Source organism: Nostoc sp. (genome assembly GCF_036917235.1).
In the GTDB taxonomy this organism is placed as follows: Bacteria; Cyanobacteriota; Cyanobacteriia; order Cyanobacteriales; family Nostocaceae; genus Nostoc.
On sequence record NZ_JBALDU010000033.1, the window covers coordinates 57,672 to 173,014 of the forward strand.

General features: G+C 42.5%; 99 protein-coding genes, 30 tRNA genes and 5 pseudogenes (2 of these 134 cut by a window edge). 79 read left to right on the forward strand and 55 right to left on the reverse strand.

Annotation, left to right across the window (positions count from 1 at the left end; genetic code table 11):
• A protein-coding gene (gene fni, locus V7K44_RS10485) for a type 2 isopentenyl-diphosphate Delta-isomerase (RefSeq protein ID WP_334931196.1) crosses the window boundary here: on the reverse strand, positions 1-521 show its beginning. Its footprint begins 529 nt before the window's first position; the window shows 521 of its 1,050 coding nt (coding positions 1-521); the start codon lies at positions 519-521; its stop codon lies beyond the left edge, outside the window.
• A gap of 153 nt (positions 522-674) precedes the next feature.
• Here fni and V7K44_RS10490 point away from each other — a divergent pair, with 153 nt between their 5' ends.
• Positions 675-1,262 carry a Uma2 family endonuclease gene (locus tag V7K44_RS10490; RefSeq protein WP_334931198.1) on the forward strand — a complete coding sequence of 196 codons (588 nt, stop codon included), beginning with the start codon at positions 675-677 and terminating at the stop codon, positions 1,260-1,262.
• 259 nt (positions 1,263-1,521) lie between these two features.
• Here the strand turns inward: V7K44_RS10490 and V7K44_RS10495 are convergent, their stop codons facing one another.
• On the reverse strand, positions 1,522-5,418 hold the full coding sequence (locus V7K44_RS10495; protein ID WP_334931200.1) for a beta strand repeat-containing protein: 3,897 nt from the start codon (positions 5,416-5,418) through the stop codon (positions 1,522-1,524).
• A gap of 318 nt (positions 5,419-5,736) precedes the next feature.
• Positions 5,737-7,251, reverse strand: a complete 1,515-nt coding sequence (locus V7K44_RS10500; RefSeq protein ID WP_334931202.1) for a phenylacetate--CoA ligase family protein — start codon at positions 7,249-7,251, stop codon at positions 5,737-5,739.
• A gap of 172 nt (positions 7,252-7,423) precedes the next feature.
• Between V7K44_RS10500 and V7K44_RS10505 the strand changes: the two genes are divergently transcribed.
• Positions 7,424-9,115: a serine/threonine-protein kinase gene (locus V7K44_RS10505; RefSeq protein ID WP_334931204.1), complete on the forward strand. Its 1,692-nt coding sequence runs from the start codon at positions 7,424-7,426 to the stop codon at positions 9,113-9,115.
• Between the two features lie 51 nt (positions 9,116-9,166).
• A complete protein-coding gene (locus tag V7K44_RS10510) occupies positions 9,167-11,329 on the forward strand; it encodes a serine/threonine-protein kinase (protein ID WP_334931206.1) in 2,163 nt (720 codons plus the stop codon).
• 124 nt (positions 11,330-11,453) lie between these two features.
• Here V7K44_RS10510 and V7K44_RS10515 read toward each other — a convergent pair whose 3' ends face one another.
• The 3 genes from V7K44_RS10515 to V7K44_RS10525 all read right to left on the reverse strand — a co-directional run bounded on the left by V7K44_RS10515 (position 11,454) and on the right by V7K44_RS10525 (position 14,545).
• The gene (locus V7K44_RS10515) at positions 11,454-12,332 is read right to left on the reverse strand and encodes a TauD/TfdA dioxygenase family protein (RefSeq protein ID WP_334931208.1); all 879 of its coding nucleotides are present in this window, start codon (positions 12,330-12,332) and stop codon (positions 11,454-11,456) included.
• Positions 12,333-12,637: 305 nt separating this feature from the next.
• Positions 12,638-13,255 (reverse strand): NUDIX hydrolase, encoded by a 618-nt coding sequence (locus tag V7K44_RS10520; protein WP_334931210.1) that lies wholly within the window; start codon positions 13,253-13,255, stop codon positions 12,638-12,640.
• A gap of 87 nt (positions 13,256-13,342) precedes the next feature.
• Entirely contained in the window at positions 13,343-14,545 is a 1,203-nt protein-coding gene (locus V7K44_RS10525; protein ID WP_193948422.1) for a phosphoglycerate kinase, read from the reverse strand.
• A gap of 89 nt (positions 14,546-14,634) precedes the next feature.
• On the opposite strand from V7K44_RS10525, the gene V7K44_RS10530 reads away from it, so the two are divergent.
• On the forward strand, positions 14,635-15,045 hold the full coding sequence (locus tag V7K44_RS10530) for a universal stress protein (protein WP_334931468.1): 411 nt from the start codon (positions 14,635-14,637) through the stop codon (positions 15,043-15,045).
• 157 nt (positions 15,046-15,202) lie between these two features.
• Here the strand turns inward: V7K44_RS10530 and V7K44_RS10535 are convergent, their stop codons facing one another.
• Positions 15,203-15,637 (reverse strand): hypothetical protein, encoded by a 435-nt coding sequence (locus V7K44_RS10535; protein ID WP_334931212.1) that lies wholly within the window; start codon positions 15,635-15,637, stop codon positions 15,203-15,205.
• On the reverse strand, positions 15,598-16,233 hold the full coding sequence (locus V7K44_RS10540; protein WP_334931214.1) for a hypothetical protein: 636 nt from the start codon (positions 16,231-16,233) through the stop codon (positions 15,598-15,600). The genes V7K44_RS10535 and V7K44_RS10540 overlap by 40 nt, the downstream gene beginning before the upstream one ends.
• A gap of 140 nt (positions 16,234-16,373) precedes the next feature.
• Between V7K44_RS10540 and V7K44_RS10545 the strand changes: the two genes are divergently transcribed.
• Entirely contained in the window at positions 16,374-16,805 is a 432-nt protein-coding gene (locus tag V7K44_RS10545) for a biotin carboxylase (protein WP_334931216.1), read from the forward strand.
• 157 nt (positions 16,806-16,962) lie between these two features.
• Here V7K44_RS10545 and V7K44_RS10550 read toward each other — a convergent pair whose 3' ends face one another.
• The 3 genes from V7K44_RS10550 to upp all read right to left on the reverse strand — a co-directional run bounded on the left by V7K44_RS10550 (position 16,963) and on the right by upp (position 18,450).
• Positions 16,963-17,241 carry a YggT family protein gene (locus V7K44_RS10550; RefSeq protein ID WP_292725218.1) on the reverse strand — a complete coding sequence of 93 codons (279 nt, stop codon included), beginning with the start codon at positions 17,239-17,241 and terminating at the stop codon, positions 16,963-16,965.
• 129 nt (positions 17,242-17,370) lie between these two features.
• The gene (locus V7K44_RS10555; RefSeq protein ID WP_334931470.1) at positions 17,371-17,724 is read right to left on the reverse strand and encodes a hypothetical protein; all 354 of its coding nucleotides are present in this window, start codon (positions 17,722-17,724) and stop codon (positions 17,371-17,373) included.
• Between the two features lie 75 nt (positions 17,725-17,799).
• The gene (gene upp / locus V7K44_RS10560; RefSeq protein ID WP_289795889.1) at positions 17,800-18,450 is read right to left on the reverse strand and encodes a uracil phosphoribosyltransferase; all 651 of its coding nucleotides are present in this window, start codon (positions 18,448-18,450) and stop codon (positions 17,800-17,802) included.
• A 390-nt stretch (positions 18,451-18,840) separates the two neighbouring features.
• Between upp and crtH the strand changes: the two genes are divergently transcribed.
• Positions 18,841-20,331: a carotenoid isomerase gene (gene crtH, locus V7K44_RS10565; RefSeq protein WP_334931220.1), complete on the forward strand. Its 1,491-nt coding sequence runs from the start codon at positions 18,841-18,843 to the stop codon at positions 20,329-20,331.
• A 305-nt stretch (positions 20,332-20,636) separates the two neighbouring features.
• Here the strand turns inward: crtH and V7K44_RS10570 are convergent, their stop codons facing one another.
• Positions 20,637-21,269, reverse strand: a complete 633-nt coding sequence (locus V7K44_RS10570; RefSeq protein WP_334931222.1) for a DUF1003 domain-containing protein — start codon at positions 21,267-21,269, stop codon at positions 20,637-20,639.
• 488 nt (positions 21,270-21,757) lie between these two features.
• The gene (locus V7K44_RS10575) at positions 21,758-22,216 is read right to left on the reverse strand and encodes a hypothetical protein (RefSeq protein WP_334931224.1); all 459 of its coding nucleotides are present in this window, start codon (positions 22,214-22,216) and stop codon (positions 21,758-21,760) included.
• A 487-nt stretch (positions 22,217-22,703) separates the two neighbouring features.
• Between V7K44_RS10575 and V7K44_RS10580 the strand changes: the two genes are divergently transcribed.
• Positions 22,704-24,065 (forward strand): serine hydrolase, encoded by a 1,362-nt coding sequence (locus tag V7K44_RS10580; protein ID WP_334931226.1) that lies wholly within the window; start codon positions 22,704-22,706, stop codon positions 24,063-24,065.
• Positions 24,066-24,209: 144 nt separating this feature from the next.
• Here V7K44_RS10580 and purT read toward each other — a convergent pair whose 3' ends face one another.
• The 5 genes from purT to V7K44_RS10605 form a co-directional block, all read right to left on the reverse strand.
• Complete coding sequence (gene purT, locus V7K44_RS10585; protein ID WP_334931228.1) at positions 24,210-25,373, reverse strand: formate-dependent phosphoribosylglycinamide formyltransferase; 1,164 nt, start codon at positions 25,371-25,373, stop codon at positions 24,210-24,212.
• Positions 25,374-25,468: 95 nt separating this feature from the next.
• Complete coding sequence (locus V7K44_RS10590) at positions 25,469-25,975, reverse strand: pentapeptide repeat-containing protein (RefSeq protein ID WP_334931230.1); 507 nt, start codon at positions 25,973-25,975, stop codon at positions 25,469-25,471.
• 103 nt (positions 25,976-26,078) lie between these two features.
• The gene (locus V7K44_RS10595; RefSeq protein ID WP_334931232.1) at positions 26,079-27,842 is read right to left on the reverse strand and encodes an ABC transporter permease subunit; all 1,764 of its coding nucleotides are present in this window, start codon (positions 27,840-27,842) and stop codon (positions 26,079-26,081) included.
• A gap of 44 nt (positions 27,843-27,886) precedes the next feature.
• Entirely contained in the window at positions 27,887-28,837 is a 951-nt protein-coding gene (locus V7K44_RS10600; RefSeq protein WP_334931472.1) for an ABC transporter ATP-binding protein, read from the reverse strand.
• 205 nt (positions 28,838-29,042) lie between these two features.
• The gene (locus V7K44_RS10605; RefSeq protein WP_334931233.1) at positions 29,043-29,897 is read right to left on the reverse strand and encodes a mechanosensitive ion channel family protein; all 855 of its coding nucleotides are present in this window, start codon (positions 29,895-29,897) and stop codon (positions 29,043-29,045) included.
• 349 nt (positions 29,898-30,246) lie between these two features.
• Here V7K44_RS10605 and V7K44_RS10610 point away from each other — a divergent pair, with 349 nt between their 5' ends.
• Positions 30,247-31,521, forward strand: coding sequence for an APC family permease (locus V7K44_RS10610; RefSeq protein ID WP_334931234.1), 1,275 nt, complete (start codon positions 30,247-30,249; stop codon positions 31,519-31,521).
• A gap of 107 nt (positions 31,522-31,628) precedes the next feature.
• On the opposite strand, the pseudogene V7K44_RS10615 reads toward V7K44_RS10610, so the two are convergent.
• Positions 31,629-32,893 (reverse strand): annotated as a pseudogene (locus V7K44_RS10615) (sensor histidine kinase).
• A gap of 102 nt (positions 32,894-32,995) precedes the next feature.
• Positions 32,996-33,676, reverse strand: a complete 681-nt coding sequence (rppA, locus tag V7K44_RS10620; RefSeq protein WP_334931236.1) for a two-component system response regulator RppA — start codon at positions 33,674-33,676, stop codon at positions 32,996-32,998.
• A 140-nt stretch (positions 33,677-33,816) separates the two neighbouring features.
• On the opposite strand from rppA, the gene V7K44_RS10625 reads away from it, so the two are divergent.
• On the forward strand, positions 33,817-34,203 hold the full coding sequence (locus V7K44_RS10625; RefSeq protein ID WP_334931238.1) for a hypothetical protein: 387 nt from the start codon (positions 33,817-33,819) through the stop codon (positions 34,201-34,203).
• A 231-nt stretch (positions 34,204-34,434) separates the two neighbouring features.
• Here V7K44_RS10625 and V7K44_RS10630 read toward each other — a convergent pair whose 3' ends face one another.
• The 3 genes from V7K44_RS10630 to V7K44_RS10640 all read right to left on the reverse strand — a co-directional run bounded on the left by V7K44_RS10630 (position 34,435) and on the right by V7K44_RS10640 (position 36,620).
• The gene (locus V7K44_RS10630) at positions 34,435-35,319 is read right to left on the reverse strand and encodes an aldo/keto reductase family oxidoreductase (protein WP_334931240.1); all 885 of its coding nucleotides are present in this window, start codon (positions 35,317-35,319) and stop codon (positions 34,435-34,437) included.
• A gap of 88 nt (positions 35,320-35,407) precedes the next feature.
• Positions 35,408-35,893, reverse strand: coding sequence for an SRPBCC domain-containing protein (locus V7K44_RS10635; RefSeq protein ID WP_334931242.1), 486 nt, complete (start codon positions 35,891-35,893; stop codon positions 35,408-35,410).
• Between the two features lie 301 nt (positions 35,894-36,194).
• Positions 36,195-36,620 carry a universal stress protein gene (locus V7K44_RS10640; protein WP_334931243.1) on the reverse strand — a complete coding sequence of 142 codons (426 nt, stop codon included), beginning with the start codon at positions 36,618-36,620 and terminating at the stop codon, positions 36,195-36,197.
• A gap of 291 nt (positions 36,621-36,911) precedes the next feature.
• Here V7K44_RS10640 and V7K44_RS10645 point away from each other — a divergent pair, with 291 nt between their 5' ends.
• The 6 genes and pseudogenes from V7K44_RS10645 (at position 36,912) to accD (ending at position 43,434) form a co-directional block, all read left to right on the forward strand.
• Positions 36,912-37,514, forward strand: coding sequence for a hypothetical protein (locus V7K44_RS10645; protein WP_334931244.1), 603 nt, complete (start codon positions 36,912-36,914; stop codon positions 37,512-37,514).
• Positions 37,450-39,402 (forward strand): annotated as a pseudogene (locus V7K44_RS10650) (cation-translocating P-type ATPase); the annotation flags it as partial. The gene V7K44_RS10645 and the pseudogene V7K44_RS10650, both read left to right, overlap by 65 nt.
• A 140-nt stretch (positions 39,403-39,542) precedes the next feature.
• Positions 39,543-40,631 carry a 3-isopropylmalate dehydrogenase gene (gene leuB / locus V7K44_RS10655; protein ID WP_334931246.1) on the forward strand — a complete coding sequence of 363 codons (1,089 nt, stop codon included), beginning with the start codon at positions 39,543-39,545 and terminating at the stop codon, positions 40,629-40,631.
• Between the two features lie 90 nt (positions 40,632-40,721).
• Entirely contained in the window at positions 40,722-40,982 is a 261-nt protein-coding gene (locus V7K44_RS10660; RefSeq protein ID WP_094347451.1) for a hypothetical protein, read from the forward strand.
• An 88-nt stretch (positions 40,983-41,070) separates the two neighbouring features.
• Positions 41,071-41,898 (forward strand): prepilin peptidase, encoded by an 828-nt coding sequence (locus tag V7K44_RS10665; RefSeq protein ID WP_334931248.1) that lies wholly within the window; start codon positions 41,071-41,073, stop codon positions 41,896-41,898.
• A 585-nt stretch (positions 41,899-42,483) separates the two neighbouring features.
• Positions 42,484-43,434, forward strand: coding sequence for an acetyl-CoA carboxylase, carboxyltransferase subunit beta (gene accD / locus V7K44_RS10670; protein ID WP_334823390.1), 951 nt, complete (start codon positions 42,484-42,486; stop codon positions 43,432-43,434).
• A gap of 77 nt (positions 43,435-43,511) precedes the next feature.
• Here the strand turns inward: accD and V7K44_RS10675 are convergent, their stop codons facing one another.
• On the reverse strand, positions 43,512-44,939 hold the full coding sequence (locus V7K44_RS10675; protein ID WP_334931250.1) for an MFS transporter: 1,428 nt from the start codon (positions 44,937-44,939) through the stop codon (positions 43,512-43,514).
• Positions 44,940-45,176: 237 nt separating this feature from the next.
• Here V7K44_RS10675 and V7K44_RS10680 point away from each other — a divergent pair.
• Positions 45,177-45,359, forward strand: a pseudogene (locus V7K44_RS10680) (ABC transporter substrate-binding protein); the annotation flags it as partial.
• 3 nt (positions 45,360-45,362) lie between these two features.
• Here V7K44_RS10680 and V7K44_RS10685 read toward each other — a convergent pair.
• Genes V7K44_RS10685 through V7K44_RS10700 form a run of 4 tightly spaced genes read right to left on the reverse strand, consistent with a single transcriptional unit; the run spans position 45,363 to position 47,584 of the window.
• Positions 45,363-45,638, reverse strand: coding sequence for a type II toxin-antitoxin system Phd/YefM family antitoxin (locus V7K44_RS10685; protein WP_334931252.1), 276 nt, complete (start codon positions 45,636-45,638; stop codon positions 45,363-45,365).
• A gap of 57 nt (positions 45,639-45,695) precedes the next feature.
• A complete protein-coding gene (locus V7K44_RS10690; RefSeq protein WP_334931254.1) occupies positions 45,696-46,043 on the reverse strand; it encodes a hypothetical protein in 348 nt (115 codons plus the stop codon).
• Between the two features lie 17 nt (positions 46,044-46,060).
• Positions 46,061-46,195, reverse strand: coding sequence for a hypothetical protein (locus tag V7K44_RS10695; protein WP_334931256.1), 135 nt, complete (start codon positions 46,193-46,195; stop codon positions 46,061-46,063).
• Between the two features lie 12 nt (positions 46,196-46,207).
• Complete coding sequence (locus tag V7K44_RS10700) at positions 46,208-47,584, reverse strand: hypothetical protein (protein ID WP_334931258.1); 1,377 nt, start codon at positions 47,582-47,584, stop codon at positions 46,208-46,210.
• A 56-nt stretch (positions 47,585-47,640) separates the two neighbouring features.
• Here V7K44_RS10700 and V7K44_RS10705 point away from each other — a divergent pair, with 56 nt between their 5' ends.
• The 8 genes and pseudogenes from V7K44_RS10705 (at position 47,641) to V7K44_RS10740 (ending at position 51,502) form a co-directional block, all read left to right on the forward strand.
• Complete coding sequence (locus V7K44_RS10705; protein ID WP_334931260.1) at positions 47,641-47,790, forward strand: hypothetical protein; 150 nt, start codon at positions 47,641-47,643, stop codon at positions 47,788-47,790.
• Between the two features lies 1 nt (position 47,791).
• Positions 47,792-48,010 (forward strand): annotated as a pseudogene (locus V7K44_RS10710) (sugar ABC transporter permease); the annotation flags it as partial.
• A pseudogene (locus tag V7K44_RS10715) lies at positions 48,007-48,860 on the forward strand (carbohydrate ABC transporter permease). The pseudogenes V7K44_RS10710 and V7K44_RS10715, both read left to right, overlap by 4 nt.
• A 164-nt stretch (positions 48,861-49,024) precedes the next feature.
• Positions 49,025-49,240: a hypothetical protein gene (locus tag V7K44_RS10720; RefSeq protein ID WP_334931262.1), complete on the forward strand. Its 216-nt coding sequence runs from the start codon at positions 49,025-49,027 to the stop codon at positions 49,238-49,240.
• 133 nt (positions 49,241-49,373) lie between these two features.
• Complete coding sequence (psbV, locus tag V7K44_RS10725; RefSeq protein WP_104908421.1) at positions 49,374-49,865, forward strand: photosystem II cytochrome c-550; 492 nt, start codon at positions 49,374-49,376, stop codon at positions 49,863-49,865.
• A gap of 249 nt (positions 49,866-50,114) precedes the next feature.
• Positions 50,115-50,534, forward strand: a complete 420-nt coding sequence (gene petE, locus V7K44_RS10730) for a plastocyanin (RefSeq protein ID WP_334931264.1) — start codon at positions 50,115-50,117, stop codon at positions 50,532-50,534.
• 244 nt (positions 50,535-50,778) lie between these two features.
• The gene (petJ, locus tag V7K44_RS10735; RefSeq protein WP_099100729.1) at positions 50,779-51,123 is read left to right on the forward strand and encodes a cytochrome c6 PetJ; all 345 of its coding nucleotides are present in this window, start codon (positions 50,779-50,781) and stop codon (positions 51,121-51,123) included.
• A 253-nt stretch (positions 51,124-51,376) separates the two neighbouring features.
• Entirely contained in the window at positions 51,377-51,502 is a 126-nt protein-coding gene (locus V7K44_RS10740) for a hypothetical protein (RefSeq protein WP_334931266.1), read from the forward strand.
• Here V7K44_RS10740 and V7K44_RS10745 read toward each other — a convergent pair.
• Positions 51,489-52,991, reverse strand: coding sequence for a hypothetical protein (locus V7K44_RS10745; RefSeq protein ID WP_334931268.1), 1,503 nt, complete (start codon positions 52,989-52,991; stop codon positions 51,489-51,491). The genes V7K44_RS10740 and V7K44_RS10745 overlap by 14 nt on opposite strands.
• 619 nt (positions 52,992-53,610) lie before the next feature.
• On the opposite strand from V7K44_RS10745, the gene V7K44_RS10750 reads away from it, so the two are divergent.
• Together V7K44_RS10750 and V7K44_RS10755 are read left to right on the forward strand one after the other, a co-directional pair.
• Entirely contained in the window at positions 53,611-54,306 is a 696-nt protein-coding gene (locus tag V7K44_RS10750) for an esterase/lipase family protein (RefSeq protein ID WP_334931270.1), read from the forward strand.
• A 100-nt stretch (positions 54,307-54,406) separates the two neighbouring features.
• Complete coding sequence (locus V7K44_RS10755) at positions 54,407-55,039, forward strand: cytochrome b N-terminal domain-containing protein (protein ID WP_334931272.1); 633 nt, start codon at positions 54,407-54,409, stop codon at positions 55,037-55,039.
• Between the two features lie 84 nt (positions 55,040-55,123).
• Here V7K44_RS10755 and V7K44_RS10760 read toward each other — a convergent pair whose 3' ends face one another.
• On the reverse strand, positions 55,124-57,043 hold the full coding sequence (locus V7K44_RS10760; protein WP_334931274.1) for a cation:proton antiporter: 1,920 nt from the start codon (positions 57,041-57,043) through the stop codon (positions 55,124-55,126).
• A 326-nt stretch (positions 57,044-57,369) separates the two neighbouring features.
• Here V7K44_RS10760 and V7K44_RS10765 point away from each other — a divergent pair.
• Positions 57,370-57,442, forward strand: a tRNA-Glu gene (locus V7K44_RS10765).
• Between the two features lie 94 nt (positions 57,443-57,536).
• On the opposite strand, the gene V7K44_RS10770 is transcribed toward V7K44_RS10765, so the two are convergent.
• From V7K44_RS10770 to V7K44_RS10780, 3 genes are all read right to left on the reverse strand, one after another.
• Positions 57,537-58,124: an SRPBCC family protein gene (locus V7K44_RS10770; RefSeq protein ID WP_334931276.1), complete on the reverse strand. Its 588-nt coding sequence runs from the start codon at positions 58,122-58,124 to the stop codon at positions 57,537-57,539.
• A gap of 2 nt (positions 58,125-58,126) precedes the next feature.
• Complete coding sequence (locus tag V7K44_RS10775; RefSeq protein WP_334931278.1) at positions 58,127-60,151, reverse strand: GAF domain-containing sensor histidine kinase; 2,025 nt, start codon at positions 60,149-60,151, stop codon at positions 58,127-58,129.
• An 861-nt stretch (positions 60,152-61,012) separates the two neighbouring features.
• Positions 61,013-61,348, reverse strand: coding sequence for a hypothetical protein (locus V7K44_RS10780; RefSeq protein ID WP_094347436.1), 336 nt, complete (start codon positions 61,346-61,348; stop codon positions 61,013-61,015).
• Between the two features lie 437 nt (positions 61,349-61,785).
• Here V7K44_RS10780 and V7K44_RS10785 point away from each other — a divergent pair, with 437 nt between their 5' ends.
• Together V7K44_RS10785 and V7K44_RS10790 are read left to right on the forward strand one after the other, a co-directional pair.
• The gene (locus V7K44_RS10785) at positions 61,786-62,292 is read left to right on the forward strand and encodes an HNH endonuclease (RefSeq protein WP_334931474.1); all 507 of its coding nucleotides are present in this window, start codon (positions 61,786-61,788) and stop codon (positions 62,290-62,292) included.
• A 16-nt stretch (positions 62,293-62,308) separates the two neighbouring features.
• Positions 62,309-62,698 (forward strand): alr0857 family protein, encoded by a 390-nt coding sequence (locus tag V7K44_RS10790; protein ID WP_289795857.1) that lies wholly within the window; start codon positions 62,309-62,311, stop codon positions 62,696-62,698.
• A 182-nt stretch (positions 62,699-62,880) separates the two neighbouring features.
• Here V7K44_RS10790 and V7K44_RS10795 read toward each other — a convergent pair whose 3' ends face one another.
• Entirely contained in the window at positions 62,881-63,726 is an 846-nt protein-coding gene (locus V7K44_RS10795) for a polysaccharide deacetylase family protein (RefSeq protein WP_334931282.1), read from the reverse strand.
• Between the two features lie 112 nt (positions 63,727-63,838).
• Positions 63,839-64,048, reverse strand: a complete 210-nt coding sequence (locus V7K44_RS10800) for a hypothetical protein (RefSeq protein WP_334931284.1) — start codon at positions 64,046-64,048, stop codon at positions 63,839-63,841.
• A gap of 187 nt (positions 64,049-64,235) precedes the next feature.
• On the opposite strand from V7K44_RS10800, the gene V7K44_RS10805 reads away from it, so the two are divergent.
• From V7K44_RS10805 to V7K44_RS10945, 29 genes are all read left to right on the forward strand, one after another.
• Positions 64,236-64,309 (forward strand) — tRNA-Asp (locus V7K44_RS10805).
• Positions 64,310-64,313: 4 nt separating this feature from the next.
• Positions 64,314-64,387 (forward strand) — tRNA-Glu (locus tag V7K44_RS10810).
• Positions 64,388-64,393: 6 nt separating this feature from the next.
• Positions 64,394-64,467: transfer RNA gene (locus V7K44_RS10815), tRNA-Cys, on the forward strand.
• A gap of 4 nt (positions 64,468-64,471) precedes the next feature.
• Positions 64,472-64,547: transfer RNA gene (locus tag V7K44_RS10820), tRNA-Met, on the forward strand.
• A 3-nt stretch (positions 64,548-64,550) separates the two neighbouring features.
• Positions 64,551-64,622, forward strand: a tRNA-Trp gene (locus V7K44_RS10825).
• 91 nt (positions 64,623-64,713) lie between these two features.
• Positions 64,714-64,784 (forward strand) — tRNA-Glu (locus tag V7K44_RS10830).
• Positions 64,785-64,791: 7 nt separating this feature from the next.
• Positions 64,792-64,874: transfer RNA gene (locus tag V7K44_RS10835), tRNA-Tyr, on the forward strand.
• 4 nt (positions 64,875-64,878) lie between these two features.
• Positions 64,879-64,968, forward strand: a tRNA-Ser gene (locus tag V7K44_RS10840).
• Between the two features lie 4 nt (positions 64,969-64,972).
• Positions 64,973-65,047, forward strand: a tRNA-Arg gene (locus V7K44_RS10845).
• A gap of 19 nt (positions 65,048-65,066) precedes the next feature.
• Positions 65,067-65,140, forward strand: a tRNA-Phe gene (locus V7K44_RS10850).
• 6 nt (positions 65,141-65,146) lie between these two features.
• Positions 65,147-65,221, forward strand: a tRNA-Asn gene (locus tag V7K44_RS10855).
• A gap of 5 nt (positions 65,222-65,226) precedes the next feature.
• Positions 65,227-65,299: transfer RNA gene (locus tag V7K44_RS10860), tRNA-Gln, on the forward strand.
• A gap of 3 nt (positions 65,300-65,302) precedes the next feature.
• A tRNA-Gln gene (locus V7K44_RS10865) sits at positions 65,303-65,378 on the forward strand.
• Between the two features lie 6 nt (positions 65,379-65,384).
• A tRNA-Leu gene (locus V7K44_RS10870) sits at positions 65,385-65,461 on the forward strand.
• A gap of 6 nt (positions 65,462-65,467) precedes the next feature.
• Positions 65,468-65,545 (forward strand) — tRNA-Leu (locus tag V7K44_RS10875).
• Between the two features lies 1 nt (position 65,546).
• Positions 65,547-65,619: transfer RNA gene (locus V7K44_RS10880), tRNA-Pro, on the forward strand.
• Positions 65,620-65,622: 3 nt separating this feature from the next.
• Positions 65,623-65,696, forward strand: a tRNA-Leu gene (locus V7K44_RS10885).
• 5 nt (positions 65,697-65,701) lie between these two features.
• A tRNA-Leu gene (locus V7K44_RS10890) sits at positions 65,702-65,778 on the forward strand.
• A 68-nt stretch (positions 65,779-65,846) separates the two neighbouring features.
• A tRNA-Leu gene (locus tag V7K44_RS10895) sits at positions 65,847-65,919 on the forward strand.
• An 11-nt stretch (positions 65,920-65,930) separates the two neighbouring features.
• Positions 65,931-66,006: transfer RNA gene (locus V7K44_RS10900), tRNA-Met, on the forward strand.
• 8 nt (positions 66,007-66,014) lie between these two features.
• A tRNA-Thr gene (locus tag V7K44_RS10905) sits at positions 66,015-66,087 on the forward strand.
• 4 nt (positions 66,088-66,091) lie between these two features.
• Positions 66,092-66,163 (forward strand) — tRNA-Gly (locus V7K44_RS10910).
• A gap of 5 nt (positions 66,164-66,168) precedes the next feature.
• Positions 66,169-66,241, forward strand: a tRNA-Val gene (locus V7K44_RS10915).
• 6 nt (positions 66,242-66,247) lie between these two features.
• Positions 66,248-66,320 (forward strand) — tRNA-Arg (locus V7K44_RS10920).
• A gap of 51 nt (positions 66,321-66,371) precedes the next feature.
• Positions 66,372-67,028: a group I intron-associated PD-(D/E)XK endonuclease gene (locus tag V7K44_RS10925; RefSeq protein WP_334931286.1), complete on the forward strand. Its 657-nt coding sequence runs from the start codon at positions 66,372-66,374 to the stop codon at positions 67,026-67,028.
• Positions 67,029-67,120: 92 nt separating this feature from the next.
• Positions 67,121-67,194 (forward strand) — tRNA-Ala (locus tag V7K44_RS10930).
• A gap of 6 nt (positions 67,195-67,200) precedes the next feature.
• Positions 67,201-67,274: transfer RNA gene (locus V7K44_RS10935), tRNA-His, on the forward strand.
• Between the two features lie 114 nt (positions 67,275-67,388).
• Positions 67,389-67,471: transfer RNA gene (locus V7K44_RS10940), tRNA-Ser, on the forward strand.
• 153 nt (positions 67,472-67,624) lie between these two features.
• Positions 67,625-67,695, forward strand: a tRNA-Lys gene (locus V7K44_RS10945).
• An 87-nt stretch (positions 67,696-67,782) separates the two neighbouring features.
• Here the strand turns inward: V7K44_RS10945 and V7K44_RS10950 are convergent.
• Positions 67,783-68,871, reverse strand: coding sequence for a glycoside hydrolase family 3 protein (locus V7K44_RS10950; RefSeq protein ID WP_334931288.1), 1,089 nt, complete (start codon positions 68,869-68,871; stop codon positions 67,783-67,785).
• Positions 68,872-69,317: 446 nt separating this feature from the next.
• On the opposite strand from V7K44_RS10950, the gene pds reads away from it, so the two are divergent.
• From pds to V7K44_RS10970, 4 genes are all read left to right on the forward strand, one after another.
• On the forward strand, positions 69,318-70,757 hold the full coding sequence (pds, locus tag V7K44_RS10955; protein WP_334931290.1) for a 15-cis-phytoene desaturase: 1,440 nt from the start codon (positions 69,318-69,320) through the stop codon (positions 70,755-70,757).
• A complete protein-coding gene (gene crtB, locus V7K44_RS10960) occupies positions 70,741-71,673 on the forward strand; it encodes a 15-cis-phytoene synthase CrtB (protein ID WP_094347430.1) in 933 nt (310 codons plus the stop codon). The genes pds and crtB overlap by 17 nt, the downstream gene beginning before the upstream one ends.
• A 133-nt stretch (positions 71,674-71,806) precedes the next feature.
• Positions 71,807-71,898, forward strand: a tRNA-Ser gene (locus V7K44_RS10965).
• Between the two features lie 193 nt (positions 71,899-72,091).
• A complete protein-coding gene (locus V7K44_RS10970; protein WP_334931293.1) occupies positions 72,092-73,414 on the forward strand; it encodes an ABC transporter substrate-binding protein in 1,323 nt (440 codons plus the stop codon).
• A gap of 75 nt (positions 73,415-73,489) precedes the next feature.
• On the opposite strand, the gene V7K44_RS10975 is transcribed toward V7K44_RS10970, so the two are convergent.
• On the reverse strand, positions 73,490-74,314 hold the full coding sequence (locus V7K44_RS10975) for a hypothetical protein (RefSeq protein WP_334931295.1): 825 nt from the start codon (positions 74,312-74,314) through the stop codon (positions 73,490-73,492).
• Positions 74,315-74,994: 680 nt separating this feature from the next.
• Between V7K44_RS10975 and V7K44_RS10980 the strand changes: the two genes are divergently transcribed.
• From V7K44_RS10980 to V7K44_RS10995, 4 genes are all read left to right on the forward strand, one after another.
• Positions 74,995-75,312, forward strand: a complete 318-nt coding sequence (locus V7K44_RS10980) for a hypothetical protein (protein ID WP_322728558.1) — start codon at positions 74,995-74,997, stop codon at positions 75,310-75,312.
• A gap of 214 nt (positions 75,313-75,526) precedes the next feature.
• Complete coding sequence (locus tag V7K44_RS10985; protein WP_334931300.1) at positions 75,527-77,254, forward strand: succinate dehydrogenase/fumarate reductase flavoprotein subunit; 1,728 nt, start codon at positions 75,527-75,529, stop codon at positions 77,252-77,254.
• A 277-nt stretch (positions 77,255-77,531) separates the two neighbouring features.
• A complete protein-coding gene (locus tag V7K44_RS10990) occupies positions 77,532-78,509 on the forward strand; it encodes a hypothetical protein (protein ID WP_334931302.1) in 978 nt (325 codons plus the stop codon).
• A 373-nt stretch (positions 78,510-78,882) separates the two neighbouring features.
• The gene (locus tag V7K44_RS10995) at positions 78,883-79,068 is read left to right on the forward strand and encodes a DDE transposase family protein (protein ID WP_334931304.1); all 186 of its coding nucleotides are present in this window, start codon (positions 78,883-78,885) and stop codon (positions 79,066-79,068) included.
• Between the two features lie 78 nt (positions 79,069-79,146).
• Here V7K44_RS10995 and ctpC read toward each other — a convergent pair whose 3' ends face one another.
• Together ctpC and ispG are read right to left on the reverse strand one after the other, a co-directional pair.
• The gene (gene ctpC / locus V7K44_RS11000) at positions 79,147-80,430 is read right to left on the reverse strand and encodes a carboxyl-terminal processing protease CtpC (RefSeq protein ID WP_334931306.1); all 1,284 of its coding nucleotides are present in this window, start codon (positions 80,428-80,430) and stop codon (positions 79,147-79,149) included.
• Between the two features lie 613 nt (positions 80,431-81,043).
• The gene (gene ispG / locus V7K44_RS11005; RefSeq protein ID WP_334931308.1) at positions 81,044-82,270 is read right to left on the reverse strand and encodes a (E)-4-hydroxy-3-methylbut-2-enyl-diphosphate synthase; all 1,227 of its coding nucleotides are present in this window, start codon (positions 82,268-82,270) and stop codon (positions 81,044-81,046) included.
• Between the two features lie 179 nt (positions 82,271-82,449).
• Here ispG and V7K44_RS11010 point away from each other — a divergent pair, with 179 nt between their 5' ends.
• Together V7K44_RS11010 and V7K44_RS11015 are read left to right on the forward strand one after the other, a co-directional pair.
• Positions 82,450-83,361, forward strand: coding sequence for a hypothetical protein (locus tag V7K44_RS11010; protein WP_334931310.1), 912 nt, complete (start codon positions 82,450-82,452; stop codon positions 83,359-83,361).
• 70 nt (positions 83,362-83,431) lie between these two features.
• Entirely contained in the window at positions 83,432-84,469 is a 1,038-nt protein-coding gene (locus V7K44_RS11015) for an isochorismatase (RefSeq protein WP_334931312.1), read from the forward strand.
• 117 nt (positions 84,470-84,586) lie between these two features.
• Here the strand turns inward: V7K44_RS11015 and V7K44_RS11020 are convergent, their stop codons facing one another.
• Positions 84,587-85,486: a LysM peptidoglycan-binding domain-containing M23 family metallopeptidase gene (locus tag V7K44_RS11020; RefSeq protein ID WP_334931314.1), complete on the reverse strand. Its 900-nt coding sequence runs from the start codon at positions 85,484-85,486 to the stop codon at positions 84,587-84,589.
• Between the two features lie 237 nt (positions 85,487-85,723).
• Between V7K44_RS11020 and V7K44_RS11025 the strand changes: the two genes are divergently transcribed.
• On the forward strand, positions 85,724-86,932 hold the full coding sequence (locus V7K44_RS11025) for an HhoA/HhoB/HtrA family serine endopeptidase (RefSeq protein ID WP_334931316.1): 1,209 nt from the start codon (positions 85,724-85,726) through the stop codon (positions 86,930-86,932).
• A gap of 101 nt (positions 86,933-87,033) precedes the next feature.
• Here V7K44_RS11025 and V7K44_RS11030 read toward each other — a convergent pair whose 3' ends face one another.
• The 3 genes from V7K44_RS11030 to ispD all read right to left on the reverse strand — a co-directional run bounded on the left by V7K44_RS11030 (position 87,034) and on the right by ispD (position 89,011).
• Entirely contained in the window at positions 87,034-87,381 is a 348-nt protein-coding gene (locus V7K44_RS11030; RefSeq protein WP_094347414.1) for a DUF760 domain-containing protein, read from the reverse strand.
• A gap of 125 nt (positions 87,382-87,506) precedes the next feature.
• Positions 87,507-88,067, reverse strand: a complete 561-nt coding sequence (scpB, locus tag V7K44_RS11035) for an SMC-Scp complex subunit ScpB (RefSeq protein ID WP_334931318.1) — start codon at positions 88,065-88,067, stop codon at positions 87,507-87,509.
• Positions 88,068-88,327: 260 nt separating this feature from the next.
• Positions 88,328-89,011 carry a 2-C-methyl-D-erythritol 4-phosphate cytidylyltransferase gene (ispD, locus tag V7K44_RS11040; protein WP_334931320.1) on the reverse strand — a complete coding sequence of 228 codons (684 nt, stop codon included), beginning with the start codon at positions 89,009-89,011 and terminating at the stop codon, positions 88,328-88,330.
• A 69-nt stretch (positions 89,012-89,080) separates the two neighbouring features.
• On the opposite strand from ispD, the gene V7K44_RS11045 reads away from it, so the two are divergent.
• Positions 89,081-90,040: a glycosyltransferase family 9 protein gene (locus tag V7K44_RS11045; RefSeq protein WP_334931322.1), complete on the forward strand. Its 960-nt coding sequence runs from the start codon at positions 89,081-89,083 to the stop codon at positions 90,038-90,040.
• Positions 90,041-90,280: 240 nt separating this feature from the next.
• Here the strand turns inward: V7K44_RS11045 and V7K44_RS11050 are convergent, their stop codons facing one another.
• A complete protein-coding gene (locus tag V7K44_RS11050) occupies positions 90,281-90,751 on the reverse strand; it encodes a CRR6 family NdhI maturation factor (protein ID WP_334931477.1) in 471 nt (156 codons plus the stop codon).
• 662 nt (positions 90,752-91,413) lie between these two features.
• Here V7K44_RS11050 and V7K44_RS11055 point away from each other — a divergent pair.
• Complete coding sequence (locus V7K44_RS11055; protein WP_322660180.1) at positions 91,414-91,860, forward strand: Fur family transcriptional regulator; 447 nt, start codon at positions 91,414-91,416, stop codon at positions 91,858-91,860.
• A 107-nt stretch (positions 91,861-91,967) separates the two neighbouring features.
• On the opposite strand, the gene V7K44_RS11060 is transcribed toward V7K44_RS11055, so the two are convergent.
• Positions 91,968-94,967: a pentapeptide repeat-containing protein gene (locus tag V7K44_RS11060; protein WP_334931324.1), complete on the reverse strand. Its 3,000-nt coding sequence runs from the start codon at positions 94,965-94,967 to the stop codon at positions 91,968-91,970.
• A 143-nt stretch (positions 94,968-95,110) separates the two neighbouring features.
• Here V7K44_RS11060 and V7K44_RS11065 point away from each other — a divergent pair, with 143 nt between their 5' ends.
• The 4 genes from V7K44_RS11065 (at position 95,111) to V7K44_RS11080 (ending at position 99,561) form a co-directional block, all read left to right on the forward strand.
• The gene (locus tag V7K44_RS11065; protein WP_334931479.1) at positions 95,111-96,856 is read left to right on the forward strand and encodes a DUF3685 domain-containing protein; all 1,746 of its coding nucleotides are present in this window, start codon (positions 95,111-95,113) and stop codon (positions 96,854-96,856) included.
• A 56-nt stretch (positions 96,857-96,912) separates the two neighbouring features.
• The gene (locus V7K44_RS11070) at positions 96,913-97,650 is read left to right on the forward strand and encodes a diacylglycerol/polyprenol kinase family protein (RefSeq protein WP_334931326.1); all 738 of its coding nucleotides are present in this window, start codon (positions 96,913-96,915) and stop codon (positions 97,648-97,650) included.
• Positions 97,651-98,286: 636 nt separating this feature from the next.
• Positions 98,287-98,883: a DUF4360 domain-containing protein gene (locus V7K44_RS11075; RefSeq protein WP_334931328.1), complete on the forward strand. Its 597-nt coding sequence runs from the start codon at positions 98,287-98,289 to the stop codon at positions 98,881-98,883.
• A 156-nt stretch (positions 98,884-99,039) separates the two neighbouring features.
• Complete coding sequence (locus V7K44_RS11080; protein WP_334931330.1) at positions 99,040-99,561, forward strand: hypothetical protein; 522 nt, start codon at positions 99,040-99,042, stop codon at positions 99,559-99,561.
• A gap of 274 nt (positions 99,562-99,835) precedes the next feature.
• Here V7K44_RS11080 and V7K44_RS11085 read toward each other — a convergent pair whose 3' ends face one another.
• The 7 genes from V7K44_RS11085 to pilM all read right to left on the reverse strand — a co-directional run bounded on the left by V7K44_RS11085 (position 99,836) and on the right by pilM (position 108,954).
• A complete protein-coding gene (locus V7K44_RS11085) occupies positions 99,836-101,287 on the reverse strand; it encodes a dihydrolipoyl dehydrogenase family protein (RefSeq protein WP_334931332.1) in 1,452 nt (483 codons plus the stop codon).
• 128 nt (positions 101,288-101,415) lie between these two features.
• Complete coding sequence (cobD, locus tag V7K44_RS11090; RefSeq protein WP_334931334.1) at positions 101,416-102,519, reverse strand: threonine-phosphate decarboxylase CobD; 1,104 nt, start codon at positions 102,517-102,519, stop codon at positions 101,416-101,418.
• A gap of 26 nt (positions 102,520-102,545) precedes the next feature.
• Positions 102,546-102,830, reverse strand: a complete 285-nt coding sequence (locus V7K44_RS11095; protein WP_010998076.1) for an HU family DNA-binding protein — start codon at positions 102,828-102,830, stop codon at positions 102,546-102,548.
• Positions 102,831-103,847: 1,017 nt separating this feature from the next.
• The gene (locus V7K44_RS11100) at positions 103,848-106,025 is read right to left on the reverse strand and encodes an AMIN domain-containing protein (RefSeq protein ID WP_334931336.1); all 2,178 of its coding nucleotides are present in this window, start codon (positions 106,023-106,025) and stop codon (positions 103,848-103,850) included.
• A 277-nt stretch (positions 106,026-106,302) separates the two neighbouring features.
• Positions 106,303-107,070: a pilus assembly protein PilO gene (locus V7K44_RS11105; protein ID WP_334931338.1), complete on the reverse strand. Its 768-nt coding sequence runs from the start codon at positions 107,068-107,070 to the stop codon at positions 106,303-106,305.
• Positions 107,067-107,843 carry a PilN domain-containing protein gene (locus tag V7K44_RS11110; protein WP_334931340.1) on the reverse strand — a complete coding sequence of 259 codons (777 nt, stop codon included), beginning with the start codon at positions 107,841-107,843 and terminating at the stop codon, positions 107,067-107,069. Before V7K44_RS11110 ends, V7K44_RS11105 begins: the two co-directional genes overlap by 4 nt.
• A 4-nt stretch (positions 107,844-107,847) precedes the next feature.
• Positions 107,848-108,954 (reverse strand): type IV pilus biogenesis protein PilM, encoded by a 1,107-nt coding sequence (pilM, locus tag V7K44_RS11115; protein WP_334931341.1) that lies wholly within the window; start codon positions 108,952-108,954, stop codon positions 107,848-107,850.
• A gap of 152 nt (positions 108,955-109,106) precedes the next feature.
• Here pilM and V7K44_RS11120 point away from each other — a divergent pair, with 152 nt between their 5' ends.
• Complete coding sequence (locus V7K44_RS11120; protein WP_334931343.1) at positions 109,107-110,405, forward strand: ABC transporter substrate-binding protein; 1,299 nt, start codon at positions 109,107-109,109, stop codon at positions 110,403-110,405.
• 129 nt (positions 110,406-110,534) lie between these two features.
• Here V7K44_RS11120 and V7K44_RS11125 read toward each other — a convergent pair whose 3' ends face one another.
• The 3 genes from V7K44_RS11125 to V7K44_RS11135 all read right to left on the reverse strand — a co-directional run bounded on the left by V7K44_RS11125 (position 110,535) and on the right by V7K44_RS11135 (position 112,912).
• On the reverse strand, positions 110,535-111,881 hold the full coding sequence (locus V7K44_RS11125; RefSeq protein ID WP_334931346.1) for a bifunctional folylpolyglutamate synthase/dihydrofolate synthase: 1,347 nt from the start codon (positions 111,879-111,881) through the stop codon (positions 110,535-110,537).
• Between the two features lie 129 nt (positions 111,882-112,010).
• Positions 112,011-112,136 (reverse strand): photosystem II protein Y, encoded by a 126-nt coding sequence (locus tag V7K44_RS11130; protein ID WP_292747505.1) that lies wholly within the window; start codon positions 112,134-112,136, stop codon positions 112,011-112,013.
• Between the two features lie 248 nt (positions 112,137-112,384).
• Positions 112,385-112,912 carry a gamma carbonic anhydrase family protein gene (locus tag V7K44_RS11135; protein ID WP_334931349.1) on the reverse strand — a complete coding sequence of 176 codons (528 nt, stop codon included), beginning with the start codon at positions 112,910-112,912 and terminating at the stop codon, positions 112,385-112,387.
• Positions 112,913-113,154: 242 nt separating this feature from the next.
• On the opposite strand from V7K44_RS11135, the gene V7K44_RS11140 reads away from it, so the two are divergent.
• The 3 genes from V7K44_RS11140 to V7K44_RS11150 all read left to right on the forward strand — a co-directional run.
• Complete coding sequence (locus V7K44_RS11140; protein ID WP_442940680.1) at positions 113,155-113,664, forward strand: TIGR02652 family protein; 510 nt, start codon at positions 113,155-113,157, stop codon at positions 113,662-113,664.
• Between the two features lie 78 nt (positions 113,665-113,742).
• Positions 113,743-114,186 carry a VOC family protein gene (locus tag V7K44_RS11145; RefSeq protein ID WP_334931353.1) on the forward strand — a complete coding sequence of 148 codons (444 nt, stop codon included), beginning with the start codon at positions 113,743-113,745 and terminating at the stop codon, positions 114,184-114,186.
• Positions 114,187-114,328: 142 nt separating this feature from the next.
• Positions 114,329-115,343: the 5' end (the start) of a M16 family metallopeptidase gene (locus V7K44_RS11150; protein ID WP_334931355.1), read on the forward strand. 1,817 nt of this gene lie beyond the right edge of the window; only the first 1,015 of its 2,832 coding nucleotides appear in the window; it begins with the start codon at positions 114,329-114,331; its stop codon lies beyond the right edge, outside the window.

The window sequence follows — 115,343 nt, forward strand, 5'->3', positions numbered from 1 at the left end:
TCACCTTTGGGTTGAATGCACTCTTGTAGAGGGTTAATGTGTAAAATCAGGGCATCAGCCTCTAAGATATCAACTACCCGTAGACATTCATCTAAGCCGTACTTATAGTTAAGTTGCACAGCCCCCAAGTTCGCAAATAGTAGAACATCGGGCGCATACTTGCGGATAGCAAAAGTATCAGCCACCTGGGGTTTTTCCACCGCTACCCTCTGGGAACCGACACCCATTGCAATTTTGTAGTGTTGTGCGGCTTGGGCCAAACGTTGGTTAATGATTGCGGCTTGTTCTGTTCCGCCAGTCATGGAAGAAATTAACAAGGGTGCGTCAAGGTGTTTCCCCAGGAAAGTTGTACTGATATCAATATCATTGTGGTTGAGTTCGGGTAAGCAAGAATGGGTGAAACGATAACGTTCCAGTCCATTGGTGATTTGATCGCACTGAACGTCTTCTTCTAAGCAGATGCGAATGTGATCGGCTTTGCGATTCTGAGTTTGTGCAGAGATATTGGTAGGGGCGTTCACTGGTGGGTATGACTAAAAGTATTGACTTGCGATCGCTATTGTTACATTGTCTGCAACCGTCTTTTGATAACAAAAATATTTATTTTGGCTATCTTGAAGGTACGTTACGCTATTGATAACATACCTATTCCCTCATTTTATGAGTTAATTAATATGGTTTTACAAACAGAAAAGCGCTACTACACCCCAGAAGAATATTTGGAATTAGAAGAGAAAGCTGAATATAAAAATGAATACAGAGACGGAGAAATTATACCCATGACAGGAGGAACAACTAACCACAACAACATTGCAGGTAATTTTTACAAAAAATTTCCCCTGACAGTACAAGAACAAAATTATAACATATATATAGGCGATGTTAAATTATCAATACCTCGTTATCGCATTAATACTTATCCTGATGTTATGGTCATCAAAGGTAAGCCTATTTACGAGGGAACAGGTACAACAATTATTACTAATCCCTTGTTAATTGTTGAAGTCTTATCAAATTCAACTAAAAATTATGACAAAACAGATAAGTTTAAATATTATCGTTCAATTCCTGGTTTTCAAGAATATATCATGATTGACCAGTATAGTTTTGCTGTGGAACAATTTGCCAAGCAAGCAGAAGGTCAATGGATTTTTAAGGAATATGAAGGTGAAGATGCAGTTTTAGTCTTAAATTCTATCGATTTTAAAATTACCTTGCGTGATATTTACGAACGGGTGAATTTTGAGTTGATTGAGGAATAAAACAGTAGACAAACATCATTATAATTGCGATCGCCAATTAAAAGCGATCGCCTGAGATTAGTGAAAGTATGGTAGGTAAAAGTTAGCAGACGCGATCGCGGCAGTTCGTCTTTAAATGGCTAGAAGGCGATAGTGAAACATCTGATGACTCAACAAAATGGCGATCGCAGAGCAAAATAACTTGTATTGAGCAATCAAAGGCGAAGTGCTTAGAATAGCACCTCACAACTCATACTTAGAATAATGGTGAGACTGCTAATCATGATTCAATAACCACAAAATTGTTTTCGGTTAGTGACAATCCAGCTGATAGTTGGGCAAATTTTACCTGAGTAAACCCAGACGCACTGCCATCTTGGTCAAAGAATAGTCCACCTGTCGCACTGTTGTAGATAAATCGTTGAGCGATCGTCGTTGCAGATGTTCCGATGGTAAACTGACTTTTCTGAAGTGAACCTATTAATAACCCGCCACCAAAACTAGCAGCCGATACCTGAATGATTTCATTAGTGGCATTAAAGTTATAAATACTGTCAACACCTTCATTGTAGCTATTGAAAGCAAAGGTATCAATACCAACTCCTCCAATTAGGCTATCATTGCCATTGCCACCTGTCAGATAGTCGTTGCCATTACCACCAATGAGTGCGTTATTACCAGAGGCACCAGAGGCTGTAAGAGTATCATTACCATCACCACCAGAGAGGAGATTAGCACCTGATGAATAATTAACAATCAAGCGATCGTTACCAGCACCACCGTTGAGCGTGTTACTGCCAGAGACAGTATAAACTTCATATAAGGAGTATAAGGAGACTGAACCAGAAACGGTGAGAGTATCATTGCCATTGTCCCCATTCAGTAGGTTATTACCTGATGAATAGTTAGTAACTAAGTTATCATCGCCAGCGCCACCATTGAGGGTGTTATTCCCAGAAATAGCAAAGAGAGAGAAATTACCTTGGTAGTCATTGTAGTCGCCATAGGCAAAAAGAGTATCATTGCCATCACCACCATCCACCAGGTTATTACCATCTGAAAACTTAGCGCTTAAGTAATCGTTACCCGCACCGCCGTTGAGAGTGTCATTGCCACCATAATTGCTATAGATTTCATCGCCCCCAGAGAGCGTATCGTTGCCATTGCTCCCCACAATATTGTCATTTAAGGATGTACCTGAGATATTTAATTGTTCGATATTCTTGTAACTAACCCGATCTGTGCCTGCCGTAATCGAGCCAATGTTAGTAGTGGCATTGAAAGTTGAAGTGATTCCTCTAGTAGGATTGCCGAAACGCACGGTCAATAAATCTTCACCTATCCCCCCATCGATTGTATCATTGCCACTATCGCCCCCAGAGAGCGTATCGTTGCCATCGTTCCCCACAATATTGTCATCTAAATATGTACCTGAGATACTCAATCGTTCGATATTCTTGTAACTAACCCGATTCGTGCCTGCTGTAATTGAGCCAATGTTAGTAGTAGCATTGAATGTCGTTGTGATTCCTCCACCAGGATCGCCGAAACGCACGGTCAACAAATCGTAACCTATCCCCCCATTGATCGTATCATTGCCACCATCCCCCCCAGAGAGCGTATCGTTGCCATCGTTCCCCACAATGTTGTCATTGGAGCTTGTACCTGAGATACTCAATCGTTCGATATTTTTGTAACTAACCCGATTCGTGCCTGCTGTAATTGAGCCAATGTTAGTAGTGGCATTGAATGTCGTTGTGATTCCTCCAGAACCACCGTAATTGGCAGACAAAAAATCGTCACCTATCCCCCCATCTACCGTTTGAGTCACGAAGTTAGAGGAGCCACTATTACCGCTGCTTACATAGAAGGAATCATTGCCATCGCCCCCAGAGAGGAGGTTATCGCTTATTGCAGAGTCAACATTTAAGGTATCGTTACCAGCGCCACCATCGAGCGTGTTATTCCCAGAGGGAGCATAGCCTTGGATGTAGTCCTTCCTTGAGGCAGAGAGATAATCATTCCCATCGTCCCCCTTTAGTAGGTTATTACCTGATGCATAGTTAACATTTAAGGTATCGTTACCAGCGCCACCATCGAGCGTGTTATTCCCAGAAGTGCCAAAGACTCCGAATTCAAAGTCATAGAAGCCTCTAGCATCAAGAGAATCATTGCCATCCCCCCCAGAGAGCAGATTATCGCCTGTTGAAAGGCCAGCACTCAAGGTATCGTCACCAGCCCCACCGTTGAGAGTGTTGTTGCCAGACACATAGCCATAGAAGTCGTATCCGTTAGGGCCGAGTCCAAAGAGGGTGGGAGAGGTATCAAGAGAATCATTCCCATCGCCCCCAGAGAGCAGATTATAGCCTGTTAAATCGGAATTATCCGATAGAACATCGTCACCAAAACCACCAATGAGAGTATCATTGCCTGCGCCACCTCTCAAAAGGTCGTTGCCACTTTTCCCGTCAATAATGTCATCACCTGCTTGGCCATTGATTACATCATCCGAATTATCAAAGCCGTTGATATTGTTGGAGAGGTCGTTAAGGAAGGTGACTGTGTTTTTGTTGAAGATGGTGCTTTGGGTGGAGTTGGTATCGAAGACATCAAAGCTATCTGTGGTGCTAGTTTGCCCATCAAACACGATATTGCTGACCTGGGCTAAATTGTCTAGGTTTTCTAGGGCAAAGTTCTGCAAGACCACTTTGAAAGCAAGCGCATTTTCAAAAGTGATTTCAGTGTTGTTACCATTTTGAGTTAATTGCAGATTTCTCACAATTAATGTGTCATCAAAATCAGTTCTTCTAAATTGCAAGCTATCCGCTTGGGCAATCACCGCTGCTGATGGGTTTGAGCCTTTACCAATGCCATCGAAATCCGTGATGGTAATAGTACCACTATCAAAGACATCCCGCTGAAAAACAAATTTATCCTTGCCGCTGCCGCCAGTTAAAATTTTATTGAGCGAATCAGCACCACTATAAATGATGTTATACGCACCACTATAAAATGTGTCATTTCCATTGCCACCGTTGAGGGTGTTATTACCATAGATGTCATAGGCGAAGAGAGTATCATTGCCATCACCTCCAAAGAGCAAGTTATTGGCTTTTGGATCGCTAGCATCGAAACCGAAACTATAATCGCCTATCAAATCCTTAACATTTAAGAAATCATCACCAGCGCCACCGTTTAGGATATTATTTCCCGCACCAGTGTCAAGAGTGTCATTGCCGGCGCCTCCAATGAGAGTATCATTGCCATCACCCCCAATGAGAGTATCATTGCCTGCGCCACCTCTCAAAAGGTCGTTGCCACTTTTGCCATCAATAATATCATCGCCTCCTTGACCATTGATGACATCATCTGAGTTGTCAAAGCCGTTGACATTGTTGGAGAGGTCGTTAAGGAAAGTGACTGTATTCTTGTTAAAGATAGTGCTTTTAGTGGAGTTAGAATTGAAGACATCAAAGCTGTCCTTGATGGTAGTTTGCCCATTAAACAGGATATTGCCGACCTGGGCTAAATTGTCTAGGTTTTCCAGGGCAAAGTTTTGCAAGACCACTTTGGAAGAAGGCACTCCTTCAAAGGTGATTTCTAAATCGTTACCATTTTGAGTTAATTGCAAATTTTTGGCAGTCAATTGCTCAGATCCTGTAAATTGCAAGGTATCTGCTTCGGCAATCACCGCCACTGATGGGTTTGAGCCTTTACCAAGACCATTGAAATCGGTGATGGTACCAGAAGCACTTCCGACGTTGATAGTGTAAACAAATTTATCCTTGCCGCTGCCACCAGTTGTAAAGTTATTGTTAATATTGTCACTATAAAAAAAAGTGTCATTCCCATTGCCACCGTTAAGGGTGTTACTACGATAGGGAGATGTGGCATTTAAGTTAGAGGTCAAGAGAGTATCATTGCCATCGCCTCCAAAGAGCAAGTTATTGCCTGATGAATCTTCAGCATTTAAGGTATCATCACCAGTGCCACCGTTGAGGGTAGTATTGCCTGATGAATAGTCAACATTCAAGTAATCGTCACCAGCATCACCGTTGAGGATGTCGTAGCTTCTGTTACCGTATAGTTTATCGTCACCTACTAAACCATTAATCAGGTCATTACTCGTTGTCCCATAGAGGGTATCATTGCCGTTAGTGCCATTGATATTTGCCATAACCTTCCTACCTATCTAAATCGATTTTTTCAGTAACTTTCAGTTGTCAATTTGTAGCTAGTGCTGTTTTATGGCACAAATAACTCATCAAAAATTAACTTTTTCGGCATACTTTTAGTCACCCTTGTGAGAAAACAATTTTTATTTCAATATTCACCCTGTTAAGGAACTTGCAAGTAGTAATTATCTAGCTATCTCAAATACCGCTTACAATGAGATATATATTTTTTTAGGAAAAAATATATATCCCATTGGTAGCAGGAAATCTGTGTAACTCTACCACGTGTCGCCTCTAACAAAAATTAATTCTATATTGTCTTATTGACGGGTATAACGATGTTTTACCCCAATCGGGAAATATTCAAAATCACCCATTGGCGCTAATGCAACTTGTGGTGTTTGATATTCTGCGGGAACATAATTAGCAAACTCGCTATTGAGGCGTAACAGTTGTGAAAGAATAGAAGATGCGATCGCAAGTCTTTGATCTTCACTACCCTCTACCCCTACCGCTAATTCTACAACCACAGATAAAAATCGATTCTTGTCAGTATCTTCCTTCACCTGCAACACAAACTTACCCGTCACCCATTCTTGAATTCCTGGTTGTTCTAATCCCACCGTTACATTTTCGGGATAGATATTCGCACCAAAGTAAGAAACTGTAAAATTAGAACGACCAAAGACATAAACAAAAGGTAGCTGATGAATACCTCTAGCTGATTCTTGAGTGTCAGAACAGAGATTTTCAAGCGGGTTAAATCCCCATTCAGCTAAAAATTGCAGCATGGCATCATAACTAATTATCCCGCCAGTATCCAAGATGTCATAACGCACTAAGGGAATACCGTTATCTCCCGAAAACAGCAATCCGCCATCTTGAACTTCAAAAAAGCGATTGCAAGGATCGTATTGTACTAATGTGGGTAAACGCGATTCCCCAAATAAAGCTCTAGCTGCATCGGGATTTTGTGCCAAAAAACGGCGAATGCAGATACTTAACGGTGTTTCATTACCTAAAACTCCTGCATCAGCAGTGCCGTAAAGTGATGCAAAATCATAACAAGGATTTCGCGAACCAACTCTTTGGGCAACTAAACTCCGCCATTCTTCGCTAAATACTTCTCCCGCCATCACTAATTTAATCTGATATTGCTGCCACTCCACACCACGAGCGATACCAGTATCAATTACATCTTTTAAAAATGGCGGGTATCCCAATAACACCACTTGCTCAAAACCTGAGCCTAGTTCCTGCACAACTCGCAAGATTTCTTCTTTGTTGTTACCAGGAGTAATTACAGTGATGAGATAACCTTTGCTAGCAAGATAACGACAGCAATTAGTGGTAAACATCCCACCTACCCAAGTGCCTAAAGAGAAACAAATCACTGCTAGGGTACGTCTAGTATCTGTATAGAAACTATCGTGAAAAATCTGTTCAAAGCGTGTGGCGATTTGGAGTTCATCTGTGAAAAAACGAGGCCAAAATGTCGGTTTCCCACTAGAACCTGATGAAGCAGCTATCATGTCGCACTCTTGGAGTTGTCCGTTACGGCACAAGTCAGGTAAGGGATAACGCAGTATATAATTTTGTTTAGCGATCGCTGGTAGTTTTTGAAACTCCTCTAAGGTTTGAATAGTCGCGGGATTAATTTCCCTTTCTGCTAAAAACGCCTTGTAGGCTGGTACATTCGCCGCCACATCGTGAAATAAACTCAAAGCTGCCGAAGTTTGAGTGTTGAGATGCCTTTGCAGTATGGTTTCTAGAGGGGTAGATAAAAAATCTTCAAATGCTTTAATTACTTGCTGCTGTCTTGATTTGCCGTTCATGACGCTTGCTTATTTATCCTGAAGTAGAACCAACACCGTTTAAAATAATTCGTAATTCGTAATGACGCTCCTGCGTCCCTAACGCTGCGCTAACGTAATTCGTAGAATATCCGAAAATGAGGGTATGCGCGTTGTAGTCATTCAATAAAACCTTAATTTATCCTTCAGCACCATGCAGCTCTATTGCAGTAAACAACACACAAATAATGGTAGTAACCGCTTTTGCACCCATTGTGGTGAACCATTACCTCTTGCTGTGGGACAGGTTGTGGATAATCGCTATCAAATTATCCGTCATTTAGGACAGGGCGGCTTTGGACGCACCTATTTGGCGGAAGATATCAATAAATCACATCAAACCTGTGTGCTGAAGGAATTTGCACCCCAAGTACAAGAAAATCAAGATTTACAAAAAGCTAAAGAGTTATTTGAGAGAGAAGCGAATGTCCTGAAAAAACTCCAGCATCCACAGATTCCACGTTTTCACGCCTCGCTACAAGTGAAGATAGGCAGTAAAGATTTTTTCTTTTTAGTGCAAGATTATGTGGATGGTGACAATTACTACCAGTTATTAGAACAGCGTGAAAGTCAAGGCAAAACCTTTAGTGAAGAGGAAGTAATTACCCTCCTGCAACAGATTTTACCTGTGTTATCCTACATCCACTCACGAGATGTAATTCATCGTGATATCTCTCCCGATAATCTGATATGGCGGCGTTCTGATAATTTGCCAGTGCTGATTGATTTTGGTGGCGTTAAGCAATTGCCAGCTTCTCAGGGTTTTTGGCGTACCAAGTTGGTTGGAAATAACACTCTGCTGGGTAAAAAGGGCTACGCTCCAGAAGAACAGCTACGGCAGGGCAAAGCATTTTTTAGTAGTGATTTATACTCTTTAGCGGTGACAACATTAGTGTTAATCACAGGTAAAGAACCGCAGAAATTATACGATAGCTATCAGGGAATTTGGGGATGGGGCAAGGAAATCCAAGTTAGTCCCAAACTAGAAGCAGTGTTAAAAAAGATGCTGGCTTATAGACCGAGCGATCGCTACCAACGAGCCGAGCAAATCCTCAGAGATTTACCATCGCCAACTGCAACTAAATCTCCAGGCAATTATATTACCACCAAGATCAAGACAATGGTCGTTGCTCCGGGAAGACAACGCGCCAGTGCGGTTATGAGTAGATTCCAGAGGCAAACGCAAGCGATTGCTAAACCGAGAACTTTCCCTGTTTGGATTCGCCCTTTTATGATGAGTTTAGGGGGAACGGCTTTAGTTGGCTTAACTTTAGCGGCGGGAAATGCAGCTATTCGGGCCGTAACTTCAATCACCATCCCATCAATTTCATTACCTTCATTACCGCAAATCCCACACTTTCCAACTGGAAAACCAGCCGGCGACAAAGGAAAAAATAGCGATCTCCAGAAAATTATCAGTCGTCGTCAAGAGTTAGAAATTACTGAAGGATTTTTTATTCGCACAGTAGATGATTTATTTTATACAAAAAAGCCAGAATTAAAAGGACGTAGCCTGACATCTAAACCTGAAGATGCTGGTTTACGAGATGAATGGTCTGATATAGCTGATAATTTATTGGATAAACTAGAACAGGCTAACCTAAGTACAGCAGTTCGTCGTAAATTAGGGAACTATAGTCAAAAAGATTACGATACATGGAGACAACAAGCGCGATCGGGACAGTTTGGGAACTATACAATCGATCAGTTGACCAAAGACACCAATGAAAAATTCGATCGGTTGTTTCCCGATCAGCAGCGTAGGAAACTCAATCAACAGACTTTTGGTCAAATTTGGTATGCGATCGCAGCCGATCGAGTCAGTAAAGTACAATCTGGCAAATAAGGCGACTGGGGAAGAGTAACTTAATAACAAATGACAAATGACAAGTGACAAATGACAAAAATATATTGTTCTAAAGGACATGAAAATTCCCCAGGTAGTCGCTTTTGTCTCCAGTGTGGCGAAAATTTGTTGGATAGGCCCATGAGTTATAGTATCCAACCGGGACTGACTTTAGGCGATCGCTATGTAATTGTGCGTCAAATTGGCCAAGGTGGCTTCGGACGCACTTATTTAGCTGAAGATGTCAATCGTTTCCGCGAACTTTGTGTTTTAAAAGAATTTTCCCCTCAAGTTCAAACCGCTTACGTTGTCCAAAAAGCTGAAGAACTCTTTGAGAGAGAAGCAAGTGTTCTTTATAAACTGCAACATCCCCAAATTCCCCGCTTCCGGGAACTGCTGCGGCTGAATTTAGGGGGCAAAGAATATCTGTTTTTGGTGCAAGATTATGTAGAAGGGGAAACTTACAATTCTTTGTTAAATGCCCGGATACAAAAGGGTTTGCGCTTTACAGAAGTAGAAATACGCCAATTGTTCCAGCAAATTTTGCCGGTGTTGGAATACATTCACTCACTAGGAGTAATTCATCGAGATATTTCTCCAGATAATTTAATGCTTCGGACTGTTGACAAACTGCCAGTTTTAATTGATTTTGGCGGTGTCAAACAAGTAGTAGCAACTGTGGCTTCCGAATATTACCAACCCGGTATGGCTGCACCTCCGCCAGCACCAACCTTATTAGGTAAAATCGGATTTGCGCCCCCAGAACAAATGCAAACTGGGTTAGTATCCCCCCACAGCGACTTGTATGCTTTAGCAGCAACAATGTTGGTTTTACTGACAGGGAAACAACCCCAAGAACTAATTGATACCTATACTCTCAGTTGGCAATGGCGACGGGAAGTTAATCTGAGTCAAGATTTGGCACAGGTATTAGATAAAATGCTATCTGCCAGACCAAGCGATCGCTATCAATCAGCCCGTCAAGTACTCCAAGCCCTCAACTCACCGCCAGCGAACTATCCGCCAATTCAATATCCCACTCCACCACAACCCACATCCGCCACCGTCGCCGTCTCCCCACCTCCTCCTCCTTCCTCAACCCCTCCATATCCCTCATATCCCTCATCTTCCCCCTCTTCTTCCTGGTGGACACCAACAAAAACCTTTCTTGTGGCGGCGCTAGTCGCTGGTAGTGTGGGATTAATTTGGTGGGGATTGAATGGCAGACGAGATATCGGGCAAGTCGAACCTAATCCTACAGCCAGTCCCATTCCAACTGGCGAACAACCAACCGATCCTTTAGCGCAATATTCGCCAGCAGAACGAGAACGCAAAGAAAAATTAAGCGATCGCCGTCAACAGTTGGGTATTGACTCTAACTTCTACGTGAACTTGGTGAATCAAGTTTTTTGGGATACAAATCCCAGTTTACGAGGACGCACTCTCAGCAATGGCCCTGAAGATGAGAGTTTGCGCGCAGAGTGGGATAAAACAGCTTCGGAATTACTAGAAAAGCTTGCACCACTGAGTAATAATGCACGGCAAAAGCTGGGAACTTACACAACTGCTGAACGCGATCGCTGGAAAGCAGAAGTCAACAAAATCAACGTTGGTAGCCGTTCTTTGTATGATTTGGGAGATAGTGCGTTCTTACGTGTATTTCCTGAACAGCGGGGTAAAAGTTTTCAAGGTCAGCCCATTGGACAAGTTTGGTACGGATTTGTTAGCGATCGACTCAGTGCTATCCTCGACGGTAGCGCTTTCCAGAAACTTGTTTTTGATCCTGGGGCTACTAGCAAAACAGTCAATGGTACTCTCCAATCTGGTGGTGGTAAAGTATTCATTGCTGGACTTGCCAAAGACCAATCTCTGGACTTGAAGCTAGAAGCAAATTCCCAAGTCTTGTTATCAGTCTATTCACCCTCTGGCAAAATTCGATTTTTAGAAGACTCTACCAAGCGTAGTTTGTCAACTAAATTACCAGAAAATGGATTTTATGAGTTTGTTGTAGTTTCCACAGCAACGAAACCAGTAGATTATCAACTCACTATTACAGCAGAAAATCCCACAGTTCCCCCATCACCAACACCCACGCCCACCGAAACATCCACGCCGACGCCAACACCTACGCCCACACCAACTCCCACGCCTACTGAAACCTCCACACCTCCTGAACCTACACCAATACCAACTCCTGAGACAACGCCCTCGTAGTCTGTCAAGTTTAAATTGATAGGTAAGCAAGTTCGTAGTAAGCACTTTAGTCCTTAATTTTCTAAGCACTAAAGTGCTTACTACAAACTTTTAATTACTAACTTAAATATTGTAGTAGTGGCTTTCAACCTGTCTCTACTACACCTAAACGCAACGCAATTCGCTGGTGCTTCGTTGGATCGTAAGGTCTACCTCTGTGCATCACCTGTGAGTTGTCCCAAAAAAGAATATCTCCTGGCTGCCAAACATGGGAGTAAACTGGCGTGCAGTCTAGAACAGTCGCAAACAAATCCTCCCAGAAACGTTTTGCTTCTTCTGGTCGATCTTCCATACCAACTGCGATCGCAGTGTCCGAACCTAAATATAATCCCTTTTTACCAGTGACTTTGTGAGTGGATACAATGGGATGCAGTTTCTTCGGTATATCAGTATCTACATTGGGTTTTTTAGACATCATTGGTGGCGAGTGATACATCGACATCTGCTCTAACTGCTGCTGCTGTTGAGGATCTAGATTAGTGTACGCTTCTACCATATCGAGGAACTCGGTAGTGTGAGGTTGCCCATCTATACCTTCCGGCACTTGTATCCCATAAAGCATCACAATATATAGTGCGTTCATATCCAGTCCCTCTGCACGGGGGAGACCATCTTTATCATGATGCCATTGCCACGCATACTTCCCGGCTGCATCGGCAACCGGCCCTTTAGGATTGCCCAATATATAGACATTTTGGCTTTGTAAGTCTGGACTAATATCAGGATCTAATGTTTTAGGAGGACCGCCAAACATAAAATCACCAAAAGTCTGCTTGGCAAATTCTTTTAATTGTTGTGCGGTAAGCTGTTGCTGTCTGACGACTACAACGCCATGTTTCCAAAGTGATTCCTTTAATTCACGCGACTCTATTTCTGTGAGGCAGTTAAGATTGCAACCGCGCAGGACTTCAATTCCGAGTCTTGGGTGATGCTGGATTGGTTGTTGTTGAGTAATTTGAGTCATTGCTATGCATTTATTTTGGGAGCAAACTATATAGTTAATTAGTGTAAATAGAACATTTGTTTAGTAGCATCTTACCTAAAAAAGTTGGTCAAATATATTAAATATTGAAGGGGCTACTAACGCTCTTTTTTACTCTGAAAAAATAAAATATTTGTAGCGACTTTCTTGAACAACAGTGAAACCCAACAAAATCAAAGATTATTGGTGTTGGGTTTCGTTCCTCAATCCAACCTACGCATAGATTTATAAAAACTTATTACAACAAAGGTTTCTAACTTTTATCTCGTGAAAGTCATAAAACAGTGCTAATCAAAGTCTGTCGGTAAATTTGGTTGGCGATAATGTTGAAAAAGTCGATTTATTTGTGCTGGTGTCACACGTCCGAGAGAAAGTTCTGGTAACGCACCTTCAGGGAAAAAACCTACTTCTTCAGTTTCAATACTTGATGATGGAGAACCACCAATAAGTTCACAGTGAAAAAACAGCTTGTAGACATAAAACGGTAATGGTGGATGTCCCTGTTTGTTTCTGTCATAGACTGCTAGAAGTTTGATAGCGCGTGCTTGATATCCAGATTCTTCATATACTTCTTTCACAACTGACTCACTGGCAGACTCGCCAATATCAGCCCATCCACCAGGTAAAGTCCAGCAGCCGTCTACCCGTTCCTTGACTAACAATATAGTATCGTCACGGAAAATAGCTGCCCGGACATCAACTTTGGGAGTTGCATATCCGACTTCACGGCTAAATAAATCGAGGACATAGGTGTGTTCTACATTTGAGTAACTCGCCATGATTTCTGTGGCGATCGCTCGTAATTGTTTGTAACGTTCTATATCAAAAGGGCCTTCAACATAGGCTAGACCATTTTGAGCGATCGCTTGTAAATTTTGTGCCCATTCCAGCCATTTGGTTTCCACAGTTTTTTCTCCTATCTACAGTAGAGGCGCACATCTGTGCGCCCCTAACGATGGTTTAATTACCTGAAAATTGCTGTAACGTTTGTATTAAGCATCATCTAAAGCTGCAATTCCAGGCAACACCTTGCCTTCAAGTAACTCCAAGCTAGCGCCGCCGCCGGTGGAGATGTGGCTCATTTGGTCGGCTAAACCAACCTTTTCCACAGCCGCTACTGAGTCACCACCGCCAATGATGGTAGTTGTGCCAGTTTTGCCGATTTCAGCGAGAGTATGAGCGATCGCTTCCGTACCTGCTGCAAACTTATCAAACTCAAACACACCCATCGGCCCGTTCCAAATTACCGTTTTGGTATCTGCAAGAGCTTCTTGGAAAAATTTCACCGAGTCGGGCCCAATATCCAAACCCATCCAACCATCGGGGATATTCTCAATGCTAACGGTTTGAGAATTGGCATCAGGAGCAAAATTATCTGCCAATACCACATCTGTGGGAAGCAATAAAGCAACGCCCCGTTCTTTAGCTTTAGCTTCCAAAGATTTCGCTAGTTCCAGCTTGTCTTCTTCTACCAATGACTTACCAACATTCAAACCACGGGCTTTGTAGAAGGTGAAAATCATCCCACCACCAATGATTAGCTTGTCGCACTTCTCCAGCAGTGTTTCAATTACGCCAATTTTGCTAGAAACTTTGGAACCGCCAATAATTGCCGCTAAAGGACGTTGGGGATTTTCAATGGCGTTTTGCAGATATTGCAATTCCTTCTCAACCAAATATCCAGCCACAGAAGGGCTAAGGAATTTAGTCACGCCTTCAGTAGAAGCGTGGGCGCGGTGTGCAGTACCAAAAGCATCATTTACATAAAAATCAGCATTAGCTGCCAATTTTTTCGCAAATTCTGGATCGTTTTTCTCTTCTTCTTTGTAAAAACGGACATTTTCAAGTAACAGCACTTGGCCATTTTGCAACGCGCCAACTTTAGCTGCAACTTCATCACCAATGGAATCATCAGTTTTAATGACTTCTTGTCCCAGTAACTCAGACAGACGCTTGGCAACGGGAGTTAGGCGTAATTTGTCATCCACACCCTTGGGACGGCCAAAATGGCTGGCGAGAATGACCTTAGCTCCCTTCTGCGTCAAATCTTGGATGGTTGGTAGAGCGGCGCGAATGCGAGTATCGTCGGTAATGTTGCCTTGATCGTCCACAGGCACATTAAAGTCAACCCGCACTAAGGCACGTTTCCCAGAGATATCAGCCGAAGATAAACTTGCTAAACTTTTTTTGGACACACCAAACTCTCCTGATTGCCTTTTTGTTATTGTTTTGAAAGTAGAACCATCAAGATTTTACCGGAGTCAGGGGTACCCAAGTGACAGATATATTTAAGACGGTATTATTTCCTATCGATCAAAGCCGGGAAACGCGGGAAGCTGCTGATGTTGTTACCAACGTAGTCAAAAAGTACGGCAGTCGCTTGATACTGCTGTCTGTGGTAGAAGAACCACCAAAAGACGCGCCTAGTGCCGACGATCCGATGGTGTCGCCAGAGGTAGTTGCGAAACTACTGGAAAATGCCCAATCTTTATTTTCTGGGCAAGGAATTCAATCTGAAACCTTAGAAAGGCGAGGCAAACCAGCTTTTACGATCTGTGATGTTGCTGATGAAATCGGGGCAGATTTAATTATCATGGGCTGTCGGGGGCTAGGTTTGACTGAAGAGGGAGCGGATGATAGTGTTACCACTCGCGTGATTAACCTTTCCCCTTGCCCAGTGTTGATTGTGCCTTAGCAGTGTGTTGCTCAATACTAGTTGTAGTGCGATCGCTAATAAAAAGTTCTGCGGTTGCTATAAAAAGGGGGCTGAAGAAGGTTGTTCTAGATTTATTGGTGCTAAATAAAGGCATCAAGTTTTTAGCCTTAACCAAGCATTATTGCCTCCTGTCTCCTTAGCTCGACTTTATCCATTTTTTGGCAACGCTCACACTGACGCTGAAACCTTTGTAGGACAGTAGTTTTGCTTTTTCGGCTTCACCAATAATTTGTGGCGTGGAAAAAGTATTTGCCAAAAAGCCAGGGTTTTTGCCGGATAAAGTCGAGCTTAGAGCATATTTGAAAAGTCCTCTTGTCGGTATTAAAAGTTTTAGATCCCCTGTTACCCATGATGCGATCGAACTTTTTTGCAACTTATTGGACATAATGTATCCTTGCAAACCACCGCGTTCGCGGCAGCGTTCCGTAGGAATCTCGTGCCATCGGTTTTCCAGTTTTTCACGAGCAACACCAAGGACGGAGGTAATGATTTGATTCGCAGCATTCCCAAGTATTAAAAACTCAGCACTCCTTACTCCTTTTGAGGCCAGCGCCAGTTGTAGCGATTCCATTCATACATTCCTTGAATTTCATACTCAGCGCCATTGAAGAAGCGGACGACGCAATTAGTAGAGGAATCATTGCTGCATCTACGCCCGTCGTAGACATCGCTAATTTCCTCAACCTTGATCGCTATACAGGGAAACCATTCCCGCTTACAAGGTCCATCTTCTTGCACCCATTCCCATAGTGCATTGGAAACTTCAATGCGATCGCCTACTCTTAACTTCAGTGCATCCTCAAAATAAGAATACTTGTCAAAATGATATGACTCAACCCGATTCAGCCACTGCAAACCATAGCGTTGGCGAATAAATTGTACCGTTCCAGAGTCATTTTCCAGCAACCAGTCGTTGAGTAATTGCACTTTCCAAGTGCGGTTGCGTTGTTCTTCATCCTTAACAAATTGTAAAAATGCTTCTAACTCGTCTGGGGTAAGTTCGTCCAAAGGATTAGCAATATTTGACATCCCAGAGGTAGAATTTCCCTGAATTTGCTCAACCACTTGCAGTAATATCTGTTTCTGCGTGTCAGTGAGAGGACAGCTTGCTGCATCACAATCATTAAAGGCTGCGAACATAGCTACTTCAATCTCATCTGGAGTCATAAGTTCATAGCAATCGAGGGGTTATTCCCCTAATTATTACAAATGTTAAATTCAAGTCTCCAATCACCCTGTAGTTAAATTCAGGTAAGCTGAGGTTGTAAGTTAAATATTGTTTGCTAAATTAACTCACGGGGTCTTTTATGCGGTTGCGTTCACTCACGGTCGTTTTTATTTCATGTCTCATTACCTTTCTTTCGTGGGTGATTATTCCCCCAGCTGTGGCCCTGACACAGATTAAACTATTTGATGTCTCCTATAAAGATTGTCCACCAGAACTAGCACAAGGGGCTGTTATCAGTAGTGGTAGCGCTGCTGCCAATTGTTTTCTTGTCATTGGCAAAGCAGAAAATGGCACTAATAAAACAGTCTACGACGCAGATATTTTTGGACGCATTTATGATGCCAATAATGACTCGGTAATGCAAAACCGCACTCGCTTAGGCTCTATTACCGAGGTGCCACCAGGTATTAGCGATTTTGAATTGAGAATTTCTGTACCTGCGAATCAGCCGACTCCGTTGAAGCTAAAACAGTTCAAGGCTGCCGGATTTAGCGGTCAAGTGCGTAAGTAATAATATGATGTTTGGTAAAACAGAATCCCACTTCGCTTGCTGTTGGGGGTTGAGTGTGGGGTGTTAGAATATACAACTATATAATTTAGACGCAATAAAAATTGTAGAGACGCTTTTATACTTGGCGTCTCTACAAAAGTTTTTATTAGGGTAGTAATCAAAATCCCTGTGCGAATGGCAGACGAGTTAGGGTTCTCAGAAACTCTCCAGCTAAGTTGAGTGCTAAGAAAGCTAAAATTGGCGAAAAATCCATACCACCCAATGGGGGAATAATTGAGCGGAATAGATTCAGATAAGGATCGGTTATCTGGGCTAAAGCGGCAAATGGCTGGTTATACCAGTTGATTGTCGGGAACCAGGTTAACAAAACCCGGATAATTAGCAAATAGCTATAAAAGGTGACAAAGGTAACTAGTGTCGTAATCAGTAAACTCATGGATAGCTTTGTTTCCTACTAGGTGTCAAACGCGGTCTTATCTTTTAATTTTAATTTAGTCCAAAGTCAAAAGTGTTTGCGGATTTCACGTTTACCACACTTGACACTTTCACCACGCCTGAACAAACTTCAGGAGTCTTTAGTGAGGGAGCGTTCATTGGTTGGTTGGGGTGAACTGCTATTAACATTTCCCAGTTGCTTTCGCACTTCATCAATTGTGGCATTTAGCTGGGCAATTTTATCTTCTAGCGATCGCCTGGCCGTTTCTATGCCGATGCTTTCGCTTTCTGAGGCTTTCATCTGACGCCGCTTTGCTGCTATTTTCTTCGCTTCGATTTGGCTATCTGTCAGTTCTGTCTCCTCTTCTATTAGCAATTGAGGATCGCGTCGAGAAGCAATCAGCGCCCCGATAACACCGCCAAATACGCCACCAACAAACGCCCCTGCTACAAAACCACTGCCAAAACCATCTCGCTGACTCATATCTTTACCGCCTTCAACAAACCTTGCAACTTTTACAGTACTTATGCTATTTTCCTGCCCTAGCTGCATACTAGCTTAAGTCCCAAAGATGCGATCGCCTGCATCTCCTAATCCCGGTACAATATATCCCTTGCTGTCCAGTTTTTCGTCAATAGTAGCGGTGTAAATTATTAAACCTGGATAAGCTTCACTCAATTTTTGTAAAGCTGGTGGAGCCGCTACCACACAAACAATCCGCGTCAAAGCTGGGTCAGCACCCCGTTGTGTCAATTCTGCCATTGCCGCCATCATTGACCCTCCGGTTGCCAACATTGGATCGGTAACTAACACTCGTGTTTGGGGGTCAAATTTTTCTGGTAACTTGTTCAGATAACAATGAGGTTGCAGTGTCTCTTCATCTCGCGCCAAACCAAGGTGGTAAATCGATGCTAAAGGCAGTAAAGTCTGCGCTCCCTCTAGCAATCCTAGCCCAGCCCGCAGAATCGGCACTACTGCCATAGGCACTTGCGGATCGATCACCGTTGCTGGACACGTATCTAAGGGACTCTGTACTGCTGTTTCTTGAGTCGGCAACCAGTCTCGTGCAGCTTCATAAGTCAGCCATCTTCCCAACTCAGTCATGGCACTGCGGAACAATACTGAAGGCGTGCCTGCATCACGGGCAACTGCTAGCCAGTGCTTGATCAGGGGATGAGGTGGAACATAAACGCGCAATTGTAGCGTCATAGCCAGAAATAGGCGCCTTTTTATTGTATAAGAACTGAAACACCATAATACTCTTTCCTGCATCCGGCTAACAGCTTAAAATTAACAATCTCAATTTTATTGATAAAATTTTTCATTAGTAGTTGACATTAATTCTCAATCAAGGCTATATTCTTATAAAGTGTTCTCCTCTCTTTTAAGGATCGGCAGACGGGATTAGCCAGCAGTAGCAGGCTCGTCCCTCTTTTTTTTGATTAGTCATTGGTCATTAGTTAAATTAAATATTGATTGACTCTAGACAAAGGACAAATACTTACTTCTCTACGAGACGCTACGCGTTAGCGGAGCTTTAGCTTTAGCGATACGCTCAGTACAAATGACAAAGGACAAAGGACAAAGGACAAATGACAAATGACAAATGATGCGATCGTGATTGGGTCTGGGATTGGCGGATTAGTAACAGCGACCCAGTTAGCGGCAAAGGGAGCGAAAGTACTCGTACTGGAACGTTATTTGATTCCAGGTGGTAGTGCTGGTTATTTTGAACGCCAAGGCTATCGATTCGATGTTGGCGCATCAATGATTTTTGGACTGGGACAGAACGGTACTACTAACTTACTCACCCGTGCATTATCAAGTGTAAATGTCAGCCAAGAAGCGATCGCAGATCCGGTGCAGATTCACTATCATCTACCCGAAGGTTTAGACCTGAAGGTTGACCGAGTTTATGAAAAATTTTTGCAAAATCTTATTGCTCATTTTCCCCATGAAGAACAAGGGATTCATCGCTTTTATGACGAATGCCAAAAAGTATTCAAATGTCTCAACAGCATGGATTTGCTGTCACTGGAAGAACCTCGGTATTTACTGCGCGTATTTTTCCAGCATCCTTTGGCGTGTCTCGGTTTAGCTAAGTATCTGCCCCAAAATGCCGGCGATGTGGCGCGGCGTTACATCAAAGACCCGCAATTATTGAAATTTATCGATATGGAATGTTATTGCTGGTCGGTGGTTCCATCAGACATGACACCAATGATTAACGCTGGGATGGTCTTTTCTGACAGGCATTATGGCGGAGTTAACTATCCCAAAGGCGGAGTCGGACAAATTGCTCAAAAACTAGTGGAAGGTTTAGAGAAGGCTGGAGGTCAGATTCAGTACCAAGCTAGAGTCACCAAAATTCTCACAGAACAGGGAAAAGCGGTAGGTGTACAACTGGCTAATGGTAAAGTATATCGGGGTAAACGCATAGTTTCTAATGCTACACGCTGGGATACATTTACACAATTACTACCAGTAGAAGCAATACCAAATAATGAGAAAAAGTGGCAACAAAACTATCAAAAATCTCCAAGCTTCTTGAGTTTGCACATCGGGGTAAAGGAATCAGTTTTACCTGCGGGGACAGAGTGTCACCATATTTTGCTGGAAGATTGGGAAAAGATGACAGATGCAGAAGGCACAGTGTTTGTTTCGATTCCCACATTGCTTGACCCAGATTTAGCACCAAATGGATATCACATCATTCATGCCTTCACGCCTCACTGGATTGATGATTGGCAAGAACTTTCTGTGAGTGAGTACGAAGCCAAGAAAGAAGAGGCAGCTTGGCGAATTATTGACCGCCTAGAGAAGATTTTTCCAGGTTTAGATGCCGGATTGGATTATTTAGAAGTGGGGACACCGCGCACCCATCGCCGCTTTTTGGGTCGTGAAGATGGTACATACGGGCCAATTCCCCGACGTAAGTTATGGGGGTTATTGAATATGCCCTTTAATCGCACAGCTATTTCAGGACTTTATTGTGTAGGGGATAGTACCTTTCCGGGTCAAGGTTTGAATGCAGTCGCTTTTTCTGGATTTGCTTGCGCCCACCGTATTGCCGTAGATTTAGGATTTTAATTACAGAAACAGCGTCCGCAAAAAACCTAATAAGCAGATAGCTTTACTAGTGAAGCTGATAGCTACCCTAGCAATCTGAGTAACTCTCAATACGGTTTGGTTAAGAAAGTTATTTGTTAAAGCGAGTTCTTTGAGCGAAAGTAGAAGAAAGTGCTGGGGAAGCAAGAGTATTTAAATTTAATCTCTTCACTTTAAGTGCCTCTAAGCCACCTCCCCAGCTTATCCAAAGCGTATTGAGATGGGTAGCAAATACAATCAAAAAGTTACTAAAATTAGTGTTTTTTCTAACACAATAGTAAGCTTTATTACTCCTGATCTGGTATTTTTTGGTTCTGAAAATTAGCTAACTCTGATGCTAAAGTCTCTTCTAATGCATCTAGAATCGCTTGGGGATCAACAGCTTCCTTCATTATTTGAGCCTGCGGATCGGAGCGATTTTTGACATTGGGAATATCTTCGCGTAATTCTTCAACTAAAGCGATAAGTTTTGCGATTTTCTGCTCAGAGAGCAGGTTAAGCTGAAGGCTAAGTTGCGCCCGTTGCTCTGCTAATTTTTCCTGACGCTCTTGTTTTATCAACACCCCTGTTGTTACTAACAGGGAACCTGCGGTCAGTGAAAATTGTAGCCAAGAAAATGGCGGGGGATCGAATCTTGATATGCCGAAACGTCGTGGTAAAACATTAGGTGTTACCCACAGAATAATTCCTAACAGGATACTATACAGGAATACCGGACGACCAAAAAAGGCTGTTACTGTTTCTACAAACCGTTGATGTTGAGGTACGTCTTTTTCATAACGTCTGTGCAGGGCAATAATAGCCTCGATATTTTGACTAATCGCTTCCGGCAATGGGGCTGTGGGCAAAATGGTTTGGCAAGGTGCTGAAGATGGTACTTGCGGTGAATCTTTTGGATTTGGTTTATCTTGGGAAAACATGGACAGTTTTCTTGTAGTACTGATTTCTCTAAATCAATAACTCAAGTTTTACCTATATATGTATACTTTTAGGTAGAAAAATATATGAAAGTATCTATAGACAGATTCTGGCAGATTGCTATTGCTGTTGAATCAAGCAGAGATATTGAAACAGAATCATAGCATCAAGTTTCTTGTTTCAATATTGTATTGAGACTAAACGCCTCAAAGCCTAAATCCAACGTCCAGTCAGCGCTGTTGCGATCGCGTACAGGGGGCGCTCACTGATTTGAAGGAAACACTCCAAACAATTAAAGGATTAAGTCACCAGAGGCTGTGTTTGTAGCTGCTAGTAAGTAGGGGAGAAAACTGCAAAGCGCACAGGTAAAATTGAATAAGTAAAACTACTGTCCCACTAAGGTTTCAGCATCAGCTTGAGTGGTGCAAAAAAATGGATAAAGTCGAGCTTAGACGAGATTTTAATTGAGATTGCAAGTGAACGTAGACAGCTAATTTTTAGAAGTTGAAAAGTTCAATTCCTGTTGAATACTTTTAGTGTCCTCATCCAGATTTGTCACTCTCAAATCATTACTTGGACAGCTAATATCTTGAGATAGTTGCCCTTGATACCTAACTTGAGTTGATGTACCGAATGAAACAGATTTAGCACATGATTTATATGGTAATTTTGACAATGGTTTAGCTGCCGAAATATCATTGAAAAATTTCGTAGCTGTCTCCACTTTTATTTCACCTGCACCTTTTCTGTTGCAAACAGTATAAGTTGCTTTTCCGAATGGCAATAGGTGAATTCTATATTTGCAGGTATTTGTAGAGCCACTATTAATAATAACCGCTGGCTGTTTTGGATTTGGACTTTGTGCAAGTATTTTCAGAGGAAAAATACATAAGGGTGTAGCTAACAATACCGAAGCTAAACTAATTGTATATATGTTAAAAGCTTTCATTTTTACCTCACATTAATTTTTTGAGTTACCTAATTAGGCTAGAAGTAATTTAAAATATCTTATGCAGCAAAAAATTCTGCAATAGCAATTGCTTGGTTAATACTCGATTAAGTTTTATTAAATTTGCGAGCGGCGCAGTTACTAAACAGAAACTATGGTTATTTTTTAAAAGTATAGTTGATTATATACTTTTTAGATATGTCATTCTGATGTCAATGTTATGTCAGGAGAACACTTATTTTTTATGTGGTATTCCTGTCGAACATCTACTGTAGATTTCGCAATAAAAGCTTTCAGTGACACAATTGTGGCATTGCGACTCGCGCCAGAGAAACAGCCATTAGCCGCGATAGGCAAACAGATTCGCGCGTGGATGAGAGACCAGTCAACCAGTGTTTGCATAGTTACAAAACTTTTCATAATTGTGCTTTAATGGTGAACGGTTTTTGTTTTTCAAGAATTTTCCTCACACACAAAGCGATCGCTAATGCTCCTCACACACAAAGAAAACATTGTAAAATTTAGCTGGCTTCTACCCAGCTTCTTAAGCTTGATCCTGTTTGGCTCCACTGTAAAGACTAATGCTGCGATGCCTGCGGCGGGCGTAGCCATCGCAAATTGGCATTTTGATAGCAATCGCAATCATCTGGACTTCACCACAGATGAGAATGTTCAACCGAAAGTACAACTACTTACCAACCCTACTCGTCTGGTAATTGATTTGTCTGGAGTTACATTAGGATATCCACAGACTAGTCAAAGAGTGGGGCCAGTAATTAAAGACATTCGTATCGAGCAGTTTAATGCAGAGACTACCCGCATAGTAGTTACTTTAGCACCCGGCTACACCTTTGATTTAGCACAGGTGCAACTGCAAGAGGAATCCCCCAATCATTGGTCTGTGCAATTACCCAAACCAATACGATTGACTGCAACCCAGCCACAATATTTAGAAAGAACTCCGAGTATTTCTCCAAGAGTGAATGATAATAGCACTCTCTTTGCGGGCGTAGTTCCGATGCATTCACCGATGAAAGTGCTGGAACCTCAAATTAAAGCCTTGATGAGTCGTTATAGTTTTCTGAAAACAGGAATGTTTTTCCTAGATTTGGATACTGGGGATTATTTGGATATTGGAGGCGATCGCGTTTTCCCAGCTGCTAGTACGATTAAATTACCAATACTCATCGCCTTTTTCCAAGATTTAGATGCTGGTAAAGTTACCCTTCAGGAAAACTTGACGATGCGGCGTGACTTAGTTACCAATGGTTCTGGAAGTATGCAATATGAACGAGTTGGTAAGAAGTACACAGCTTTGGAAACCATCACTAAGATGATTACCATTAGTGATAATACCGCCACCAACATGATTATCGATCGCTTAGGTGGAGCGGCGAAACTAAATCAGCGCTTCCGTAGTTGGGGACTGAAAGACACAGTAATTCGCCATCTTTTAGCTGACTTGAGAGGAACCAACACCACAAGTTCTCAAGATATGGCGCGGGTGCTGGCTTTAGTTGTGAACAACAAGCTAGTTTCGCCACAAAGTCGGGAGCAAGCCTTAGATATTCTGCGCCACACCACAATTCACACACTGCTTCCCGCAGGTTTGGGGAAAGGTGCAGTTATCGCTAACAAAACTGGAGATATCGGGTTTCTCATCGGCGATGCAGGATTTGTAACTATGCCCAATGGTAAGCGTTACCTGGCGGCTATCTTCGTCACCCGTCCTTATAAGGACACAAGAGGGAGAGACTTTATCCGTCAAGTTTCCCAACTTGTTTACAATTACCTGAATCAAGAGAACCCGGTTGCTGCGGTTAATTCGCCTCACGATGTTACGAGATAGGCGGTTAGAAACCGCGTCTACACAAACAAAACCCACCTCCGTGGGTTAAAAACCTTAATTTGACGTTAGTCCGCGGAGGCGGACTTTGCCTGTATAGCCGCGAATTCCATTCGCCCAACGCACAGATGTGCGCCCCTACAGTAATTAGATAATTGTGATTTTACTTGCGGCTCTAGTAGCCTTTTCCCTAGCCTCTTGGACATTAACACCCTTCGCTAAAGCTACGCCCATTCGTCGATATGGATGAGCATTAGGTTTACCAAATAATCTAATATCTACATCTTTTTCTGACAAAGCATCGGCTACACCACTAAAACTAATAGAATCAGATTTTTCTGAAGCTAAAATTACTGCACTAGCTGATGCTCCTAACTGTTCTATATGAGGAATTGGTAAGCCTAAAATTGCTCTTAAATGTAGTTCAAATTCATTGAGATTTTGTGAGATTAATGTCACCATTCCTGTATCGTGAGGTCTGGGAGAAAGTTCCGAAAAAATTACTTCATCTTTGGTAATGAAAAATTCAACACCAAAAATTCCGGCTCCTCCTAAAGCATCGGTGACTTTGATAGCTATTTCTTGAGATTTTGATATTTTATCTTCAGAAATTTCTGCGGGTTGCCACGATTCTTGATAATCGCCTCGTTCTTGACGATGACCAATGGGAGAACAGAAAATTGTCTGTGCATTCCACTGTTTAATTGTTAGTAAAGTTATTTCGATTTCAAAATTAATAAATTCTTCGACGATGACCTTTTGACTGTCTCCTCTAGAATTAGCGATCGCATAATTCCAAGCCTTCTCAACTTCACTCTTATTCTGCACTACAGACTGACCTTTACCAGAGGATGACATCACAGGTTTAACAACATTAGGAAAGCTAATTTCATCCGAAACTGCAATCAATTCTTCTAAAGTTGTTGCATAACCATATTTAGCTGTTCTGATGCCCAATTCTTGATGTGCTAGTTCCCGAATTCTATCGCGGTTCATTGTATAGTTAGTGGCAGCCGCAGTCGGAATAACTGTAATTCCTCGCTGTTCAAATTCAACCAGTTTTTCTGTTCTGATTGCTTCAATTTCTGGTATAATAATATCTGGCTGATGTTTTGTCACTACAGCTTCTAAATCATTGGCACTGAGCATAGAAATAACTTCATAAGCATCAGCAACTTGCATTGCCGGAGCATTGGCGTAGCGGTCAACGGCAATCACATAATTACCAAGACGTTGAGCCGCGATCGCAAATTCTTTGCCTAGTTCTCCTGAACCTAGCAACATCAATTTTTGGGGTAACTTAATACTCATTAACTTATCCAGTCAATTTCAATTTAATCATCTTATAATTTTTTGTGTTTCCATTACCATCTTCTCAAGAATTAAAGCCTCGGCTCCTCTAGGTTCTAACCTTTAACAGTGAGCGAAGTCGAACTGTTAAATCTAGCTCCACGTAGTTCTAAATCTTGACGTTGTAAATCATTTAAACCAGTACCTACGCCAAGCTGGCACTTATCTACTAGAGTCTCTAACCAAATAGTCTCGTTTAGGGTTGCACCTCGTAAATCTGCATTTCTCAAGTCAGCTTTTGTAAAATTGACGAATAATAGGTCTGCATTAATTAAACTACTGCCTTGTAGATTTGCTTCTGATAAGTTTCCTCGAATGAAGTTTACTCCATCTAAAATTAAACCAGATAAATCTGCTCTTATAAGATTAGGAAACTTGAGTTGACTTGGATATTTAAAAAACCGCATTATACAAATAACATTTGCTTCATTTAATCGTAGTTTAGTTAAAAATTCATACCGAGCTATGCCCAATTGCTTGAGAATTTGTAGACGCTGTGGGGGGCTTTGTTCTAAAAAATCGATGGCTATGTAGCGTAAGTCTTGAGTCGACAGATTTAGCATGATTGTCAGATTGTCGTGATACTTGTGCTAATTAAAAGTTTAACCTTAATGCAAAAACCCCGACTTCTCAAAGAAATCGGGGTTCTAATGGATAACTACTTACTTAACGTCCTGCCAATAACGCTTTGGTAGCAGATTCACCCGCTAATCTCACCTGCCTTGTTAACTGGAAGTTCAACAAAGCTAAAACACTCAACTCTGCTAAGAGTGCCATAAAAATTGTTGTCGTCCCAGAGTATTCTATCCCTGCCCAAGGAAAAGTTGAAAACAGCCATACAGTAGGATGTTTCCACGAAGAGACGCCGATAAATCCTAGAATCATCGGTGGTAAGAACATTGCAGCACCTAAAGTTCCCATAGCCCAGAAAGAACGTTTAGGAGTTTTCAGCAAAAGTATTAATTGGGCGATGGTAGCATAAATCATCATTAAGCTGATAGACAGAGCTATAGCTAAAAGAATTTTAAATCTGCCAATATCGTTACCTAAGAAACTTTGACGATCGTTTGGATCAAAAACAGATGTAAATGAAATCCAAGCTAGCCAGGGGATAGTAACAATTGTCAGATTAATAGCGATCGCCACGAGTGCAGGACTTTTTTCAGCCCAAATTAGATCCTGCCAAACACTCTTGTGGCTAGAAACTCCCTGATGTCGATATCTTGCCCAATCTTGTACATCTTGACGGTGAGGGGAAAGAACCGCAATTAAACTTAAAATCAACACAAAGTTGTACAGTGCTAGATAAATGATATTTTCTGCAATCTGTTCATGTAATTTGAAATTGTTGTTAGCAACTTGTAGGGTAAATCCCCACATCATCAACTGACAAAATGCTACTACTAAATAACTTTGCTTCTTGCTGATGATTAAAGCTTGAGGATTACGGAAACAACGTTTAAGAGCTTGCAAAATCCCGTAACTACACAATCCTAAGTTCAGTAAATGCAAACCAACAACACTAACAATACTTTTACCTAATGGTAAATAGAAAAACTGCAAGTATGTCAGGGGAGAAGCATTAGATAGATGGAACAAGTTAGGAAATAAATAATTAGTTATATCCCAAGGATTAAAGAGTCTAAACCAAGCACTTGAATGATTTAAATTGTTGTAAGATGATGCCAGCCCCATTGTTGTGCATAGAAAAAGTAAAACTGCACCACTACCCAACCAAGGCTGAAAACCACTAAACCAACGACTCAGTAAGCCAAATATTAGTGCTGCACTGTAGAATAAAATACAGCTAGCAGCAAGAATTGCGTAGTAACTCAAAATGTAACTAAAGGCAATTTTGACAGTCAGCCCAGCCCACAAATGTAAAGGAACTGCTACTAAGATGATCAGATAAATAAAACTCGGAACTCCTAGCAACTTGCCAGTCAATATAGTTGTTTCTGATTGAGGACTGAGACGGATGAAATTCAGCGTACCGCGAGTTTCTTCTTTGGCTAAATCGTTGATTAGCAAAAAAGTTCCTGCGACTAATAGTGTAAATACAAAAATTACACTCAAGGAGAGGAATATATATTCCCAATGATCTTGCCACCACAATTGCCAATCAATTTCATTTTGGGGACAAAAATTCCTGGAGAAGAAATCATTGAATTCAGCAATTCTAGATTGATCTAATTCCTGGTAAAACTGATTTTGTTTTTGTTCATATACTTGACGTAAACCACAGTATGCACCAGTTAGGGAGTATTTATCATTAGGAAACTCGCGGAACTGATATAAAACAACTACCAGTTGCAGTAGTAAGGATGTCGCAACTGCGATCGCTACATTAAAAAATTTCAGTCGTCCTTTGAGTTCCCGCAATAGTTGGGGATTCCAATCGCCGATTTTGTCTATTAAATTGAGCATCATAGCAAAAAATTCTCCAAAAATGGGGAGTGATATTTATTGACGTATCAAGATGCTTGTTTGTGACCTAATTTTAAGAAAATACTTTCTAAGTCTTCTTGTGTGCAGTGAAAATCAGTCAGAGGGATGTCTGCTTTGATGAGCGATCGCAGCAACTCAGCACTATCTTCTTCTTTACCCGAAAAATTCACCCGCACGCTATTTTTTCCTGATATCACCTCCCACTCTTCCACTAAATGATGATGTTTCAATTCCCTTAAAAGTGTCTCCAGGTTCCCCAGAGTTGAGATCACAATTTGCTGGTGCGAAAGACGTTGGTACAGTTGTTGTAATGAAGTACTTTCTACCAAGAAGCCAAGTTCCATAATTCCCACAGATGTACACAGTTCCGCTAGATCGCTGAGAACATGAGAGGAAATAATTACAGTCATCCCAGCTTCTTGCAAAGCCTTGATGATTTCACGAAAGTGCATCCTGGCGATGGGGTCAAGCCCAGAAACAGGCTCATCTAGTAGTAGTAAAATCGGTTCGTGGATAATGGTTCGTGCTAAACTCAAGCGCTGTTTCATCCCCCGCGACAGAGTAGAAATCTGGCTATGGCGTTTATTTCCAAGTTGAATTAGTTCTAAAACTTCATGTAACCGTTGAGTGCGGCGCGGTTCTCGCAAGCGATAGAGACGCGCAAAATAATCTAGGTAATCCCAGACTGTCAGATCCTCATATAGCGGGTAGTCATCGGGTAAGTAGCCTAGACGACGCTTAAGTTTGGGATTACTCTTATCACGGAGTAAGCGATCGCCATTAATATAAATCTCACCCGTCGTTGGTTCCTCAGCAGTTGCCAACATTCGGATGAGAGTTGTTTTACCCGCGCCATTCGGCCCAATCAGTCCATATACTTCCCCCGCCTGAATTTCTAAATCAACATCATTGACAGCAACGTGCCTGTCAAATTGCTTAGTTAGTCCACGGGTGCAAATTGCTAATTCTTTTACCATCGCTGCTGGGGTGCGGCTTGTGATTAACACTTAACGTAACCTCTTTCCACAGGTTTTGTCAGGCTGGTTTCAGAAATTGAAACTGAATCTAACGAAATTGGCTACATAAAAAAGTAGGTAAGGCATACACCTTAACTACTTATTAATTCTTATTCTGCTATTGATGAAATCTTTGCAAATTAAACCTTGACTTTTTGCTTTAGTGTCAAGTTATTTCTGATAGTGGTGGGATGACATTATTAATTCCATTACCAGATGAACCGCTAACTGCATAACGGTATTCGGGAACTGGATATCCAGCTTCACTAAAGGTTTCACGAATAACTTTATTAGTGTCGAAGTAAACTTGCCAGTAATGATCGTTATTGCAATAAGGACGTACAGCTAGTACAGGCCCTGCAAAATTGAAAGTCTGAATTTCTACATCCGGTGCTGGATTTTGGAGGACATTAGGGATTTGGCTAATTTTCGCTTTTAAAAGTGCGATCGCTTCGTTATGTTTCACTTCATGATGAAGTTGAGCTACCAGATCAACCCGACGGTAAGGATTGGCAGAATAATTCTGGATATTGTCAGCAAAGATTTTATTATTGGCAACAATCGTCAATACGTTATCAGGTGTATTGATACTAGTTGTGAACAGCCCAAGTTCTGTAACAGTGCCTGTGACACCTGCTGTCGTGATGAAATCACCAACTTTAAATGGTCGAAAAACGATTAAAAATGCTCCGGCTGCAAAGTTGGCCAATAGCCCCCCCCAGGCTGCACCAATTGCAATGCCGGCTCCTGCTAGCAATGCAGCAAAGGAAGTTGTTTCAACCCCAAAGAAGCCGAGAATTGCCACAACTAGAATAATTCTCAGCGTAACGCCAATGATATTCAGAAGATAGTTAATCAGTGTCGGATCAACGTGTTGGCTTCGGAAAGCACGTCGCGCTAGCTTCAATGCAAAATCAATCAAGCGTTGAGCAATCAGCCACAGAGCGATCGCACCTAAAATTTTTAGCCCAAACAGAGTTAAAAGTTGACTAGCAACCAAGCTAATTTGTTTTAAATCCATAATTTTTTTGTCTGTGAATTATTAAACACAATAAACATACAATAAATTAAATAAAATTTTCCTATAAATACTTTTTTTTAATTTTTGGTGTGCTATGCAGCAAATAGCAAACCCGATCTTAAATCGCTATATAAATCGCGCCATACCAGCACCAAATTCTTTAGTCAAGGCTTCTATAGCCCTTCCTACGCTGGTGAAATATAGCTAGACCTCATATATATCCCTTTCAACTTTGAGGATATGCCTCATTCGATCGAGAGCCGCTATATTCCCAACCTCTTAATCTCAGCTTGATTATATGCCTGCTGTTCAACGATTATAAGACTATATATTCCTAAAGAAGTTACAGGTGTCAAGCAAAAAAATCGGTTTTTGGTCTGTGTGGGCGTTGGGTGTAGGAGGCATTGTCGGTGGACTTTTTCCAGCGCTGGGAGTTGTAATTCAAATAGCTCATACAGGCGCACCACTAGCATTTGCGATCGCAGGGACAATAGCTTTGATAACTACTTATGCTTATGCAAAACTTTCGGTAGCTCATCCATGTCGAGGCGGGACAGTAACTTTTTTAAACCAGGCTTTTGGTCTAGGGCTGTTTAGTGGGACACTGAATCTTCTACTATGGTTTAGCTATGTAGTCATGCTTTCCTTTTACTTGAATGCTTTTGGTAGTTATGGAGTTAGCCTGTTTACATCTACTCAACCTATGTGGAAGCATTTACTGATTAGCTTGGCAATTTTAGGGACAACTGGACTAAATCTACTAACTGCGAATTACATTGGTAAATCTCAAATTTGGATTGTTAGCTTCAAAGTGGGGATTTTGATCCTGTTTATTACTATGGGGAGCAGTCATATAGATATTTCCCGTATAGAACCAGTCTCAGTGTCGTCGCTACAGTCAATTTTCGCAGGAGCAATGGCGATCTTCTTGTCTTATGAAGGTTTTGAGCTAATCGCCAATACAGCAGAGGATCTTGTCAATCCAAAATACACTTTGCCACGAGTTTATTACTCTGTAATTGGGTTCGTTATTTTGCTTTACGTTTTAATAGCACTCGTCACATTGGGGACAGAACCAATAGAAAAGATTTTGGCAGCAAGAGACTATGCTTTGGCTGAAGTTGCCAAACCAATTATGGGGCAATTGGGATCTGTTTTGATTACGATTGCTGCTCTTTTATCAACTATCTCGGCTAGTAACGCAACACTCTACGGTTCAGCTCGTTTTAGCTCTATTATTGCTAAATCTAGGGGGTTTTACTCTGGCAGCCAAATAAATGGCATAGATCAATCTTCAATTGGCTTATTTATTACTAGTGGTATTACTCTAATAATCGCCAATTTTTTTGATATAAATCGGATCTCTACAATGGGTAGTGCCGGGTTTCTGTTGATATTTGCTGCGGTTAATTTAGCTAATGCTCGGATGTATCGTTATACAAAAAGCAAGCAGTGGATTTCACTTTTAGGTGCTGGAATATGTTTGGTGGCACTAGGAATGTTAATTTGGTTTGCTTTGCAAACAGATCCACAAACCGTCTGGATTTTAGTGTTTATGGTAGGAGTCGCTATAGGCATCGAAGTAATTTACTATTTGTCAAATAAGCGACAGCTACACCTTTGAAGAAACTTTGCTCAATAGAATGTATTTGTAATACGTTTGTATTAATTTAACTTGAATTGGCTAACAGTGCCTTATTTGGCGAGTTGCTCACATCTGTTAAAGGTGATTTAGGAATGGCTCATAAGCGGTAACTTTATCTGGAACGTCGAGCCTTTACCCTCATTGCTCATCACATGAATGTGACCGCCGTGAGCTTGGACAATTTGTTGAGCGATCGCTAATCCCAAACCAAATCCGCCGCTTTCTCTTGCACGTACTGTATCAACTCGGTAAAAGCGATCGAAAATGTAAGGTAAATCTGCCTCTGGAATTCCAATTCCAGTATCAATAACCTGAATTACTGCCCGATCTGGGTGAGATTCTAAGCGTAACCAGACAGTTCATTGCAGGCGTTGTTGAGCAAGTTTTCCACAGCTAGCCGCAGCAAATCGGGGTCAGCCCACAACTCAATGAGTTGTTCTGGTAAATGGCTAATCAACTCGATCGACGCTTTTGCAGCAACAGTATTGTAATAAATAGCTAAATTCTCTAGCAAGCTATTAAGATTAACCTTTTTGAGAGATTCAGGAGTTAATTTTCCCTGATGCCGAGCCAACAGCAGTAGGTTATTGACCAAGGTACTCATCGACTTAGCGCTATCGATGATGTTCTCCACTGAGGGATGGATTTGAGGATGGTCTGCTGCCATTAGTAACCCAACTTGGGCATTGGTCAAAATCGCAGAAAGGGGCGATCGCAACTCATGAGAAGCATCTGATGTGAAGCGTTGTAGTTGATTATAGGCTAGCTGAACAGGCTGCATAGCTATGCCACTGAGTACCCAACCTGTAAGTCCAATTAACCCCAGCGCTACAGGCACAACCAGCGTCAACATTAACTGAAATTCTCTGAGATCGTTTTGAGTTTCTGTAAGTGGGATAGCAACTTGCAGATAACCGATGACCGAATTTCCTCCTTGAACAGGTAGGGTGACTTGACGAAGCCAAAGCGTCTCACCTGTAAACTGGTCAATGGACTTAATCGTGAGAAACTCAGATGCTATTTTTAACTCTTCTGGAGGTGGAGTACCAAAAAACCGCTTGAGTTTGCCATTGGGGTCATACCAGCGAACATAAACTAGTTCAATATCAGCGGGGTGAGAACCACTACCCAATAGCGGTATATTGCTCAGTTCGACTTGTTTTTGTCCTTGAAACAGCCGATACTGCGAACTGGCTGCCATTAGCTCTGCTCTTTTATAAAGCAGCTGATCTAATGCTTTGAGCTTGTCTTTTACCTCAAGATTGTAAATGACTCCAGCAAAGAGAATCAGAATGCACCCCATTGAAAGGGTAAACCAACGAGCTAAGTTACGACGACTGCGGTTAAACACAAATAGAAGAAGAATTCAGAATTCAGAAGTCAGAAGTCAGAATTCAAGATGTAATTAAATCGGATTAGCATTCTACTTGATTGTAGACTCTGAAATTAAATCTCAAGATGGTTCTGGAGGGTTGAGGCGATAGCCCATACCGTAAACAGTTTCAATCCAATCGGCTGCTGCTAATGTTTGCAAACGTTGGCGAAGTTTACGAACTAGAACGGTGATTGCATTGCTTTCTGGCTCACTACCCCACTCCCATACAGCTTGCTCAATTTGATTACGAGTCAGGACTTGCTTAGGATGACGCATGAAGTACTCTAACAACTGAAATTCCTGGCTGGAAAGGGATACGATCGCTCCTTGTCGCTCCAAAATTAGTCTATCGAGATGCAGTTCGAGGTCTGCCAAACAGAGGGTGTCTCCTTGCCAGAGAGGCGATCGCCTCCTCAATGCCCGCACCCGTGCCATGAACTCCACGATATCAATCGGTTTGACGAGGTAATCATCAGCTCCGGCATCTAATCCTATGACTTTATCGGGTGTGGTATCTTTTGCCGTGATCATTAATACCGGAGCTGTTTTTCCCGCCGCCCGATACTGTTGACACAAACTTACTCCACTAATCCGAGGTAACATCCAATCCAAAATCAGCAGGTCATATTCTTTTTCAGCCAAAAGCCATTGAGCCATTTCACCATCCTTGACACCATCGACGCTGTGTCCCGCCTGAGAGAGAAGCATTTGCAGCGGCATTAATTGCTTGGGATCATCCTCTACCAGTAAGATTTTCATCACCTTTATACACTTGTGCTTGTTTAGAATAATCCATTGAAGCAATCTCAACGTCTTTCATCAGTCATATTTCAGAGGATTGTCTACCTCATTAGGATATACATGAAGTATGACCTAGCAAAATCAGAAGCAGGTGTAATGTGTGGCGTATTAGTAAACGTTGGCTGCAAGGGCTGGGATTAGAGTTTTGGTTGCCTCTACCACTAGTAGCGATCGTGTTTTGGCTTGGCTGTAATTTCCTCGCTGCTCAAGAGTTAAGCCGACCCTATTCCACGCAGAAAAAACTTCAGTCAGATACTCAACTTGAAGCACGGGTATCAGTCAATGTATTGCTCATTAACGCTGCCGTCAACCGAACTAAAAGAATTACTCAAGTAGAAGTGGAAACAGCAGATCCCATTCTGAAGCGATTGGAATTAGAACTTCCAACAGTAGAATTCAGCCAAATAGAAGCGACAATTGCCCAAGAACTAGGTCTACCCCGTGAGGATGTTAGAAAGTTAGTGCGCTATGAGGTTGTGGAATAACATTGATCCGATTTCCGGCTAGCAGTCTGCTAAGGTAACTTTAAAGGAAAATCAGAAGTGTTTTTGATTGCTACAGCTTCTTCTTACCCACCCTCTGGATGGGTGAGATAGACAATGCAACTTTTGGCAGACCACTTAATAGAAGTTGGTATCCTTGATTCGATTTCTGAGTACAAATCTTTATCAACTGTAATCAGAATACAGCCGAGAGTGTGATTTATGCTGTCGCTTTTACTGACCGACGTTTGCGGCAATCTCGTTTAAATCGTTGACCGTTTGAGGAGGAATTTGCAATGTCGCGGCTTTGAGGTTCTCGCGGAGGTGGTCAACGGACGACGTGCCGGGAATTAGCAAGATGTTCGGAGAGCGCTGTAGCAGCCAGGCGAGTGCAACCTGCATCGGCGTAGCGTTCAGAGACTTCGCGGCATCCTCAAGTGCCGAAGATTGTAGCGGCGTGAACCCGCCGAGGGGAAAGAACGGCGTGAACGCAATGCCCTTCGCTGCAAGTTCGTCGATAAAAACATCATCCTCGCGATGAGCCAGGTTGTACTGATTCTGAACACAGACGATTTCGGTGATTGACTCCGCCTGCGTGAACTGTTGGGAAGTGATGTTACTGAGTCCAATATGACGGATGAGACCCTGACGTTTGAGGTCAGCGAGTGTGGCGAGCGGTTCTTCGATAGAGCCTTCAGAGGGCCTTTCGGTGCCTCCTACGCGCAGGTTGACGACGTGGAGGGACTCCAGACCGAGGTTGTGCAGATTATCGTCTACGGCAGCTTTCAGTTCTTCGGCTGAAAGAGCAGGGTTCCAAGACTGGTCCTCTCCCCGGCTAGCGCCTACCTTGGTTACAATGACCAGCTCCTCTGGATAGGGGTGGAGCGCCTGTCGGATGAGTTGATTGGTGATGTGCGGACCGTAAAAATCGGCTGTATCAATGTGGTTGATTCCGAGTGCAACCGCCTCGCGCAAGACGGCGATCGCTCCATCAACATCGCGCGGTGGTCCCCATACATGGGGCCCAGCGAGTTGCATAGCACCATACCCGATGCGGTTCAAGGTTAGTGAAGTCCCTGGGAGTGTGAAATTGCCACCGAGCTTCGTTTGATCAGTCATCTTGCTTTACCCAGTAAACTTCCCTTAACAGACTACCAGTACAGTACAGCGGAAATTAACCATAGTTGAAAAAAGTTATAAAAGCTGATTATATAAACTTTCTGACCTCCTGACTTTTATTTTCAATGCGTTCTGCCTTGGTTTTCAATGCTTGGTTCATGGCTTCAAACCCTTGGCGAACGTCGATATTTAATCGACGAGCCAGCAGAGGTACTAGTAAACCCTGGAAAGATTCTTGCTGAATGAAGCGGACGCGTAGGCGTAGCCCGTCGTAGACATCGCTTGCTAACGGTTCAATGATAAAGCTATGTTCAACGTCAAATAACCCTGGTATCAAAAAGTGCCATAACCAGCGCAGTTTGCGATTAGGTTCTACTGTAATTACCGTAGGTCGAAAGGTCATAATATCTCTACCCGGAGGCTGAAAGTGAACGGTTAGCTGTGCCCCTTCACTCAGCAAACCACTAATTTGACGAATAAACAGATTCCAATGTGGAAAACTGGCAAAATCAGTGAGTAGGTTCCAGACTTGCTCATCGGATGCCTGAATTTCAATTTCAGTGTGGATTTTCATGGATATGAGTTGATAGAAAAACCATAATTAAAACGGTTGTTCCTGCTAAAAATAACCCGATGTATTCTAGTCCTAGTAATCGAGTCACCCAAAAATTACGAGTGAAGGTAGGTAGATAAAGCAGGGGGAGCAGGGGGAGAAAATAACTTGATTTTTCTACCATAAAATAAACCATCCAAAGTTTCTTTGGTGGACTACGAGGAAACTAGATTGTTTCTTGTAAAACATAATGAATACTATTCGTAGAAAACTCACGTTTTAACAGCAAAATTCTGGCGGTTGGTAGACAGTTGTGAAGAAACTACTGACTTTGAACAACCAGGACGGAACATGGAGCGTGATGAACGACGTGATTGCTCACACTTCCTGCTAAAAGTTCGGCAAATCCTTTAAGTCCTCTACGACCAAGCACAATCAAATCTGCTCCCCAACTCCGGGCTAAATCACAGATGTTAGTACCAGGATCTCCTGTTTGATAACTGGCTTCTGCCATAATGCCTAGTATTTTCGCTTTCTGATAGTACAACTGGAGTAAACTTTGTGCCTGTTGTGTTTCTATTTCCAGGTCTACTAAATTCACAGTGAGTTGACTAGAAGTTGCTAGCTCAATGCTGTGACCAATCATTAACTGAGCAGCATCTCTTTGGGCTAACTCCAGCGCTTTTATAAACACTGTTGCAGTCGCAGGTGAATCATCGACTGCCACCAAAATCTTCTTAAAGCTCATATTTAGCTCCAATAATCAATTACTTCATTCACATTTGTTGTCTCTTAGCTTGACGGACAAATGTGATTTAAAAGTGAAATTAAGTACGATAAACGATTTATTCACTTTTCGTTCACATTCATCAGTAATCCTGGGAAAGAAGCAGACAAACGAAACTAAGCCAACTGAGGTTTTAAACCAATACCCGAACTAATACGGTTCATGTTCACACTAGAAAACTATAGTTTTTTCCTATTTGGAGATTAATAAAGCTTCGTTTTAAACTTACTGATTTTTATAGGAGATATTGTTATGAATTTTAGTCCAGTTAAAAATGCAATCGGTGTCATTTCTACCCGTCAGGTAGTAACACAGGTGCTTGATGAACTAAAAGCAATTGACTTTCCCATGCATAAAATTTCTGTGTTCACTTTAGACTCTGAAGACGAAAAGTTGCACGAGGATACTAATGGGGGTAAACATCCCATAACTCCGATCGAAGGTGCTAAAGCAGGTGCAATTACAGGAGGAACAACCGGGGGCTTCCTGGCACTAACAGCCGGACTTGGCGTATTAGTTATTCCCGGTTTTGGCCCGGTATTAGCGGTTGAATCTGTGGTGGGTACACTGCTGGCGGGTGGAGCGAGTGCGATTTTTGGCAGTGTTTATGGTGCATTTCAAGGTTGGTTTGCTCCCGAAAGGCAAGCTAGACTCTGTGAGCCAAGCACCTGTCAAGAAGAATTTTTGGTGAAGGTAGAGGGAACAGCAGATGAAATCTGGCAAGCGGAATCGATCCTCAGTTATTGGGGTGTGCGGGAATGGCATATTTATGAACTTAGCAAAAGATTCTGTCATTTTAGGTTTAGCTGCCCTGACATTTGCAGTCGGATTAGGACAAGGCGAATCTTGGATTGATGTTTTCAAAGCGAGTGTGGCTCTGGTAGTCAGCGCGATTCCCGAAGGATTACCTGCAATTGTTACCGTCACTTTAGCGATCGGAGTTTCCCGGATGGCACGACGTAAGGCGATTATTCGCAAGCTACCTGCTGTAGAAACCTTGGGAAGTACCACTGTTATTTGCTCTGACAAAACTGGAACGTTAACTGAGAATCAGATGACGGTTCAAAAGATTTATGCGGGTGGGCAACATTACACCGTTAGCGGTATTGGTTATGCCCCAGACGGTGAAATCCTGATCGATCAACAGCCTGTTGATTTCAATGCAGATGGACATGTTGCTCTTTGGGAATCCCTCGAAGCAGGATTGCTCTGCAATGATTCTCATATCGAATGGGGAGATGGAGAGTGGGACTTAGTAGGAACCCCAACTGAGGGAGCATTGATTACGGCTGCCAATAAAGTGGGATTGACGCAAGCCAATCTAGAGCAAGAATTACCCAGAATAGACACCATTCCCTTTGAGTCTCAATTCCAATACATGGCGACTTTGCATAAATTAGATGCAAAGCGATCGCTGAATATGATTTATCTCAAAGGTTCTGTAGAGGCAATTCTCCAACGATGCGATCGTATGTTCGATGCTCAAGGACAACTCGCTCGTCTCAATCCTGCCGCAGTGGAACAGGAAGTTGCTGGCATGGCAAACCAAGGGTTACGAGTGCTAGCTTTTGCCAGCAAAGAAGTTGCCACTAAACGATCATTGGATCGCAATGATATTGATCGAGAACTGGTATTTCTGGGACTTCAGGGCATAATCGATCCGCCGCGTGAGGAAGCGATCGCCGCAGTAAAAGCCTGTCAATCTGCTGGAATTCAGGTGAAAATGATTACAGGCGACCACGCACTAACAGCAGCTGCGATCGCCCGTCAAATGGGAATTTGCTCCACTGAAGCACAAGTTTTCACTGGACAGCAATTAGCTCAGATGGATGAAAAAGAATTCGCTCAAGCGGCTGAACAAGGTATGGTATTTGCGCGAGTTGCTCCAGAACAAAAATTGCATCTGGTGAAAGCATTGCAGTCTCAGGGTGAAATTGTGGCCATGACTGGAGATGGTGTCAATGATGCTCCCGCTCTCAAACAGGCAGATATTGGTGTAGCGATGGGTATAGCCGGAGCAGAGGTTGCCAAAGAATCGGCGGATATGCTTCTAACTGACGATAACTTTGCCTCAATAGAAGCGGCTGTAGAGGAAGGACGTGGTGTTTATCGCAACTTGCGAAAAGCGATCGCCTTCTTGCTGCCGATTAACGTGGGAGAATCCATGACGATTTTGATTGCTATTCTCCTGGCAACTGTGCTTCCCATCTTACCAATCCAAATTCTCTGGTTGAACATGGTCAGTTCAATAGCATTGATTGCTCCCCTCGCCTTTGAGCCAAAATCTGGACAGGTGATGCAACAACCACCGCGCAACCCCAGAGAAAGACTTTTATCGGGTGGGTTACTCCAGCGCATCATCGCGATTTCCGTCTTCAATTGGGTAGTAATTTTTGGGATGTTTCAATGGATACTTCAAACTACAGGCAATGAAGCCTTGGCGCGAACGATGGCAATTAATGGGTTGGTGGCGGCAGAAGTCTTTTACCTGTTAAGTATTAGCCAGTTTTTACCATCTCTAGTCGTGAGAATGCAAGGTAAACGCACACCCGTAGCCTATGCACCTGCGATCGGAATTGTGGTTGTAGTGATTTTACAATGTCTGTTCAGTCAGTGGAGCATGATGAATCAAGTGTTTGACACCACACCTTTAACATTTATCCAAGCTCTCATTTGTATGGGTGTAGGTTTACCAGTGGTGTTTATAGCTCTCATCTTGCAGCGTTTCGATCCGCTCAACTAGGAATATAGAAGTCTGATAGTGGTTTTATCCAATCCCAAATGATTACGTTAGAGCTGCACCCAAATAAATTAAAACTCCATCAGTACATTTTGCTAGGTATGATATTTAATCTGAAAGCATTTACCTAGTAATAACCAGCTATGACCCAGAACTACCGCATTACTCTACTCCCCGGCGATGGCATTGGCCCTGAAATTATGGCAGTGGCGGTAGATGTGCTGAAAGTCGTAGGGAACCAATTCGATCTGAAGTTTGAATACCAAGAAGCCCTCATCGGTGGTGCAGCGATTGATGCCACAGGCGAACCTCTACCATCTGCCACTCTAGATACTTGTCGTAACAGTGATGCTATATTACTCGCTGCGATTGGTGGTTATAAGTGGGATTCTTTGCCATCCAATTTACGCCCAGAAGCAGGTTTGTTAGGACTACGTGCCGGTTTAGGATTATTTGCCAATTTGCGCCCAGCGAAAATTTTGCCCCAACTAATCGACGCCTCAACTTTGAAACGCGAAATTGTCGAAGGCGTGGATATTATGGTGGTCCGTGAACTCACTGGTGGGATTTACTTTGGTAAACCTAAAGGGATTTTTGCTACAGAACGCGGTGAGAAACGCGGTGTAAATACAATGGTTTACAGCGAATCGGAAATTGAACGCATTGGGCGGGTGGCTTTTGAGGCGGCTAGAAAACGCGGTGGGAAACTTTGTTCGGTGGATAAAGCCAATGTATTAGAAGTATCTCAGTTGTGGCGCGATCGCATCACTCAACTTTCTAAAGAATATCCAGATATCGAACTTTCTCATTTATATGTAGATAATGCTGCTATGCAGTTGGTACGCGCTCCCAAACAGTTCGACACCATAGTTACAGGCAACTTGTTTGGTGATATTCTCTCTGATGCTGCTGCCATGCTCACGGGTAGTATTGGAATGTTGCCTTCGGCTAGTTTAGGCGCTTCTGGGCCTGGTGTGTTTGAACCAGTCCACGGTTCCGCCCCAGATATTGCCGGACAGGATAAGGCAAATCCTCTAGCACAGGTTTTGAGTGCGGCGATGATGCTACGCTACGGTTTAGACCAACCAGAAGCGGCAAATCGGATCGAACAAGCCGTATTGCAAGTTTTAGAGCAGGGCGATCGCACAGGAGATATAATTTCTCCAGGAAAAAATCTCCTTGGTTGCCGCGCTATGGGAGACTCACTCATCCAAGCTATCGAACAAAAATAATTTTGTATAGCAACTTGGGCAATTTGGCAACCTTTGCTATAAGTTTCGGGTAGACTAAAGGGAAATCTAGCAATCAAATAACAGTCGATAGTGTACGCATTACGACAAGGTCAAGTAAATTTTACCGCCCCAAAGAACCAATCGCCTTTGATTGATCCCTCTGTAATCAGAGCTGCTGGGCAGATATACTATACTCACTGTGAAGTCCATCCCGAAATAGCTGGGCAACCTTCCGGTGTAGCAATTAATCGTGTGACTCATCGAGGTAAGGTTATTTTTACTAACCAACCAGTTTTATTACCTCAAGAATGTTTTGTGCCCTTAAGTCAAATTGAATCCCACATGTATTAGTCATTGGTCATTGGTCATTAGTCATTGACAAAGTACAAATGACAAAGCACAAATGACACAGGACAAATGACAAAGGACAAATGACTGTATGGACATTTTGTTCGCCATCCCGGCGAGTGTAATGGTCTTTGCTTTGGGTGCATCTATTGGTAGTTTTCTCAATGTTATTGTTTATCGCCTACCTGCTGGGTTGTCAATTCTTTGGCCGCCTTCTCGTTGTCCTAAATGCTTAAACCAGTTAAAAGCTTACGACAACGTACCAGTATTTGGCTGGATTTCCTTAAGAGGGCGGTGTCGATATTGCAAAAGCAAAATTTCTGTCCGTTATCCCGTGGTAGAAGGGGTAACGGGCATAATTTTTTTACTAATTTTTTTGGTATTTCAAGTTTCGACTTTAACAATAGGCTATTGGGCTTTTTGCAGTTGGTTATTAGCGCTATCACTCATCGACTTAGATACAATGACCCTACCCAATCCACTTACTCAGTCGGGTTTAGTGGTAGGGATTTTGTTTCAAATGGTAGTTGGTTTTCTACCAGAAGGTAGTTTTGTGGCATTGGTAAATCAACTTATGATCGCGATAGTTGGTGCAGTATTAGGCTTATGGCTGTTTGATGCGATCGCCCTATTGAGTTCAATTGCCTTTGGGAAAACTGCAATGGGTGCAGGTGACGCCAAGTTAGCAGCTATGATGGGAGCCTGGTTAGGCTGGAAATATTTACTCTTGGCTAGTTTTATTGGCTGTGCGCTGGGAGCATTAATTGGCATCGGTATTTTGATTATGCAGCGATCGCGACAAAAATTAGGACAAAAGATCCCTTTTGGCCCTTTTCTGGCTTTAGGATCTGTGATTACCCTGTTTAGCGGCGAAGCCATTTTGTCTAGCTACCTGCGGTTATTTTTTCCAGCCTCTTGAATTGGAGTAGGGAGCAGGGAGTGGGGAGCAGGGGAGCAGGGGAGCAGAGAAGAAGTTGCAGTAAGTTTTCCCCCTCTGCCTCTTGTGCCCAATGCCCTATACCCATACCCGATGCCCTTTCATAAGAAATATTTATAATTCGTGACTGTAACCAACATTACCCCACCTGCCCTTCACATTTTGATAATATTCAGCTTGTGACTTGTATTACCCTCTTAACGACGATTAACCGTTGGCAAGTACAACTAGTGCAACAGATGCTGATTGTTCAAAACCCAGCAATACAAATAATTGATTAGGGTGGGAGGGGGAAAGCATCTTATTTGGAGGTTGGTATTCTCATGGTTTTGTCACTACGTCCATATAATTAAGTCTGCTGAAAAAAAGAGCAAGAGACTTGTATTGGTATAAGTATTTTCGTTAAGCTGGCAACCAAAGACGAAAATTAAGGTCTGAATTGCTTAAAAACGTAGTTTAACGATGTATTCATAAATCATTAGTAAAGACAAATGATTTATGACTAAGGACAACCCAATACGGTTTGAAATGTTTTCGACCTCATACCCACTTAAAATAAAATAAAAAATGGCTAACAACGAAGAATCACGTGGTTTAAAGTCTCTATTTGATTGGTTTGCAAATCGAAGGAAGTCAGGATCTACCAGCCTCGAACGCCAAGAACGTGAAATTGCTGATGGTTTGTGGCATAAATGCTCTAAGTGTGGCGTGTTGGCATATACAAAAGACTTGAAAGCCAATCAGATGGTTTGTGTCGAATGTGGTCATCATAATCGGGTAGATAGTGATGAGCGCATCCGTCAATTGATAGATAACAATACCTGGAAACCGCTGGATGAGCATTTGCGTCCAACCGATCCGCTAGAATTTCGCGATCGCAAACTCTACAGCGATCGCTTGCGGGAAACACAAGATAAAATTGGCTTAATAGACGCGGTTAGAACTGGTTTAGGTCAAATCAATGGTTTGCCCATTGCCCTTGGAGTTATGGACTTCCGCTTCATGGGTGGTAGTATGGGTTCGGTCGTGGGAGAAAGACTCACCCGGATGATTGAGCAAGCCACTCAACGACGCTATCCTGTAGTTATCATCTGTACCTCCGGTGGCGCCAGGATGCAAGAAGGTATGCTCTCTTTGATGCAGATGGCGAAAATCTCCGCAGCCTTACAGCGCCATAAAGACGCTCGATTATTATATATTCCCGTTTTGACCAATCCGACAACGGGCGGCGTTACCGCTAGTTTTGCAATGTTGGGCGATATAATTTTGGCAGAACCCAAAGCAACCATTGGTTTTGCTGGTCGGCGAGTGATTGAGCAAACCCTGCGGGAAAAACTACCCGAAAATTTCCAGACTGCTGAAGATTTGCTCCAGCATGGTTTTGTTGATGATATCGTACCCCGTACCCAATTAAAGAACACCCTAGTCCAGCTGATTGCTCTACACCAGCCTGTACTAACAACACCTCACATGGTGTTGTGGGAAACAATGTCCTTGACTTCTACCGCCGCAGAATAAAGCAGGGGGAGCAGGGGGAGCAGGGGAGGAAGGGGAAGACAAGGAATAAAAATACTACACTATCCTCCTCATCCATCTCATCCTCTCCCTGGCTCTTGGAGAAACATAAGTGGAACCAGAGCTACTAGTCGGAATAGAGCAGAGAGGACAAACAAGCTTAGTAAACCTCCAGACTGGGCAAATTGGGCGATGAAACTGCCTATAGTTGTGCCCAAAGCACCACTTGCTCCAGCAACAGCAGCTGCGATCGCAAAATAGATAGACTGATTTTGAGTTGGTGCGATCGCCAATTGTATATTGTTGGTACACAAGTCAATCGCCGCCCAAGTACCTCCAGTCAAGATGTGTAATAGGGGCAACCACAACCAGATGTCAAGGCGATTAACACCAATCCCCAGCCAAAGCAGTGGTGTGGCTGCAACCAAAATCCCAATACAGATAAGAATGGGACGATTGCCTATTTTGTCTGCTAATTTGCCCCACACTATGAGCATCAGTAAAGTTGCCCCCGCCTGAAGACTGTTGTAGATAGTCACGTAGCTCACATCCAAATCCAGCGTGTCGAGCATATAGAGGTTAAAAAAAGGACTGCTGAGGTTAACAGCAAGTGCCCAGAAGCTGAAATACAGCAGAAATCTCAAAAAGTTAGAGTTTTTCCAGATGCTGCGATCTAATTGGTTTTGTGGAGTAGGTATATATGGTTGACAATTAGATTCAGGTACAGTATCCGCTTCATCTTTTGTAACCTCTGTCTGAATCTCACTTGTTTGAGGTAACTTGCCAGAACAAGTGTTCTGCGCTCGCGGATTCATGTCCACCTGAAAGTATTGACACCCCAATCCCACAATTCCAAACACAATACCTACCAGTAGAACTACTCCATAACCTTGTAGAGATCCCCCATACCAATGTGATACAAATAGACCGGCCATTGGTACGCAAACCAAATTGGTGAGGCTAGCAGCACTATTGCGTATTCCAAAATACCTGCCTCGCAATTGCCGGGGAACGATCGTTGCCACCCAACTTAGCCACGATGCCGCTCCTAATCCTCCCAAAAGATTGCTGAATAGGACAATCAAGAGTGTCAATATCACTAACTGGTGAGTATTAATCACTCCCAAGCTTACGCCTACAATACCTATTACTAGAACCAGCCATGACAGCCGACCAATTCCGTGTGTCCGAAGAGAATATTGAAAACGGCTGGTACTGCGTTCAGACAAGTAAGCACCCAACGGCTGAATGAGATTGACCAACATAGGGATAGAGCAAAGCATCCCAAATACCACTGGACTAGCACCCAATTCCACCAAGAAATTGCTGAGTAAAATCCCGCCAGTTCCAAGGGAGTAAACCGCTGCTAAGACAGAATCCGCAGTGGAAGCTTTTAAACTAGTGCGAATAGTATCCTTGGGAATTCGAGAAATTGCTGTTGGTGGTGAGGCAATCTGGTTAAATTCTAGAGTCAGTGGCGCAGTTGTTTCAATCTGAACAGAATCCATAAACATAGATTATGGGTGAAGTATCCTCAGATAAATCAGGTTGCAAAGGAATTCAGTATGCTTGAATTAGCATTGCTGATAATTTTTTGTTATTTTAGCTTGCAATTTTGAGCAAAAATTTCAAATAAGTAAAATATCATTCCTTAATAACACAAGGTATAAGCGAGGAAAGAGAATATTATTTGTTTGTGAACAATAAAGGATTATTTAATTTTTTAGCATTGGTGATGGCGATCGCGATCGCCATTAGTAGCAGGAGTTAATTATGCTACACCGTGGCAGGTAGGGAAATATCCAAGTGCGATCGTCAATAACTTTGATAACCAGTTTGTCAGCGCCTTGTTGGGACAACAACCATTAAAACAAGCAATGCTGAAGGCAGAAAATGAGGCTAATCAGCAAATTAGGGCGATGGAGTAATACTTAGTCTAAGCAATCTTTGCTTGCCTCTACCAAATCACTTCTTGTCCATTCCTCGGTTGGTGTAGTTAAATCCTCAAAGTACTTCACTTTACCGCGCATCTCTCCAAATAGCTCCTCTGTTGAAGGTGTTTGTGCGTATTTGGAAATTTTCACGACTGGCTTACCGCGATCGGTAACTACAATTTCTTCTCCTTCTGACTCTACAAGTCGTAAGAACTCAATAAGTTGAGATTTGAGTTTACTTTTGGAAATTGATTTCATAATAACCGTAGTCATGACTATAGTCATATTTTAATAGGACATAGCATGAACTATTACTTAAAAACGCTGTATTTATTCAGTAAACCAGCGACGCACGGAACCATCCAAGCCATAATAAGCGGATTTGAACTGCTTCATAGCGGCTACGTACTGAGATAACATCAGTACTACATCACTATTTTGAGGGATATCATCCTCATCAATGAGATCAAGATAGTCAAGCGATATTTCCGAATCTAATACTTTACGACAGCTTTCTAGAAGTCTGTTGACAATTTTTACCTTATTCTTGCTCAACACAGCCTCTGGCTTTTTCTTGCTCAGTTCTTTAAATTCTATATGCATGGCATCTATTAGAGGCATTGTAACTTCATGCAGTTCAGCTTTCACTAAGCTTGTCTGTTTTTGATCTATTTTCATAATAATAATTTATTCTCTTAAGCGCTTTGGACGAGTTTAAACTTATTAACTGCATTATTAGGAGATTTTTTAGATAAGACAGAAATTTCTTCGTAAATACCTTGAAGTTGTCCCGATAGTTTTTCAAACTCATCAACATCTTTACGCTTCATCTATTTCACCTTTCAAGAAGGACAAGCTCGACGGAAATCCACATACTTCTTTTTGAGAACATCAATTGGTGAGCGCTGCTTACTCTCAAAAATATTAACCATTAACGAGATATCCTCATCTGTAAGCGTAATAATACATCGCCTTTGCCCAGACCATAAATCAATAGTATTGCCGAACATCGCTTTTGAGAGAGGGTTTCTTGTCACGAGAACACCAAACTTACCAAGACCAGAATCAAGATATCTATTAAGTTGGTTAATGTGTTCACGCTCGATTGACTTGACGTTCTTTAACTCAAAAACAAGCTGTCTATTGCCATAGCCTTGATAAATCTCTTGAAGAAAATCAATTGACCTATTATTGTAAAAAATGAGGTCTCGAATTAATCTTCCAGATTCTGTACGGCTCTGCTTTGCTGCAAAGTCAAGGTCTGGATAGAAAAGCGATGCAAGAAGTTGACAGATGTAATCTTCGTATTTCATGTCTGCTTCATCCGTTTTTCCTGTTGGTAGCTTTTGTATTTCACCTAATTTCCGTTTAGCAGACAAGACGGGAATCTGTTTAAAAAGCGGATCGTTTTTACAGTCGTCTTGAGTTCGCTCTTTTATCTTGATATATTCCTGAACAATGCCATAATTCTCTCTATTGAAGTTTAGAACCTTAACACGTTCTTCTGGTTCACCAGGATTAAAAATTTCATCACGAGGACAGTAATCCTTAAAATAGTCTTCAAAGTTGATCCAAGGAGAAAATTTTAGCCATCTCTTAGGAACAAATATTAAAGGCTCTTTAGTTTCAGGATTCACAGGTAATGTAATTTCCTGATCTCGGACAAATGAGTTTTTACGGTAATCATAAATTCCATAAATAACAGCTTTATGAATTGGTATTCCTACTTGATCGCATTGTTGTATTGTAAAGTCTATCAGAAATGATTTAATAAAGTTACAACAAATATCACTTATCCGATCTTTCGCAATTCCATCTACATAAAACTGGATTTCTTCAAAGTGAACAAATCCATATTTTCCATACTCAGGAATTTTCTGAAAGAGAGAGATAATTTCATCTGCTTTATTACGACTAATTTTTATACCTTTTCGTTTTTTTGACAATCCAAGTCCAACCTCTTGGCATTCAGATGCAAGAATGAGGATGTCACGAGCCTGATCTATTTTGCCTTTCTGAACAAGAAAGTTTAGGTTATTAAAGGAATTAATTATAGAGGTATGAAGTGATTGGTCTTGTTGTGAGGGAGACTTCCATAAAAGAAAAGGGTCAACGTAAAGGGGAATATCTTCATCTAGAAATGCTATGGCAAAATCTAGCTGTCCTTGGGTTGCTGAAATGCCGTGGTAATCAATTATTCTTGGGTGGATGATCCCCATTTGCTATTTTTGTCTACGTATAATTGACTATTATAATGTCAAATAATTTTTGTGTCATGACTACAACTTCTCCCCTCGAAGGTTTTATCTCATTTCGTGGTCATCAGGTATGGTATTGCGTTGTCAAACCAGACCAAGAAGATTCTGGCAAGTTACCCCTGTTGTGTCTTCATGGAGGCCCAGGAGTACCCCACGACTACTTATAACCTGATTGGGACTTTTCAACTTTTTGACCAGTCTTACATCTTTTCTGGCGGTACTGGCGGGCCGAACAACGCTACCTTAACTGTGGTGCTGTTGATTTATCAAGCTGTGTTTCGGAATTTACAAATGGGATATGCAGCTGCGATCGCATTTTTGTTAACAGCAGCGATCGTTGCCATCACTTTGATTCAGGGGCAACTTTTCGGAGGCAAACGAATTTGACTAACACCTCTGGCTTATCCTGGTTCAAAGCCCTGTTATACGTCTTGCTGACTATGCCATCATTACCCTAATACCCTTTCTCTGGGCACTTTCAGCATCATTTAAACCGCTAACAGAGATTGTCGGCGGTGAACCCAACTTTCTCCCCAAAAATTTTACTCTCGGTAACTACAGACAAATCTTTCTCCAAGAACCGCTGTTTTGGCGCTGGTTGTTTAACAGTGTAGCGATCGCTCTCAGCGTTACACTTTTAAACTTATTGTTAAATTCAATGGCAGGTTATGCCTTAGCAAGACTGCGCTTTGTAGGCAAACGCTTTTGGTTTTTCCTAATTTTGGCAGTACTAGCACTACCAGCGCAAATCACCCTGATTCCCACATTTTTGATTTTGAAAGCGATGTCTACGACGGGCTACGCTTACGGCTGGCTAGAATTCTTACCAAGGCATGATTGTTAATAGCATGGTGAATGCCACTTTTATCTTCATGATGCGGCAGTTTTTTGTTAATTTTCCTAAAGAACTAGAAGAAGCAGCTCAACTCGATGGCTTAAATACTTTTGGAATTTTTCGACACATTGTCTTACCTTTGGCAAAACCAGCACTAGCAGCACAGGCGGTTTTTGTGTTCATGGGGAGTTGGAATAATTTTTTACTGCCTATAGTTATCCTATTTGACCCAGAAATGTTTACCCTCCCCTTGGGCTGAACACCTTCAAAGGTCAATACATCAGCTATTAGAACTACATTATGGCGGCTTCTATGGTCTTCACTCTGCCCGCTTTAGGTATTTACGCCTTTTTTAACCGTTACTTTATTCAAAGCGTCACCTTTACCGGGGGAAAAGGTTAATAGGCATTAGTCAAAAGTTAAAAATTCTTCCCCTGCTTCCCCTACTTCCCCCTACTCTCTTTCCCCTCCCATTCCCCAAACAGTATTTTGGGCAACAAATTGCACTCCTAACGTGATATTGGTATTACAGCGACTCAATCTCTATCTATCAGTAAACAAGCATTATGGGTTTTGCAGACCTATCGATCGCAGAGATAGCAGCTGACTACAGCATTCCTGTAGAACAAGTGTTTTCTCTGTGCAACCAACTGGGAATCGCCTACAAACACCAAAAGACCCGTTTGGCGTTAGAAGATGCAAAGGCAATTATTTCCCAAATATCCTCTGAAATATGCCCTAAAGGTACTAACGACTTGGTGAACGATCGCGAAGTCACCTGAAGGGTTATCTCAGAACTTTGGCTAATAACTGATAGCTAATGATAAAAAACAATGAGTCATTAGCAATTAGCAGCTTGGAGATTGAGAATCGCGTTCTTAGCTGTGTTGAGCGTCAAAATCTTTAAGGGGAAACATGTTTATAAGACTAATTGGCGTTGTTGTGGCTACTGTTTTACTCTCGTTTCAGTTGATTGTCGGTAGCGCGACAGCAGTGGAACTAGACAAAGCTACCCGAACAGTGCCATTAAATACTCAGGGTGATACCGTTGTACTCAGCCTTAAACAAGTCAAAGAAGGCAAACGCTTATTTAATTACGCTTGCGCCCAATGTCATGCTGGTGGAGTTACTAAGACAAATCAAAACGTCGGACTCACTCCAGAGGACTTGGCACTAGCAACACCTAACCGTAACAACATTGAAGGTTTAGTAGATTACCTCAAAAATCCCACTACTTACGACGGGGAAGAAGAGATTTCCGAAATACACCCCAGTCTCAAAAGCGCAGATATTTTCACAGCAGTGCGAAATCTGACGGATGATGACTTGGAGGCGATCGCCGGTCATATTCTCTTACAACCCAAAATCGTTGGTACTAAGTGGGGAGGCGGAAAAATCTATTACTAAATCCCGGAACTGAGTCATTGGGAATAGGGTATTGGGCATTGGGAATAGGGCATTGGGAAGAATTCAGTCTCCATTCCCCATTCCCCATTCCATATTTCCTATTCCCCACTTACTACTAATTGGACGGCTTTTTGCAATAAATTGCTCTCCATTATTAAAAAAAAATATATCTATGACAGATTGTCATACTTTGGCGTTAATTTTATTTAAAATGAGAAAGGGAAAAAAATTGTTTGTTAGGAGAGAGCTATGAAATTAATTTCGGCAAGCTGGCGACGCCTTAGTTTAGCTGTGTTGACAATCCTTTTAGTTGTTAGCAGCTTTGCTGTTTTTACTCCCAGTGCTTCAGCTGAAACCTACAAAGTGAAATTGGGTAGTGATAAAGGAATGCTGGCATTTGAACCGAAAAAGTTGACAATTAAACCAGGTGACACTATTGAATGGGTGAACAATAAAGTTCCTCCCCATAATGTTGTGTTTGATAATGCCAAAAACCCCACTAAGAGTGCCGATTTAGCTAAATCTCTGTCTCATAAGAAGTTGCTCATGAGTCCTGGTCAAAAGGAAACAACCACCTTTGCAGCAGACGCACCTGCTGGTGACTACACCTTCTACTGTGAACCTCATCGTGGTGCTGGTATGGTTGGTACAATCACTGTCCAAAGCTAGAAACACCAGCGTTTGACACGAGATGATTACTCAGTGAAATTAGCTCATCGCCACACGCTACACTCCTAGAGTGACGCATAAAATGCAGAAATGGCGGTAACGAGTTCTATCCTTTCCTAAGACGCTAAACAATCTGTAGCGTTCGAGGAGTGAACTTGTTACCGCCAATTTTGATCAAATTTGACTTAATCAGGGATTAATCGCGTTTATACTCTTGCTGGAGGCTTGTTGCGAGGAAATACTGTTGAGAATACTTTTATTAATTCTACTGTCCGCGATCGCCCTATTCAAATTCACATTCATTAGTCCAGCACTAGCTGCGGAAACATCCAACGGTGCGAAAATTTTCGAGGCTAACTGCGCTTCTTGCCATATAGGTGGCGGTAACATCCTTATCAGCCAGAAAACCTTGAAAAAGGAAGCATTGTCAAAGTACCTAGAAAATTACAATCAAGACTCAATCCAGGCGATTATCCACCAAGTGCAAAATGGTAAAAATGCTATGCCTGCCTTTAAAGACAAGTTAAGTTCTGAAGAGATTCTGGAGGTAGCTGCTTACGTTTTTCAAAATGCGGAACAAGGCTGGTAAAGTAGCTATATTGTATAGTTTTTGTGGTGTGAGCGTTTGCCTATCATTTAGTTACTGACAAGCTAGACGCTCACCCCAAAACATTGGAGAATTTCTAAATTAAGTATTATGTATGACGAACTAGCGATCGCTAATTTGTCAACTATAAAAAACAATATTTTAAACCCAAAACCCTGTAGAGACGCGATAAATCGCGTCTTGAAACTACACTAATAACCCTTAACTCAAACGTATTGTATTTTAAATAGGACTTATGCAAAAAATAGTCGAAAAGAATGATTCAGGTAGGCTTTTTTATCAGACGCTGCAAATGCATCTAGATAAATCACCCCTACCTGAATCCAAAATCATCAACGGGCGATTATTTATTCTGGATTAGACTTTTGTCTGTTTTCCTTGACTTCGCGTAACCGTTCTACTAATTTTTTATCTGATTCAGCAGCAGATGTAGACTGACCCTGATTGATTTTCGGCAACAATAAAGGTTCAGAAGTAGTAGCTGCCGATGAAGGCGTAGACTGGTTATTTTTAATTTGCAGTTCAGATAATGGTTTGGGAGTAGCTGCTGGTGTAATTAATGGTTTGAGAGTACCTGTTGGTGAGGACGTAGGCGGGTTATTTCTGATTTGTAAATCAGGTAATGGTTTAAAAGTAGCTGCTGGTGAGGGGGTAATCTGATTGTTATTGATTCCCGGTGCAGATAATGACGAGGGGTTTTGCTCTTGAGTAGTCCCAGTAAGATTGCTCGTGCTGTTTTGGAAACGTAGGTTAAATGGATAGGAACTAATCTGTTTATCTCCCTTGGGGGATTGCTTGTTGAAGTATTGCCTTGCTTTTAATTGCAATTCCGGGGAAATTAACTTGTCTTGAAATTTGATATCTAAGACTTTACCATCAGGATCTACAACCAATACTCCCAAAACAGCACCTTGAAGATTTGACTTATTCGTGGATAATGTTTGACGGATGACTGGTTTTTGTTCAGCGTTGGGGTATTGTTGCTGGACTTCCTTTCTCAGGTTGGCGTAAGAGTCTAGCTGTGCAATTGTCTGTTGAGTTCCCTTCGGTGATAAATCAGCTGTTTGTAGCGTGCTTCCCCTAGTTCCAATTAAAGTATCCCCATTCCTTGGAGCTTGTTTTAGAGAATTTATCAGCGGGTTTTGAGCAATTGTAGACGACGCACTAGGAATTGGTTGCGTCATTGGCTGCGAAGTCGGATTTACCTGTGCCGTTGCAACGGGTGTACTGTCAGATAAGATTGGAGGCTGGGGATTCCGCAGCATATCAGCAGGTATTTGCTGCGACTGCAATTCTGGCAATCTATTTATAGCTAGCGGCTTAGGTGGCTCGTATTTGGCAACACTCTCATTCACATTTACACGAGGAACTGGTTGAGAGAATCTGGCGCTGGTATTAAATTTAGAACTATCAAATTTAGAAGCATCAAACCGCAAATTATCACTAGGAATCATCCGCAAAGATTGCCTTGTAGGCAAGGAAGAGACTCGATAGTTATTTGATGATGCGGGTAGCGGAGGTAATACCAACTGGCTGGATGGCGATGGCGCTAATGGGGTTAATCCCGGTTGGAGACTAAAGTTTGAAGCAGCAAGTGGGGCGACTGGAGGTAATTGTTGTAAACCAATTTGGGGGGTGCTTTGCGGCAAACGGTTTTGGTCAGCTTGGCTCAATTCCAAAAGTCCGACTGTTTTGGCTGATGCTGTTTCTTTGGGCTTGTTAGACTCCATCGGCATCAATGGTACGATCATGGCGATCGCACCGTGGATACCAAGGGAAGCTATAGCTGCTATCCCAATTGGCTGGCTTAAGATTTCTGGTATATTTTTCAGCAGAGAGACGTAAGACATGGCTGTTATCGTTCACTCACTCGGTTGCAGTTGACTAGCGATTTTCTCTTTTCGACATTGCAATATCTTGCAAGATATGCGTTCTTCATAAGGAAATAATAACTTCCCCAGTTGGCAATCAAAACGCCAAAATTGCCCTTTCATTTCATTCAAGTTTTTAATTAATCTAATGACGCTGTATCATATTTTCAAAATTCGAGCTTGCTAAAGAGATATTTGAAAAATTACTACTTTTGATTTTTTATTCTTATGACGCACACAATTAAAATTAATATCTGAGAGTTTTATAAAGTTTAAGTAAACGCACAAGCTTGAATAGATCAAAACATCTGCCGAAGTTGCCTTGTTTTTCAACTGTTTTTCAGTCAACTACACTTCTGTAACAGATGACACACGTGTTTGTCCGAGACTAGTCCCTATTTGAAAATACTACCACATCGGCAGCCCTCAAACTGTTGCAAATTGTACAATTTTATTGACATTCTAGCCTTAAATTCCACCAAAGCTATTGGTTTTTTCTTCAAGGAGTGAGTCAGACGCTCGCAATTCTAGCTCATCAATATGACTACTTCTTCGTCAAAAAAGTTCAAACCCTCAATCATTGCATCTAAAATTTCAAATGCCGTTACCGACAGTTATTTTACCTGGATATTTAGAAAGTGCGATCGCTTATCGCCAACTAGAACAATCCCTACAGCAGTTAAATTTTCCTACTGTTACAGTCCCACTGCGACGGCGTGACTGGCTCCCCACTCTAGGAGTAAGACCCGTAACCTTGATTTTGCAACAACTCGATCGCACGATTAAGCATATATTGCAGCAACATAATGCTACTCAAATTAACTTAATTGGTCACTCAGCCGGAGGTTGGATATCCCGCATTTACATGGGAGAAAAGCCCTATTTGGCACGCGGTGATGTCAAACCATTTCTCTGGCAAGGGCATCCCTTGGTTACGACTTTCGTCACCTTGGGTACACCCCATATTAGCCAAGAACGCTGGACACGTTCCAATCTAGATTTTGTCACCAATAACTACCCAGGAGCTTTTTACAAAAACGTTCGTTACGTTTGTGTGGCTGGCAAAACTATCTTTGGGAAAAGGCGGCCTGGTAGTTGGTTAGCTTACAGTAGTTACCAATTAACTTGTGGGAAGGGTAACACATGGGGAGATGGCATTACGCCCATTGAAGCTGCTCATTTGGAGGGAGCGGAAAATCTGGTAATTGAAGGTGTCAAGCATTCTCCTAGAAGTCCTGGAATTTGGTATGGCTCACCAGAACCCTTAAAAGCTTGGGTGCAATATTTGATTTAAAAAACTTGATTTTTATATAAGAAAAGTAAAATTTATTAAAATTTCTTAGCTAAAATCGTAACAAGAATAAATACTTAGTTAAGAACAGGAGGGGTGAGCCATGCAAAGCACCCAGTTCGATCAGATTTTGCGACGAATAGCGACGATATTATCAGTCGTGATTTTGACTCTGTGTTTAATTTATATCTCTACCGGAGTTTTGCTGTCTTTTTACTATGAACCAACAGCAGGCGGAGCTTATAACTCATTGAAGATGATTAATACACAACTACCATACGGCTGGTTGTTTTGGAGAGCGCACGATATTGCTGGTAATGCGGTAATTGCGATCGCTCTAATTCAAATTGTAGTGATGTTTTTAGGTCGGCAATTTCGCAAGAGTTGGCTGGCTGCTTGGGTTAGTGTGATTTTGTTAACCCTAAGTGCGATCGGGCTGGATTGGACAGCAATGATTTTAGATTGGACTCAGGAAGGGTACTGGCGTTTTAGCATTGAGCTAGGAACCATCGAAGCCATTCCTTTGATTGGTGGGCAACTGCGCGAAATCCTGACTGGTGGTGGAGCTATTAACACAATTACCGTCGAACACCTTTACACAATACATAGTTATTTGATTTCGGTAGCAACCCTAATTCTCGCCATAGTACATTTGTCTGCTTTACTCTGGCAAGAATGGCAAATGTATCAAGAAGCGCCAAAACCAGAAAGCGAATTTATTCCTTCCCAAGGCTAATAAAGAGTCATGAGTTAGGAATTCCTCCCCTGCTCCTCTGCTCCACTGCTCCTCTGCTCCCCTGCTCCTCTGCTCCCCTGCTCTTCATCCCCCAGGAGCCTCACTAGTAGAAAGTTGAGATAATTGGGCGAGGGATAAATCTTCAACCTCTGGTAACTTTTCTAGAGAGAGGGGAGTGGATTGGGTGGCACCAGATAAGCGTTTTAAAAGGCTAGGTCTGGGGTCATGCAATAGATAAATAATGCGATCGCCAATTTCCCAATCTTGGTTAGCTGGCATTACCTGTAAGCGTTCTGCTCGTTCTAGCAATAGCGGTATCAACACCCCAGTCCGAATCTTTTCTTGGATGCGATCGCATTGAGTTGAAAACTCCAAGTCATCTAGCGTAGTTGTTCCCAATTTGACTCGCCCATCATTCAAATACTCATTCCAAGTTTTAATCGCTAAGTCTGGAATAAAAGCTTGATTAACTTTATTACTAGCCGATATACTCGCTTGCGGATCGCGGGGGAAAACAGCTAAGACGCGCGGGGGTTTAAACTCCTCAGCTGCTCGTTGAGCCAAAACAAAATTCACCTCGCCATTACTTGTCATCGCCAAAAAAGTACCCATAGAGGCAAGTCCTGCCTCTTCTAAAACAGCAGCATCCAACGCACTGCTGGCAATTACCCGCAGATTTTGCGCCTCAGCTTGGACAAGACATTCGGGGTCAGTATCAATCATGACCACGTTTTCTCCCCGTTCTTGAAAGAAGCGGGCAATCACAAGACTCAAGGGATTACAACCCACAATCACTGCCCCAGTTACGTCCTTAGAGGTGATTTGCAGCCATTTAGCAACCCAGCCAGCTGTTAACCCTTGGCAGACAACAGTCATGATAATTGTGAGGAATACTAAAGCTTTGATGGAATCACCGCCGTTAATGCCTCGCTGTGTCAGCGAAATGGCAAAAAAAGAAGCTACAGAGGCGGCAACAATTCCTCTCGGAGCAACCCAGCTTAAAAACAGTTTCTGTCGCCAGTTTAGGTCACTGTTCCAAGTACACAACAGGATATTAATCGGGCGAACGACAAACATTAGTACCAAAACGGTGAATAAACTACCCCAACCCAAAGCAAACACACTGGCAATGGATAGGTCAGCAGCTAATAAGATAAATAGCACCGAAACGCTGAGAATTGTCAACTGACCCTTAAAGCTGCGTAACAGACGTTCTTCCGGGACTGAGGAGTTAGCAAAAACTGCCCCTGCAACTACTGTTGTCATGACTCCCGATTCACTGCGGATCATCTGCGATAAGGTAAACAAGCTCCAAAGTATCGCCAACACCACTAAGTTTTTTAGCTCAAATGACAGAAAACTGGCGCGTTTGAAAATCAAACTCATCAGATAACCGCCAGCACCACCAATTGCTGCACCAACAGCCAAGCGTATAAGTAAACCGACGATCGCATTCATGGGATCAGCATCGCCGTTCAAAATCGTATCGAGGACAACGAAAGCGAGGATAGCCCCTACAGGGTCAATTAAAACCCCTTCTCCTTCCAAAAGTGTTGCCACTTGTCGATCTACATTGATTTGTTTGAGCAAAGGGCCAACGACGGTTGGGCCTGTCACCACGACTATGGAAGCATACAGAAAAGCTATGTTCCAGGGAAATTCACCCAGCCAGTGGGCTGCCATACTCCCGCCAAGCAGGGTGATTAGCGTTCCTTGAGTAACGAGCAATTGTAGGCTGACTGAAACTTTACCTAACTCACGCAGATCCAAATTAAGTCCGCCTTCAAACAAAATGATTGCCGTTGCGAGGGCGACTATAACTTCCAGTCCAGTGCCTAGCGAATGGGGATGCAATAGCCCTATGCCATCGGAGCCAAACAAAATGCCCAACAGCAATAACAAGACGATGCTGGGTACACGAAGGTATGCAGCCAGCACTTGGGCGCTAATGCCTGCAAAGACAGCGATCGCCATCTGTATGGTGATTTCAAAAGATGCTTCCATGTTGTAGATTTTGAGCGATTTATTTCAAAATCTCTAGTAAAAAACCGTAGATATTAACTCTACAGGGTACAACATCATACCCTTTGTTCCTTGCTGTCTTCAGCGTTTTTTATATCTGTGTATACCCAAAAATTTCCAGCGCCCAACACTGAAGCGCCCTGTGGCTTTTTGCTGAAACATCTACAGACTTTTTTATCTGTCTCCATGTCTTTGTATCCTCTTCAAGCTTTTGCTTCCACCCAGTTTAGCTGCCACAAACTTTTTTTGGCAAAACCTGTTGACAACGGCAAGGAAATTGGTTAACTTATAAAAGGTCTGAGTCCGATGCCCCCATCGTCTAGAGGCCTAGGACACCTCCCTTTCACGGAGGTAACGGGGATTCGAATTCCCCTGGGGGTACTTAAAAACAATAAAAAGCAAAAGCTTTTTTGTTTGAAATCTAGCAATAAAAACCATCATCCAGGAATACACCTGAATGATGGTTTAATTTTTGTTATGCATATGGTTCTTTGCTGGCTAGTTCTTCTACACGTTGGTGAATAGCCAAAAGATTTAACCGCAAATCTTTGCTCAAGCGATTTTCAATAATTCCCACTGGCATAGTGAGTTTAGGCCAAACTTGAATTGTGTAGGACAGGTTTGTTCCTAGATACTCACCGAAAGAATAAGGCTCTAAGCACCAGCTACCAGAAAAGCCTTTAAAATCTCCCTCTACCATGCGGAAATTAATTGCTTTAGGGAAGCATTCTTCCAAATCTAGAACTACCCGCGCACAAAAGTTGAAATTAAGTAAGCGTTGAGAGCCAACTTGCTCCAGTCGAATTCCACCATCGGGATGCTCGATTAAACAACTCTTGGCGAGGTTGGGAAGGAAGTCTGGTAAGGCTTCATAATTTGTCAGAACCTTCCAGATTTGCTCCACTGGGTGGGGAATTTGGACTTTAGCACTGATTTGCCGCTGTCGCTCTGCTATTTTCTCAATTTGAACTTCTACCTGAGCAAGCAAATCCCCTTCTAGATTGTTGTCATCAGTGGGAGACTGCAAATCAGGGTTGTCTGTTGTGTTCTGTTTTTTAGTCACTTTCAGAATTGTGGTTTGCTTTCGTCAGAAAATTGGGGCAGAGTCAAGGTGAAGCAAATTTCGCTCTGTTCAGAATCCGATATTGGGAGACTTTCAACAGCGATCGCTCCATCCAGATGCTGCACTAAAGACTTGACTAAAGCAAGTCCTAAGCCAGTCCCTGGAGTCCAGCGCCCTTTTCCACGACGGAACTTATCAAAGATATAGGTTGCTTCTTCTTCAGAGATGGCACGTCCTGTATTCGTCACCTTTATGATAACTTGATCGATTTGTTGCTCGACTCGGTGAGCAGCTTCAAGGTGGACGATTGTATCAGACTCTGAGTATTTACAGGCATTCGTTAACAATTCTTGCAAAATACGGTCAAAGCTCTCCAGTTCAGTTTGCAGTTTGAGCGATTCCTCGGGCAAATCTACAGAAATCTTTAATCCCTTTTCGCCAAGTTTTTTCTCAAAAGATGCTGCTATATCCTGAATTCTAGTATTTAAATTTATAGATTCTAATTGCGGGGCTTCGTGAGGCGACTCTAGCTTTTGGAGTGTTAACAAGTCATTAATCAAGTTGATTTCCTTTGAACATTCCTGCTCAAGGATATCCAGATATTTACTCTGACGCTCTGGCGCTATTCCTGGCAAACGCAAGTTTTTTATTGACATCAGCATATTTGTCAAGGGGTAGCGTAGGCGATCGCTCATGTTACTCAAAAATTCATCTTTGAGTTCATTAAGTTTTCGCAGCTGCTCGACATACTGCCGTGTTCTTTCATGCAATTTCGCTTGGAGTTCCAGACTACTCTGGAGTTTTGCCGTCCGCTCATCTACCAAAGTTTGCACTTGGCGCAATGTCTGTGACTGAATTATGGCGTTACTCACTTGAGCACAAACCATTTCCACAAGATTTAATTCTGCTGGTTGCCAACTACGAATCACAGATTGCTGTAACACCAAGAATCCTAAAATTTTACCTTGACTCTCTAATGGCACTAAAAGTACCGCAGGCAATTCTTCTATTGCAAATAATGGAGCGGCTGTCAAGGTATCGTTTTGGTCTGTATAGTCATCGAAGATTACTGGTTTTCCAGAATCCATGAAGGCACGCTGGCATAAACCACAGTCTGAAACTAAAAAAGACTTAGCTAAGGTGTCTAGTTGACTAGCACCGGAATTTTGTGTTTCCCTAGCCCAGTCAGCAATCACGGTAGCTTTCGCTTTGGGGATTTGTTTTTTAGCTTGAGTCTTAAATAGTGGATCTGTATATTTCAGTAATATGAGCAAACCCCGATCTGCCTGTAGAGATTCGGCAGTCGAGGCGATAACTAACTGGAGCATTTGATTTAGCTCCAAGTTGCTACGACTCAATAAGGTTAATTGCTTGATCAAGCTTTGATGCTGCTTGCTTTTTTGCAGGGACTGTTCTTGATGAGTAATTTGTTGAGCTTGTGCTACTCCAGAAAAAGCGATCGCGCAAGCTGACTCCACTTCTTTGAGCAATTGTTTTTCTGATTCACTCCATTCATAAGGTTGGAATTTAATCAGATTAATCACTCCATTATTATTGCCACCAAACCGAGTGGGAATTGCCAAAACCGCTTTTATCGGTAGTGGCAAATATTGACACCCAATTACCAGACTATTCTGAATGATGGAAATGTCTTCAATAGTCAATGGTTGGGCAGCACATTGCAGCACTGGCGAGTGCATAAGCAACTGTTCCATCGAAAACATTTCTTCTGGGTGTGGCAACCCCAGATATTCTTCAGCACACCAATTAGTAGTAGTTGCTTCGTCTGATGTCTCATCCGCCACAGAAACCAAGCAGCAACAATCTACTTGAAAAGCAACTCCTAGCAATTGGGCAATCTCTTGCAGCATCAAAGCCGTAGCAGAGCTATTAGCAATGATTTGGTTAATTTTTTGTACCAACTCGCGGGCAGATTCTTCCTGATGCTGCATCAGCTTGACTTGGTAAGGTTGTAGTCGATCTATGTCATCTATGTAATGTGGCGGCGATGATAAAGGCTTTTTCATTTTTGGCACGCCCTCGGATAATAACCCCATTGTTCTTGCACCCAACCTCTTGGCATATTCTTCACCGTTAGTTGTGTTGCTACACCCTGAATAATTGACAAATTTTTTGTGAATACTTTCTCTCACCTGTTATAGCCCTTTTCTATCTCAGATGGCCAAATTTCCACTGTATCAAGCAAATTGCTACATTGGTACATAAGTAATAGAATACTCAAGATATCCTATAAATGCTTAAGCTAGCTTATTTTTAACTGCTCTATTTTGAAATAATGCACTAACTTTATCCTGTCTGTAAGTATACATAAACCGTAATTTCTCTAGAATTACAGCAAAATTCCCCTTTTGAGCGCGTAAAATTACGTAACTTGCTTTATAAAGCTTTATTACATTCCTTGAAAAAACTAGTAGGTTTAACAAGCTACTCCTCAATCTCCGTAACTCTCAGTAAAATATCAATAAAAGTAAAGGAGGCAAGAAGAGGTTGCTCTTGCAGTGTAAGCTTCTCTTCTCTAGGAGAGGCTGCATCAACGAAACGCACTCGTGTTCAGACCCGATCTACACTGATAGCGTAAGTATGGTAGCGAGTTCGTAAGCGTCTTGTTTCCAACCTATGGCAGAAATTTGGAGTAGAGCTTAAATTTAAATAAATTCTTGCTCACTAGAGGTTGCGGCAGTTCTGGCTAAATTGTGAATGCAGCCCAGTTATTAGTAAAAATAACTAGGCTGCATTTGTCTGAGTATAAAAAAACACATCTATTTTCAGAACTATATTTTTTAAAGTAGTAAGAGCATTTTGTACTCCCTGGTGGTAGTGGCGGGCTTTTCGGCCCGCCCTACACCAGGTTTCAAAATAGACGAAGTTTATCCAGCCAAGCTCTCGACACTCAGAGGAACCATATCGCCATTCCTCGTTAGTCCTAACAACATCGGTTCTTGGGGTTGAATTAGTTGACCTGTAAGCACACAGCGTTCTTCTTGCTGAGCTGTGGCAGCTATGCTAGCTCGAATGTCGGATCGCGAAAATCGAGGCTTCCACTCACCTGATTTTTGCTGGACATAATTCCAAAGGATATCTCGGATCAGAGCTTGATATCCCTGATTCCCGGCTATTTCTTTGAGCTTATCTTTGAGTTCCCGCTCTAGGCGAATGCTGGTAACTTCCATATCGGTGGTTGGGGTGCGAGCGATCGTATGCATCAGTTTTTCTCCTTAAAGGTATAGACAGGATAGTAATACAAGTGTAGTATGTTTAAAGGAATGTTCAATAGGTGAAATTTTCTGTGAAATCCATTTACCCCATCTCTACTTCAATTTTGTGCGCTACCAATTGCCGAACCAATTGGGAATCAGCTGCTATGGAAGTGGAGTATTTATTTATGGGCGATGGTAGCCGAAATCATGGGCAAATCACAGAGGGTAATGATGATTATAAGTATGTAGGCTTTAGTGCACTAATTGCAAAACCACAACTAAATCAAAAAAGCGGGGGGTACAGGCGAAGGAATCCTGTACCGATATGAGACCAGAAAATTTTCCGGTCAATTCTAACCCCCGCTTCACCGAAAACTTGAAGCGGGGGTTTTTTTATAAGGAGTTAAGCTGTGACGATATCTTCCATGCGCGGCGCGAACGCAATGCAAGTGTTAGAGCAATCTGTGGTGGTGTTTTCTCAAAATTACTTGCCACTATGTCGGGTCAATATCAAGCGGGCGATTGTGCTGTTAGTAACCAACAAGGCGCAACCGCTGGGTTTTACCACAGAAAGCGGCTGGCAAGTTCACTCACCCAGTTTGGTAATTGATGTGCCAAAACATATTCGCTTGACAATCACTTCTAATGAGCGGATGTGGAAAGTTCCGCCAGTGAATCGGCGAGAAGTAATGCGACGAGACCATCACAGTTGCCAATATTGCGGCAGCACCAAACATCTAACGCTAGATCATGTGATGCCGCGTTCTAAAGGCGGTTCTCACACTTGGGATAACGTAGTCGCAGCTTGTGAAAGATGTAACTCCCGTAAAGGCGATCGCACCCTGTTTGAAGCTGGTATGCAACTGCGTACCAAACCAAAAGCGCCAATCCACCCCGCGATTTCTTTTGCTGAACAGTTTTGGATAGATATGCAAGCAAACCTGGAATAACAGGAGAGCATAAGGAATGCTGAAATTAACTTACACTGAAAGCAGTTTTGATTTGGAATGTGTCACTCTGTCGCTAGAAGAATGGGTAGCGCAGCGAGTGATTTTAGCCCTGCGAGTTGGGCAAAGTTTGTGCATCGAACCCACTACCGCTTCCTTTTTGCTTCCTGTTGATTTGCCAGGAGTAGAAGTACTGAGGTCTGAGGTAAAAAGAGATGACAGAGAAATTATTGCTCTTTGTGCCTGCGATGCCGAATATATGGAAGTCACCCTGCGGGGTTCTTGGCTATCAGCTAGTTCTAAGGATTCTGTCGGTGTGTTTGTCACCACTATGAGCGATCGCGCTGAGTTCTTTTTGCACAAACTTTGGCAAGAAGCTCAATCTTGTGCTTCTGTGATGAGTGAATAAACGAAATAGTCGGGTGACTCAATTTTGGATTTTGGATTTTGGATTTTAGATTTGTTCTCACGTTGAAATTCGGGGGTAACTCTTGGAAACGATGCGAGAACAAATATTTTGGGATTTTGGATTACTCAATCCAAAATCCCAAATTTAAAATCTAAAATCAGGTGAGGAGAATTTCTCACCCTTTATTGTGCCATTTTTAATAGTTCAGGAATTGTCACAAATCGGTAGCCTTGCTGTTTGAGTCCACTGATAATTTTTGGCAAAGCTTCTACAGTTCTGTGGCGATCGCCACCACCATCATGCATTAAAACAATGAAACCAGGTTTTGCGCCTTTCAGGACATTATTTACAAATGCCTGGGGTTTGGCGTGAGGATCGGTATCAGCGGAAGTTAGCGACCACATAATGACAGCATCTTTCTGGCTTTTGGCATAAGCGGCTAGTCCGTTATTTAAAAAGCCTCCAGGAGGACGAAACAGAGAAGTTTTCACCCCTGTAGTTTTGTATATCAAGTCGGCTGTGCGATCGATTTCACTCTTAGCTGTGGCTTCATCCATTCGCCGATACCAATGATGCCAAGTATGGTTGCCAATGGCGTGTCCCTCAGCTACTTCACGCTTGGCTAGGTCAGGATTTGCTTGTAAAGCTTGTCCTACCCAAAAGAATGTTGCTTTAACATCATTTTGTTTTAGGATGTCCAGCATTTCTAGGGTTGTCTTTGGCCAGGGACCATCATCAATGCTTAAAGCAATAACCTTTTCGTTGTTGCTGAGTTGAGCCTTATAAACTGATTTTCCCTGAAATTTAGCTGGGACTGTAAAGGTAGGGTTTTCTACTTTGTCTGATGGCGGTAGCTGGGCATTAATTTGGCCCTTTGCTGGATCTTGAAGTGCAGTATGAATTTTGCTTAGTGGCTGGTTCAACCCCGATTGTGGGGAGGTGCCTGGAGCAATACTACAAGCTGTAACACTAGAGGCGATCGCGACAATACTAATTATCTTTTGTCGCTTGAGGTAGTTGTCTGTCACGTCAGGCTTTTAAAGACTCACCCAATCATAAGCTGTAGTTTGACTTTTCACAGGGTTTAGCAAGTTCATATCTAAGTGCAGAAGCTTTTCTAGACAATTTCAAAAAAACTTTCTAAAACCCCTTGACACCTCTTGTAGTATTTTGTAGTATATTTGTAGTGAAGCGAAAGACAACCTTCCCAAGAGTCAAAGTTACCTTATACATACAACTAAAGGCAAGGCGTTGAAACAAACCAGAGTCCTTAGTCAGCAAAGCTGCTCCTACTTGCAAACCATCGGCAGTAGAGGCAATAAACGAAAAAAGTTCTAATTTTGCACTCATCAAAACCACTGAATACATCCGTAATACACAACAGGCTTGCTACCTAGAGTTTCGGTTGTTTTCCTAACAGTTTCTAACAGTTAAAAGTAAATTTTCTGAACCTTGAAAACTAAATAAGAAATGGGCAAGTTTACCAACAAAATTTGTGCTTAAAAACCTCAAAACTTAGGCACAAATTCCAAAAAATCGGGGTGTAGCTCAATTGGCTAGAGCATTCCGTTGTCTGCGGAAATGTTGCGGGTTCAAGTCCCGTCACCCTGGTTGCAGTCCTGTAGGCGAATAGTTTAAGCCGTCAGCCTCTCAAGCTGAAGATTGCGAGTGCGAATCTCGTCGGGACTCCAAAATGGTCAGGTAGCCAAGTGGTTGAAGGCGTTGGTCTGCAAAACCGATTAGCGCGGGTTCAAATCCCGCTCTGACCTCTGTCGCAGTGTAGCTTAACCAGCAAAGCCCCAGGTTCATACCCTGCTATATGCGGGTGCAAATCCCGCCGCTGCCACCAAATGCAGGGATGGTGTAACGGCAACACCTCGTGACTCCAAATCCGATGTTCTGGGTTCAAATCCTAGTCCCTGTGTCAGACAATTTTAGATTTTAGATTGCCAATTTTAGATTAAATTTTTTAATCCAAAATCTAAAATTTAAAATTCAAAATTAACTCAATTATGCCCTCGTGGACTAATGGTTAAGTCAGTGTTCTTTCAAAGCACAGATGCGAGTTCAATTCTCGTCGAGGGAATGATTATGGGTCGGTGGCCGAGTCTGGCTGAAGGCGACAGTCTGTAAAACTGTTCTTTTTTGCGCGCAGGTTCAAATCCTGCTCGACCCACTATGGAGAGGTGGCTGAGTGGCTAAAAGCGTCCTCCTGCTAAGAGGAAACGGGTAGCTAATACCCGTCGCAGGTTCAAATCCTGTTCTCTCCGTTTTGAGAGTGTGGTGTAACTGGATAACATCTCAGTCTACGAAACTGAAGATTTGAGGGTTCAAATCCCTCCGCTCTCGTCATCATTTCTTCTCTTATCCCCTGGTAGCTCAGTTGGTAGTAGCGCCTGTTTGAAAAACAGGAGGTCGTCGGTTCGATTCCGACCTGGGGGGCTTCGTTGCCTCATAGCTCAATGGTAGAGCAAGCGGCTGTTAACCGCGCGGTTGTAGGTTCGAGTCCTACTGAGGCAGCCATTCATTGCCGGGTGGACGAATTGGTAAGTCGCATCGCTCTGAACGATGAGGTTGCAGGTTCAAACCCTGCCCTGGCAATAAAGCCCTGTGGTGTAATTGGCAACATAGCGCCCTTTGAAGGCGAAGATTCCAGGTTCGACCCCTGGTGGGGCTGCCAAACTCTGCTCTTGTAGCCCAACTGGAAGAGGCTGCCGTCTCAAAAACGGTATGTTGTGGGTTCAATTCCCACCAAGAGTACCAAAATTTGCTCCTGTAGCCCAATTGGAAGAGGTGGCAGACTTAAAATCTGTTTCGTTGTGGGTTCGACTCCCACCAGGAGTACCAACGGGATGTAATTCAGTGGCCAGAAGCCATGCTTTGGGAGCATGGAGTCGCAGGTTCAAATCCTGCCATCCCGATATACCCCTGTGACGGAACTGGAATACGTGCTGGAATCAGAGTCCAGATTTTGCAGGTTCAAATCCTGTCAGGGGTACTAATGCTCTCGTGGCGGAACGGAAGACGCACTAGACCGAGGATCTAGTTTTTTGCAGGTTCAAATCCTGTCGGGAGTACCAAAATATCTGGGTGTAGCGCAGGAGTTTCGGGAACTCCAGGTCGCAGGTTCAATCCCTGTCACTCATTTGCCCTTGTAGCCCAACGGAAGAGGCGCTTCGCTTAGAACGAAGAGGTTGCTGGTTCAAATCCAGTCGGGGGTATTGGTGAATATGCGGGGATAGAGCAACGGTGGCTCGTCAGGCTCATAACCTGAATATCAGCAGGTTCGACTTCTGCCCCCGTCACCAAAATTAGTGCTGGTGTAGCTCAATTGGCAGAGCAACTGACTTGTAATCAGTAGGTTGCAGGTTCAATTCCTGTTACCAGCTTGATGCGGGTGTGATGTAATCGGTAGCATCTGAGTACGCCATACTCAGTGCGTGGGTTCAAGTCCCTCCACTCGCTTGCGTAGTCCTGTAACTCAATTGGTAGAGTGTCTTCCTTACAAAAAGAATGTCGCAGGTTCAATTCCTGCCAGGACTACCTCAAGCCCTCGTAGTTCAGCGAATAGAGCCGCATCCTTCTAAGATGAGAGTCCCAGGTTTGAATCCTGGTGAGGGCATAATTGAACTTAAATCATGATAAATTTATTCTTATGATTTAGGTTCAATTAATGACCACTCATCATACAAAAGGAAAAGCAGACCTAGCTGTAGCGAAAACTATAGCTGATTTGACTGTTAAAGATTATGTAATTCTTACCCCTTTGATTTGCGAACACTTGCCATTTGATTTAGTAGCATGGAAGGAAAATAAATTTCTGAAAATCCAGGTTAAATATTCTAGCATTGGGCGAATTTTCGCTAATACATCATGGAATGATAAACATGGAAATCATAAACGCCAGTATCATAAAGATGATTTTGATTACTACGCTATTTACTTGCCAGATAAAGATCGGGTTATTTACCCCAGTTTTGATTACCGAGGTATCATAATTAGAACCGAGTTACCCAATAGTAATTATCCTTTTTATTGGTGGGAGGACTTTCTAGAAATTAAATCAAAAGTTCTCAACAGGAATATTAAAGATTTTCAACGTCAAGCAAGCCGAGTAAAAATGGAAAGGCGTTATTCGGCAAGACCTAAGTCTAGAAAGGTTGAACGTCCATCTAAAGAAGAATTGCACGAGCTAGTATGGACTAAACCAACTGCTCACATAGCTAAAGATTTTGGTGTAAGTGATAAAGCAGTAGAAAAATGGTGTAAGGCTTATGAGATTGAGAAACCTTCTAGAGGTTATTGGGCAAAACTTTATAGCAGCAAGTAAACTGAGTTTTTAGATTGCGTAGCGTACGCTATGCCTAATAGCAGGCTACGCCAATGTGAACGCTCCAACTGTTAACTGGTAACTGATTTAATGGGTCTGTAGCTTAACTGGGAAAGCGTCTGCCTTGCAAGCAGAAAGATGTCGGTTCAAATCCGACCAGTATCCACTTTTGGTGTCTGAAGCCAAAGTGGTCGAGGCGCTGGTTTGTGGAACCAGTCATAGCGGGTTCAAGTCCCGTTAGGCACCCCTCAACATAATTACTAATTCGTAATTCGTAATAAAAAATCGGTTGGAATTTACAATTTGTATAAACTTTTGAAAGTTAATACATAACGCAATTACAAATTATGAATTGTTAATGGAAGATGCTGCTGAATGGACAGCAACCAAGCTTGAACCTTGGAGTATGGGCAACTGTAGGGGTTCGATTCCTCCATCTTCCTCTTTTCCACCTGAAGCCGAAAAGTGAGGCGCTGTGCTGATAACACAGAAACAGGAGGGGCAGTACCTCCCAGGTGGATTTATATATAGCGTTGGTGTAAGGCTTGCGATGTAAAAAATATCCGATCGCACCAACTCATTTCTTAAATTAACTAGGGTGGTTGGCATACCGGCTGTGCAGCGAGCTTTTAACTCGCAGAAATAGGTTCGACCCCTATACCACCCACTAAAAAATTCAAAATTCAAAATTCAAAATTGCAATCTTACTTAGCCTTTTGGCAATCACTAATATGCAACTTCAATGCGCGTTGGGTTATGAATAGCAACTAGCGATCGCTAGTTGAGCATGTTGCAATAATACATCTTTATCCAAAGCGTGTATGGAATATTGCGGTGTTACTGCCAGTAGTTTCTCAATTCTTTCTCTGGCTGCTTCTACGACTGCTTCATCTAAACTACCGTTACTGAGCGAATCAGCAAAATCTTCAGCAATCCGATAAGTTCTTTCAATAGATGATGAATTAATATTACGCGATACAATAAACAGATCGCAGCCTGCATTAAATGACCGCGCCACAGTACCAGCTTTCATAAACATATCTGAGATCGCTTTCATATCCAAATCGTCAGATACAACTACTCCCTCAAACCCAAGTTCCTCTCTAAGTATGGTTTTGAGGATAGCCTGAGAAAGCGTACCTGGCACATCAGGATCTATTTTGGGAAATAAGATATGGACAGTCATAATCAAAGGAATCTTTACTTCGATTAGGGCTTTGAAGGGTATAAGTTCTCGAAGTCGCAGGTCTTCTAGAGTTAAATTCAGTATTGGTAGCTCAATATGAGAATCCTTGCTGGTGTCTCCATGTCCGGGGAAGTGTTTGGCGCATCCCAAAATTCCTGAATCTCGAAGTCCAAGGTAGTAGTCACGCGCACCTTGAGTAGCAGTTTCTGGAGTGTTACCAAAGGCGCGAGGCCCAATCACGGGGTTGTCGGGATGGGAAAAAATATCTGCTACAGGTGCCCATGATAAATTTATGCCCAGTGATTTTAATTCTACAGATGTGGCCTTTGCTACTTCGCAAGCGTGCGATCGCAGCAATAAGGCATGAGGAAAGCGGGTAATTGGCGGTGGTGTACGAATTACACGACCTCCTTCATGATCGAGAGTCATGAACATGGAATCACGCTCAGTGTATTCTCGTATCTGCCTGTTTAAATCCTTGAAGCTTTCCAGCCAAACCTGATATGGGGTGCCATCCAAAAAGTTCTTAGCAAAAAAGATCGCCCCAATCGGTTTCAATTCATTGAGTGCGCGTTTATCATCATCGCTTAATGTCGTGCCAGAAAGACCTAGAATTAGGTGATGTCCAAAGCGCTTTAGCTCTTGTGATACACCCATAATTTTTTACCTATTAAGTTGTGCGGTAAACAACTTGGTTGTTCAACCTAGAGGACATAGACTTTTATCCTACACCCTTATGGGAAGCGGAAAGTTTTCCAAGTAGTCTTTAAGCAATACTCCAGATATTTCCTTAGAGCAAATACACGAATTAGTAAATAAATCAACTACTTTAAGACCACATTTGGGATTACCCTATTTTCAGTCAAAGGAAATACTTTTGTTTGCCTAAATTTCTTCTATGTAAAGATAAATGAAATGCTCGCTCAAACCTATTGCCAACAATGGTATTAACAATTTGTTCGGGTAAGTGCGCTTAGGTAAAATTCCCTTTGGCAAAAGTTTTTTGGGGAAGCGATCGCACAATAACTGCCAAATGTAACGGATTGCAACGTATAATGAGAACGATAAAACGGTTAAGAAATATTGAAGAGCAGTAGGGTTACATGCGAGTAGCGATCGCGGGAGCGGGACTAGCAGGACTTTCCTGCGCGAAATATCTTACAGACGCAGGTCACACACCCATTGTCTTGGAACGTCGAGACGTTCTAGGCGGTAAAGTGGCCGCTTGGAAAGATGCTGATGGAGACTGGTACGAAACAGGTCTGCACATCTTTTTTGGCGCATATCCCAATATGTTGCAGTTATTCAAAGAACTGGACATTGAAGATCGGTTGCAATGGAAAGAACACACAATGATCTTCAACCAGCCGGATGCACCAGGTACTTACAGCCGCTTTGATTTCCCAGATTTGCCAGCACCGATTAATGGTATAGTGGCAATTCTGCGAAACAACGATATGCTGACATGGCCAGAAAAAATCCGCTTTGGCATCGGGTTATTGCCAGCCATGATTCAGGGGCAAAAGTACGTTGAAGAAATGGACAAATATTCCTGGACAGATTGGTTGCGTAAACACAAAATTCCAGAACGGGTCAATAAAGAAGTTTTTATTGCCATGGCCAAGTCCCTGAATTTCATCGGCCCAGATGAAATTTCAGCAACCATTCTTTTAACTGCCCTCAATCGTTTCCTCCAGGAAAAAAAAGGCTCGAAAATGGCCTTTCTGGATGGTTCGCCAACAGAACGGTTGTGTCAGCCCCTAGTAGATTACATCACCGAACGCGGTGGAGAAGTCCGTTTGAATGCCCCTTTAAAAGAGATTTTGCTAAACGCCGATGGTAGCGTCAAAGGTTACTTGATTCGGGGGTTGAATGGAGACGAAGATGAAGTTTTCATGGCGGATTTGTATGTATCGGCTATGCCGGTCGACCCTCTGAAGGTGATTTTGCCAGCACCTTGGAAAGAAATGGAGTTTTTCCAAAAGCTAGACGGGTTGGAAGGCGTGCCTGTAATTAACGTGCATTTGTGGTTCGATCGTAAACTTACGCAAATTGATCACTTGCTATTCTCGCGATCGCCCCTCCTAAGCGTTTATGCTGATATGAGCAATACCTGCCGTGAATACGCCAACCCCGAACGCTCGATGCTGGAATTAGTTCTAGCCCCGGCAAAAGATTGGATTGCCAAATCCGATGAGGAGATTGTGGCTGCAACTATTGCCGAGTTAGAAAAACTCTTCCCCGACCACTTTGGGGGAGACAATCCAGCAACATTGCTGAAATCTCATGTGGTGAAAACGCCCCGTTCAGTTTACAAAGCGACCCCTGGTCGTCAACAGTACCGTCCCTCGCAAACAACCCCCATTAGTAACTTCTATCTCTCAGGGGATTACACCATGCAACGCTACTTAGCCAGTATGGAAGGTGCCGTACTTTCTGGTAAGCTGACAGCGCAGGCGATTTCTGAGGCCCTCCCGGTAGCAAATTCCTCAAACCTGCAAACGCTCACCCGACCGCCCGCAACGAATGCTGCAACTGCCTGATTCCCCGCCGCGCATGAAAACGCTGGTCTCTGTAGACGAGTCATACAAACTTTGTCGGCATCTCACAGCAAAGTATGCCAAGACTTTTTACCTGGGTACTTTGCTTATGAGTCCGGTAAAACGTCAATCTATTTGGTCAATTTACGCTTGGTGTCGCCGTACAGATGAATTGGTGGATGGCCCCGCATCTGCTATTACCACGCCAGAAACCCTAGACCTATGGGAACAGCAGCTGGAATCGATTTTTGCGGGGCGTCCATTAGAAAATTACGATGTAGCTTTAGTTGATACCCTCCAGCGCTTTCCGATGGACATTCAACCATTTCGGGATATGATTGCCGGTCAGCGCATGGACTTATATCGCAGTCGTTATGAAACCTTTGAGGATTTATACCTCTACTGTTACCGCGTTGCTGGCACTGTTGGCTTAATGTCAACATCAGTTATGGGTGTGGATAACACCATATATGCAGCACCGTGGCAACAGAACAAACAACCTTATGTTCCCATAGAAGAAGCGATCGCTCTCGGAATTGCCAATCAACTTACCAACATCCTGCGGGATGTGGGAGAAGATGCCAAACGGGGGCGGATTTACATTCCCCTTGAAGACTTGGCAAAATTCAACTATACCGAGCAAGACTTCTTCAAAGGTGTGGTAGATGACCGTTGGCGGGCATTGATGCGCTTTCAAATTGACCGCGCCCGCCAGTTTTACACCACATCCGACCAGGGAATTACTTATTTAGCATCCGATGCCCGTTGGCCTGTGTGGGCAGCATCAATGCTGTATGGTCAAATTTTGGAGGCGATTGAACGCAACGATTACGATGTATTCAGTCAGCGGGCTTACGTTCCCCAGTGGAAAAAGTTACGCACCTTGCCCATAGCTTGGATGCGATCGCAAGTCCTTTAAAAAATTAGTCATTTGTCCCTAGTCCTTAGTCCTCAGTGTTTTATAAATAACCAATGACTAATCAGAAATGACCAATGACAAATGACTATTGACTCTTACTAGCAAGTCTGGTAACATTGATATTCGTGAGTCAGGAGAGGTGGCTGAGTGGTCGAAAGCGGCAGATTGCTAATCTGTTGTACGGCAGGCAACTCCGTACCGAGGGTTCGAATCCCTCCCTCTCCGTTTTTCGGCTTTTGATACACGGAGAATATTCTGTGTACAAAAAGTAATATTAATATCAGCGTAAATATTTCTACTCCCAAAGATGGATGATATGATTTATCCTTTGGAGTCTTGATAATATCCAGCTAAGTTAAAAACCTAGTTTGGATCTTATTTTTAGGCTCCTAAGTATTTTGAGGAGTGAAAGTAATTTATGAAAAAAATTAGCGCCGCCTTAAGTTTAAGTATAGCTACCCTTGCGGCAGGGTTTCTACTTGGGGCTTGTGGTGATAGCAGTAACCCCAACGGCACAGCTACCAACGGAAGTACCGCTACTCCAGCAACAAACTCAACTACTACAAGCAGTGCTAAAGGGCTAAAAATTGGTTCCCTGCTACCGACGACAGGCGACTTGGCTTCTGTAGGACAGCAGATGTTAGGCTCTGTACCTTTACTGGTCGATACAGTCAACGCTTGCGGTGGAGTGAATGGCGAACCCGTTACTTTGGTGCAAGTAGACGACCAAACCGACCCCAGAGCCGGTGCAGCCGGTATGACTAAACTAGCAACTTTAGATAAAGTAGCAGGTGTAGTTGGTTCCTTTGCCAGTAGCGTTTCTAGTGCAGCAGTCTCCATTGCCACCCCGAATAAAGTAATGCTGGTTTCTCCTGGTAGTACCAGTCCCGTCTTTACCGACAAGGCTCAAAAAGGTGACTATAAAGGCTTTTGGGCGCGTACCGCTCCTCCCGATACCTACCAAGCACTAGCTTTAGCCCAACTTGCCAGAAAAAAAGGTTTCAAGCGAGTTTCTACAGTCGTAATTAATAATGACTATGGCGTAGGGTTTGAAAAAGCATTCGTGCAAACTTTTGAAAAATTGGGTGGAACTATAGTTAATAAAGATAAGCCTGTCCGCTACGATCCAAAAGCTCAAACATTTGATACAGAAGCGGCTGCTGCTTTTGCTGGTAAGCCAGATGCAGTCCTGGCTGTACTCTATGCCGAAACTGGTAGTCTGTTCCTGAAAGCCGCCTATCAGCAAGGTGTGGCCAAGGGAGTACAGATTCTGCTGACAGATGGGGTAAAATCGCCTACTTTTCCCGAACAAGTTGGCAAAGGCGGTGATGGTAAATATATTTTAACAGGAGCGATCGGTACAGTACCGGGTTCCGATGGTAAAGCACTAGAAGCTTTCAACAAACTGTGGAAGGATAAAAAGGGTGGTGCGCCTGGGGAATACGCTCCTCAAGCTTGGGATGCAGCTGCTTTATTAACATTGGCGGCGCAAGCTGCTAAGGAAAATACGGGCGTTGGTATATCCACCAAAATCCGTGAAGTTGCTGATGGGCCTGGTACAGAAGTTACTGATGTCTGCGAGGGACTGAAGTTACTTAAAGATGGTAAAAAGATTAACTACCAAGGAGCTAGCGGCAACGTAGATGTTGATGCTAACGGCGATGTCGTCGGTGTATACGATGTTTGGACAGTAGGTGATGATGGCACAATCAAGGTGATTGACAAAGTTACCCCTAAGTAGAAACTTAGGAGTTAGGAGTGATTAATTATAAATTTAATAATTGAATCTTAATAACTCCTAACTCCTAACTCTTAACTATTTAATCCCACTGAAGTTATAACCAACTCCTAACAACAAGCCCACATCAGTTTGATCGAAAAATCCGGCATTGATAGCAGCTGTTGCCGTAAATTGAGAAGTTAGAGGCACATCAATGCCACCAGACACCAAAAAGGCAAATTTTGAATCATCACCAGTTTTGTAAGCTGCACCCACTCCGACGTAAGGTGCGATCGCTAATGGTTCGCTAAAAGCATCTGCTGATTTGAAGGTAAAATCGTAGGTGATCGGAAGTAGAACTGTGGTGTTGTCGCCAAATATGGCTGAGGGTCGCACTGATATAGAATTTGTCAGTCCGATTTTGCTAACTACTGCGAAGTTACCATCGCCCAAAGACGTGTCACCACCATTCAAACCAATGTTAGCAGCGACGCCAAGATAGCTACTACCACCACTAGTAGTTCTACCTAAATCAATATCTGATTGCGCCACTCTTGTCGCAGATGGTTGAGCAGTCGTTTGAGAAGTCGGTTGTACAGGTTCAGAGGTAAGCGTTGCAGATGAGGTCGCCACTGTGCCTGGAACGGGTATGGGTGTTACACTGGCGTTTTCTTGTATCGCAGTGTTGGGCAATTGCTCTACCTTAGTTAAATTTGTGACTGTAAAAGTTTCAGTTGTTTCTGTAGAGAGATTTTGGCTAAACTCTTTGGGAGACGCTACGGTTGCGGAAGGTTCGGTTAATGGCTGATTGCTTGACTTGTTTACTGTCTGGGCGCTTGCAGATAAACCGCTGCTCAGGAATGCAAGAGCAGCTATACTTGGCAACCAAAAAACACCTTTACGAAGAAAAATAGTATTCACGTTCACTCCTAAAACAATGTTGCCACGAAAAATAAAGATTTTTGTTGATTTAAGTCAACAAATTTGGGCAATATTCAAAATTTAACATCAAAAAATCGGTTTTTGCATTCTGACTTTAAGTAAGTGGATCTAAATAAATATAAGATAGTTCGTCATTGCGAACGAAGTGTTCGCGGAGCGTCTCTAAGAGTTGCAATCGCAAAGACTAAGATTGCCACGCTTCACTTCGTTCCGCTCGCAATGACATCTTATATTTAATTGCGTCTGCTTACTTACTTGATTTCTCTAGTTAATATTTATTAGCAAAAAATTAAATTTTATAGCAATCCTCAATCACTCGTGAGAAACAAGATACTCAACAATTTTTACAAAATCGAGAATTTGTGGGTTGCAATTTTCAGAAATTAAATAAAATTGATATATTTATTTTAAATATCCTTAATTTGATAGATGACAAATAGTCTCTTTGCTTAAAACAAAACCAAGATAGTATTTGTTAAGGAGGCGATCGCGACCTCTCCTAATGCAGAGAAGAAGTTTTTTAGTATAGCTGTCTTACCGCCAAAGGCAGCTAAATTGTGAAGTGATATTACGAAGCTTGCAAAAATATTTAGAAATTGCCTAGAAGGCAAACATAGTTCTAACGTAGAACCTATTAGGAGAGACTTGAGGCAAATGTGATGAGCGAAAATAATATTCAAAAGTATCGGTTTGTCTGTACCCTGACTTTCGGTGATATCTACGGTCAAATAATTGTTTGGTTGATTACAATTACCCTAAGTTTGGCATCAGCTTTAGCGCTGATGGGTGCCAAGCGGCCCGTGTACGCTTTAGCAACAGCGGGTCTCGTCGTTCTGCTATCGCTACCTTTCTTGTTGTTTGCGTTTGTCACTACCTTGTTAAATCATATTGAAGTTAGTCCTGTAGGTCCGGGAACCAAAATGGAACCTATACCAGGTAATGTATCTCAACAACAACCTGTACAAGTAACTAGCTAAAGAGTTAGGAGTTATGAGTTATGAGTTATGAGTCACTCCATCTGTGCCATAACTCTTTGTTTTTAACTTTTCACTCCTAATTTAAAAATTTGTTATAACGTCCCTGTCTGTAGGCAGGGAATTTTTTTGTAGAGATGCTACTGTTACAACCCACTAGCTCATTAATCACGTCTCTACAATAGAACAGCAGTGGTTTGCAATCAGGGGGCTAAATATGCTGGAACATGATGTGATTATTGTCGGGGGTGGATTGGCGGGATGTCGCGCTGCTGTGGAAATCGCCCGTATTGACCCTAGTTTAAATATTGCTGTGGTTGCCAAAACCCACCCAATTCGTTCCCATTCGGTGGCGGCTCAAGGTGGTATGGCTGCTTCGCTGAAAAATGTCGATTCCGCAGATAGTTGGGAAGCACACGCCTTTGATACTGTCAAGGGTTCTGATTACTTGGCAGACCAAGATGCTGTAGCGATTCTCGCCCAAGAAGCGCCAGATGTGGTGATTGACTTAGAACATCTCGGCGTTTTGTTCTCTCGCTTACCCGATGGGCGCATTGCCCAACGGGCTTTTGGGGGACATTCCCATAACCGCACTTGTTACGCTGCTGACAAAACCGGTCACGCGATTTTGCACGAATTGGTTAACAATTTGCGGCGTTATGGGGTGCAAGTTTATGAAGAGTGGTACGTGATGCGTCTCATTTTGGAAGAAAATGAGGCGAAGGGTGTGGTGATGTTCCATCTTTTGGATGGACATATAGAGGTGGTGCGGGCTAAGGCGGTGATGTTTGCCACAGGGGGCTATGGTCGCGTTTATAACACTACCTCTAATGATTACGCGTCTTCGGGTGATGGTTTGGCAATGACTGCGATCGCAGGTTTACCCCTTGAAGATATGGAATTTGTGCAGTTTCATCCCACTGGCTTATATCCAGTAGGGGTGTTGATTTCGGAAGCAGTACGGGGAGAAGGGGCGTATCTGATTAATAGTGAAGGCGATCGCTTTATGGCGAACTATGCACCCAGTCGGATGGAACTAGCTCCTCGTGATATTACCTCACGAGCGATCGCTTACGAAATTCGCGCCGGACGTGGTATTCATCTTGATGGCAGTGCTGGTGGCCCCTTTGTCTATCTGGATTTACGCCATCTGGGCAAAGAAAAAATTATGAGTCGCGTTCCCTTTTGCTGGGAAGAAGCCCATCGCTTAGTAGGCGTTGACGCAGTAACTCAACCGATGCCAGTCCGTCCGACAATTCACTATTGTATGGGTGGCATACCAGTTAACACCGATGGTCAAGTTCGTAGTAGTGGTGATGGTTTTGTTGATGCTTTCTTTGCTGCGGGTGAAACATCTTGTGTTTCCGTACATGGTGCAAATCGTTTGGGTAGTAATTCACTGCTGGAATGTGTCGTTTATGGCAAAAGAACTGGAGCTGCGATCGCCAAATTTGTCCAAAAACGTAAGCTACCCTCTGTAGATGAGCAACGGTATGTAACAGAAGCCCAGCAACAAATTCAAGCCTTGCTAGAACAACCAGGACAGTACCGCATTAACCAAGTCCGTGAAGCTTTTCAAGATTGTATGACTGAGTACTGCGGTGTTTTCCGCACTGAGGCATTAATGACTGAAGGTTTGCAGAAACTAGAAGAAATACAACAAAAATACCCGCAAATTTATTTAGATGACAAAGGTAGTTGCTGGAATACGGAACTCGTGGAAGCTTTAGAATTGCGAAGTTTGATGGTAGTGGGACAGACTATTTTGGCATCAGCCCTAAATCGCCAAGAAAGTCGTGGCGCTCATTTCCGCGAAGATTATTCCGAGCGAGATGATAGCAATTTTCTCAAACACACAATGGCTTACTATTCACCAGCAGGAATTGACATCCAATATCGACCGGTGGCGATTACTATGTTTGAGCCAAAAGAGCGGAAGTATTAGTAAAATATGAACTATGAAGGATAAAATACCATATCCTTCATATTTTTTCGTGTACAAATCCAGCATATTTAAATCACTGAATAATAAATAATTTTATGTTGCAATTTACTGGCTAAATTTTAACTATTCAAACCAGATGTTAAAAAAATACAAGGAAGTTTCTGGGAGAAAAACAATCTATAGTTATTTTTGTAAAAACTCTAAAATGATATATTTCAAAGCTGCATAATTATTTTATATTCTGTTATCTGATACCATTTCTAACGCCAAATTAATTATGCTTTCGGAAAATATTGTCAAATTAAAGCAGAAAATAAACTCATTAGGTGCTTCATATCCTTTAGATGAAGTGAAACCAGATTTTGTTGATAAAGTTCAATTAGAATCAAATAATGATGATTACTTCAGATGTATTTTTAAGAAGATGTCTGGCTTGATAAATAAATGTACTATACGTATTGGTAACTATAAATCTATAACTGAATTAAAAAGCGAAGATTATGAACGGATAAATGAATTAAAAAATTTGTACTCAGAGGCTTATATTTATTCAAAGCTAAAATCCTGGTTGGCTATTGAAAAAGTTCCAGAAACTTCACAGAGAACACCAGACTTCAAAGTTATATTTCGTGGTTCACCCATTTATATCGAGATTAAATCTCTAAATATGGCTGATGGCCAACTTAAGCATATAGAAATTATGGATAAAGTATCTAACATGAAAATTGATTTAGAAACACAGAAAAAAAGCAATAAAGCAATTACTATATCAGAGACAATAATTCAACCATACTATAAATCGGGTAATCCTTATAACGCTAAATCTACAAAAATGATGATCGAAACTCTCATATATAAAATTACGAACAACCTGAAACAAGAACAATTTAATCAAGGTGATACTTTGCTTTTGGTAGATATTGCTACTCAACTACCTGTTCCTCATCCTGAAAGCGCAATTCGTGAAAATTATGAGATACATAGCAATAAAGTGAGCGGGGTTTTGTGGCATACAGCATTTGGTATTATGAATAGCACAATTTATCCATTTCCTGCACTTGAGGATGATTCTGAAACTGAATATCTAAGTTCAGAAGGTATTTTGAATACTCATCCTTATATTAAAGGGTTGATCTTTCATATTGATGAAAATTTTTATGCCTTAGCTAAATCAGCAGATGAGAATCTTAGAGCAATTGAACTCATTTCTTATCTGTGTCCTAAAACTACCGTATTAAGTCTACACAGTCAGTAGATTAACTCAAGCAACAACGAAATCCAACGTTATCATTATTGGTATTTGTGAGAAGCGATCGCATTGTACCCTTTCTGATAAGCTACGGTTGGTGTGTTTCCAGGAATTGTTACCTACCGAACATAGAAATAATCGTATACAGCGATATTCCCTTGTCAGTTACTTTCTAAGTAGCGAATTGATAAGGAAAACTTTTGAGGGTAGGGTGAGCAACAGAAACTATCCTTAAGCATCCAAAATATAATTAGTCGTTAAAAAACCTACAGGGTTCTATAATCGCACCTACAGAATGTCGGATTTAGTAGTAAGTGCAAAGATATTTTCTGTATGCCGTAAAATTCTTACTATGAAAAACAAGATTTTTATTTAAAATATGAGCAATTCACAAACTTGGTATATTGTCAAGCGTTCTGGTGGAAACTGTGAAATTATTCCCAGCGACCAAGTTGGCGATGATAATGTAGAAATTATAGAACAGTGGGGGCCTTTTAGTTCGCAAGAAGAAGCGATCGCTCGACGTGTCGGACTTATTAGGGCTGGAAAGTGCAAAGCAGTTTAAGTTAGTAGTTAGAAGTTAACAGTGATGGACTTTATTTCTAACTCCTCACTATTGACTCCTAACTTTATTCCTAACTCTTCATTTTTCTGCTGTAGGTGTCCCCTGAGCAGCAATTTTTTTACCAATCACTTCCACTGCTTTAGCAAATTGAGGGTCTGCAAGAGTCGCGAGTTTGTCACGTTCATGGAGCCACAAATCTTCCATCTGCTTTTTGCTCAAATCCACCTTCACATCTGGCGAAATGCCTTTGTGATTGATATCTGTACCATTGGGAGTATAGTAATGAGCAATTGTCACCGCTAATCCTGAGCCATCTTCCAGGGGACGCACCGATTGCACTAGTCCCTTACCAAAGGTTTGAGTACCGACCAAAGTAGCACGCTTATTATCCTGCAAAGCCCCTGAGAGGATTTCACTGGCACTAGCTGAACCTTTATCTACCAGCACCACCAATGGTTTAGTTGTCAAGGCTCGTCCGTTTGCCTCTTCCTTTTCTGCCTCTCCTTGACGTTCAACAGTGGAGACAATCTTACCTTTATCTATCCACATCCGGGCAATATCGACACTGGAGAAAAGTAAGCCGCCTGGATTACCGCGCAAATCAAGGATGTATCCAGCTACCTTTTTGCTTTCTAAATCTTTGATGGCGGTTTGCATTTCTTTACCAGCATTGGCGCTGAACTGGTTCAAGCGGATATAGCCAAGATTTCCGGCTGGAGTTTTCTTTTGAGAAAACTTAACTGGATGGATTTCAATTCGCGCCCGTGTAATGTCAAATTGTTTTACCTTACTATCGCGCTGAATAGTCAAGCTGACTTTCGATCCTGCTTCACCCCTAATTAAGGATACTGCCTGATTGGTATCCATCCCCTTGGTATCTTTGCCGTTAATTTTGAGGATGATATCTTTTGCCAAAACACCAGCTTTAAAGGCTGGCGTATCCTCGATTGGCGCAATTACAACCAATTGCTTGGTTTTTTCATCCTGACTAATGGTGATTCCAATCCCTGTCAATTCTCCAGAGGTATCCACTTGCATATTCTTGAATTCCTCTGGACTCATAAACCGGGTGTATGGGTCATCTAGCTTTTTCAGCATTTCCCGAATGGACTTATACGCATCCTGCGGATTACTGTAGGACTTGCTCAAATATTCCTTACGAACAGCCTGCCAATCTACCTGATTAAAAGTACCGTCAACATATTGGCGCTGAACAATTTGCCAAACTTCATCTACTAATTCTTTGGGACTTGCTTTAAATAAAGCCTGACCTCGCGAATGAATGCCAAGGCTTGTAACAGCGATCGTGGAGAGTGTAACTGCCGTAGCACCCAAAACAAGCCTACTTTTTGTAATCACCATAATGACAGCTGCGTCAGAGGGAAAATTTATAGTCAGTATGCTCAATCTAACACAGGCTACCACTGTACAGACCGAGTATGTATTCTTAATTTAAACAAAATACTTGACAATCTGGCGACATTAGTTGTTAATCAACACAGAAGTTTTAAGAATTGGGGATTGGGGAAGGTGGGGCCCTCTCTGGGGATAAGGGGTAATGGCAATACGGTTCGGTTAAGGTGTTTATTCCTCGAAGATCCCCCCAACCCCCCTTAAAAAGGGCAGGGCTGTTTCATTCGATCCCTTAAGGATTTTGTCAAGAGTATGAGTCAGAAATTTGCTTGAGTGGGAGAAATAAAAACTACCACCTCAACCAGTAAATTTAAGTGTGAACGCCATTTTCTTGCCCAATCAAATTTTTTAGTCACTTGATTTTTTTGCTTGAAACACTTGTAAATCAGCGCCTTTTAGGGAATGAAACAGCCCTGCCTTAAAAAGGGGGGCTTATAACCATCTTTTACCCCCTTAAAAAGGGGGTCGCCATCGGCGGGGGGATCTTAACCGAACCGTATTGGGGGTAATGGGGATTGGGTATTAATTTAATTATTCTTTCTCTCCCTGCCCCCTGCTCCCCTTAAGGTTCTACCCAGCGTTCATCTGCCTTAATGAGGTTAATTAATTCCTCTACACCTTTATCTTCTGGGACTTTTTTAATTTCTTCTCGACCACGATACAAAGAAATATAACCAGGTGTTTTGCCGACATAACCATAGTCGGCATCGGCCATTTCTCCCGGACCATTGACAATGCAACCCATAACTGCAATGTCTAACCCAGTTAGGTGTTTAGTGGCTTCCCGAACTTTGTGCAGCACTTCTTCTAGGTTAAACAAAGTGCGTCCACAGGAAGGACAAGCGACGTATTCCACCATCGTTTTTCGCAATCCCAAAGCTTGGAGAATGCTGTAGCAGACGGGAATTTCTTTTTCTGGGGCTTCTGTCAGTGAGACGCGGATTGTATCGCCAATGCCATCAGCAAGTAAGGTGGCAATACCAGCCGTGGATTTAATTCGCCCGTATTCGCCATCACCGGCTTCCGTAACGCCTAAATGTAACGGGTAATCCATACCCAGTTCATCCATGCGCTTGGCAATGAGGCGATAGGCGGCTATCATCACCGGTACTCGTGAGGCTTTCATGGAAATTACCAAGTTACGGAAATCCAAAGATTCACAGATGCGGATGAATTCTATGGCAGATTCCACCATTCCTTCGGGAGTGTCACCGTAAGTAAATAGCATTCTCTCTGCGAGGGAACCGTGATTTACCCCAATTCGCATAGATTTTCCTTGATCGCGCAAAGAAACTACTAGAGGTTCTAAGGTTTCCCGGATTTTATCGCCAATTTCGTCAAATTCGCTTTTAGTATATTCAGTTCGATTAATGTTTGGCTTTTCAAACACATACAAACCTGGATTAATCCGTACTTTCTCTATGTGCTTGGCGACTTCCACGGCGATTTTTAGCCCATTGTGATGGACATCAGCCACAATTGGCACGTCTTGGTAAGTTTTAATTAATTTTTGTTTAATTTCCCCTAAAGCTTTAGCATGAGCCATACTCGGCACTGTGACGCGGACAATTTCGCAGCCAATTTCGTGCAGACGACGAATACCAGCCACAGAACCATCAATATCAAGGGTGTCTTCGTTAATCATTGACTGCACCACAACGGGGTAGCCGCCGCCAATGGTGACATTACCCACCTTTACGGGACGGGTTTTACGCCGTTTGATAGTTGTATCAAAGGTGGCTTGAGTTGATGTGATGCTTGAAGTGTTTACTGTGGGCAGAGTTTGCATAACCTGATTAGGTAAATTTGCTGTTGCTCAAATATCAGATTTAATAAATCTCTGTTTCCCAGATTGCCACAGCTAGCGCTTTTTTGGACTATTCGCATAGAAAAAAATGGAGAAAGTAACAATCCTCTTAGCCTTTAGGGAACCCTAGTAAATGAAAAATCTATTGAAAAAGCAGAAATATGGGATTCATCGAAGCAATTTTTGGTGCTGGAGCTATTGTCATGAAGGCAATCCGAACTGTTAATCAAGTAACCAAAAACTATATTGCTAGAGTTGTTAATGAGATTTCGCAAGAGACAGCCAAAGAAAACCAGGCTACGCCAAGTCCAACGCCTGTTACTGTAAATATTCAAATTGACATCAAGAATATTGACCTTCAGGAAACGGAACTTGAGAAAAAGCGGGCGCGTGATGGACTGCTAAAGCGAACTGAGCTAGAGAAACTCCATGAGTTAAAAAAACAACGTGAGGAGAAGTTTGAGCAGTGGCAAAAGGCTAAAACTCAGGAAGTCGTAGCCGAACAAGTAAAAAACCCTGATGGATATGAAACATCATTCTTGAACAATGATAAAGCTCACATACTTCAGTTCCACATGGGGCAAGTTGTTCTTGAAAAACGATGCGGGTGCGGCAAACCAATGTTTTTACAACATAAAAATCGCTCTGACGGCAGTTTATTTATGTTAAATGACTTTTTCTGGTCGTGTATTGGCTATTACAATCATGCAAATACCCAGTGTAAAGGTACACAAAAATTTGGTACGCAGGATATTGGGTTGATGCACAAAGCAAATGTTTTTGAACTTAAGTTATCAAATGCCGAGCTAAGTCAGAGCTTTACACCTAAACATATCCAAATCACAGTAGTTGAGCGTGTTAGACAGCATTTGAAGGTAGAAAATAGCGATGTACTATGCCCCATACATCATGTGCCTATGGTCTTACGTGAAAAACGCAATCACTCAGATGTTGTTATAGATATGTTTTACCTGCAATGTCCGCATTTTGGATGTCAACAGCTTGTTAAATTGAAGTCAGCCGCACAAATTGCTGCATTTTTGCACAGTAAAGAAGGAAGGGGAATATTGTAGTAAAAACTTTGTAAAGTATTATATTTAACTGATTCAAGCCTAGTAATTATTAACATAAGTGCAGAATTATATGAACACCCAAACAACACCCCAACTACCAATTCCCCCACACTTCAACTCAGAAAAAGTCGGCGAAGTCTGGCGCGTACCTTACCAAGAACGTGCCGCCGAAGCTGAAATCTGGGCAAAACAAGACGATATAAAACCTGCATCTTTAGATAAAAGCCGGATTTGCTTACTGTTAATTGATGTCCAAAACACCTTCTGCATCCCTGAATTTGAATTATTTGTAGGTGGAAAATCTGGTAATGCGGCAGTGGATGATAACGTCAGATTATGTGAGTTTATCTATCGAAACTTGGGAATCATCACGAAAATTGTACCTACTCTAGATACTCACACAGCAACGCAAATATTCCATCCAATCTTTTGGGTGAACGCTGCCGGAGAACATCCCACCCCGGCAGCGACTAGCATCACACCAGCAGATATTGAACAAGGTATCTGGAAAGTTAACCCAGCAGTTGCTAACAGTATTACCAATGGAGATTATGAATTATTAGAAAAACACGCTTACCATTACCTAAAAAAACTCAGTCAAGATGGAAAATATCCCCTCACTGTTTGGCCTTATCATTCTATGTTGGGTGGCATCGGTCATGCTCTAGTTTCATCGGTAGAAGAAGCGATATTTTTCCACGGCATTGCGCGTCAGAGTCAAACGCAATTTGAAATCAAAGGTGAAAATCCTTTAACAGAAAACTATTCCATCTTACGTCCAGAAGTGTTGGAAGATTTTGAACAACGTCCACTTGCTCAAAAGAACACGCGCCTAATTAAACAACTTTTAGAATATGATGCAGTAATTATTGGTGGTCAAGCTAAAAGTCACTGCGTCGCTTGGACAATTGACGATTTATTAACAGAAATTAAACAGGTAGATGCTGCCCTTGCTCAAAAAATCTATTTACTAGAAGATTGCACTTCCCCCGTTGTTGTCCCCGGCGTTGTGGACTACACAGAACAGGCAGATGCGGCATTTGCAAGATTTGCAGAGGCAGGAATGCACATTGTAAAATCTAGCGAAAATATAGCATCCTTTATTTAACGCAAAGGATTGCATTCGCAAAGCATCTCGTAGAGAAGGTTTCGCAGAGGAACACAGAGATTTCCTTTGCGTTCCTCTGCGCTTCCCTCGGCGTTCCTCTGCGTTTAAAAACAAACCTCATTTCTTCAAATAACCCTTTGGATCTTCTGCTACCCAACCCAGAGATGAGCTAGAACGCACTTCAAAATGGAGATGCGGTTGAGTGGAACTTGGTTTTCCACTAGTGCCTACTGTTCCTAGTAAGTCTCCTTTTTTTACTTGCTGACCGACAGTAACTTTGATACTGTCAAGCTGGGCATAGCGGCTTTGGAGTCCGCCAGGGTGGTTAATGATGACCAACTTGCCATAAGAACCTTGATCGTTGGCAAAGGCTACAGTTCCAGGTGCGATCGCTAGCACATTACTACCAACTGGTGCTAATAAGTCAACACCACTATGGAAGAAAACTTCACCTGTCGCAGGATTAATTTGCCAACCGTAAGCTAATCCTACAGTTGCCACTTGTGCTAAGGGATATCCAGACAAAGATGCACGGTTTGGTGTCCCTGCATCAGTAGGTAAAGGGGACTTAGTTACAACACCATTGGGCGACCAATTTACCCCCGGAACAAACACGATTCTGGGGTTTTGTTGGCAGCCATTCACCTCAAACAGGCTATCAGCACGAACTTTGTATTGTGCCGCCACTTGTCGCCAAGTTTCACCGCGGGGTACTTCGACTACAATCCCATTGTAGGGAGGAATCTGAAGCACACTACCAACGGCGGCAGCTGCACCGTTCTGCAAAGCTGGATTCATGCCAATAATAGTTGTCGGAATGAGATTGTAGCGCTGCGCTATACTCTCCAAAGTTTCGCCACGAACAACTTTATGGCGTTGGAAGCGAGATAAGGCTGGAGTTGAGCAACCACCCACAGCAGCGTTAGCACTGTTTGAGTTTGAGTATGGCAGTATGCTTACTAGGCCCAAGGCGCTAACTAAGCTACAGAGAAACAGTTGACGAAAGGGTAAAGTCATGTACACAGGTCAAGAGCGCATTAACTTTAGATTTTAGATGGGAAAAGTAGGGAGTTGCGAGGAAGCCGGGGAGCAGGGGCAGAATAAAAATTACCCCTTTCTCCTCTGCTCCCTGCTTTGCGCCCCCTGCCTCTTTGCCCAGTCCCTAATTTCTCGTAAATTGATCTGTCCACTTGCCGTTCGCTTGACTACACTTAGAAATTAGCAACTGCATTGCTGTTATTGAGCAAAACAATTATGAAGTTATCCTTAAAGCAACTGGCGGTTTATGTGTTTTTACTGGTAATTGGCGGTGGTGCAGGTTTGTTTGGCAGTCGCTATCTCATTCCACAAAATCGCTCGTTCCAACAGTTAAAAAATGTAACAATGGCTTCGCCTCCAGAATCCGTAGTTCCGAATTCTCCTAACGGAGCTATGGGGGCTACTGGTGGCGATAACGTAAATTTTATTGCGACGGCAGTGCAAAAAGTTGGCCCGGCTGTAGTGCGAATTAATGCCACTCGCAAAGTAGCCAATCCCATCTCTGACGCTTTGAAAAATCCCCTCTTGCGGCGATTCTTTGGAGAGGATGACCAACCAATTCCTCAAGAACGCATTGAGCGCGGTACAGGATCGGGATTTATTTTGAGTGAAGATGGGGAATTACTCACCAACGCTCATGTAGTAGCAGATACAGATACAGTGCAAGTTACCCTCAAGGATGGTCGGAGTCTAGAGGGGAAGGTGGTAGGAGTTGATTCTGTGACAGATGTGGCGGTAGTGAAAATAAAAGCGAATGATTTGCCGACAGTAAAACTGGGCAATTCGCAAAACCTGATCCCAGGACAATGGGCGATCGCTATTGGCAATCCTCTGGGTTTAGATAATACTGTTACTATCGGCATCATCAGTGCTACCGATCGCACTAGCACTCAAGTTGGTGTCCCAGATAAACGAGTCAGCTTTATCCAAACTGATGCCGCTATTAACCCTGGTAATTCTGGTGGCCCCTTATTAAACGCCCAAGGCGAAGTAATTGGTATTAACACTGCGATCCGCGCTGATGCTCAAGGACTCGGTTTCGCCATCCCCATTGAAACCGCTGCCCGCATCGCTAATGAACTTTTTACTAAAGGGCGTGTAGAACATCCCTTCTTGGGTGTTGAAATGGCAGACCTTTCTCCCATCAGAAAACAGCAGATTAATCAAGACAATCAACTCAACATTCAGCAGGATGCTGGAATTGTGATTAAAGGAGTCACAGATGATTCCCCAGCAAAGCGTGGAGGACTGCTTCCTGGAGACGTGATTCAAAAAGTTAACGGTAAACCAGTTAAAACCTCAGCCCAAGTACAGAGGCTGGTAGAGTCTAGCAAAGTTGGAGACATTTTAGCGCTCGAAGTCAACCGCAGTGGTAAAATTCAAACCTTCAAAGTACAATCAGGATCTTATCCTGAAAAGAAGTAGTCAAAATAATTCGTAATTCCTAGAGAGCGTCATTCCGAATTACGAATTAGTAATCAATTATTTGGTCAATAGTTCCAGAATGTTTGACTACTGACTATTAATTATTGGCCATTAGACAAATGCTCTAACTGCATTCTTTGTTCCATCTGGCGCAGAAAATACCCTGTCATCATGGCTGATGCTAGAAGTCCAGCTAAGTTTTCCCTATCTGTTGTGATTTGCACGTTGAAATTTTCCGCAGGGAGCATTCCCACTAGCCCTTGGACATTTTGCGAGATGATTTGTTTAATTTCGGGGCTGGCGGACTGAGCAACCCTAGCTAAAACATCAGGAGACTGATGCTGTAGATATTTGAGTAACTGATTAGGGTATTCCTCAGAGTGGTCGGAAAGAAGTTGATTAGGGTGTTCCTCGGAGTTGTCATTCAAAAAGTCAGGATTAAACACCATTGGCAGTTTTATTTAGCTTAATTGCTAACTCCACTCTAAACCATAGTACAAGGTTAGCGCATTCACCACGAGTATAAGCTCTGAAGAGGTAGGGCGCAGGGGGCAGAGGGGAAAGAGGTATATTTTTATTTTTCCTGTGCCCCGTGCTCCCTATTCCCTACTCCCTTTAGTTCTAGTTCTAGTTCTAGTTGTTCTTCCTTCTGACTGGTAGAAAGTATTTGCGGGAGTTGTTCGATTTGGAAATACTGATGAAATTTTGGGGTTACTTGGAGTGAGTAGGAGCGAGAATCGCTGTCTCGGCGCTTGCGGATGAAACCAAGTTCGACGAGTTCTGGAACGTGTTGATATACTCCTGAACCGCGCAGGTTAATCAGGTCACTCTGAAGTATGGGACTATTAAGAGCGATCGCAGCTAAAGTCCGTAATGCACCTACACCCAATTCCACTGGTATCATCGTTTGCACTAGATCGTGAAAGTCAGACCGGAGTTGCAAACTATAACCGTCTGGGGTTTCTATTACCTCTAGAGCGCTATCTCGGTGGGCATAATTGTCCATGAGTTCAATTATCCCTTCTTTGACAGTGGCGCGATCGCACGCGGCATACTCGGCGATTTCGCCGAGCGACAAGGGTTTACCCTTCAAATAGAGAATTGCTTCTATCTTCGTCGCTGTGGCTGTAATCATTTAGTCATTAGTCGTTAGTCATTGCTTATTAGTCATTGGTCATTAGTACATGACAACTAACAATCAACAAGTGTGTGGAATTATATCGTAAATTGTCAAAGTATTTTTTAAAACTTTAAAATTTGGCATTGGGCAAAACAGTGCTGAGTGCTGTTAGCGGATAGCTAAGGTTTAGCCCGTGCTGAGTGAGGAATTATTTTCCTTGTCTCCTTATCCCTCTCGTCTCCCCTGCTCCCCTGCCCCTCTGCCCCTCTGCCTCTTCATAAGCCTCTACTTGTGAGAATAAATTCTGCGATCGCTAAATCTTGTGGAGTGGTCACTTTTAGATTTGTCTCCTCTCCCTCGACAATTCGGACTTCGATGCCGCACTTTTCAAATAAGGCGGCGTCGTCAGTTACTTCCCAACCTTGACGGACTCCTTCAGCATGGCACTGTTTCAACAACTTGACATCAAATCCTTGGGGAGTTTGTGCCGCCCATAGTTGTCGTCTGTCGGGTGTATCTTGAATTATGCGTTGTTCATTGACAACTTTGATGGTGTCTTTGATGGGTATACCAGCAATTAAACCGGGACAGTGGCAAATGGCCTCGGCACAAGAGTTAAATAAATCTGGTGTGGCCAGGCATCTAGCACCATCGTGAATCAACACTTGTTCTGCGGCTATTGGCAGAGATTGTAAGCCATTGTAAACAGATTCTTGGCGGGTGGAGCCACCTTGAATCAATTCCACTGGTTTAGTCAGCTTCAGATCGGCGATAATTGCTTTGAACTCTGGCCAATCGGTAGACTGAGAAATAATCCCAATCCAACTGATTGTACTGGCGGCTTCTGCGGCTAATAAAGTCCAAGCAATAATTGGTTGCGATCGCACTCTTAGCAGGAGTTTATTGCGGTTACTCCCCATTCTTTTTCCGATTCCCGCAGCTGGAATTAGTAAATACACAGAATTCCTCAATCTTTAAGCTATATATTTTCCCCTAAAATAGGGAGCGAGTAAGCGTCAATAAATATTATGCGAGTAGTAGCCCTTGTACCTGGCGGAATTGGCGACCAAATTCTGTTCTTTCCGACTCTAGATGACCTGAAGCGCCATTACCCTAACGCTCAGATAGATGTCGTTGTTGAACCCCGGTCAAAGGCTGCCTACCGAGTGAGCAAGTCAGTTCACGAGGTGCTGAACTTTGATTTTAATGACCGTAACAGTCTGGCAGATTGGGGTAATTTAGTGGGAACGATTCGCGATCGCGAATACGATGTTGCCATTGCTGTTAAGCAAAATTGGTGGGTGGGTCTTTTACTCTGGTTGACGGGAATTCCTATACGTATTGGCTATCAAGGCAAAGGATCGGGTTTTCTGACCCATGCTGTGCCTTTCAAGCCATCCCAATATGCGGCGGCAGTCTACCACGATTTGCTGCAACCGTTGGAAATCAATAGCCCTGTCCCAGAGTTAGCAGTAAATGTGCCAAAACCAGATATTGAGTGGGCACAAAAGGAACAAAAACGTTTAGGGGTTCATGAAACAGGATATATCTTGATTCATGGCGGTTCTGGCCAGTTATCCCAGGCTAAAGAACTAGATAAAATCTACCCTGTCGAAAATTGGCAGCGAATTATTCAAGCCTTCCAACAAAAGCAGCCGGATTTACCTGTGGTTGTTATTAAGGGAGTTGATGATGAGCAGTTTGTGCGATCGCTTCTGGAGTCTTCTCCAGATATCAAGGTGACTGCCCCAGATGATATTGGTAAGTTAACTGCCATAATTGCTGGGGCAAATTTGATGTTATCTACGGATAGCGCGCCATTACAACTAAGTGTTGCAGTCCAAACCTATACCATTGCCATCTTGGGGCCCAGCGATCCGGCTGAGTTGTTGCCGAAAAACGATAAATTCCTGGCTATTGAATCCCTCACAGGAAAAACGGCGGATATTTCACCAAACGCAGTTTTAGAGAAAATTTGGGGTGGCTAAACCAGTAATTTTTTGAAGAAGTCAGAAGTCAGAATTCAGAAGGTGGGAGATTCAGACCCACTATTACGAAAGTTGACCACAAAATCTATGATTTTGTGGGTGCAACAAATGCCATTGATTTAGCATTCGACTGAGCGCTCATGCCGAAGTCCGCTTTTTAGTGACGCTCGTAAACTCGCTACCGCTGCGCTATCAGAATTCATACTGAATTCTGGCTCCTGACTCCTGAATTCTTTCTTGTCAAAATATCCCAAAAAAAGCATCATCTAATTCATAACCGAGCATTTGGGCCATGGACTTTAGGCGTGAGAGGCTAGGGATGTCTTGTTGTTTGAGCCAATCGCCTAAGATAAAAATTTTATGCATCAAAAATATCTCTAAGGCTTCAGGATTGTACTGAATACCTTCTTGGGAACTAAACTGGTGTGGTACAAGCATGGCGGCATAACGAGCAAATTCTCCAGCTTTCCAATCTAGTAAAAATGGCAACCACGGATATTTGGCATCTAGGCGTACAAACCATAGCCGCACCTCTGGAATTTCTGAGAGTTCCCGTGGATCGCCAGGTTCGAGATTGTAATTGATATCAAAGCGTAGCTGCTGTTCATGGGATACAACCCCATCTTGCAGCAGTTTTTCAATCACCGTTGACGCAGGCGATAAATCCAGATTGTTAATGAAGTCATTATTGAGTGCGATCGCAATTGTCATTGATTCAGCAGCCACTTTCTTGATGCTCAACTGTAGGATCGAGAATATACAGTAGCAGCTTTCAGGGATTGACGCTACATTGACTTTTCATAGCACAAAGTTTTCTTCACAAATCAATTAGTATTTACTGATACTTTTTTGCTGATAATTTCGTCAACCTATACAAGGTTTAGACACAAGTCTGAACTGCTTAAATTTATTTGATACTTTTACTTAATTTTCGCTAGTTATAACAAATATACATCCAGCTGCTAGCCCTGATATGAGCCACTGGCTATGGCTACTCACTTCACCGACTTTTACTAAAATTAAATGTTACTTTGATCGTTGCTATAATTACTCGCCTTTAACTAAGTAATTACTACACGATTAATATCGTATGCCATTAGAATTAGCCTACCTGGGTGAGGCAATACCTGCCCCAAGGTGGACATTTACAGCGATTTTAAGTTAAAGTTGTAATGAGTTTGTTTTAGATTAAGGTCTGAGAAAGTAGCCGTCAACAAGCAAAAAAAATTATTATCGCCACCTGTCACTTCCACAGCATCAAAAGCCAAAACATAAGTGCAGGTAAAACAGCAGCGTGCAATATCATTGCATATATTAAATAACCAATAAACATTTAGATGGGAAAATTCCCTCAACAGTTAACAAGCTGTAATATGCAAAAACAAACAATTACTACAAGACCAATTCGTTCTTTAGAAGATGCACTTGAGCGCTGTCAAATCCTGGGTATGCGCGTCAGTCGTCAGCGTCGCTTTATTCTGGAATTACTTTGGCAAGCAAATGAACATCTTGCTGCAAGAGAGATTTACGATCGCTTGAACCAACAAGGCAAAGAGATCGGACATACCTCTGTTTATCAAAATTTAGAAGCATTATCCAGTCAAGGCATCATTGAGTGTATTGAACGCTGTGATGGGCGTTTGTACGGTAATATCAGTGACTCTCACAGTCATATAAACTGTGTGGATACAAATCAAATTCTTGATGTTCATGTGGAACTACCAGAAGATTTGATCCGCAAAATTGAAGAAGAAACAGGAGTGCGGATTACTGACTACAGTATTAACTTTTTTGGCTACCGCAATCCGCAGGAGGGTTAGGGGGCAGGGGAGCAGGGGAGCAGGGGGAGCAAAGAAAAAGAAGTTGCAGTAAGTTTTCCCCTCTGCCCCTTTGCACCTCTGCCTCTTGTGCCCAATGCCCAATCGAATTAATTACCAAAAACTGTCTCATCATCGACATCATCATCATCTAAATCTGCTGACAAAATTGCGCCTTCACAGCTTTCAATTAGTCCAATCGCAGGGTTTTTTTTCCAATTAACGTTTGTGTTTGGTGTGATTTTCACGGTGTTTAAGAAGGGTTGCTGCGATCGCAAATGTTTCAGTTTTTGAAACATTTCTTTAGAAAACAAAGCACCATTATCAGCGGCCAATTTTTTGTCAGTCGCAGCAAGAATGGCGTCAAAGAAGCAAGCGTTGGTGAGATCGGCAGAATTAAGATTTGTCCCCATCAGGTTTGCCTGTTGCAGGTTTGCGCCTGTGAGATTTGCCTGTTGTAAGTTCGCGCCTGTGAGATTTGCCTGTTGTAAGTTCGCACCTGCGAGGTTCGCCTGTTGCAAATTGGCTCCAGCCAAATTCGCCCCCATTAACTCCGCATTAGATAAGTTTGTTTGCTCAAGACTCACCCCAGTTAATATCACTTGCGATAAAGAGGCTCCCGATAAATTGAGTCCAGACAGAGACTTGATTCGGGTTGCGAAGGCACTTTTATGCAAAACCGTTGTTCTAGCAATTAGCACACTCAGCACCTCTGGGTTGAATTCTGTTAAATTGACTGGATTCCCACAAGTCCAAAATGGAATTTTTGTTTCTCGGTAGCAAGCACAAAGCAATAAAAACACATTCAGTCCCACCGCAGCATTCACCTGTTCAACATTCACAGGGTTTTGCAGTGCGTGAAAATTAGTCAAAGCGTTGTGGGCTATCCCTTCATCTAACCAACGTCCTTGACAGTAAGCACGCCAGAAAGATAATAGACGTTGAAACAAAACTTCAAACGAAAATTTGTGTTTTTGCTGGCGACGCAATTCGGCGATCGCTAGTTCTTCAATTTCTTGGCTAAGTATGCCGTAACCTAGTAAATTATAAATATTCTGGGCTACGCTACTGGGATCAAGTACAAAAGTGGGCGTACCATAAGCCTCATCTTGGTACTGAGTCAGAAGTTGAAGTTGGGCAGCTATAGCATCTGCACAAAGAGATTCTCCTAACTTGAGATGCGAAAACTCAATTAAACTACTTTTCGCTGCGGTTTCGCCTGAGCTTTCTACATCCCAAATTTTAAAATAAAACGCTGGTAAACTATTAAATTCACCAGCTAGATTAATTTGATGACGTTGGGAGTGTAAAATTTTGAGAGCGATCGCTTGCATCTGCTCAAGTAAATCTTGGGGATGACGATTAGCGAGTAAATTAGCGATCGCTTCTGGAGTCCGGTGGATATGAGCCGTTCCTGAACGCAGTAGCATCGTCTTAATTCCACCAATTAGCGGATAACCCAATAACCATCGACTCAGGCGATGATGAATTTCCCATAACAGAAAAGACTTTTGGGTATTAGTAGCTAACTGCAATAGTTCATCATCTAGCAATCCCTCGCGGTGCAAGAGGCCCAACAAATGCAGCATTAGGGGTTGACGGACAAAGGGAGATAATTCGCTTAACTTTGATTGGCTGTTAAATAAGCCTGCCTGTTTTAATAATGTAAAGAAATTTTGAGCAATGGGTAATGATTGCACTTTTGCCCACTGTTGAAACCATTGCTTGAATTCGTCCACATCCAATGGCTGAATAATAATTCGCCTCAACAATAGCGGTAGTTCCGAGACGATTTCTGGTAAAGTCGTTGAACGACTTGTCAACACAATTTTGTGGCGGTGCTGAGATTGAAAGTTCAGTAATTGCTGAATAAAAATTGCTTGTGCCCTGATACCCTGAGCAGAATGGGGCAATTCATCCAAACCATCCAGCAGTAAAAGACAAGGGAGATTTTCTTGCTCTAACCAAGTTGAAAGATTAACACCAAAGGCAGAATTTAGAGTTTCGATTAAAGTTTTACCGTATTGTACATCTCGCAACCTAATTACTATCGGCATCCAAGTAGGGTACAATTCCTGTGCTACCTGTGCTGCCCAAAGTTGGCAAAAACTAGTTTTTCCATAACCCGGTTCTGACTCAATGACAGCGATCGTTTCTAAATCAGTTAACTGTTGCTGTGCCCATGTTTTTAAGTCAACTGGTTTAACAGCTTTTTTATCTTGCTCAGAAATATTTTCCTCTATTGGTAAGCCTTTTTGTGGCACATAGATATCCTTTATAGCAAAGGATTCCATCAGCAAAGGGATACTGAGGTTTTTAATCAAACTTGCACGGTAATGTTCTCGGTGCAAATCAATTTTTTCACTGACTGTAGAACCAACTTCTGGGGTGATGAAACTGGGAGATAATGAAATCCCCAAACGGAAAAATTTTTGCAGTTGGGCTAAAGGTGCAGCATTCTCGGTGACGACTACCAATATGTCACCAGGTAGCGAGTTGACTAAACGCTGTGTTAGAAGTTTCGCTTCCAGTTCCTCTGCACCATTGGCAACTAACCAAGCGATAGCAGCGTTATTTATTTGTTGCACCAGTAATGAATCTGCAACCGAAGACAGTGCTTGTTCTGCTTGAGTATCAGTCAATTTACCTGGGCTGAGGGTTTTCAACAATCCTTGTAATTGCGAATCTTCGAGGATGAGTTTACCCACATCCTCTTTAAGTATGTGTGGTTGCATGGGTATAATTGCCCGGTCTAACCACGGTTTTTGTAAGCTTGCTTCCTGCTCTAAAATTGCTTGCAAAGCTTGGAGATAGGCAATTTGAAACGCTAGCCACGTTCCTTCGTTACGTTTTAATGGTTTTTTTTGGCTGAGGCTACGCAAAAGTTTTTCTGTCAACTGGGAAATGACACTGATTTCTTCCCAAACAATACTTAAAGGCAGTTCTAAAACCTCTACCAAGGTACAGATATCAAAAGGCATGAGGCTTTTGAGTTCCATATCCTGAACAATACGGTAGGCAATACCTGCCAATTGCCCCTCAGAAAACTCTCTGATTTGATTGATTGCGATATGGCGTTCTGCCAACCAGTGCCGAATACTCAGGTTCATTTAATCACACAGTGAAAGCTGTTTATGGCAATTACGATCGATTTATCAGTTTGCGAAAACAGGTGACAATGGGGAAGACAAAGTTTTGTATGAAAGTTGTTTTCTGATTGGTAAAAAACAGTGCCGATCTAATTGAGTGGATTATGAGCGATCGCCCTTTAAAATTATTGTTAATCGACCAAGACCCGATTTTTCGTTTGGGATTACGGGTAGCTTTAGAAGCGATTCCTAACCTGGAAGCGATCGCAGTTGTAGAAACTGACACCGTTGCCTTGAAGATTTTAGCAGAAATTGCTGAAAAAGACCCTAACCAGGTAAATTTGGTAGTTTTAGAATTCGGTAATGGTCGTACCACCAGTCAACAGCTAGGTTTACAATTCTGTCGGCAACTCAGAGGCTTATATCCCAACCTACCAATCCTACTCCTCAGTTCTATTCAAGAACAAGGAATGCTATTGGCGGCGAAATCTGTTGGTGTAAATGGCTACTGCCCCAAAGGTACACCACTTCCTGAGTTAGTCGCCGCCATGCAAGAAGTTGCAGATTGTGGTTCCTATTGGTTTCAGGACACAGAAGCAATCACAACTCCTAACTCCTCACTCCTAACTCTTAACTCCTCTCCTCTCCCTTTCTCTAAACTGCGAAATAATTTACGTTTGTCAGGAATTGCTAACATTGATGCTACCCTAGCCGTAGTAACAGCACAATTACAAGTTCCCGGACTGCCAGTACTAGATCGAGCAATTCTAGCTGGACAGCGACGAGAACTGCTAGCGGCTCGTTGGTTGCTAAATCGGTTGTTGGTTTCACCACAAGAAAGGCAAGAGGAACAGATTCCGCTTGCTGATGAGTCGGCTGTGACTCCTTCATTAAGCATTCAACAAAGACAAACCCTATCACCTTTACTTAGTCCGGGAACCCTACAATCTTCCTTGTTTACATCTTGCGTTAATAAGCTTCAATTTCCTTTAATAAATGTCACAGATATACCTTTAGAAATTGATATTTTTCGTGAAGATAAAAAACGTGAATTACTTTATCTGATTCTACAAAAATTGACCGAGCAGTTGGATGAGTTGCGTGCTTCTCAAATAGAAATAAATCAATTATATGAGCTAAAAAATACCTTGATACGTGATTTGTGGCAAGTAGCGATTATAGAATTTTTTGGGAAGTTTTCTCGGATAAAAGTAGCTAATCAAAATATAGAAGTTGTTAATTTATTGCTACGAAACACAGAGGTTGTGCAAAGAGAGATTCTTCAAAAAATCCCGCTATTTTGTGAGTTGTATTCTTATCTATTATTTCAAACAGAATTGAACATTGATAATAGCTCATATCCAGTAGTTAGCACTGAAGCCAAGTCTCAAGCATTGATGCTTTTAGAGAACTTATTGATTCAGGTAGCGAATGGAGTAGTGCAACCACTGTTAAATTATTTAGCAGATGTAGAAGAGATTAAGCAAAACTTTTATTGTCGCCAATTGATTTCTACAAGAGAGATTGAACGGTTTAGAAATGATTTGTCGTGGAAATATAGATTAAAAAATTATATAAATGAGCCAAAAGCCGTTTTTGAAAGTCGCTATGAGCTATTTGTAATTGCACCTCGTGGCATTGCCAATACTTCAGTTTATGCTCCTCGAAATCAGGAATTAGTAAAACTTTCCAATATTCCTTTAATAGTGACATTGCTCCTAGAATTTAGTGATGCGATCGCACCGCGTTTAAAATCACTATTAGCTGTTTTCGGTAGCGGTATAGTTTTTATCCTTACCCAAATAGTTGGTCGAGGTTTAGGTTTAATCGGTCGTGGTATTCTTCAAGGTATTGGTAGCGTTTCGTCAGTAGAAAAGAACTTTAGACGAAATAGCGATCGATCTAAGTGAACCAGCAACGCAGAGGGGCAGCTTTCTGTAGTTCTTTTCCCAATGACAAATGACAAATGACAAATGATTTTATCGGACTAGCAATTTCGTATGTTTACGCTATCAGTCTGCTTGTGATTGGCGAGGGACTACGTAGGCTATTTGGTGTAAAGCCGGATTTGACCCGCAAGGTAATCCATATTGGTGCAGGGATGTGGGCTTTCGGAGTCCTGCTACTGTTTAAGAATTGGGAAATCGGAATTATACCTTTTGCTACCTTTATCGGACTCAATTACCTGTTTTACCGCTACCGAATCATCGGCGCAATGGATACTCAGGATAGCTCACCCGGCACAGTTTATTTTGCTATCTCAGTGACACTGCTGTTCGGGTTACTGTGGCGACCAGATGGGCCAGTAGATAGCGTTGCGATCGCCGTAGCTGGGATAATGGCAATGACCTGGGGTGACGCACTAGCAGCATTAATCGGTAAACGTTTTGGGCAACATAAATACCAAGTGGGCAGTTCTATACGTTCCTGGGAAGGTTCAGCAGCAATGTTTATAGCGAGTACAGTAGTAATTTTCTTGGTGCTGTTACTGCTACCTGGTTCGTCGCTAAGTCCCCTAGCAACGCCTTTAAGTTTAGGTTGGGCCTTTTTGACGGCAGTAGTAACTGCTACTTTCGCAACTCTAGCAGAGGCAGTCTCGCCCCACGGCACAGATAACCTCAGCGTACCTCTAACAGCGGCGGGAGTAGTTTGGATTTTCATGCAGGTTTTTAAGGCACTTCCAATTACCTCGTTCCCAGTCTAAGACTAGAATTTCAGCCACTTATAATATAGATTCTCAATAAAAACAGCTATTTCACTGCGATGTCTGCGGCGGTCTGTTAACGCTGCGCTATCGGTATCGCACTATTAATTCGGCGATTTATACCCCTAATTTTTAGCACCTAACTTTGGAGTATTACTACTTCATACTACAATACTACTATTTTGAAATTGGCAGTGTTCAGAAACACAATATATGTGTGATCGAGAACACATATTTTTTAATTAAGACAACTATATGATCTTCCCCACATGGACATACAGCAAGAATACATTTTGCAACTTGATGTCCATCTTCTTTCTGTTAACTCCAGCGATACACAGTTATGCTTCATTTTCTGATTGAGCAGAAATTGTCAAAGCATACTTGAAAGGATTTCCCACAATTGAAGAAGGCAGAAGCCTGTAAGTATCAATCAAAACTCTAGTTGCGGGTGATTGCCCACTACTAGAACAAAATTGTGTCGAGATATGTAACACCAGACACAAAGCATCCTTGCTTCAATCTCATGCTTTTAAGCGTGGGATTAAAACAAAGATGCCTTCATACCTCGTACCTTCTGGCTTTTGAATGCATTTTTCATCAAAAAACAACTCTAGCAACATAGGTACAATCAATATGAACTTTAAACAATTTGGTGTATTACTTTCTATATCTACAATTCTTGGACTCAACGTGATTACGACCAAGGTTTTGGCTGACGAGCCTAGTATTACTTTTGGAGAAGCACTAGGGTCTGGTGGATGTATTGTTGACGATCAGCTTGCTGGAGAGGATGGTAGAACCTTATCGCTCGTCTTGGATAACTTTAGTGCATTCAGTGGTGCCCGTAAAAGGTGTATTTTACGCGTTCAAACTTTTATTCCAAGTGGTTTCATCGTCCAAAATGTACAAGTACTGTACCAAGGCACTACTGATATTGATAGCAAGAGTAAAGGTACCAGTTTAAACAGAACTTATAGCTTTAGTGGTGGTGCTTTTGGTCAAGCTGTAGCTCCCCCTAAAACTACCAAGTTTACATCTAGTAAGGCATTTGCGGAGCAAGATGAGATTACTGTTCTAGCTGCTTCAGGTTTATGTAGTGGTGGTGGGCAAGGACTATTAGGTATTAATCTGATTGCACAATCCTCATCAGGAAGTTCTATTTTCGTTGATACAGCCGATATCAATGCTGGGGATGTGATACTTTCTTTTGACCTAAAGCGTTGCGACTAGTTGCTTTTAGCGATTCTGCGGATAGATGGTGATACACCGCACCAAATTCCAACTTTAGTGGTCTTCAATGAGTGGGAGATTTAGACACACCACTCATTGAATCTACTGAAGGTATTCTTCTTTAAAATTACAAATATTCTGTTGATGGAGAATAAGATGATGTTGAGATTAAGTGATGCACGTAATTTTTTCATGTTAATGTGCTTGTTTTTTTTCTATTGTTATGATGCCAATTCATCTAGCGCTGCTGCTCCAGTAAACAACCAGCCACGATTTTCGGTTAATAGGGGATGTAATATAACTTTCAATCCGCAAATAAGTCAGTTTACGCTTCGCGCTCCTATAACTGTAAAGGGACAATCGTCAAGGGCTAGATGTATCATTAGAATTGATACCTCTAATACTCAAAAGCAATTTAGGCTCGTGCCTTTAGCTGTCAAAGGTGTAGTAAAGAAAGCACCAGCACGAGTAGCTATCACATCATTTTTACTTGGCGATAAACCAACTCCATATGAAATAACATATGGAAGTGCTAGTAATTTTGATTTGACCAAGCAAATACTTCCAACTAACTATACAAATACAGGAAAAAGTGTTTTAGGCATTAATTTAGTATTAACAACAACCGGAGGCGAATTAGTGTTGACAGATTTCAAGTTTGCAGTTCAACAAAAATAATAAGCTCAATTTTGAGGGATGCTCCCCAATTCTGATGACGTTGCGTTTGCGATAAGGTGCTGTCAATATTGGCAAAGGCAGCGAGAACTGCAAAGTCAGTATCTTTGTGGAAGTCAGTAATGATATAGGACTCATATCTGATTTTTGAACGAGATTTTAGATAAAACCCTTATAAAAGGGGCTTTTCAGTCTCAATATGTTTTCAGAAATCAAATCGGAGTCCTATATCAGTACCTTGTTTAAGTTATTATAGTGACGACTCCGTGCGTAAGTGCTAATTCCAATTGCGGCGGAAATGGAAGAAGCTTTCTAAAAAGTCTTGCAAAGGAATGTTGGTATTTAACTTTTGCTTACTCCACTCTCTTGCAGTTTGTTCCAGAATTTCTGAGAAACTGGGATAGGCAGGAGATAAATTTGCTAGATGTTTGACTTTAATTTTTTGTGATATTGCCAAGGCAATCAAATTAATTAATTCTCCAGCTTCTGCCCCCAATATCGAAGCTCCCAAAATTTCCCCATTGCGTAGCACAATAAATTTACACATACCAGTGGTTTCATCCCGAATTTGGGCTGCTGCCACTGTTTTAAAATATTGTCGCAAAACTAAAATTTTATCTCGGCTAAATAGGTGTTTTGCCTGTGCCTCTGTCAAACCCACTTGCGCCAGCATCGGCACAGAAAACATCGCCCAAGGAATTGAGGAATAATTTACTCGTAATCTAGGGAAAAATAGTGCATTGTTCAAAGCAATTTTTGCTTCGTAATTAGCGATATTGGCAAAGTCGTAACCACCAATTACATCACCACAGGCGTAAATGCGGTGGTTAGTGGTTTGCAGTTTATCATTCACCACTAAGCTACGACGATGCCATTTCACACCTACTGCTGCCAAATTTAGAGATTCAAGATTCGGCTGTTGTCCAGTCGCCACTAGAATTTCATCAGTTTCAATGGCTTTATCTCCTGCTTGAATCCACTTTTTATTTTCAATTAGCCTCACCTGAGTTACTGGTTTTTCGGTGAGGACGCGCACACCTTCTACTTCTAACTGCGCCTGAAGCAATATGGCTATCTCAGGGTCTAGATATGGAAGAACATAAGGATGCTTGACTACCAGCGTCACACTGCAACCAAATCTTGCTAAAGTTTGAGCAATTTCAATGCTTTGGGGAATTCCACCGATAATTACCCAATTTTTGGGTAATGTCGTTCCCTGGAAAGATTGCCAAATATTAGAAAGAGTTAGATAGCCAGTGGTTTGTAATCCTTCAATCTCAGGAATTTCTGGACGCGAACCACTAGCCAGCAAATAAGTACGGGCGCGTAGTAGGCGATTGTTAACGGCAAAAGCCAATTGGGGTGAAGATTGAAATTGACCACTGCCAACGATGATATCGACTCCCTGTGCGGCTAGGATGGCTGGGGAATACTGTTCTTGGAGATTTGAGGCGACGCATTGAGCATACAGCATCGCTTCTTGCCATGCCATAGATATGTGGCATTCTTCTGAGGTATCAGTGTGTGTGGCATGAATACCAAAACCAGCGGCATCCTTCAACTTCTGCGCTAGTTTACCAATTTCGGTAAGAGCATGGTGATGAGCAAACCCATAGTCTACTTTGGGTTGTACTAGGGCAACTGTAGCACGTAGTTGGGTTGCAGCAAGTGCAGCATAGTATCCAGCAAGACTGCCGCCAATAATTACAACATCGTAGTCAACGGTCACGTGAATTTAGATTAGAGTTAGGAGTTAAGAGTTAGGAGTTAGGAATTAAGAATTAAAAATTAGCAGTTAAGAATTAAAACCCTTTTTTAACTTATAACTCCTAACTTATAACTTATAACTTATAACTCCTAACTCTCTTTTAGCGCTGTTAGTAAGCGTTGGTTATCGGACTCTTCACGTACAGCAACCCGGAAAAAGCGATCGCCTAGTTCTTTAAAACTAAGGCAATCGCGGATTAAAATCTGGTGATACTTGAGTAATTGTTGCTGTAACTGGGAAGTAGATTCTTGGGACTCAACCAGTAAAAAGTTAGCAGTACTTGCTTGGGGTTGCAATCCTGGGATTTCAGCTAAACCTTGAAACAGCTGGTTTCGTGCAGGTGGTAGCCATGCCCAAGTTTGCTGCTGAAACTCCGTATCTTGGAGTGCTGCAATTGCCGCCGCTGCCGCTAGTGTGTTTACAGGCCAAGGATCTCGCCATAGCTGCCATTTAGCTAGGCAGTCAGGATGTGCGATCGCATATCCTAATCGTAGTCCTGGGAGACTGTAAAATTTGGTCAGCGATCGCAATACTACTAAATTCGGATATTCCTGCACCACCGGAATCAGGCTTTGTTCCTCATTGGGCGGCACAAAATCCATAAATGCTTCATCCACCACAACCAAAGCAAATTGCTCCAGGTAGGGCAAAATAAAGTCTCGTGTAAATAGTTTTCCGGTTGGGTTGTGGGGATTATTCAGCAATAGTCCTTTGTCCTTTGTCCTCTGTCCTTTGTCAAGGAATAATGACAAATGACCAGTGACGCCACGTGCTTCACTTGGGGAGACCCCAAGACCGCAGTGGCTCACCAATGACAAAGGACACTCCAGTACTTTAGCGTTGTACGCTGCCAAGGTTCGGTAGTAGTCGCCAAAGGCTGGAGTGATTAAAATTGTCGCGGCTAATTGAGCTAATTCCCTACCGATTAAAGTGAGTAATTCTGCGGAGCCGTTACCCGGCAGAATCCACTCAGACGGCACTTGATGGAAGTGACTGAGAGCTAGTCTCAGTTCACTATAATTTGGGTCTGGATAGTGCTTAAGATTACCAATTTGGGACTTAATAGCAGCGATCGCGCTATTTGGAGGCCCCAATGGGCTGATGCTAGCAGAAAAATCCAGAATAGCATCAGGGGAACAGCCAGCCAGTGCTGCTGCCCAGGCTAAATTTCCCCCGTGTGCAGGTTGCCGCATTAAAAAAGGGTTCCCGAAGACAGAACCTATGCTTTTGGGGGTGCTACCTTTTCTCTAAACAGTTTTCCTGCGGAGAAGGCAGGAACCCTCGTCGCTGGAATTTCCATTTTTTCATTTGTTTTCGGGTTGCGACCTTCACGGGCTTTACGTTCCCGTGATTCAAATGAACCAAATCCCACCAATGTCACCTTATCACCAGAGGAAACCGCTTCAATAATCGTTTCCAAAGCGGCAGTTAAGACTGCATCCGCTTGTTTCTTGGTAACACTAGCCTTTTCAGCTACGGCATCAACTAATTCACCTTTGTTCATGTCAAACTCCTGAAGGTTTACTTGAGATTTCAGTACGGATGCACATTAATACATTCGTATTGAAATCTTTGTTCGCAGAAATACAAAAATCATCCTTTGGGAGTATTTTTACTCAAAACGGCTGTACATCCCATCGGCTCGACTTTTCAATGAATCATTCTAAGGTGTTGTAGCCTGATGTGGATAGATGAAACCATTAATTTATATAGATTTCAGGATTTTTTGTAATTTTAGAGTACTTGTTCCACTAAAAACCACCCCAAAAGTAGGAAAAAATACCTAGTAAATCCCGCAATTGCCAAGAAAACAGGGAGTGGGTAGGTGGAAGATGGTCAATGTTTATTGGCATTCATTACCGATGTTGAAGAGTTATTGCTGAGATTAAGCAATTTTTATGGAAATTGAAGGCTCAGATTCCCGATTTCTCTAAAAAGTCGGAGATTTTACTCACTTTTGATCTAATGTGGAAAATCCAATGCAAAATTTAACCCCATAGCAAGCTTCTTTAGTAGGGAAGGGTTAAAAATTAAAGCTTCTCCGCTACAAGGCTATCCATTAGTCACATCTTTCTTAACATTTATCGTGGCGATGCCTACGGCGGTAAACTACGCTGCGACAATTTCTTCTGGTGCGTTGGTTACGTGTAGCTTGCTTCGACCGAGGAGTACGATGAACATAGGCACTCAACAATTGGATACTTCCAGTTAAAAAAACTCTGCGCGGAGAATTCTGTGAACAAGAAGATCCTAGGACTTACGCATTGACAGAAAAGCCGAAATGACACGTATGCTTTCAAAGCTTTTAGCTAAATTTTTCAACTATCTTTTTGTGATGCCTGCGGCGGGCTACGCCTACGCAACTAATAAAGGGTGGTTTGGAAAAGGCTGAAACGACCTATTTACGTTAATACACAAGATAATTAGTTTGTACAGTGCGTAAGTCCTAGATCCCCAACTTCTTTAAGAAGTTGGGGATCTGAGTCTTTAGCAAAGGTGACTCACCTACTGATTATCTTTATTATCTGCCAGGAACCTTCAACCCACGACGCTCAAGGATTTGCCGCACTTCAGGGCTAGGGGCGTAGTTATAGCCGTAGGAGGAGTTCTCAGAGTCATCCATAATCTGAGGTGTAAGCAACACAATTACCTCTTGACGCTGATTATTTCTGTTTGTACTTCTAAATAACGAACCAATCAGTGGAAGATCGCCTAAGATAGGAATTTTGGAGACAGCTGTCCGTTCTTGGTCTTGAATTATACCACTCAGGATTAGTGTCTGACCATCTCGTAAGCGAATTAAGCCAGAAGTAAGAGAGCGCTCAGACACTAAAATAATTTGTCCATTTCCTGTATCTGCTGGGGCGGAAGGAGCGCTGACAGTAGGGGCAACCGATAAAGAAACAAACCCATTATCGTCAATCCGCTCAATTTTTACACTCAAGGTTAAGCCAACTTTTTGTTTCTCAATTGTTCGTTCTGTCCTAGAACCACCAGAAGTATCCGTTGTTTCGAGGGTTATATTTCCGACTACTTCTTGAGTCAGATTCACCAGAGCCTGTTGACCTTCTTGCACAATTAAGGTTGGGTCGGTCAAAATTTTCGCATTGCCATTTGTAACCTGAGCCTTCAAACTAGCGAGAAGACTTTTGGTAAACCGATATGGTGATGCAATAGTGCTAGCAACATTATTGATGATCGGTGTACTAGTCAAGCTATTTCTTGATTCATCACTAGTAGCTGGTCTGGCTCCGCCAAAATTCAGAGAGGCGACACCACCATCATTGCTAAAGTAGTTGTTACCAACCCCAAAAGAAAAGCTAGTGTTGTAGTCTTGAATGTTCGAGAGGTTGACATCAATAATCTTGACGTTGATTACCACTTGACGACGGCGGATATCAAGCTGAGTTAGTTGAGCCATCGCAATCTCAATGAGTCTAGGAGAACCAATTAAGGTCAGGGAATTGGTGCGCTCGTCTCCTAACGCCTGTAAACCTCTTAATAATGGGCTAGAGTCTTTAAAATCAACGCGTAGAGGTTGAACTTGGGTTTCTGTAGTCGTCTGAGTTTGGGTGATGGGAGCAGCCGCATTACCCACAGCCACAGCACTAACGCTAGTAACTTGTCGTTCGCGGCTGACGGCACTTTCTGCTCCCAAAGCGACCAAAAAATTCAGGGCGACTCCTACCGTAACCTGATTGAGTCGCATACTACGCATAACCATGTCACGCGTTGCATTAGGTAATTTAGCCCCGACAAAAACTGTACGACCACTGCGGTTAGCTTCTAAACCACTCAGGCGCAAAACGTAGTTAAATACATCTTGCACTGGCTCATTTTCTATATCTAAAGAAATAGTTTGAGAAACTGCTGGTGTATTAGCACCGCCACCTGCCTGACCTCCACCAGCTTGCTCACCTCCTACGTAAGCTAAGTTCAAACCAGCAGCACGGGCAAGCAATGATAAAACCTCACGTACTGGGGCATCTCGCAGTACTAGACGAGGTACACGTTCCTGAGTTGCTAAGTCAACGGTGCTAGGAGAAGCATCGGTAGCGGAAATAGCAATATCTCCCACTGGTGGGGCGACGGCTCTAGGTAAGAACGGTGGAGCCTGACTTAGAGTTTGACCTGGCCCAGCAGCTTGTGCAGGTTGTCCGTCAATGGTGACTTGGGGGTTAGGAACGAGAACACCTGGATTTTGACCAGGTTGGGCTGGAGTAGTAAGGGGTGGTGCTGTGGATATTGGGGCTGTTGGCGCTGTTGGCGTTGGCGCTGATGCTGTAGTGCCTGTTGAAGGGCTAAAGCTGAGTGTAATTCCATTTGGCGATCGCATTACAGGTTGACTGCCAGGTGCATCGTTACTGCCAGTTACCGTCACTCGAACACTATTAGCATCAAGCTGACTAACCTCAACAGATGCAATTCCTGGTGCTGGGTTATCTTGACGAAAACTATTACCTTGTGGTAATCGTAATTGAGTGTTGATAAGATCAGCGACTAAAGCCTTGCCTCTTTTTGTAGTGAAAACTTGGGGGCGTGACCCAGAAGAAGTTTTCAAAGCAACGCTAATTCCACCATTAACTGGATTTAACTGGACATTAGTAACTTGACTAATTTGTGCCCAAACTGGTTGAGCCGCCAAAAATACAAAAGCGGCAGTACCTAAAATAAAACTATTACCGTGAAGCTGTTTCACAGTTCATTCCTCACCTTATAAAACCCTGTTTACATACAATTTTGATTAGGCGGTTAGAAACCGCACGCCAATTGCTTATGGGGAAACCCCATTGACGCCAGCTTCTTCCTGTGGGAGAAGACCGCGCTTTGACTACACAAGACTTTACCCACCTACCCTGCAAAAACGCCAACGACGAACATGAGTTTCTAAACCCTCAAATTATTTCCTTAGTTTGCGGGAAGGTTTGTCTACGCTTGTGTAACCGCGAATTCTATTCGTCCTAGCTCTAATTTGACTACTTTTTCGGGGCAGCTGTAGCAGCAGCTGCGGCTATTTCTTCTGGACTAAGTGGCATCAATACCTGTAACTGGAATGATGTATTAATCGCTGCTGGGCCTACCTGCATCGGCGTTTTATCTAATGGGGATCTTGTCTCTGCTGGAGCCAAAGTTGCTTGATAATCTTTAACTATTAACAAAGGCTGTAACCGCTCAATGTTACGAATTATCGATTGTGTTTGTTCATAAGTTGCCGTAATCTCAGCGCTGATAGTACTGCGTTGTAGCTTGCCGTTAACCCCTATTCCTAGACTTCCATCGACAATCGGTTCTGGTTTTTGGGAAATCGGCACATATCTCTTCAGCTTGGCTCTTACTGCATTAATAGAAGTTGCAGTATTACCAGACTCAATTAAGCGGTTCAAATCCAACAGTAATGTATCTAAGGTTTTTTCGTTAGCAAATAAACTTAAAACCTGAACTTTTTGCTGCTTTGCCTGTGCTAGTTCGTCTTTAACTTTGTCAATCTGTTTGATATTGGCTTTTTTTTGCTCAATTTGCCCTTGCAGTTCAGTGCTTTTGGCTTGCTGCTGCTGATAGCTTTCCCAAGCTGGCATTAGCAGGTTTAACAATATATAACCTGCTCCTGCTAAACCAATTACCCCCACCAAAATCCCAATAATTTTTGGTGTGAAAGCAATACCAAATACCACACGTGGGGCTGGCCCTGCCTGATCGAATTCCCCACCTTGTTCGGCAAAATTTAAATCATCACTCAGCGTCATTTTGAAATGACTCCTGTTTGTTGCATATTACGAATTCGAGTTACTAACCCCACTGTGCCTTTTTTTTCTAATTCTCGAATTAATTCCGACGCTGGAACGTCGTTCATGCTCGATTGAATAGTGTATTTAACTACTTGAGGTGGCTTAATTACTACATCAGTAGAAGATTGACTCGCACTTGGTGTTAAGGGAGCATCTACTAACGTTGCTGTGAGAATTCTGGTTTCTGTGGGCTTTAAAAACTGAGACTGTTGTAAACTCAATAAGAAATCATTGACATCATTAAAGGAACGAGCCAATCCGTTAATTTCTAATCCCCCGGCGGGATTATTTGGTGGCTGACCTGCCGCTACTGCAATAGGTGGAATTTGCTTGATGTTCTCGATTTGCACTGCCGTTGGAATGCGATCGCGCAAATCTTGCAGCATTGCTGACCAAGGACGAATCTGGTCAAATACAGTTACTAAAGCTTGGGTTTCTCCTTTAATTGCGTTTGCCTCGGCTTTGATTTTGTTAATATTTCCTATTTCTGTATCTAACCTCTTGCTTTCTTGGTCTAGTTGTGCAATCTGACCATCTAATTCAACAATCTTCCCTTGCAGCAACCACCAACCAACTCCTAATAAAGCCGGAACACCTATACCTACTGCAACTCCCACATACAGTAGTGTCAAATCCCCCGTAGGAAATTTTAGAGCTATTCCTCCCTTTCTCTCTGGCTTTTTCTGGAATGCTGGGCGGTCTTTAAGAAAGTTAACATCTAGGCTGTACATTTTGTTACACCTCCCGCATTCCTAGACCGAGTACAATCGCCAAGCCAGAGCGTTGTACCTGTGGATATTTATCAGTGTCAACTTCCAAAGATAAAGACCCGATTGGATCTATTTGGCTAGTTGGCAAACTCAATCGTTGAGTAAAAAATTCATCTAGCTGTTGAAGTCCACCTCCTGGTCCAGCTAATAAAATCTGCGCTACCTCCAAATTTTCACTTTGATTCAGATAAAAATCGATGGAACGGCGCAGTTCATCCGTTAGTTCTCCCAAGACTCTCAATATGGCAGCCATGCCAGGATCGAGTTCGGTAACGCCAGTTTTACCGCCGTCTATGGGAGTTGCAGGAATAACCATTCCGTGTAACAGTTCCATATCTCGTGATGTAGGTAAGCTCATTGCCCTTGCTAAGGCAGTTTGCATTTGATAAGTCCCGATTGGGACTGTGCGCGAAAATTGCGGCACTCCGTTAACGATGATGGCTATTTCTGTACTGTCGAACTCGATATCAACTAGTACTGCTGCTTCTTGCGGCCCAAATTGTCGCAGTTGTTCGCGAATAGTCCGAATCAGAGCAAAACTGTTAATTTCTAAAACATCAATGTGTAATCCTGCTTGCTCGAAGGTACTTATATAGGTATCCGTGATCTCCTTGCGGGTGGCAACTAGGAGGACGTGTACTTTTTCAATGCCATCTTCATCTACAAAATACCCAAGTTTCTGATAATCTACATCAGCCTCTTCACGAGGATAGGGTAAATACAAACCTGCTTCATGGTTCAGCACCATTTCTCGCAGTTCTTTATCGTCTAACTCTGCTGGCACTGGTATAATCCGAACGATAGAATCTCGTCCTGGTACACCAGTAGCAACGTGAGAAGTTTTGATTTTGCTCTCCGCTAGGGCTTGCTGGATTAATTGCGCCATTGCTGGAGGGTCGCTGATTTGACCATCGATAACTATCCCTTCTGGAACTGCTACCGATGTATAGATTTCTAGTTTCAAGCCTTGACCCTGCTTGCGTAGCTGAACAACATTTACCCGTTCGGGAGCAAGTTCAATGCCTACCCCTTTTTTCGATTTGCCAAACAGACTATTGAAGCTTTTTACCACAGTTGTGCCCGCTGGACTGCTAAATTGAAAATTTAAATTTGTTGCAGTAAAGGCGTTATATATTACGTCTTTACGGGTAATTTATTTAGCCTATAATCTCAACAATTCTGTCTAAGCTTTTCACACCGATCAAGCGTAAAAATACTGGGAAAATGATTCAATTGCGAAAATTTAAACAACTTGTTGCTTTGGTACTGCTTGGCTTATTAACCAGTTGGGTTGTAAGTTGCAGTACAAGTAACGTTAATACAAGTACAAAACAAGCTACTTCAGGAGCGGGAACTGTTGAGTTTTGGACAATGCAACTCCAACCTCAATTTACCGACTACTTCAAAAGCCTAATTGCGAATTTTGAATTGCAAAATCCAGGTATAAAGATTAACTGGGTTGATGTACCTTGGGCGGCAATGGAGAACAAAATATTAACAGCTGTCTCCGCAAAAACGCCACCTGATGTAGTTAACTTAAATCCGGGTTTTGCTTCCCAACTTGCCGGACGAAATGCTTGGTTAGATTTAGATGCGAAAGTCCCGAATGATGTACGTTCCTCCTATCTGCCGAATATATGGGAATCTTGCACGCTTAATGGCAAGAGTTTTGGTATTCCCTGGTATCTCACCACACGGCTAACCATTTATAACACTGATTTATTAAAACAGGCAGGTATCAATAAAGTCCCTGCAACCTACGCAGAATTGGCACAAGCCGCGCAACAAATTAAAGACAAGACGGGTAAGTATGCCTTTTTTGTGACTTTCGTACCGCAAGATTCCGGTGAAGTGCTGGAATCTTTCGTGCAAATGGGAGTCACCTTAATAGATGCTGAGGGTAAAGCGGCGTTTAATTCAGCACAAGGAAAAGCCGCGTTTCAGTATTGGGTAGACTTGTATAAAAAAGGGTTGCTTCCTAAAGAGGCTTTAACCCAAGGACATCGCCACGCGATCGATTTATACCAATCTGGAGAGACTGCGTTTCTAGCTTCTGGACCAGAGTTCCTAAAAACGATCGCTAATAATGCCCCAAAAATTGCTCAAGCTTCAGAAATAGCACCTCAACTCACTGGTGACACAGGTAAGAAAAATGTCGCGGTGATGAACATAGTTATTCCCCGCGATAGCAAACAACCAGATGGCGCTCTGAAGTTTGCTTTATTTGTCACTAATGACAAAAATCAGTTAGCTTTTGCTAAAGCTGCAAATGTCCTACCTTCTACAATCAAAGCATTATCTGATACTTACTTTACAAATGTTCCAGCTAATGCTTCAACAATAGAAAAAGCACGAGTTATGAGTGCTAAAGAACTGCAACACGCAGAAATATTAACTCCCACTTTGAAAGATTTCAACAAACTGCAAAAGGCAGTTTACGAGAATTTGCAAGCAGCAATGTTAGGACAGAAAACTGTAGATAAAGCTATAGAGGATGCGGCGCAAGAGTGGAATCAAAGATAAATTCGTAATTCGTACCTCGACTTCTCTACGAGACGCTACGCGTAGCTTGCTTCCCCGAAGGGGTACGCTCGGCAACCTAATTCGTAATTCGTAATTCGTAATTCGTAATTCGTAATTCGTAATTCGTAATTATGATTTACGAATTATATTGGTGGTTGCCAAAAACTCGCCTACCAAATAAAGGGAACCACACAAAACGATTAAATCATCTGTGGTGGTGGTTGAGGTTGCAGCTTCTAGTGCTGTGAATAAATCTGGATGGATTTGGCGATCCCTTAATTCGGCACAAAGGCTGTAAGCTAGGTTTGATAAGTAGTTTAAGTCAGCGGAAGTTCTACCGGCCCAAGGTTCTACTGGTATTGGCACTAAATAAAGGCGATCGCCTGGTCGCAGTAAGGCGGTAAAAATATCAGCATGATCCTTATCGGAAAACATTCCCATAACCCAATTGACTGGCTCATGGTTAACTGCGTCTAAACTATCGACATACTGGCGGAGAACTTGGGCTGCGGCGATATTATGAGCTCCATCAAGTAATAATTTATGGTTTTTCCAAGTAGTCCATTGCATCCGCCCCGGCCATTTAGTTTTAGCCATACCGTTAGTTATGGCTTCTTCAGAAATCTCCCAACCCTGTTGTTGGAGAATTTCTAAAGCGGCTAAAGCCAAAGCTGAATTAGTTAACTGAATTTGTCCCGCTAAGGGCAAAGGGTATTTAATTAATTTTAAATTTTGAATTTTGAGTCGCACCTTTGGTGCGCTAGAAGCGCAACCTGAATTTTGAATTGTTTCATATTCTGCCCATCCTGTAGCGATTTCACGGGCGGGTTGAGGCGTAAAAATTGGGCATTGTAATTCTAAGGCACGCGATCGCACCACTTTGTCTGCCTCTGGTGGTAATGGCCCTACCACAACGGGACATCCAGGTTTGAGAATACCTGCTTTTTCTCTAGCAATATCAGCGATGGTAGGGCCAAGTTGCTGCCAGTGTTCGCGGCTAATGGAAGTAATGAGCGTAACCAAAGGTTCCAAGCAGACATTAGTTGCATCTAAGCGCCCTCCTAGTCCGACTTCTATCACAGCCACATCAACTTGTTGCTGGGCAAAATATAACCAAGCGGCCGCCGTAATTACTTCAAACTGAGTTGCCGATTCGTCATCAGGGCGAATAACCGCTTGGACTTTTTCTAATAATTGACTCAATTCCTCAGAGGAAATTGGCTGTTCATTCAGACAAATACGTTCCGTCCAATCAACTAAATGGGGGGAAGTGTAGCGTCCTGTACGATAACCAGCCTCAGTGAGTACCGAGGAAAGATAGGCACAGACTGAACCTTTGCCATTAGTGCCAGCAACATGAATTACTGGGACTTGATGATGAGGATTGCCAAGATTTGCCAATAGATTGACAATGCGATCGAGTCCCAGATGGACACCAAAGCGTTGTAGGGGTTGTATTACAGAATCGATGTTCAAGGAATGGGACTAGGGAGTGGGGAGTAGGGAGTGGAGACAAGGGGACAAGGGTAATAATCAATGCCCAATACTTCGGCTTTGCTCAGTACAAGTGCCCCGTGCCCCATACCCAATAACCGATTAATGAATTTAAGCTTCTCTATCCAAAAAGCCTTGAATTTGTCTTAAAGCCGCAGCGCCAATATTAAACACTGCCCAGCTAGCGGCAATGGCAACTGGTGCTAAAACGATCGCTATACGAAAATCGATATCCATATTTAGAACCCCTCTCTTAAGTAGAAATTAAAGTTTTGTCAACAGCTCTCATTTTTATTTTTAGCTGAAGTGGGCAATTTTTCCAAATACAAATGTAAAGAATGTTTAATCTATGGGGTATTGGGCACTTGTACTGAGCATTCGCGTAGCGTCTCGTAGAGAAGCCGTTGGCGCAGCCTCTCGTAGAGAAGTATTGGGCATTAATAATTATTTCTTCCTTGTTCCCCTGCTCCCCTGCTCCCCACTCTCTAAGCCTTGCTAAAACCAATATCAGTACCCTTACCAGCATGAACTAAAGCTAACTTTTGGTAGCGTTTAGCGTGTTCAATCAGTTCTGCGGCTTCAACATTTGTTACATTACGTAACACTTTACCAGGAATACCGACAACTAGGGACAAAGGCGGTACATTTTTAGTTACCACTGCGCCAGCACCAATAATGCTACCAGCGCCCACTCGTACCCCGTCTAAAATCACTGCGCCAATGCCAATCAAACTTCCACGCTCAATGTAAGCAGAATGTACTACAGCACGATGCCCTACGGTAACATGATCTTCTAAAATTGTTGGAAAACCAGCATCACCATGTAAAATTGCACCATCCTGAATATTTGTGCATTTGCCAATTTCAATCCGTTCTACATCTCCCCTCACCACTGCTCCATACCAAATGCTCACTCCTGTTGCTATATTTACCGAACCCATAACAACAGCATTGCCCGCAATGAAGGCAGCTTGAGAAAAATCAGGAGATGTCCAGTAAGAAGCGGTAGACACGATAGAATATGAATATGGTACCCAGGAACACTGGAGAAACTCCAACCTTTGAGGCTGGTTGCACAACCAGGATATCACAGCGTCAAGCCTCTACGCTGAGGAAAACACTAGTGAACAATGTTCCTGCCGCAACACCGTGTCTATGCAGCAGTGAGCAAGTAACTCAAAGTGGTTGAGCCGAAGTGTATAATCCAACCCACTAGTGCTGGTGAAGACAAAATTATGTTTGTACGCACTTCATGATGAATCCAGGTTTGCAGTACCCGATGTTTGGGCCGGAAATACAGTGTCCCCATTGTCGCCAGACTATTCCGGCGCTGACACTTACAGATACCTATTTGTGCACTCGTCATGGCGCGTTTGAAGCTAATCCTAAAAATGGAGAGTTAATCCATTTGCAATCGGGGCGTCATTGGCGGAGGTGGAATAATGAATGGTATAGACAACATACTCATCCTGATGGTATTCGCTTTGAAATTCACGAAGCATTAGACAAGCTCTATACCCAAGGCTTTCGAGCAACACGAGTGATTATTGCTCGACGCTATCAGGAATTGATGAGTGGCTATTTAGAACGCAGCACGCCTTGGCGTTCTGGACAACCAGAAGCTAGTGCTGCGCGTTTGTACGGCTTACCCGTGGAGTTTAGCCCTGAGACTTCAGAAGATGACTGTTGGGAAGTGATTAATTTTGACTTGGAAAAAGAGCCTGGTGTCCCTGTACGCTACCCTTATTTCAGGTTGTTTGAGTAATGGTCATTAGTCATTAGTCATTTGTCATTAGTGAATAACAAAGGACAAAAGACTAAGGACTAAAGACTAAGGACTAATATGCACCACGCCTCTATTCGGACTGCGAATATTCATCGAGCGATCGCTTTCTACGAACTTTTAGGGTTTACAATCTCAGAGCGCTTTACCACAGGCTACACCCTAGCTTGCTGGATGGAAGGATTAGGCGGCAGAATCGAACTGATCCAAATTCCCGAACCAAAACCAGCCTCAGATGCGTTTGCTGACGAACATTATGTAGGGTATTATCATCTCTCGTTCGATTTAACTGAGATGACACCAGATTTACCTAGCTGGTTGACAAGTTTACAAGAACGTGCATTAGTAGCTGCTGAGAGTCAAACTCAAGGATTAGAACCGTTGAAGGTGCTTTTAGAACCGACACAACAGCAAATAGGCGATCGCATTTACGAAGTGGCTTTCATTGCCGATACCGATGGTTTACCTCTGGAATTCATTCGGGTTTTAGCAAAACTCCCATAATTTAGCTTTTTTATGATCTTTGTTGCTAATATATTGTTTTTCTGTATTGTTACCGAAGTCACAGATTTTTTTGCCAGATTAAAGTGTAGTCAATCACAAAAACAATTATGTAACTTAATTTACAGATAAATCTGCTAAATACATGGATGGAGTTTCCAAATTTTATTCTAAATTTTATAAATATCCCTTGCCGTTATTACTTTTAAGTTTATGGCTAGTAGCTGTTTTTTTGTTGAGCGATCGACCTGCTCATAGCCAACATCCAGTTATATCTACTAACAAAGAAAAATATCACTCAACCTTGCTAACAAAAAGAATAATGCCCTCAACACTGACAGAAAATGTCCGCAAGACAGTGCTGGAGAATGGTCTAACTGTGCTGACAAAGGAAGTGCATACTGCGCCAGTGGTGACGGTGCAGGTGTGGTACAAGGTTGGCTCGCGTAACGAAGAATCGGGCGTGAATGGCATTGCCCACCAATTGGAACACATGATGTTTAAAGGTACAAAAAACCGTCCAATTCAATTTGGACGTTTGTTTAGTGCTTTAGGTAGTGATTCCAATGCTTTTACCAGCTATGACCAAACTGCATATTACGGTACTGTAGAACGAAACAAGCTGAAAGCGCTCTTGGTGCTGGAAGCAGACAGAATGCGAAATTCCCAGATTGAGCCGGAGCAATTAGCGAGTGAAAAGCGGGTAGTAATTTCCGAGTTGCAGGGTTATGAAAATAGTCCAGAATATCGTCTCAATCGCGCTGTCATGCAAGCGGTGTTTCCGAATCATGCTTATGGGTTGCCAGTAGGTGGCACTAAAGCTGATGTCGAGAAATTTGAAGTTGAGCAGGTAGAAAAATATTACCGCAATTTTTACAGTCCCGATAATGCTGTCTTAGTGATTGTTGGAGATTTTCAAATTGCAAACACTCTCGAAACAATTAAAAAGGTGTTTGGTAAATTACCGAGGCAGGGGGCAGAAGGCAGGGGGCAGGAGGTAGGAGTTATTTCTTCTTCATCTCCTTCATCTCCGATAGTGTTGCGAGAACCGGGAGCAGGGCGGCTGTTACAAGTTGTGTATCCGCTACCGGATGCAAATCAACCGGATGTCCCAGCGCTGGATGTGATGGATTACATCTTGACAGAGGGACGGAATTCTA

Bases quoted from the DNA above. Each gene is read 5' to 3' on its own strand.
- V7K44_RS10925 (WP_334931286.1), top strand. From the start codon at position 66,372: ATGACCACTCATCATACAAAAGGAAAAGCAGACCTAGCTGTAGCGAAA.
- V7K44_RS11145 (WP_334931353.1), top strand. From the start codon at position 113,743: ATGCACCACGCCTCTATTCGGACTGCGAATATTCATCGAGCGATCGCT.
- V7K44_RS10630 (WP_334931240.1), bottom strand. From the start codon at position 35,319: ATGACTGATCAAACGAAGCTCGGTGGCAATTTCACACTCCCAGGGACT.
- V7K44_RS10995 (WP_334931304.1), top strand. From the start codon at position 78,883: ATGAGCAATTCACAAACTTGGTATATTGTCAAGCGTTCTGGTGGAAAC.
- V7K44_RS10785 (WP_334931474.1), top strand. From the start codon at position 61,786: ATGCAAGTGTTAGAGCAATCTGTGGTGGTGTTTTCTCAAAATTACTTG.
- V7K44_RS10775 (WP_334931278.1), bottom strand. From the start codon at position 60,151: ATGAAAAAGCCTTTATCATCGCCGCCACATTACATAGATGACATAGAT.
- V7K44_RS11060 (WP_334931324.1), bottom strand. From the start codon at position 94,967: ATGAACCTGAGTATTCGGCACTGGTTGGCAGAACGCCATATCGCAATC.
- V7K44_RS10645 (WP_334931244.1), top strand. From the start codon at position 36,912: ATGAATTTTAGTCCAGTTAAAAATGCAATCGGTGTCATTTCTACCCGT.
- crtB (WP_094347430.1), top strand. From the start codon at position 70,741: ATGCTGCAACTGCCTGATTCCCCGCCGCGCATGAAAACGCTGGTCTCT.
- V7K44_RS10490 (WP_334931198.1), top strand. From the start codon at position 675: ATGGTTTTACAAACAGAAAAGCGCTACTACACCCCAGAAGAATATTTG.
- V7K44_RS10665 (WP_334931248.1), top strand. From the start codon at position 41,071: ATGGACATTTTGTTCGCCATCCCGGCGAGTGTAATGGTCTTTGCTTTG.
- V7K44_RS10675 (WP_334931250.1), bottom strand. From the start codon at position 44,939: ATGGATTCTGTTCAGATTGAAACAACTGCGCCACTGACTCTAGAATTT.
- V7K44_RS10685 (WP_334931252.1), bottom strand. From the start codon at position 45,638: ATGACTACGGTTATTATGAAATCAATTTCCAAAAGTAAACTCAAATCT.
- crtH (WP_334931220.1), top strand. From the start codon at position 18,841: ATGACAAATGATGCGATCGTGATTGGGTCTGGGATTGGCGGATTAGTA.
- V7K44_RS10705 (WP_334931260.1), top strand. From the start codon at position 47,641: ATGACTACAACTTCTCCCCTCGAAGGTTTTATCTCATTTCGTGGTCAT.
- V7K44_RS11095 (WP_010998076.1), bottom strand. From the start codon at position 102,830: ATGAACAAAGGTGAATTAGTTGATGCCGTAGCTGAAAAGGCTAGTGTT.
- V7K44_RS10540 (WP_334931214.1), bottom strand. From the start codon at position 16,233: ATGACTCCAGATGAGATTGAAGTAGCTATGTTCGCAGCCTTTAATGAT.
- purT (WP_334931228.1), bottom strand. From the start codon at position 25,373: ATGAGTATTAAGTTACCCCAAAAATTGATGTTGCTAGGTTCAGGAGAA.
- cobD (WP_334931334.1), bottom strand. From the start codon at position 102,519: ATGCGGCAACCTGCACACGGGGGAAATTTAGCCTGGGCAGCAGCACTG.
- V7K44_RS11015 (WP_334931312.1), top strand. From the start codon at position 83,432: ATGAACACCCAAACAACACCCCAACTACCAATTCCCCCACACTTCAAC.
- V7K44_RS11030 (WP_094347414.1), bottom strand. From the start codon at position 87,381: ATGGTGTTTAATCCTGACTTTTTGAATGACAACTCCGAGGAACACCCT.
- V7K44_RS10790 (WP_289795857.1), top strand. From the start codon at position 62,309: ATGCTGAAATTAACTTACACTGAAAGCAGTTTTGATTTGGAATGTGTC.
- V7K44_RS11055 (WP_322660180.1), top strand. From the start codon at position 91,414: ATGCAAAAACAAACAATTACTACAAGACCAATTCGTTCTTTAGAAGAT.
- V7K44_RS10980 (WP_322728558.1), top strand. From the start codon at position 74,995: ATGAGCGAAAATAATATTCAAAAGTATCGGTTTGTCTGTACCCTGACT.
- V7K44_RS10690 (WP_334931254.1), bottom strand. From the start codon at position 46,043: ATGAAAATAGATCAAAAACAGACAAGCTTAGTGAAAGCTGAACTGCAT.
- scpB (WP_334931318.1), bottom strand. From the start codon at position 88,067: ATGATTACAGCCACAGCGACGAAGATAGAAGCAATTCTCTATTTGAAG.
- V7K44_RS10580 (WP_334931226.1), top strand. From the start codon at position 22,704: ATGCTCCTCACACACAAAGAAAACATTGTAAAATTTAGCTGGCTTCTA.
- V7K44_RS11050 (WP_334931477.1), bottom strand. From the start codon at position 90,751: ATGACAATTGCGATCGCACTCAATAATGACTTCATTAACAATCTGGAT.
- upp (WP_289795889.1), bottom strand. From the start codon at position 18,450: ATGACGCTACAATTGCGCGTTTATGTTCCACCTCATCCCCTGATCAAG.
- V7K44_RS11020 (WP_334931314.1), bottom strand. From the start codon at position 85,486: ATGACTTTACCCTTTCGTCAACTGTTTCTCTGTAGCTTAGTTAGCGCC.
- V7K44_RS10780 (WP_094347436.1), bottom strand. From the start codon at position 61,348: ATGCATACGATCGCTCGCACCCCAACCACCGATATGGAAGTTACCAGC.
- V7K44_RS10515 (WP_334931208.1), bottom strand. From the start codon at position 12,332: ATGACTCAAATTACTCAACAACAACCAATCCAGCATCACCCAAGACTC.
- V7K44_RS10990 (WP_334931302.1), top strand. From the start codon at position 77,532: ATGCTTTCGGAAAATATTGTCAAATTAAAGCAGAAAATAAACTCATTA.
- V7K44_RS10510 (WP_334931206.1), top strand. From the start codon at position 9,167: ATGACAAAAATATATTGTTCTAAAGGACATGAAAATTCCCCAGGTAGT.
- V7K44_RS10595 (WP_334931232.1), bottom strand. From the start codon at position 27,842: ATGATGCTCAATTTAATAGACAAAATCGGCGATTGGAATCCCCAACTA.
- V7K44_RS10760 (WP_334931274.1), bottom strand. From the start codon at position 57,043: ATGGAAGCATCTTTTGAAATCACCATACAGATGGCGATCGCTGTCTTT.
- psbV (WP_104908421.1), top strand. From the start codon at position 49,374: ATGTTTATAAGACTAATTGGCGTTGTTGTGGCTACTGTTTTACTCTCG.
- V7K44_RS11080 (WP_334931330.1), top strand. From the start codon at position 99,040: ATGATGTTGAGATTAAGTGATGCACGTAATTTTTTCATGTTAATGTGC.
- V7K44_RS10535 (WP_334931212.1), bottom strand. From the start codon at position 15,637: ATGGAATCGCTACAACTGGCGCTGGCCTCAAAAGGAGTAAGGAGTGCT.
- V7K44_RS10555 (WP_334931470.1), bottom strand. From the start codon at position 17,724: ATGAGTCAGCGAGATGGTTTTGGCAGTGGTTTTGTAGCAGGGGCGTTT.
- V7K44_RS10545 (WP_334931216.1), top strand. From the start codon at position 16,374: ATGCGGTTGCGTTCACTCACGGTCGTTTTTATTTCATGTCTCATTACC.
- V7K44_RS10590 (WP_334931230.1), bottom strand. From the start codon at position 25,975: ATGCTAAATCTGTCGACTCAAGACTTACGCTACATAGCCATCGATTTT.
- V7K44_RS10745 (WP_334931268.1), bottom strand. From the start codon at position 52,991: ATGTCTTACGTCTCTCTGCTGAAAAATATACCAGAAATCTTAAGCCAG.
- V7K44_RS11010 (WP_334931310.1), top strand. From the start codon at position 82,450: ATGGGATTCATCGAAGCAATTTTTGGTGCTGGAGCTATTGTCATGAAG.
- ispG (WP_334931308.1), bottom strand. From the start codon at position 82,270: ATGCAAACTCTGCCCACAGTAAACACTTCAAGCATCACATCAACTCAA.
- V7K44_RS11065 (WP_334931479.1), top strand. From the start codon at position 95,111: ATGAGCGATCGCCCTTTAAAATTATTGTTAATCGACCAAGACCCGATT.
- V7K44_RS11130 (WP_292747505.1), bottom strand. From the start codon at position 112,136: ATGGATATCGATTTTCGTATAGCGATCGTTTTAGCACCAGTTGCCATT.
- V7K44_RS10635 (WP_334931242.1), bottom strand. From the start codon at position 35,893: ATGAAAATCCACACTGAAATTGAAATTCAGGCATCCGATGAGCAAGTC.
- V7K44_RS10575 (WP_334931224.1), bottom strand. From the start codon at position 22,216: ATGAAAGCTTTTAACATATATACAATTAGTTTAGCTTCGGTATTGTTA.
- V7K44_RS10720 (WP_334931262.1), top strand. From the start codon at position 49,025: ATGGGTTTTGCAGACCTATCGATCGCAGAGATAGCAGCTGACTACAGC.
- ctpC (WP_334931306.1), bottom strand. From the start codon at position 80,430: ATGGTGATTACAAAAAGTAGGCTTGTTTTGGGTGCTACGGCAGTTACA.
- V7K44_RS10550 (WP_292725218.1), bottom strand. From the start codon at position 17,241: ATGAGTTTACTGATTACGACACTAGTTACCTTTGTCACCTTTTATAGC.
- V7K44_RS10950 (WP_334931288.1), bottom strand. From the start codon at position 68,871: ATGGGTGTATCACAAGAGCTAAAGCGCTTTGGACATCACCTAATTCTA.
- V7K44_RS11045 (WP_334931322.1), top strand. From the start codon at position 89,081: ATGCGAGTAGTAGCCCTTGTACCTGGCGGAATTGGCGACCAAATTCTG.
- V7K44_RS10570 (WP_334931222.1), bottom strand. From the start codon at position 21,269: ATGTTTTCCCAAGATAAACCAAATCCAAAAGATTCACCGCAAGTACCA.
- V7K44_RS10495 (WP_334931200.1), bottom strand. From the start codon at position 5,418: ATGGCAAATATCAATGGCACTAACGGCAATGATACCCTCTATGGGACA.
- V7K44_RS10500 (WP_334931202.1), bottom strand. From the start codon at position 7,251: ATGAACGGCAAATCAAGACAGCAGCAAGTAATTAAAGCATTTGAAGAT.
- V7K44_RS10740 (WP_334931266.1), top strand. From the start codon at position 51,377: ATGCAAAAAATAGTCGAAAAGAATGATTCAGGTAGGCTTTTTTATCAG.
- V7K44_RS10700 (WP_334931258.1), bottom strand. From the start codon at position 47,584: ATGGGGATCATCCACCCAAGAATAATTGATTACCACGGCATTTCAGCA.
- V7K44_RS10970 (WP_334931293.1), top strand. From the start codon at position 72,092: ATGAAAAAAATTAGCGCCGCCTTAAGTTTAAGTATAGCTACCCTTGCG.
- V7K44_RS11075 (WP_334931328.1), top strand. From the start codon at position 98,287: ATGAACTTTAAACAATTTGGTGTATTACTTTCTATATCTACAATTCTT.
- V7K44_RS10750 (WP_334931270.1), top strand. From the start codon at position 53,611: ATGCCGTTACCGACAGTTATTTTACCTGGATATTTAGAAAGTGCGATC.
- petE (WP_334931264.1), top strand. From the start codon at position 50,115: ATGAAATTAATTTCGGCAAGCTGGCGACGCCTTAGTTTAGCTGTGTTG.
- V7K44_RS10985 (WP_334931300.1), top strand. From the start codon at position 75,527: ATGCTGGAACATGATGTGATTATTGTCGGGGGTGGATTGGCGGGATGT.
- leuB (WP_334931246.1), top strand. From the start codon at position 39,543: ATGACCCAGAACTACCGCATTACTCTACTCCCCGGCGATGGCATTGGC.
- accD (WP_334823390.1), top strand. From the start codon at position 42,484: ATGGCTAACAACGAAGAATCACGTGGTTTAAAGTCTCTATTTGATTGG.
- V7K44_RS10640 (WP_334931243.1), bottom strand. From the start codon at position 36,620: ATGAGCTTTAAGAAGATTTTGGTGGCAGTCGATGATTCACCTGCGACT.
- V7K44_RS11110 (WP_334931340.1), bottom strand. From the start codon at position 107,843: ATGTACAGCCTAGATGTTAACTTTCTTAAAGACCGCCCAGCATTCCAG.
- V7K44_RS10695 (WP_334931256.1), bottom strand. From the start codon at position 46,195: ATGAAGCGTAAAGATGTTGATGAGTTTGAAAAACTATCGGGACAACTT.
- V7K44_RS10505 (WP_334931204.1), top strand. From the start codon at position 7,424: ATGCAGCTCTATTGCAGTAAACAACACACAAATAATGGTAGTAACCGC.
- V7K44_RS10800 (WP_334931284.1), bottom strand. From the start codon at position 64,048: ATGAGTGCAAAATTAGAACTTTTTTCGTTTATTGCCTCTACTGCCGAT.
- V7K44_RS11120 (WP_334931343.1), top strand. From the start codon at position 109,107: ATGATTCAATTGCGAAAATTTAAACAACTTGTTGCTTTGGTACTGCTT.
- V7K44_RS11105 (WP_334931338.1), bottom strand. From the start codon at position 107,070: ATGACGCTGAGTGATGATTTAAATTTTGCCGAACAAGGTGGGGAATTC.
- V7K44_RS11025 (WP_334931316.1), top strand. From the start codon at position 85,724: ATGAAGTTATCCTTAAAGCAACTGGCGGTTTATGTGTTTTTACTGGTA.
- V7K44_RS10755 (WP_334931272.1), top strand. From the start codon at position 54,407: ATGCAAAGCACCCAGTTCGATCAGATTTTGCGACGAATAGCGACGATA.
- V7K44_RS11140 (WP_442940680.1), top strand. From the start codon at position 113,155: ATGAATCCAGGTTTGCAGTACCCGATGTTTGGGCCGGAAATACAGTGT.
- V7K44_RS11070 (WP_334931326.1), top strand. From the start codon at position 96,913: ATGACAAATGATTTTATCGGACTAGCAATTTCGTATGTTTACGCTATC.
- V7K44_RS10600 (WP_334931472.1), bottom strand. From the start codon at position 28,837: ATGGTAAAAGAATTAGCAATTTGCACCCGTGGACTAACTAAGCAATTT.
- rppA (WP_334931236.1), bottom strand. From the start codon at position 33,676: ATGAAAATCTTACTGGTAGAGGATGATCCCAAGCAATTAATGCCGCTG.
- V7K44_RS10605 (WP_334931233.1), bottom strand. From the start codon at position 29,897: ATGGATTTAAAACAAATTAGCTTGGTTGCTAGTCAACTTTTAACTCTG.
- pds (WP_334931290.1), top strand. From the start codon at position 69,318: ATGCGAGTAGCGATCGCGGGAGCGGGACTAGCAGGACTTTCCTGCGCG.